This is a genomic window from Mediterraneibacter butyricigenes, assembly GCF_003574295.1.
Lineage (GTDB): Bacteria > Bacillota > Clostridia > Lachnospirales > Lachnospiraceae > Mediterraneibacter_A > Mediterraneibacter_A butyricigenes.
In genome coordinates, this window is the sequence record NZ_BHGK01000001.1 from 1,267,840 (window position 1) to 1,383,182 (window position 115,343).

The window sequence follows — 115,343 nt, forward strand, 5'->3', positions numbered from 1 at the left end:
TGCAATCGAAGCCGCCATCATCGCTGCCTCGATCGGAAATGTTCCGCTTCCGCAAAACGGATCGACCAGGATCCGGTCTGCCCTCCAGGGTGTCAGCATGATCAACGCAGATGCCAATGTCTCCGTAATCGGCGCTTTACCGGACAGTTTACGGTATCCTCTTTTGTGAAGGGATTCTCCCGAGGTATCCAAACCGATCGTCACCTGATCCTTCATCAGAAAAACGCGCACCGGATATTCTGCTCCATCCTCTTCAAACCAGCTTTTATGGTATTTACTCTTCATCCGTTCCACCATGGCTTTTTTCATAATAGACTGGATATCAGACGTACTGAACAGTTTACTTTTTACAGAAGAAGCCTTTTTCACCCAGAATTTTCCATTTTCCGGAATATACTCTTCCCATGGAAGTGCTTTGGTCTTATCGAACAATTCCTCAAAGGTCACCGCCTTGAAACTGCCCACCTTAACCAGAATTCTTTCCGCAGTTCTCAAAAATATATTTGCCTGACAGATGGCCTCTTCATCTCCGATAAATGTAACCCTTCCATCTTCTACCTGCGATATTTCATATCCAAGATCCAGGATTTCCCGTTTTAAAACTGCCTCCATTCCAAAATGGCAGGGTGCGATCAATTCAAATCTTCTCATTACTTCCTCTTTCTTCCTCTTGTAAGACTCACTGTTCTTTCACTGTTTTTATTACTGTCGGTCCTATGCTCCGTTGCTCTTGATTTTTGTCCTTTTTGATATTCTGTACTCATTCTATCTTACGTTCTGCCCTTGCAAAAGTCAAGCCATGCAAAAAGCCGCCACTGTATTCTTACAGTGACGGCCGCTATTGCTTTCTAAGCGCTTCTACCGCTCTGATTACTCAGCTGTATACGGCATAAGAGCGATGTGACGTGCTCTCTTGATTGCTACGGTAAGAGCTCTCTGATGTTTTGCGCAGTTTCCGGTAATTCTTCTCGGAAGAATCTTACCTCTCTCAGAAACATATTTTCTAAGCTTTGCTACATCTTTATAATCGATTTCATTATTTTCTTTTCCACAGAATACGCAGACTTTTTTTCTTCTGCGAACCGGGCCTCTTCTTCTGAAACCGCCTTCTGATTTACCTTTTTCGTAAGCCATCTTGCATATCCTCCTTATATAATGGTAAAGGAACTAATTAAACGGTAGCTCTTCATCAATTCCATCCGGGATATTCATAAATCCATCACCTGCGTCCGCACTCGGAGCCGGTCCTGGTGTCGGGTTAGAAGCCGGTGCATGATAACCTGCATTTGCTTCGCTGGAAGCCTTGCTTTCTGCGAATTCCTGCTCTTCTACTACAACTTCTGTTGTATAGACTTTCACGCCATCACGATTCGTATAGCTTCCGGTCTGGATTCTTCCACTGACACTTACGCGCATTCCCTGACGGAAATACTTCTCTGCAAATTCTGCGGAACGTCCGAATACCACACAGTTAATGAAATCTGCGCTCTGCTCGCCGTCTCTTCTGAATCTGCGGTCTACAGCCAGTGTAAATCTGGCGATTGCCAGTGGATTCTCTCCCTGAGAATATCTAACTTCCGGGTCCCTTGTCAGTCTACCCATCAAAACTACCTTATTCATATATACCTCTCTTTTCTTATGCTTCCTGTTTTACGCATAAATATCTGAGAACATTGTCCATGATCCGCATACGCTGCTCGATCTCTGCAGGAACAGTTGCCTCAGCATCGAAGTGAACGAAATAGTAGTAGCCCTCTTTCATTTTCTGAATTTCGTAAGCAAGTCTCTTCTTACCCCATTCATCAACGTCAGTTACATTTCCACCGAAACGAGTAATCAGGTCTTTAACCTTTTCTACTACTGCGGCTCTGGCGTCGTCTTCGATCTTAGCGCTAACAACTACTGCCAATTCATACTTGTTCATGTCTTGCACCTCCTTATGGTCTCTGGCTTCCGATATGGTTCGGAAACAAGGAATTTGAATGATACCCGTTGCCGGGCAGTACATCACGAGTACTTATCTTATCACACATATCCGGGTGTTTCAACCCTTTTTTCGAATTTCCCGGGTATTTTTTTCTACCAGTCTCCGTGGCACCATCACCTGATGGCCGCATCCCAGACATTTCAGCCTGAAATCTGCACCGACTCGCAAAATCTCCCATTCATGACTTCCGCATGGATGAGGCTTCTTCATTTTAATCTCATCGCCCACTTCAAATCTGTCTGCCATCTTCTATGCACTCCTGCTTTCCGTTTTATTTCCGCGCTACACCTTTCCCCGGCTTCACGTCTTTATATCTTCTGCATTACACAAAAGTTCATCTTTTGTCTTTCATATAGCACTGTTCTGATTTTATTTTGACCACTTCAGTCAAGCCCCTGTACCTTCTACCCCATCAACAGCTTTCCCATTTTCTGGCAATCGCAATTCACGCTTACTCAGCCGTCGTATCTTCTGAATCGCCATCCGCTGTTTCTTCTTTGGTCAGCACTCCGTATACCAGAAATCTCTCGTCTTCTCTTACGTTGGTGCAGGTGGACAGCGTCACGATCTTAGAGTCTTTATTTACCTCTACCCCGGTATTATAGGAAGAAATACTCTTCGCAAGCTGGAGATAGGACTCATAATCCTCATCCGATGTATAGGAGAGACGGAAATTATCTGCCGTATCTTTCACTACGCCCGCCGCAAAAATCTGGTACGTCTTCGTTTTCCCATCCGGTGTATAAATATAGAAGTAAGGGTGATCTTTATAGAAGCTTTCCTCACTGTAATCTTTCAACTGGGAAAACATCTCGCCTCCGACTTTCAGATTATGTCCGTAAATCATGGTATTTCGGTCACTGAAATCCGATGAATTCTGATAATCCATGAAAATGGCACCCAGTTTGTTGTCGTTTGCCTGGAACGTTTTTTTTAGATAGGTGTCATTATCTCCTGTCTGTACCACCGGATAGCTGATTACTGCCGGTTCATCAAACCGGATCCATGCCACCGTATCCGGATTGATTTCTTTTAACTTGTCAAAATCCACCTGGAACTTTGCTGCCTTTTGTTTGGCTTTGTCCGAATCGTTGGACCATTCCGCCATTTTTTTCACTTCATTATATTCTGCGCCGCCGGTAAAATACGGAACCAACATTCTCACCAACTGGAAACCGGATATCAGAAAGACTGCAATTGCGATCACCAGAATCAAATTGGACACCAGATTTTTTTTCTTCTTTTTCTTTTGCCGCTTTGTCTGACGGATCGGTTCTTTTCCATATCCATCCGCCAGAGAGGTGTGGGGAGTCGGACGTTTCTTTCCTGCTCCATTTTTGTCCGCGTCCGTCGGACGGGTTGGTTTTCTGCGTTCGCCTTTTCCGCTGCTCGCAGGTCGACTGCTTTTTCTGCCTTCACGCTTTTCATGATCCGTCGGATGCACTTGCTTTCTTTTTCTGCTCTTTTCTGTATTCACCGGATGTTTTCTTCTTTCTTCCGTCATATTTATCCCCTTATCGTGTCATTTCACACTTCGTTCCACAGTTTTCTTTGCGTTTTTTCAAACTTCGCTCTTAACAGTTGCATTATAACATCCGACCGCCGCGAATACAATCACCAGAAAGTCTGAAAATCCCGCAAAGTTCAAATCTTCGAATGGCACTATACCAATAAAGCTTCTCTAAGCCTTTTTCGTGCGCCCGGCGGCAAAACAGAAGCAAAAGGCAGCCCGATAAAATAAAATCTCATCGATTTTGTTTCACCAGACTGCCTTTTTGCTATTGCCAGTAGCTTTTTCCTTTTATCTTATGCCCTATCTTCTAATTTCCCCGCTCTTTGCCGCTGCTGCTTTACTTACTCTCCCAGAAAATATCTTCCGTAAGCATCTGCTGCGTTCAATGCGGCTGCCACGGTCTCCGGAGTTACTTCGAACGGCATGTTATGGAGGGTATCATTTTCTGCGCAGGCTGCGGTTGCAACTGCCATCAGTTTTTCCTCTGTCATTTCTTCCACACCCAGTTCTTTCCAGGTTACTGGAAGTCCTACTTCGATACAGAACTCGATAACTTCTGCCAGATCTTCCTGGGATACATTTTCCAGAACAAGCTGTGCGATGGTTCCGAATGCGACCTTTTCTCCGTGATACATTCCATGGCACTCTTCCAGAACAGTCATTCCGTTGTGGATCGCATGTGCGCCTGCCAGACCTGCACTTTCAAATCCGATTCCGGAGAGTAGAGTATTGGCCTCAATAACTTTTTCCACTGCTTCTGTACATGCACCTGCTTCCAGAGCGATCTTTGCCTTTATGCCTTCTTCCATCAGAGTATCGAAGCACAGTTTTGCCAGTGCCATCGCTGCCTCTGTGGTCTTTCCGCCTGCACAGGAAGTTGCGCCGCTTCTCTTGCATGCTCTTGCCTCAAAATAAGTTGCCATGGCATCACCCATACCAGCTACGGTCAGACGAACCGGAGATTTTGTAATGATATCGGTATCCATCAGGACTACGTTCGGGTTGGCCGGAAGGAACAGGTACTCCTCAAATACACCTTCATCTGTATAAATAACGGACAGCGCACTGCACGGTGCATCTGTAGATGCGATGGTCGGGCAGATCATAACCGGTGTCTTTGCATAATAAGCAACTGCTTTGGCTGTATCAAAAATCTTTCCTCCGCCGATACCGATCACCAGATCGCAGCCTTTTTCTTTCATCAGTTCCACCAGACGGTTGATCTCGTTCTTGCTGCATTCTCCGTTGAAGAAATCGAATTCGATAGAACATTCCACTCCTGCAAAGCTCTCTTCGATCTCTGCTCCGATTCTCTTATGTCCGCCTTTGCTGATCAGAACCAGTGCTTTCTTTCCGTAAGAATCTGCATAAGTTCCCAGCTTCTTCATCTCGCCGGCGCCCTGAATGTACTTGGATGGACTGATTAAAATTTTTGCCATGATAAACTCCTTCTCTCTCATATGTTTGCGATTGTTATTTTTTTCACATGACCTGTATTTTATCACATTGCTGTTTTGATGTCCACCTTATTCAAGATTTCTTCACAAATTTCCGATACGATTTCCCGGATCCTTCGATAGGATAAATCCAGTCTCATGTGAACTTCTTCCGCAAAAATGCTTCGTGACCTTGCACTCATGCAGAATTCACCCTGTCTGAGCTGATTTTTCTTCAGAAAATCATCCAGAAGCTTTTGCGTTGCCTGGATCTGTTTTCTCTCTTTTTCTTCTTTCACATCTAAAAACAAATTCAGATCCGTTTCTTCATGAAACGCCTGAAAATTATATCTGGTTTTGAATTGGGATTTCATTTTCTTTTTTGCTGCAGAATACAGCAGATTTGAACTCGATCGCATTCCGAGATATTCCCGAATGCTGCTATATGGATACTTTTGAATTTCTTTTACAACCCCAGTTTCTTTCGGATGGTTGTGTATGTACTTGATGCAGTTCCAGAACTCCTGCTCCTTTTCAATGCACTGGCTTTCATACCTGCCGGAAAATACATGCCCCTGCCTTTCATGCCGGCAATTATATTCGCAGGAATATCTGGTATTCAAACTGTGCATATACTTTTCCAGCATTTTCTTTTCCGAGCGCAGCAGCAAATGTACATGATCGTTCATTACACAGTACGCATAAACCGCCACCGGAAATTTTTCTGCCAGTTTTTTCATTTCATTCAGGAAACGCAGTTTTTCTTTCTCCGCATAAAATACCGCCTCCCGATTGTTGCCGCAAACCATAATATGATACAGCCTGCTTTTACTCTCCTCCCTTGACCGTCTGGTCATAAACCCTCCTCATAATTTATTTAAGAATTCTGTGAAAATGTCTTGATCCTGAAACTTAGAATTGCTCACTTGGAACTGTTCATTTAGAATAATTCTGTTGAAGAACAAATAAATTAAAACCGCTCCATAAGAATCGCTGATTTAGAATATAGAAAACACAAAAGATATGGTACTTCTGAGATTAGCTTTCTCCCATCATACCATATCTTTTCCGCAAAATACAGTGCGTTTCTTTAAAATTTGATCGGAATTTTTACAGACTTACGGCAGTTTCCCGCATGAACATGCTTGTCTCTTTCAGCGTCACCTCTCGTTTCCCGTTTTTCCACCGTTCCGAATCAATCTCCAGTACGATGCCGTCTCCGTTTTCTATGGCTGAGAGCTCATTTTCTATATGAAATCCTTCCAGAATCGAGGTAATCGTTCCGCTGTGCACGATAAATGCCGCTGACATCACATCCCGTTCAACCAGGAGATCCACGGATTCTTTAAACCCCCTCAGACATCTCTTCTGAAAACTTTCCTTGGGTTCTCCCGCCGGAAACGGAAGTCTGCCAAAAGAATCCTGCCACTTCTGATACCACGGAAATTTCTGAAGTTCTTCCGCATTCCGGTTCTCAAACAAACCGAAATCACGTTCCTGCATTTTCCCCGACAGATAGACCGGCACTCCCGCATATAAAATTTTTGCCGTTTCCACGCAACGGATCAACGGGGAAACGACCACCGCTTCCACTTTCGGATATCTTTCTTTCTGTTTCTCCCATTCTTCCGGAAGTACATGCTCATTTGTCGCTCCTATATAGCGTTTCTCCTGATTTCCTCTGGTCGTAAAGTGGCGAATCATATATACTTTCATCTCCAACCTCCTTCTCGTTCTTTTCCGTTTCTTTTTCATAATTCTTGCTATCAAGAGTTCATACGGATTATTTTTTCACGGAACATCTTTGAGGATATTTTCTTCTGATTTGCACCATTAGATACGTCTGGTTCAACGTCTGGCTCAGGTTATGTTTTTCCTGATTCTCTCTTGATTATGGCTTTATCAGCTCCACTACGCAGAAAAGGACGATGTGTCCTTGACCACATCGTCCTCGATAGAGTTATCATACTCTCTTTTATAAGAAAATTCAATCTAAAATTCAATTCCTTTTCGCGCTGTGACACCTTTATCATAAGGATGTTTGATCTTGCGGATTTCCGAAACATAGTCCGCAGCTTCCACCAGCCTCGGGGCCGGATTTCGTCCCGTCAATACCACTTCCACTTCTTCCGAAATATTTTTCAGGAATTCCAGCATTTCATCTACTGAAATAATCTCATATTTCATCACTGCCATAATCTCATCCAACACTAGCATCTGATAGCCACCACCGTTTCCTTCCTCTTCTTTCGCTTCATTCCCAACTATCCGACCATTTTCTCTGTTTTCAGGTACCTTGCATTTTCCTTCGTTTACTCTTCGCCCCACTTCTTCCAGGCATTCTCTGCACACCTTCTTTAGTTCTGCCTTTTCCTGTTCCGAAAGATTCCAGTAAAATCCAAAACTTTTCCGGGGCGACAAAAGTTCAATCTCCGGTATCATTCTTAATCCTTTTAATTCTCCGGAACTGTCGTTTTTAAAAAATCGGACAAACAGCACTTTCCTGCCATAACCGGCACATCGAAGTGCCAGTCCTGCTGCTGCCGTCGATTTTCCCTTTCCATCTCCGCAATAAATATGAATCATATTCCCGCTTCCTTTATCTTATTCCTGATTTCTTCCTGTTTTTTCCAAAACACCGGGAACATCCGGTTCCAATTCCACATAAAACAATATAGTTCTTCTTATACCCTGCTGTGCATCCAAATATCGGAACTTTCTCTTTCGCAGTTCTCTGTTTCATACAGAAAGCATCGGATGGTTCGCTCACCATACAGATCTTTCTGTCGATAACTGCCCGGACATTCCTCTTCGCAACGCTTTGTTGTATACGGGCATCTGCCCGCATAAGGACAACCCACTCTGTCAGATTTCCCTTCTTTTTCCGGTGTCATGGAATCTGCGCCGACTTGTTCGCCTCTTGCCAGTCGAAACAATTTCTTCGTATATGGATGCCACGGATCGTTTTTCAACGCTCCGGCATTTCCCTCTTCTACCAGATATCCGCCATACATGACTCCCATTCGGTCGCTCAACTCTTCCAGCGTCTCCAGATCGTGCCCGATAAACAGGATGGACAGATGCTGATCTCTCCGGATATTCTTTAAAAGTGCTTTCATTTTTTCTTTGGTGGTTTCGTCCAGCCCAGAGAATACCTCATCACAAATCAGCAATTTCGGTTCCAGCAGAAGTGCTCTTGCCAGAGTCAGCCGTTGAAGCTGTCCCCCTGAGAATTGCGCCGGTCGATCCATCCCACGATCTGCCTTCATTTCCACCATTTCGAGTGCTTCCCTGATCTTTTGATCCGCCCATGGACTTTTGGCTTTCCTTCGACCATATTTTGCCCGCAAAGCCTCTCTTAGATTTTCTTCTGCTGTCATCACCGGATTCAACGCCCGATATACGTTTTGGAAGATCAGTTGCACACATTCTGCCCGAACTTCCCCTGCATCTGCCTTTGTAAGCGCTGTGATCACCTTTGCAAGTGTCGTTTTCCCACAGCCGCTTTCCCCTGCCAGACCATATATTTCCCCGGTATTTATCGTCAGGTTTATATCCTGCAATACGTTTTGCCTGCCATAACTTTTTTGCAGATTTTTCAGAATCAGGACCTCCCCTTCGCCGTGAGATTCGTTCAGAGTATTCCCGAGCCTTCCCGGTTTCTCTGCCCCGGTTCTTTCCGTCAGTTTCCCCGCTTTCAACTCACAGACTCTCTGACACAATGCGGAAACCGCTTTCCGGTCATGGCTTACCAGAATCAGTGCCAGTTCCCGATCCCGGCATACTCTTTTCAGCAATTTCAAAATCTGGCTCTGTACCGAAAGATCCAGTGCCGATGTGGGTTCATCTGCAATCAGCAGATCCGGATCCGCCGCAAGTGCCATAGCAAGATTGATCCTCTGCTGCATTCCTCCCGAGCACATAAACGGATAACTCTCCATGTATTGTTTTGCCGGAAAAATCCCCACTTCTTCCAATAAATCTTCCGCCTGCTTGTATGCCTCTTTTTTCGAACACTTCCGACTTTTGCACAGCACCTCTTTTAGCTGATCTTTAATCTTCATCAAAGGATCCAGACATGTCATCGCATTTTGCAGGATGATTCCACGCTGCTTTCCGTAAAATGTTACGGTTCCCGATCTTGTCTGTTCTTGATTATTTATGCCCGCAAGCGCCATGGCCAGCGTTGTTTTTCCAGCTCCGGATTCTCCCACGATTCCCAATCTTTCTCCCTTTTTCAGGCAAAGATTCAGCTCACGGACCACTTCCCGATTCTGCGGATATGCAATTGTAAGATGCTGTACCTCTAAAAGTATCTCCATCATTTTCTTATAGCCTCTGCTCTTTTGTAATAATCCCCTGTAAGGAAAGAAACAGCAAAATCAGAATCACAACCGGATATACCATCTGCAGCGGATATAACATAATCTGTGCCTTTGCATCCTGGATCAGGGTTCCAAGGCTCGCCTGTGGTGCCGCAATTCCAATTCCGAGAAAGCTCAGAAAAGCTTCCGTAAATATCGCTTTGGGAACCAGCAAAAGCATCTGCACTTTCAATAACTGTCTGGCATTTGGCAAAATATATTTTCCAATTATCCGGAAAGAGGAAACACCCATCATTTTTGCCGCCATACAATATTCCATCTCTTTCTGTCGCATCGTCTCTGCCCGAAAGAGCCTTGCCAGATCCACCCAGCCGGCTACACAAAATCCCAAAATCACACTCCCCATTCCCGGATGAAATGCTAACTGAATCAGGATGATATAAAGAAGCGACGGAACTGCACTTAAAATGTTCATCAGTTCTGACAACACCAGATCCGTCTTTCCACCGATATAACCGGCCGCTCCTCCGATCAGAGTTCCGATCCCGCCACAAATCATTGCCGAAATCGCACCAATCAGCAGACTGAGTCGTATTCCACAGCACACTCTTGTAAATAAGTCTCTTCCGAATTTGTCGGTTCCAAACCAGTGAATCCAGGACATTCCCAGATTTCTGGCTGTCACGTCCTGTCCATCGTATGTATAAGGAGATAACACCGGCCCCAGAATTGCCAGAATTGCCAGAAGCACCAGAAGGAACAGCAGAATTTTTTCTGTCGAAATCTTTCTTTTCTTCATCAGTATGTCCCCTCATTTCTGATGCGCGGGTCCAGCATCTTCTGCAGTATATCTACTACCAGTTGTACTCCTGTCACCACAATTCCCATGAAAATCGTCAATCCCATAATCACGGTATAATCCCGATTTGTAATCGCTGTAACGAATTCTCTTCCCAGTCCCGGAATGGTAAAAATATTTTCAATCACAAAACATCCTGTCAGCAGATATGCCAGCAGTTGTCCCAGATAGGGTAAAACCTGCAAGAACACCGGCTTCACAAAATGATGTCGAAGGATCTCTGCTGACGTAAGCCCTTTCGCCCGCAGCAACACCACATACTCTTTCTGTTCTTCTTCGCTGAGTGCGGCTTCCACCATGGTCGCTATCGTTCCTGCCGGATACAGTGCCAGGGAAAGCACCGGAAGTACATAATTCTTTCCTGTTGCGATTCCGGCAATCGGAAACCATTTCAGCCATACTCCGAAAATCAGCATAAAGCCCAGACCATAGACATAGTTCGGAATCGCGATCGCTGTACTTCTGATTCCTCTGCAAACCGCCGCGATCCAACTTCCTTTTCTTCTATATCCGATTCCCCCGAGGACAGCTCCAAGGATACAGGCTAAAAGGAACGCAGAAATTCCAAGTCTGGCGGTTACCGGAATACACCGCATAATCAGTTGATTGACTGCAAACCCCTGTTTTTTCATGGAGATTCCAAAATCTCCGCGGAAAATCATCCCCATGTATCGGAAATACTGTACAGACACCGGCTGATCCAGCCCGTATTTATGTTCCAGTACCTGCAGAATCTGTTCCGAAACATTTCCTGCATCAAAAGGTGTCCCCGGCATAGAATGTACCAGAAAAAATGTAAGCGTGATCAGACACAGCAAAGACACTGCTCCTGTCCCCACTCTTTTTCCAAGATATCTAATCACCCTCTGTATACCTCTCTTTCAAGGACTCTGCCAACGCTTTTCCTATCGCTTCTGCCTGATCCGGTGTTCCTTTCCTTTCCCCTTTCATATAAGACATTCCTTCTTGCGGACAATACATTCCTCTAAGCCAAAGGGCCTGTGTCTTTGCATCCATTTTTGCATATGCTGCCGACGGAGCACTGCATCCTCCCTGTAACACCTTGATAAATGCACGTTCTGCCAGTGCTTCTGCCCTGCTGTCCTCATCGTCAATCTCTTCTAAAAAGCTGTAGTCTTCACCGGCCCGTCCCTGAATCGCAAGGATCCCCTGCCCTGCTGCCGGGAGCATCTCATCCGGCTCCAGAATCCGGTCGGCTCTGTCTTCCAGGCCCAGTCTTTTCAGTCCTGCCATCGCCAGCACCGTTCCGTCATATTCCCCCGACTCCACCTTTTGCAGCCGGGTCTGCACATTTCCACGGATCAGTGGAAAATCTGCATTCGGATATAATTCCTGCAATTGGATTCTCCTTCTGGAACTGGAAGTTCCGATTCGAAGTTTGCTGCCTGTCTCTTCCTTTAAATTCCTGTCTCGAAAAATCACTGCATCCCTCGGATCCTCTCTTCCGGTAAATGCAAGAAGCGGAAGGTCTTCCGGTATTTCCATCGGTACATCTTTCAGACTGTGTACCGATAAATCCGTACGCTTTTCTCGAAGTGCCAGATCCAGCTCTTTGACAAACAGGCCTTTCCCGCCCACCTGATCCAGCGCCCGGTGTAGAATCTTATCCCCGGTTGTTGTCATCGGAACCAGTTCCACTTTGATTTCCGGATGTGATGTTCGGATTTGCCGCGCCACATATTCCGCCTGCCACATTGCCAGACGACTTTCTCTCGTCCCAATCCGAATGACTCTTTCTTCCTTCATTCTTCTATCGCCTCTTCTATATGATCCAGCAGGATCCGCCGGATTTCTTCCAGTTCCAGCAGACCACTTCTGACCCTTTCTACCTGATATCCTTCCTCTTGCAGTCGAGCTGTCCATCCTGTTTCGGAATGCAAGATTTCCCGCTCTGCTTTTTCTCCACGTATCAGTAAAAATGGAATCATCTCTATCGTTTCTGTCTTTTGCTGCTTTAAATTCCAAAGGACTTCCTGAATTGCAGGATACCCGCTCAAAGTCCCTACCGCCACATCTGAATATCCCAACATCCGAAATGTATATTCCAACATTCCATATGCTGACTGTGAAGATTCTTTCGTCCCGTAACCAACAATCACTCTGCTTTTCCCCGATTCTACCGGCCATCTGTTGCCGATCACATGGACACAGCGTTTGTAATCTTCTTCCTGTGACAGAAGTGGCTTTCCAAATTTCAAGAGTCGAAATTGTTTTCTCCACATTTCCACCTGTCCTCTGACTTTTTCAAACTCCTGTCCCTGCACCACATAAACAGGCTGTACCACAACCTGCTCGATTCCTTCCTGTTGCATGTTACAAAAAGCCTGTTCCGGCGAATCCACTGAAATCTGATAGATTTCCCGCCATTTTTCACGAATCTGCCCGCTGGTAAATGCCTGATATATCGCATAGGTCGGAAACCGTTCTTCGGCTTCTTTTTTCAGTTTTCCCAAAGTTTCTTCTACTGCTTCTTTATTTCCGCTCCCAAAGCTAACTAACAAGATTCCTTTTTTCATATTCCATTCCTCTCGCATAACCTTTTCAAGTCCCGGCATTCTGTCTCCTACTGTTTTCCCCAGCCTGCCTGTCGATACTCCAGAGCTCCGGTTGCCGGGTTCTGTCGGATTCCCTCAATTTCCGGATTCACCAGATTCACATTCTTCATATTATATAAAGGAATGATATAATATTGCTCTCCAACTGCATACTGCTCTGCCTGATGAAGCAACTCACTTCGCGCCGCCACATCCGTTTCCGTATCAGACTGTGTGATCAGTCCGTCATAATATTCATCCTGAATCCCACTGCAATTATAGGTACTGTTGGACAGCAACATGGATAAATAGGTATACGGGTCTGAAAAATCTGCGGTCCAGTTCATCCGGCACAGTTCGAAATCCCCTGCTCTTCTTTCTGAATAATTCACCTGCAGTTCCTGGGCATTCAACCGGATCGTAATCCCCAGATTTTCTTTCCATTGCTGTTGCAGTGCCTGCGCTGTATCTGCATCCATTTCCAGTGCCGGATAATTATACGTCAGTTCCGGGAATCCCTCGCCGTTTGGATATCCCGCTTCTTTTAACAGTTCCTGTGCTTCTTTTATATTCTCCTCAAACGGCTGCTCTGCCTCTTCTGTAAAAGACTCTCCCGTCGCTTTATTCATCATCGCACTGGCTACCAAATGATAAGTCGGTATGGTATCTTCTCCGATCATCTTACAGAGAGTTTCCCGATCCAGACCCAGATTCAGGGCTTTTCTCACTCTGACATCCTGCAGCGGTTCCACTGACAGATTCATATAAATGTATCTGGTTGCAATCGCATCCGTTAAAAGCAGATCATCTTGTCCTTCATACTCCGTCATAACCGTAGACAATAATCCCGGCGCAACATCTATTTCCCCGGTCTCATAAGCCGCCTGCATCGCCTGCTGACTGTCAAAGAACTTATAGGTTATTTCATCCAGATTGATTGCGTCCTGATTCCAATAATATGGATTGCGCTCCAAGACAAAATATTGTCCCGACACATATTCTTTCAAGCAAAACGGCCCGTTTGATACGCTTGTTTCCGGGTTTGTATCCCATCCGTCTCCTACCGCAGTTGCATAGGTATGACAGGACGGCGTATAAACCGGGAGTCTCAACAGATCAAGAAAATACACACAGGGTGTGGATAAATGAAAGATCAGAGTATTATCATCCGGCGTTTCCACCCCCAATGTATCCATTTCGGCATCTCCATTATAGATTGCTTCTGCGTTTTCTATAAAAAACAAATCATTCGCATATCCGTTCCCGCTTGCCGGATCCAGAGAGCGTTCTATGGTATTCCGATAATCTTCTGCCGTCACCGGACTTCCGTCTGACCACTTTGCATCCTCCCGCAAATGAAAGGTCCATACCGTTCCGTCTTCATTTGTCTCATAAGAGGTTGCTCCCCTGTATTCTATCTCTCCATTCTCATCGTACACCAGCAGTTCATCCAATGCTGACAGAGAATATGCCAGATAGGTATTTGCGATCATTCCAGCCGGATCCAGTCCACCGCTTTCACTGGTTGTAGCAACTGTGATTTCCTGTTGTTCCTTTTCTCCTGATCCGGTTGTCTTTTCTGTATTCGAATTTCCACATCCGGTCAACCCGATCATCAGACTGAAAATCAGCAGCCAGATATGTTGGTATCTCTTTTGTCGCATATTAATTTCCTCCGCTTTTTGCCCATTCGAGCACCGCTTTCACCAGGCTTTCTATCGTGGCATTTTCAGCCACAAGCACTTTCATTCCATATTCCCTCGCAGTCGCGGCAGTTGCCGCACCGATACATACCGCTTCTTTGCCCTTAAGGCAGGACACTCCGACCATCTCCGCCATTCCGCGTACTGTGGAAGAGCTGATAAAAGTATACAGATCCACCTTATCCTGCTCCAGAAGCTGACAGATTCTTTCCATATCGCTCTCTCTTTTTTTCAGAGCCGTTTCATACACCGGAAACTCTGCCCAGTTTCTTTTTGCTTTATAAAGAGCCTCCGTCAAGTCCTCCGAGCCCTGTTTTGCCCGTATCAGAAAAATCTTCGCATCTTCTGCGCTTTCTTTTCCAAGTGCCCTGCCAAGTTCTTTTCCGTTATATTCTTCCGGTACAAGATCAGCCACCCAGCCCATCTCCATCAGTCTGACTTGCGTCCCGGAACCAATCGCCGCAATTTTCAGCCGGGACTGATCCGATTGAAAATCCCTCATATCCTTTTTATAGTTCCGGCACAGCCTTTGAAAACATTCCACACCAACCGGACTGGTGAATACAAACCATTTTTCCCTTCCCCTACAGCTGGCATCTTTTCCTTCCAGCGTTTCAAATGTTTCTTTTTCTATTTCCAACGGAATCGTTTCAATCGTCGGAAGATTCCAGACTTCTGCGCCTTCTTCCTGCAGCATCGCCATCAGGTCTTTCGCCTTTTTTCTCTCCCGTGTCACCAGAATTCTTTTTCCAAAAAGCCGTTGTTTCTCTCGCCATTCCATTTTTTCACTGCGCGCGCAGACTTTTCCCACTACCAGAATTCCAGGTGCCTGGATTTCTGCTTCTTTTGCCCGCTCTGCAAGGCTTCCCACCGTTGCAACAATCTTTCTCTGTCTTGCGGTTGTTCCCTGCTCTATCATTGCTGCCGGCATACTTTCCGCCATTCCTGCTTCCTGCAAATGTCTCAATATCTTTTCCAGATTTGAAATTCCCATCAGGAACACCAGAGTACCATTCAACCGAACCAATGCCTCATAATCCGTCCGGTCTGCCCCATCCTTTTGCGGATGTCCCGTTATAATATGAACAGAGGAAGTATCTTCCCGATGCGTCACCGGAATTCCGGCATAAGTCGGGACCGCAATTGCCGAAGTCACACCCGGAATCATCTCAAAAGGAATCCCCGCCTCTTGCAGACAAAGCACCTCTTCACCGCCGCGACCAAATACAAAGGGATCGCCACCTTTCAGGCGCACCACCCATTTTCCCTGTTTCGCTTCTTTCACCAGAAGTTCATTGATCGCCTCCTGCGAAGCGGAATGTCTTCCCGCTCTCTTTCCGACAGAGATTTTCTCCGTTTTTTCCGGCAGCATCGACAGAATCTCTTCTCCAACCAGCGCATCATATACAATCAGATCCGCTTTTTCTATTACCTCTTCTCCTCGTCTTGTCAAAAGTCCGCTGCTTCCCGGTCCTGCCCCTGTCAGCCATACTTTTCCCTGTTTCATCTGTCATGCTCCTCCATCCGTTTCTCCGGTAACATGGGACTATTATAGCACCGATATACCAGACTTAATCAGTGGTTTTCTTTTTATCTTCTATCCAGTATACCAAAAATCCATCTTACTATATAGTAATATTTCTGCTAACACTAAATTAATTCCGCAATTTACTTTCCCTGTAAAGTGCTTCTGTCCCCAACTATTTCCCCACATGAAAAAGGGCCTGTCCCTTTTCACAGAATACGCCACATGACATCCGTCATGCAGCGCATTCTAAGGACAAACCCTATCTTTCCATATTCCCAGAATCCTACGCAAACCTATCTCACGTTACTCAGTTTTCCGAACAAAATCACTCTCCCGTTCGTCTCAGTATTAGAGCAGGTTGACAACCCGATGATCCGATCGTTCTCACCAAACTCCATTTCCCGGCCAGATACAGCATGCTCCCTGATATAAGCCACGAACGATTGCAGACTCTGACCGGTTTCATTTTCCGGCGTATAGAACCTTTCGTCGGCAGCATCGGCTTTCACACAGGCAAAAAACAGGATGTTCTCTTTGCGTCCGTCCAGATATAGGGTGCCGGTGGGATGTTCCTCAAAATATGTTTCATCCCGGAACTTGTCCACATCCCCAAACATGGCCCCATGCTCCATATGATGTCCATAGATCAGACTGTACAAATCCTCAAAGGTATTGTGATTCCGGGTATCCAGAAACAGCGTCCCGGAATAGGAAAATTCCCCATACACATCTTTGTTCAGATATTCCGTGTTGGTGCTTCCCTGTACCACCGGATAATCGATATGGGTCTGATCCACCCGAATCCATGCACAGATCTGGGGATTGATCTTTTTTAACTCTTCCAGGGAGGGGTTCACCCCTCCCTGATCTGTTGGTTTTATTTTTTTCAACGTATCATCCAGATACGCATTCCGATAGACCGCAGCCGTATCCCACAGGGAATATCCGCCATACAGCAGCATCCCTGTAATGATCAGAATCACGATTCCGCTCAGGATCGCATCCGCGGCTTTGATTCCCCTCGTCAGCATTTACATTTACTCTGCTTTCTTGCGGAAAAATGCTACGCCAAGCCCGGTTGCTGCAAGAACCAGGATCAGCGACGGGCCTACCGTTGCCATCACGCCTGTCGGGATCACCCCATTTTTCTCATTCAGATATCCGATGATTGCCCCGTCTTTTTTCACGGAAGTCTGGAGTGTTCCGGTTGCTTCATTTTTGATCAGATTCGATCCGAACTGTGTTGTATTTGCCTGGATCGTGGTGGTATAGCCGTCACTGTTTGCTTCCTTTTCTTTTACATCTACCACATCACCTTCTGACAATCCATAAACCAGAACATATCCTTCATTTGTCATTTCATACTCTTTTTGCACGCCCGACTGCAGCATATCTGTGGTCTCTGTCTTGCCGTCTTTACTATATTTCACCAGATATTTTTCGGCAGCACCGTCTTTCGCTGTTACTTTGACCTGAAAATGGAAATTCTGGCTTTTTACTGCCTGATTTCCTGCGATGGTTTTGGTGATTTTCACATCATGGGTTCCGTCATTGTCTTTTCCATAATCATTGGAAAATGTCAGGTCTGCTTTTACCGGTCCCTTCGGCGTCTGTTTTTTGGCCACCACATTTTTTATACTCAAATTTCCCGCATCGTCTGTATAAACATAGACGTACACATCATAAATGTTGGTATCGGATGTGATTCCGTCATAGGTACTCGGTGTTTCCGACACCAGATAATGGAATACCCCCGGTTTTGGAAATGCCGTCACATCCAGTTTCAGTTTTCCGTTTGCCTGATAGATGGCCTGAATCTGGTCGGAACTCTGGGATGCCGCGCTGAAAACAGCTCCACAGGATGCATCGGTGTAGAGGCCTCCGGTGACTCCGGCATAAACCAGATTTCCTTTGTCATCGGTCACCTGTGTGCTTTCCGTCGTGCCATTTCCATTGCTCACAGAAAATGAAAATGTAGTATCCGGCTGATAGGTTGTTCCGTCTGTGGTAAGAATTTTTTCGGCCGGAATTTCTGTCAGATTGTCTCCCTGATAAAGTCCCTCTGATGCAGCACATACACTGAGTCCCATTGTAGACAACATGGTTGCGGTCGCCATAGCAGCGGCAAAGCTTCGACTGATCATTTTGTTTTTCATTCTTTTCCCTCTTTTCTGTCACTTTCGTCTTTCCTTCATTGCTTTCCCTGTTTATATTTCTTTCCGTCTGAGAACCACAAGAACTTTTCCTTTGATTTCTTTTCTCTCGATCGGTCCGAAATATCTGCTGTCTTTTGCACCTTCCCTGAAATCCCCCAGAACAAAATATTCTCCGGATGAAAGCGTGAGTGGATATGCGACTGCCCCCTCATAGGCGGGTGTTTTATAAAAAATATTGGATTCTGCCACAACACTTCCATTGATTTCCAGACTTTCTTCTTCCGTAATCTTCACCTGATCCCCCGGAACCGCGACGATCCGTCCGGTATAGGTCTTCCCTTCCTTTTTCCAGACCACCACGTCCCCGCTGATCCAGGAATTTCCCAGCCGCTCATAGACCATCAGATCCCCCGCCGAAATTTTCGGCATCATGTCCTGATTTCGCATCGGCGTAATTCCAAAGACTACACCAAATACGATTCCGAAAAATGCAAGCAACGTCAAAAATTTTGTTGCCAGTTCTCTGAGAGCCCGTTTCCTTTCATTCATCCGTTTTCTCATACTTTCCTGCTACTCATTTTGCTTCCGTTGTTCTCTCTTATCATGTCTCCTGCTGTTTCATTTCCGCTTTTTCTGTTTCCTTATTCTTTTCATTCTTTTCCGAAACATTTGCGTTTTACAAGTTCTCCTGTTGTTTCCGCCGCTTCATTTTCCCGAAACGCTTCCAGAACGATCTTCCCGGCAACAGAATGGCTGCGCCGAATACGCCCAGCAAAATCCACAGTCCTGTCGGTCTTGCCTTATCGGAAACTCCGGTCGGAACACTTGCCTCTTTCCGGTTTACGTACTCCACAGTCGTATCACTTTGAAGTGTCTGCGAAATGGTTCGGTCCGCCGAATTCTTTCCATTGATGGTTGTGGTGTACCCGGAAGCTTTTGATTCCGTAATCGTGTAAACGGATCCCCTCGGAAATTCAAACGCTGCCTTTTCTCCGTCTTTCAATGTGAACGTTTTTGTTTCTCCGTTTACTTCCAGCGTAAAGGCAAATTTTTGTGAGGGATCTCCCATATTTCCGTTCACTTTCTTTGTGACCGTCAGTTTGACCAGATCCGGCGTGTATTCATTCAGAAGGCTGACCGTTGCCGTCTCTCCTTCCGGCACGGCAATCCGAGCCCCGGTTCCTTCCTGTCCCTGACAGAGAGACCTGACTGTATACCCGTCCATGCCCGGCACACTCTCTTCCACCTGATAAGTTCCGGCCGGAAGGTTTGCCTGTGTATAAGAAGCCTGATAGTTGCCCTGTGCATCCTTCTTAAAACCGGTCAGTTCAATCCGGATCGGTTCACCGGTCGATCCATTTCCCGCATCCGTTCTGGTAATCGTCACCGGAAGTGTGTAGGACGTTGCCTCTTCCTCGGTCAGCCCTCTCACTGTTTTCTGAATCTTTAAATGTCCGTTTTCCGGATTTGGCGGCGGTAACGTCTCACTGAACCAGACTGCATCCAGATGATTTCCCACACTGGGATCTCCTGAAGCGGTCGTACCTGCCACAAAGAAGAAGCGCGTAAGATACTGTCCGTCCTGTACCTGATAGGTTCCGCTATATTGGTGCCAGGAAATATTGTCGCTGGTGATGGTTTCTACCCGCGCTCCCGGATACGTGGTTCCGCCTCTTCGTATATCTGACAGCACCCGATTCACTTTATCCTGGGTGGTCACATTATATTTTTCTGCCAGCTCCGTTGACATGATCAGAACATACATGGTGTCTTCTGCACCGGACTGATATTTATCACTGTCCGCGCCTCTCGCCCGGTGGGACAGTTGCCAGTAAAGGGTAGCTCCCGGTGTAGTCAGCACATCCTGATACAAGGCTCCGGATTCATTGGCATTTAACTCTGCAAACTGCGTGCCGCCACCGCTTGCATCTGCCGCAGCTTCCACCTTATGCCACTGTATGGACAGTTCCTGATGGGTCAGACCGGAAATTCCATCCAGCTTTTTCTTATCCGCACTGACAAATTCTATTTTTCCGCTTTTCGCCGTGGTCTTCCATACCACGCCATCTGCTCCGCTGTCATAGAAGGGCTGATAACTCTGCCTGTTCAGAATTTCCGGACTTTCAAAATCTCCGTTACGCAATTCATTATAATAGGGAATCTGATAAGGCTGAGCTGTCTCTGCCAACACCTGACCTTCGCCGTCCAGGATCTGCACCTTATACCAGGATCTCGCTCCGCCATCCAACGCTACATTCAGACTTTTTCGATCTTCGGAAATGTTATAGCGGTCTTCCGTGATCTTCTTTCTGGTTACTTCTGTCCAGCTTCCATCCGTTTTGTCTGCACTCTTCCACCATTTCACCTGAACGGTTTCCCCGTCAGCAATTCCGGTCACCTCCGCGTGAAGACATCCATCCGTTTTGATGGAATCTGACAAAGTTACCGTTGCACCTGCTGCCTGTGTCCTGATTTCGTCTGCTTCTGCCGCCTCGGTCTGCGTCTTGAGTCCGTCCGTTCCCGTCTCCTCACTCTGCATCTGATCGGTTCCGGCAGTTTGTCCTTCTGTTTGCCCGGTACTTTCCTCCCGGCTTCCTTCCCTTTGTTCCGTATCCTGTTCTGTGTGGTTTCCTGCAGTTTGTTCTGCGCTTTTTTCATCCTGTATTTCTTCTTTTTTCTCTTCCGGTACAGACTCCTGCTGGCTTTCTTCTGCTTTCTGTTCTGCCTTTCCTTCTTCCTTTTGCGCAGTTTGTTCCAGAACTTCCGACACGACCTGTTTCTCTTCCGTCGGAGTTTCTGCCAGTACCTGTGCCCCTGCAGTCAGAAGCAGCAACATGGTCAGCAGGAAGGCGAGTGGTTTTCTCGTTCTCTTCTTCATACACTCCTCTCCCATCTTGACTTTCGTTGCCTGTCCCGAGAACCCTGCCTGATGAAACACAGAAGCTCTCACAAGAGTCTATGCCTGGATTTTTCCAAATATGCAAAAAAAGACTCAAAACATAAAGTTTTGAGTCTTTCGTAAGAGGCGCCAACCAGATTTGAACTGGTGATGAAGGTGTTGCAGACCTCTGCCTTACCACTTGGCTATGGCGCCATACATTATGCAATTGCTCTGAAGCTTCTTTATTATACCAGAGGTTTGTATCTCCGTCAATAAAAAGAGCTAAAGAGAAGTGACTCCGACGGGAATCGAACCCGTGTTACCGCCGTGAAAGGGCGATGTCTTAACCGCTTGACCACGGAGCCATTGAAGCGATCACTTACGTCTTTCGTAATTTTCGTGACCGCTGATAATAGTATCATACCTTATTGATATTTGCAAGCCTTTTTTTCAATTTCTTGATTTTGGGGCAAGAAAATTTTTTCAGTCTTTCCTTTTTTGCTGTTTCAACTACTAAATTTCGCCAAAATATGCTACTATTAGCGAATAGAAAGGTGGTATTTTTTATGGAGTTGAATCTTACTTTAAAGCAAAAACAGCAACTCTCCCAGACGCAGATCCAGGCACTCGAGATCCTGGCAATGGACAGCATCGAACTGAATCAGTTCCTGCGGAATGAATATCTTGAGAATCCGCTGCTTGAGCACAATGACAATACATCTTCCTCTATTTCGGAGCCACTGACCGGATATTATGAATCCATGTCTTCCAACAATTCCGCTCTGCATTTTGAATCCGAATCCGAATCAAAACGCAACCGGGATATTCCGGTACATAACGAAGGCTCGATTCGTGACTATCTGCTTCAGCAACTGGATCCAAACCTTTACACGGAGCAAGAATGGAAGCTGTTTGACTATCTGATTGAATGTCTGGATGACAACGGATTTTTCTCGATTCCGTTGGAAGAAGTGGCTGAGAAATCCGCCCTTCCGGTTAAAATCGTTCAGAAATGTCTGGCAATCTTAAAGCAGTTAGAGCCTTACGGCATCTTTTCCGCCAATCTGGAGGAGAGTCTTTTAAGACAGTTAGATGCTCTGGATTTAAATAATGAAGTCTTAAGCGTCATGATCTCCAACCATTTGCAGGATATTGCAGACGGAAAGATCAGCAACATTTCCCGGGAAATGCATCTGCCGACCGTGGAAGTCCGCAAAAATATTGAGCTGATCAGCCATTTGAATCCGAGACTTCTCTCCGGCTTCGGTTCCGAGAAGAATGATTACATTATCCCGGATATCATTTTCCAGCAGGATGACGGAGAATGGTGTATTTTATTAAATGATTCCTGGATTGAAAATTATTCCTTAAACGACTATTACGTGAAAATGATGGAAAGTTCCTCCGATCCGGAGCTGTCCGAATATTTCAAGGCCAAACGCAACCGGGTACAATTCATTTTGAACAGCATCCAGCAGCGTCGTCAGACCATTCTGGCAATCTCCAAGGTCATTTTAAAACAGCAACAGGCATTTTTCGAATCCAATGCCCCTCTGGTTCCGATGACCATGAGCGACGTGGCAGATGAAATCGGTGTCCATACTTCAACCGTAAGCCGTGCCATTAAAGGAAAATATCTCCAGTACCCGCACGGAAGTCTGTTTATCAAGAATCTGTTTACTTCCAGCGTTTCTTCCAACGACGGCAATAACGGGATCACACCGATGTATGTCAAGCAGCTTCTGAAAGAAATGATCGAACAGGAAAACAAAAAGAAGCCATACAGTGACCAGGCACTCGCCAATCTTCTGAAAGAACAGGGCATCCAGGTTTCCCGGCGTGCCGTTGCCAAATACCGTGAAGAAATGGGAATCCGCGGCAGTTTTGACCGAAAAGATTACAGCGAGTAATCCACGGATTTTTTCTCACAGAAATTTCAGACTTTTTTAATTGTTTTCCGTTTTCTTTTGGACTATACTATTCTACATCATTTTACTTACAAAGGAGCGAAACAGTTTATGCAAGAAGTCAAAAACCCCAAGAAGCCTATGATCTTCTACTATCTGATCGTACTTCTGGTCATCTTGAGTCTGAATTTTATCGTCCTTCCGATTTTCACCGAACATCAGGTGAAGGAAGTAGATTACAGCAAATTCATGCAGATGATCAACAAAAAGGAGATCGGCTCTGTAAATATTGAATCCAATCAGATTATTTTTACAGATAAAGACGAAACTCATATTTATAAGACCGGCGTGATTGAGGATCCTCAACTGGTTGACCGGCTCTATGATTCCGGTGCCAAGTTCTCCTCCGAGATTATCAAGGAAACTTCCCCGTTTACCAACCTGTTGGTAGGATTTATCCTTCCGATGGTGATCTTTGTCGGACTGGGACAGCTTATGGCGAAGCGCCTCAATTCCAAGATGGGCGGCGGCATGGGTGCCATGCAGTTTGGAATGGGTAAAAGCAATGCCAAAGTCTATGTCAAATCTACCAGTGGCATCAAATTCAGTGATGTTGCCGGAGAAGACGAAGCCAAAGAGATCCTTTCCGAGCTGGTAGATTATCTTCATACCCCGGGAAAATATCGTGAAATCGGTGCTTCGATGCCGAAGGGTGCCCTGTTGGTCGGCCCTCCCGGAACCGGTAAGACTTTGCTGGCAAAAGCAGTTGCCGGAGAAGCAAATGTTCCGTTTTTCTCTATTTCCGGTTCCGAATTCGTAGAGATGTTCGTTGGTATGGGTGCCGCCAAAGTTCGGGATCTGTTCAAACAGGCCAATGAAAAAGCCCCTTGTATCGTCTTCATCGACGAGATCGATGCCATCGGTAAAAAACGTGGCGGACAGGTTGGCGGAAATGACGAAAGAGAGCAGACCTTAAACCAGCTTCTGACAGAGATGGATGGATTTGACGGTTCCAAGGGTGTTGTCATCCTTGCTGCAACCAACCAGCCGGATTCTCTGGATCCTGCCCTGCTTCGTCCGGGTCGTTTTGACCGACGGGTACCGGTTGAACTGCCGGATCTCCAAGGACGTATTGATATCCTGAAAGTCCATGCCAAGAAGATGAAAGTCGGCGATAATGTAGATTACAATGCAGTTGCAAGAGCCGCTGCCGGAGCTTCCGGTGCCGAACTTGCCAATATCGTCAACGAAGCTGCACTTCGCGCCGTTCGCGACAACCGCAAGTTTATTACCCAGGCTGATCTGGAGGAAAGCGTAGAAGTAGTCATTGCCGGATACCAGAAAAAGAACCGGGTTCTTTCCAATAAAGAAAAACTGATTGTTTCCTATCATGAAATCGGCCATGCACTGGTTGCCGCCAAACAAACGGAATCCGCACCGGTTCACAAAATCACTATCATTCCGCGCACTTCCGGGGCTTTAGGTTATACCATGCAGGTAGAAGAGGGCGAACATTTCCTGATGACCAAAGACGAACTGCTGAATAAGATTGCCACCTTAACCGGCGGACGTGCCGCAGAGGAGCTGATCTTCCATCAGATCACAACCGGTGCTTCCAATGATATCGAACAGGCGACCAAGCTTGCAAAAGCCATGATCACCCGCTATGGTATGAATGAAGAATTTGATATGGTTGCCATGGAAACCGTCACCAACCAGTACTTAGGCGGCGACACCTCCATGTCCTGTTCTCTTGAAACCCAGACCGAAATCGATAAAAAAGTTCGGGAAACGGTCAAAGAGCAGCATGCAAAAGCACTGCAGATCCTGGAAGACAACAGTGCAAAACTGCATGAACTTGCCAAATATCTTTATGAACACGAAACCATTACCGGCGAGGAATTTATGAACATTCTGGAGGCACACGATGAACCATTGCCCGAATCAACAACCGATGAATTTTAGTCAGAATTCTCTGCTTAAGGAATATCCGGCTTTATTAACCAATCCTCTCTTCTTCGGACTTTCCGAAGAAGAGATTTTACAATCCATCCAGAAATTATCCGGTATCACGCGCTCCTATGAAAAAGGGGCGCTGATTTATCATATGGGAGATGTAGTACAGGCGATGGGCATCCTTCTAAAGGGACAGACCCTGATCGAGAGCACCGATCCCTGGGGCAATCGCACGATCCTGTCTTCTCTGGAAGCCGGAGACTATTTTGCAGAGACTTACGCCCTGCTTCCACAGGAACCGCTGATGGTCGATGTCAGCGTCTCTGAACCGGCACTGGTTCTCTTCCTGAATCTTCATCAACTCGCCACACTTACGGATTCTCAGGTATCCGCTCCGGTACCGGAACTCTTACAGTTAAAGCAGAATCTGCTGAATCTTTGTACCCGAAAGAATCTGATCCTGTCTCAACGGATCTTCCATACCGCTCCGAAGACCATCCGCGGACGACTTTTATCCTACCTCTCCTGGCAGGCTGCCCGGCAGAATTCCATGTACTTTACGATTCCATTTTCCAGACAACAACTGGCGGATTACCTGAATGTAGACCGCAGCGCGTTATCTGCCGAACTTGGGAAGATGAAGCGGGAAGGACTGATTGATTTCCAGAAATCGGATTTCCGGATTTTAAAGCCGGAATCGTAAATATCAGACATACAAAAAAATCACTGCCATACCTGACAGTGATTTTCTTCTTAGTGGAGAATACGAGATTCGAACTCGTGACCTCCTGCTTGCAAGGCAGGCGCTCTCCCAACTGAGCTAATCCCCCATGACGTTTGCAACGTAATTAATTTATCACAAACATCTTCCTTTGTCAACTCTAAATCTCCAATGTCTTGTGCAATCAAAATGTCTTGTGCAATCACAGACTTTGGTTCATTGCTTCGCGCAAATTAAAGCTTCTATTATATGTCTAAAATCATAGAACAGATCCACACTGTACAGTGTGGGCAATTCTTCTACTTTTTCCGTCAGTCCATCAAAATCTTTCACCCCGGTCACTGCAATATCGATATCACTTCTTTCTCTTGCGGTTCCTTTCGCCCTTGAGCCATATAACAATACTTCTTCTGCCTGAAATTCCCTGCAAAGTTTTGCTACTTTCTGTATCACTTCCTCGACTCTCACTTTTCAGCATCCTTTCCTTCACTTTTTATACTATCTGTTTTCCTGTCACTTCATATCTCTCTGCACGCTACATCGGCAACAAGATCCCCAACAACGGATTCTTTGTATACAGAAATGTCAGAAAACTGCTTTCTCCAATCATGGCAAAACACTGTGTTCCAAACTCTGTCGCATAAAACAGGGTCAAAACCAACATAAAGATCCACACCAGCAGAAGCGCAAACCCGATTCCAAGCACACCTCCCGCCATCCGGTTCAGGCCGTGCACTACCGGAAGGTAAGAGATCAGATCCACTGCCGCCATCAGAGCTTTCACCAGAATCGACACAAACAGCAGAGTGATCAGAAACGCCACCAGATTGATGATGGTATCTGCCACGTAGGCCGCCACATATTCCGGGAAGGTGGTCACGCCCAGTTCCTTATAGATTTCACTGTTGTTATTTTCCAGGATAGAATCCTTCATAAACTCCGGAATCTTCGCCTCCTCTACCAGTTTGATCTGTGCATCCTTCGGCAGATCTCCCAGAAGCGTGGAAATTTCTTCGATTCCAAGCCCCAGATCCCCAAGATTTACATTTCCCAGATCTTCTGTCGAATAACCGGCCAGCGGTGTTCCGCTTAAGTCCACTCCGGAAAGTTCGTCCAGAGAAATGGACGGAAGAAACATTTTCGCGCATTTATCCTGGATAATTTCATCCAAGGGTGTCCATTTGATCACTGCAGCGCTTACATACGGTGTCAGAAGAGACACCAGCGTAATCGTCAAAATCGCAGAAATCACCGTAATTCCAAGTCTGAAAAATCCTTTTGCCATTCCCAGCAGCACACCGAGAATAAATATTGCAATTACTACAAGCAACAACCAATTCATATTCATTTTCTCCTACTTCAGCTTCACTTTCTTTACCTTATTTGCATCCAGCAACAGATACTGATTCGTTCCGGAAAGCGGCACGATCTCCGTGGTTTCCATTCCCAGATCTCCCTGGAATTTCTTGTGTCCGCTCTTCGTGAAGATCACCGCCTTGCTTCCCTCAAACAGCAAGACTTCTTTTCCGGAAATCTTTACATTTCCGTATTCCCCTTTCATGGATTCCGACAGGATCTGCTTACCGTTTTTATTGTACAGCCGCAGTTCATAACCGGCAGACTCACTGTTCTTTAAAATGAATCCGAGATAATCTTTGGAATGGAAAGAACTGCGGATCTCTTTGTCCAGTTTGACCGTTGTCTTCTTCTCCGGGATCTGTGTTCCTTCATAAATATCAAAATGATCATCCGCCACTGCCACACTGGTCTGGCTGTCCCAGAAAAACAGTTCCGGCACGATCGCCGTTTTATAATCTGTCTCCGACACCTGATTGTCGGTCTTGCTCTGACCCACGGAGCCGAAATTGTAATAAACCACTCTGGAAGAAATGGCACCATCTTTTAACGTCATATAAGAGACTGCCATCAGATTGGCATCTTCCGAAAGTGCTACCGCCATCGGATAGCCGGAATTCTGGAAGGTCGCCTGTGTCTCTACCAGTACATTTCCCGCAATATCATAGGTCACAATCTTCGGAGAACTCTCCTGTTTTAAGATCACCGCCGTGATTCCCTGATTGGAGATTGCCACCTGCTCGATCGGCAGATTGGTGGAAATTTCTCCCAGCAGGCCACCCTTATTAAAGACCATCAGCGAATTACCGCCCCGATCCGCCACCGCGAATGCCTTTTCGTTGGTCACGATCATCGGTGCATTGAACTGCGCCGGCTGATTCCACTGCTCTTCATTTTTCTGATTCAGGAAGATCACACCGTCTCTGCTGTAGCGCACCACCCCGTCTGCAAATTCTTTATAGCTGTAATTATCTTCTCCCTCTGCGGAATAATCTTTCACCACTGCTGTCTTTGTATAAGTCGTAAACTGTCCCACCAGACGGTAGATCCCAAACAGCACCAGCAGGATCACTGCCGCGATCAGGACTTTCTTCCGGTTGGCTTTCAGAATTCCAATCCATTTTCTAATTCGAAAAATCATATCTGTCCCCTTTTATCTTGCTTTCTGCCCTTCTCTTCCTCGCTTTCTGCTCGGTCATGCATTTTGCTTATTATAACACATCTTTCCTTATTTTCAAAAGCGAAACCGACTCTGAGAAATCTGCCTGCTTTCCTCCGCTTTTCATTGAAAAAATTCAACAACCAGAATCAGACTATCACAAATAAACCTTTACATTTTACACAAAAAGCACACAGGACACCTAAAACGCCTTGACCTCAAGTCAACTTCAGGTAGTATAATAAACATGCAATTTTGACACACTGTTTTTAAGGAGGGTTTATTTATGTATATAGAAACTATCAACGGCCCAGAAGACGTGAAGAAGCTTTCCATCGACCAGCTTCCGGCTCTCGCAGAAGAAATGCGCGCGGCTCTTTTAAAGCGTGCCAGCATCCATGGCGGACATTTCGGTCCCAACTTCGGAATCGTCGAGGCGACCATCGCCATGCACTATGTATTTGAGTCTCCGAAGGATAAAATGGTCTTCGATGTGTCCCACCAGGTTTATCCCCACAAGATGCTGACCGGACGGAAAGAAGCCTATCTTTCTGAAGAACATTATGATGATGTATCCGGTTACAGCAATCCGACTGAAAGCGTCCACGACCATTTTACCGTAGGGCATACTTCCACATCCGTCAGCCTTGCCTGCGGTCTTGCAAAAGCCAGAGACCTGAAGCAGGAAGCCGGAAATGTCATCGCCATCATCGGAGACGGTTCCTTAAGCGGCGGTGAAGCTCTGGAAGGTCTGGATTATGCAGCGGAGCTGGGCGGAAATCTGATCATCGTCATCAATGATAATGACATGTCCATCGCAGAAAATCATGGCGGTCTTTATCAGAATCTGAAACTGCTTCGGGAAACCAACGGTCAGGCAGACTGTAACCTGTTCAAGGCCATGGGACTGGATTATCTTTACGTCGATCACGGAAATGACGTTGCAGACCTGATTCAGGCATTTCAGAAAGTAAAGGATATCGACCATCCGATCGTTGTCCACATCAATACGTTAAAAGGAAAAGGATATGCACCTGCCGAGCAGCATAAAGAAAACTGGCATTTCAGTGGCCCGTTCCATATCGAAACCGGCGAGCCGCTCTATGAAATGACTGAGGAAGATTATTCCGATATTTCCGTCAACTATCTGCTGAAAAAGATGAAAGAAGATCCGACCGTCGTTGCCATCACTTCCGGAACTCCGACTGTCATGGGATTTACCGAGGACAAGAGACAGGAAGCCGGAAAACAGTTTGTGGATGTTGGAATCGCAGAAGAAACCGCAGTCGCACTGGCATCCGGAATCGCCGCAAACGGCGGAAAACCGGTATACGGCGTTTACAGCACCTTTGTACAGCGTACCTACGATCAGATTTCCCAGGATCTGTGCATCAACAGCAATCCTGCAACTATCGTCACATTCTGGGGCAGTGTCTTTGGAATGAATGATGTGACCCATCTTGGACTGTACGATATTTCCATGATGGCAAATATTCCGAACCTGGTCTATCTGGCTCCGACCACCAAGGAAGAGTATCTGGCTATGCTGGACTGGAGTATCGAACAGACCGATTACCCGGTTGCCATCAAATTGCCGGGCGGCAGTGTGATTTCCGACGGAAAAGAAGTCACCAAAGATTTCAGCAAGCTGAATACCTACGAAGTCACCAGACATGGCAGCCGTGTTGCAATCCTTGGACTCGGTACCTTCTATGGACTTGGAAATGAAGTTGCTGAATCCCTGAAAAAGGAAAATGATCTGGATGCAACCGTCATCAATCCTTACTATATTACAGGACTGGATACCAAGCTTCTGGAATCCCTGAAAAAAGATCACGACATTGTCATTACCATCGAAGATGGTATGCTGGATGGCGGATTCGGAGAGAAGATTGCCAGATTTTACGGAGATTCCGACCTGAAAGTCTTAAACTTTGGTGTCAGAAAAGAATTCCCGGATCGCTACGATCTTAATGAACTTCTGAAAGAAAATCATCTGACCAAAGAGCAGATCGTCGCTGACATACAGGCGCTTCTGTAAACTTTCTTAAAAGTTTTATATTTATAAACAGCCAGAAAAACCTGAGGCACGCCTTTTCCTTAAGGCCTGCCCCTTTCAGGTTTTCCTGGCTGCTTTATTTTCTCCGTACATTTCGGCGAAATCCACTGCCTGTTGCGAACTATGCGCCAGAATTTTCGCGATTTTTTCCTGCACCTGCCCTTTCCTTTACGGCAGTACCAGCTTCTGCCCGATATAGATCAGATTTCCGTCTGACAATCCATTCATTTTACAAATGGAATCCACGTGAGACACATCTCCATACATTTTTTTACTGATAATCGCAAGCGTGTCCCCTTTTTCCACAACATAAACTCCATTACTTCCATTTGCTCCGTCATTTTCGCTTTGTTCGGATTCGGTTCCATTTCCTGCTGCCTCTTCCTGTCCGATGGTTCCTGTCGTTCCTTCCGATTCCTCCGTCACCGCCGTAACCGCTCCGCTGGAGACTGCTGCCGTCTCATTGTCCCCGGATGCATCCGGACTTTTCCCATTCTGTCCATCGCTTCCCTCTGCTGAAGTACCGTCTACATTCTGCACACTGCTGCCATTTTCACCGGAATTCGGCGCCGAATTGTTTGCGCTTTCATCCGTCTCCACTCCGCTCTTTGCCAAATCCAGGGCAGACTGCACGGCTTTCAGTTTGTCAAAATTGTTGACCGTGGTCACACCCATGATCAACATGACCAGAATCAGAACCGCACTGGCAGTATACATCATTTTTGCCGCACGCCGCTGCGCCCTTTGCTCTTCTCTTGCCCTTACCACACTCCGAAAGTCTTTTGCAACACGATCTTCCACAGTTTCCGAGGGACACACGCCATTTCGTTTTCTGCTGGAGATCATATAATTCTGCATGCTCGGATTTTTTTCATAGTAGGTATAATGTCCGCCAATCTCCATCAGATCATTGAACTTGTACGTGTAATACACCTCCTCCCGTTCCAGAGCATCCTTTAAAACCAGAATGCTGTTCTTCTTCTCAAAGGATTTCCGGTGTATTTTCAGCATACCCGGATCAAGGGTCAACGCATCTTCCGGTCTTGCTACAAACCAGCCCATAATTTCCCCATCTTCAAAATACTGCTTACAGTCTTCATATCCATTCTTCCAGGTGTCCTCATCGATGTATAATTCCTGGTCGTTCCGCTTCAATTCGTGCATCTGGACTGCACCGTGGATAAAAACATATTCCTCTTCTTCTGTTTCCTGCATTTCTCCGATCAAAAATGCGCCAACCGGCTCTGCCTGCGCTTTTTCACACAATTGCGTAAAAAAGGTATCCACATAATCTTCCACATAGATTTTTGGAGTATCGCTGACATTTCCGATCTGACGCACATTTCTTGGCAGTTGTCGTTGTAGTTGTCGTTCCATTATACTCACCTCATTACCCTGATATACGGTTATTCGCAGGAGGAGTCACAATCTCACCAAAAGGGGCTTGTCCCTTTTGGTGAGATTTTCCTCTGCTGTCTCTCAAGATAGCATAATGAAGCGGTGTATTTTATCGTTTGGTGTCGTAGCAATCCGACAAATTCTCCCGGCACAAGACGAAAAAGCTTCACAGTACCTTTTGTCATATGACTGGCAAAAAAGGTGCCGCACAAAGTACGACACCTATCCTCAATCTGCTTTATACATTTTACATATATCTATCTTCTCTTCTTCATCACACCGGATCCGCCAACCAGCGCAACACCAAATAACAACATCATCACATACAGTTCCGCAGAACCATAATCCCCGGTTTTTGCTGCCGAAGTTTTCGATTTATTCTTCTTCTGATCCTTTGAAGCCGTATTGGCTTTGTTCTGATCTTTCGTGTTCTCCGGTTTCTTCACCTTGTCATCGTTGTCTGAACCGGAGGACGGTTTTTCCCCATTATTGCCACTCTCTGCTTTCCCTGCAATGGCGTAATTGGAAAAACTTGTAGTCTCAAAGGTGATGGTCTGTGTCGCACTGTCATAAATAGCTGGCAGAATCTCGTAAGTTCCGTCATGCTTTTCATGGACAATCACGATTTTCTTTCCATCCACGCCCTGAGCCAGTTGAAGTTTTACAGTTGCACTGTTTTTCAGCGTATTCAGACTGTTGTTCCAAACCTCATCGGCCGTTCCTTTGTATAACACCTGATCCAGATCCAGATTCAGATAAGAAGCAATCTGATAGTCCGTTGCAGCCTTTGCAAACTCTGCTTTCTGCGCTTCTGTCAGTTCTGCATCTTTTACGGATAACACCACGGAACCGGACGCAATCTCGGAATCGTCAATCTGGATTTCACCGGTTTTCACCTCGGTTGAAGCCGTTACCACTTTATCCTCCACTTCCTCGAAGATTCCACAAATATGAACGTTGGTGTCCGGCATAATATACTCTAAGGTTGACTGTTCTTCCCGGGCGGTCAGCTTCTCATCGTTGATCAGCAGTGCCGTCAGTTGATATCCGTAGTCCGGTGTCATCCGGAAAATCACTTTGGAGCCCGGAAGGATCGATGCCCAACCATAATTTTTCACCATGTCCTGCTTTACATTATCCAGTCCCACAGAGTTTCCATCTGCATCCTGCACATCCAGGATTTCAATGGTTCCATGTTTCAGCAATTCATCGTCTTTGAGCGAAGTATTATGCTCTTTTTCCGATTCCCAGATAATCGTTCTCGGTACTTCTGTCTGATCTTTCCGCATGGTCACGACAATATCGTAAGACGAAGCCGGTGCCACACTAAACGCAAGCGTATCTTTCGTTCCCTCCGGGATTGCGATCGACTGGCCATTCACCGTTATCGTTCCGATCTCTCCGGCTCCAAAAGCCAGTTGGATCTGAAGAAGATTGTTGATATCTCCGCTTGCATATCCTTTTCCAACCCCTGTGATATTGCTGCCTTCATTTCCGATCCGTTCTGTATTCAGCCTGATATTCATGCCAAACCCATCAAAGGTTCCGTGGATGGATATTTTATCCGGGTAAGTCGGTCCCGGCGTCGGTGGTCCATATTTTTCCAGTCGGATTTTTAAAGTTTCTCCATCCCAATACTTTAGAGAATCCAATACAACATATTGATTCCTGCTGACATCCATGGGCTCTTCTCCGACATATAACATCGCACCGGTATAGCCGGAACCGGATTCGATGGAATCCGCACCGGGTCTGACATACAGGAAGTAGTTCTCTGCATTCAGATCGATCTTCAGGTCATTGGATGCCGGCAAATCCACTTTTGTATAGGTACCCTCATCGGTTCTGTAGCACAGTCCGATCTTATAATAAATCCCATCGCCGACATTATAAATCACCTCATTGTCCTGAAAGGTCGGATTATCGATAAAGTTCAGTGTTACTTCGGTTTTGTCATAGGCATAAGCTTCTGTGTGCACGGACAATATGGATAGTATCATCGCAAGACACAGGCACAGACATATGCTGATCCGCATTTTCTTCATAGCATTCTCCCTTTGTACTTCTCTGTCATCCTTTGTCGTTTCCCCGTTCTGTCTCCCAATCAGACAGACTTGTTCTTTTTAAGTATATCAGAAGATATTTTTCATGACAACGTCCATTTCCCTTACAAAACGGACACTGATTCGACAGGAAAAATGTTGCGTTTCTCCTGTCGTTGTGCAAACACAGGTTGAAACAGCTATTTTGAGGCATAACTTTCAAATTGCAAATTTGCAATCATCCTGCCACGGATATATTTTTCTATGCTATGTTTCACATTTCTTTTGCAACTCCGTCTTGTATCACAATCTGCAAAGTGCTATGATATCTCCGGGAAAACAGGAGGACTGATTTTATGTTTTATCAGACATTCAAAGAAAAACGACACAAACTCCATCAGGATTTTTATGATACCGTCCGGGATCTGGCAAAGCATCCGGTCGTACGACAGATGCGCCTTTTTCCCCAGCACGGAGACACCAACTGTTACCGGCACTGTTTAAATGTAGCTTTTTATAACTATCTGCTCTGCCGACTGCTTCATCTGGATGCCCGCTCTGCCGCAAGAGCCGCTATGCTCCATGACTTGTTTCTATATGACTGGCATACTCACGCCGCCCAGACCGGGGAACATTTTCACGGATTGACACATCCAAGAACCGCCTATGAAAACGCCAGAAAGCATTTTCACTTAAATCCGACAGAAAAGGATGTGATCCTGACTCACATGTGGCCGGTCACACCCCTTGCAATCCCGCATACTCCGGAAGGTTGGATCACCATCTTCTCCGATAAGTACTGCGGAGCCTGCGAAACCGGACATCGGCGCAAACTCCCGAGACACAGGAACACCGCGAATCACAGGAAAGGAAACCATCTCTCATGAACGATAATCTGACGCTCGGAACGCCCTGGAAAGTCATCACCCGATTTTCCCTTCCGGTCATCGGAGGAAATCTGTTCCAGCTTTTCTATACCCTAGCAGATTCTGTCATCGTAGGCAAAATCTTAGGCGCCTCCGCCCTTGCGGCCGTAGGTGCCACCGCCACCATCGTTTATTTTGAGCTCTGCTTTATTCAGGGACTGACCGGCGGATTCGGCATCCTTCTCGGACAAGCTTTCGGGGAAAACTCGCAAAAAAAGATGGAGGAATCGGTTTCCTCCACCTGGATCTTAAGTCTTCTTTTTACGGTTTTCCTAACGGTTGTTGCCTGTGCCCTTGTCCATCCGATCCTTGGCTGGCTGAATACCCCTGCCGATATTTACAGTCGGACTTACAGTTACCTGTTTATCATTTTTGCAGGAACAGGCGCTACGGTCTTTTATAATATGATTTCCAACATGCTCCGCGCTCTGGGGGACAGTCGGACTCCTTTATACTTTCTGATCCTGTCTTCTTTGCTGAACATTGTTCTGGATCTGGTTTTCATCCTGCCTCTGCATCTGGATGTTGCCGGAGCCGCACTGGCGACCGTTCTGGCGCAGTTGCTCTCCGCACTGTTGTGCATCCTGGTGGCCGGTCGGAAATTTGAGTTATTGCGACTCTCGAAAAAGACCTTTCAATTTCATAAAGTATCCATCCTGAGACATCTGAAAATCGGATTTCCTATGGGATTTCAGATGTCTGTCATGTGTATCGGACAGCTTGCCATGCAGTCTGCCGTCAACCGACTGGGCACTTCCGCTATCGCCGGCTACACTGCCGCCAACAAAGTGGATCAGCTTTCTGTTCTGGTGGATAATGCCGTCGGCATCGCCCTGGCAAATTATGTGGCGCAGAACTATGGAGCCCGCCTCTGGGATCGGATCAAAACCGGCGTCCGCAGTTGTTTCCTGATGCTGACCGCTTTAAATATTCTGATGGGTGCCCTGATGCTCTTTGGCAAAAGCCTTGTGGTTCCGCTGTTCGTGGATCATCCGACTGCCGAGATCATCGCCTACTCCAATGATTATCTCTGGATGGTGGCACCATTTTACATCCTGCTCGGCGCACTGATGGTCTATCGGACCGCAATCCAGAGCATGGGAAATACCTGGGCACCATTTGGAGCCTGCATCCTGGAACTTTTCGCCAGAGTGTTCTGTGCACTCTTTGTTTCTATGTATTTTGGATACAGGGCAATCTGCTTTTCCACGCCTTTCGCATGGATCATGGCATTGCTGCTCTTGCTTCCGGTCTATTTTCTGCGGGAGATCCGGAAATTTCCTGCCAGTTGATTCCCTTCAGCTGATAACCGACAAACCAATTCGACCTATGCTTAGACAAATCACTGATACAAAAAAGCGTTGTCTTGCAGAATCGGGAGATTCCCCTATCTGTAAAACAACGCTTTTCTTTTATTTCACTTGTTTGCTCTTACAGGAAACTTTCTACTGCAAACTATCTCTGTTTCTTTCTGTATACCATAACTCCTACAACAGTTCCTGCTGCCAGAAGCATGACTACAGACAACATCCATACATTAGAAGTATCACCGGTCTTTGCTGCTGTTTTCGCTGCAACAGTCTGAGTCTTCTTTGCCGGCTGTGTCTTCTTGTCGGTATTCTTTCCAGTATCTTTGGAAGGTTTCTTATCATTATCCTTCTTTGGATCTTCTTTCTTCGGCTCTTCGTTCTTTGTCCATTTTGCGTACAGATACATATCTTCTGTTACTTCCTGGTCAAAATCGTAAGCATTTGTCAGCTCTTCCTCTGTATACCAGCCTGCGAATGTATAGCCTTCTTTTTCCGGATCTTCCGGTTTGCTTACCTTTTCGCCGAATTTTACTTCTGCTACATCATAAACAGATCCCTGTTCTTCATCAGCTGTAACAAATACAACTCTTGCTGTATCAGATGTAATGACTGCCAGTGTGGAAAACTTGTTCATGTATACTGTAACCAGATTATTTTCATAATCTGCTACATAATCCAGAAATTCTACCTGTCCGTCGTGTACGTGTGCGATTCGAACGATCTTGCTTCCAAGTTCCGGTACGGAGAACGTAATCGGGATCATGGTGTCTGTCTCATCCAGATCTTTCTTCTCTACTTTGGTCACATCATCTTTTATAGTCGTCGTTCTCAGTGCAACGCTGACATCCAGATACTTCACAACTTCTTCTGTCTTGGTATCCAGTTCTTCTTCGATCTTCTTTGCATCGTCTGCTACCGCTGCTTCGTCTTTCACATTCGCGCTGACTTCCAGATCCACAGAAATTACCTTCGGATCTTCTTTCTTCACTTCTTCTAAAAGCTTGTCGGCTTCTTTCTGAGCTGCTTCTGTGGTTTCCTTTACAGACTCTTTGTCATTTGATACTGCATTACCGCCGACACTGACGGTTGCTTTTTCTTCCTGATCCGGTTTTGCTACTGTATACGGTGCATCTGCATACTCATTGCTCTGAGCCGGAAGATATTCCAGTCCACAGTGATTTACATCAACCGGTGTACTGAAAAATCCACCAGTGATGTTTGTCTTTACATTGCCAGTGATAGCACCATATCCCGGCTTCGGATTTGTAACTCCGATATCAGCCAGACTCAGTACCTGATATGCCTTACGGTCTTTTGCATTAGTTACAAACTTGGCAGCTCCTGAGATAGAAACATTCTGGCTCTGACTTACTTTTCCAAGGTCATAGATACCGACAGCGCTTCCCTGTCCATTGGTACAGTTGAAGGTTCCACCTGTAATCTCCACATTCAGAGAATTTCCATAGGTCTTATCCTCGCTGGTATATGTACCGCCAAATACATATAATGCATCTGGGAACCATGCATTTCCGGAGTAATTATAATACTCTGCAGGACTGTCAATACCTGATGTAATCGCATTGATCGTTCCGCCGCTGATCTTGACCTGTCCCATACGAAGAGAGATTCCGCCATTGATCACACCGTCTGTGATCGTCAGTTCCACCTGTCCAGGCATATAAATTGCCGGTCCCTGTTCCGCAGTCAACGTTCCGCCATGAACCTGGAAGTTCATGTTACCCGTAGTATTATTTCCAGTTAACGCTGCATTCTGGCTGATAACCTCTCCGCCATTTACAACCAATGTAGCGTCATTATATGCTGCAATACCATAGCCATATCTTCCATTAGCATTGTCCTGCTCTGGGGATTCCACTGTTCCACTTTCCAGAATCACTTTTGCGGACTCTCCATCTGCTCCGATAGAAGTTCCGCCCATAAGGTTTAATTTTCCGCCATTTACAGAACTCTCAATCTTAAAAGTTCCATTTTCCACAGAAATCACATCTGAACCAACTTCTTTTGCTGGCTTAAGTGTCAGTGTCTTTCCTGCCAGATCCAGTGTCAGGCTTTCTCCAGCCTCTACTATGATCACTTCAGACACCTCTACATCCTGTTTCAGAGTCAGAGTTGCTTTGGATGCTTTTGCTTTTGCCAGGGCTTCCCGGAAGGTTGCATATCCTACACCGCTAACTTCTGCCACCGGATCGGATGCAGTCTGAACTTCCTGTTGTCCCTGACTCTCCTGTTTCTGAACTTCTGTTGCAACTTCCGATGCAGATTCTTCCACTGCATCCTTGTCGGTCTGCTCAGCATCTTGTACTTCCTCCACTACCGGAGTCGGGGTCTGCTGGGCATCCGCTCCCTCACCGTCTTCTGCAAATACCGTCATCTGCGCCGGTGCGATCATACTGACCGCCAGAAGAAGGGCGAGGAACTTTTTCACTTTTTTCTTTTGCATTTGATATGCCTCCCCAAAATCTTATAGACCTATACTTTCCACAGCTTACATATCCAGTCTAAACGTTTCCCACAAAAAGTCAATGAATTTACGTAAATTATTTTCATTTTTTCGGCTTATTCAAGGCTTTTTCTCATTTTTTGCCAAACCAACATGCAGCTCCGCAAATGCGAAGCTGCACATTGTATTTCTATATAGATCTATTACGCGGATTATTCGCAGAATGCTTTTACTTTTGCATAAATGCTGTCTGCATCCAGTCCGTATTTCTTTACCAGTTCTACGGCCGGTCCGGACTCTCCATAAGTATCGTTGATACCGATCTTCAGAACCTTTGTCGGAGCCTGTGCTGCCAGCACGTCGCATACTGCACTTCCAAGTCCGCCGATGATGGAGTGTTCTTCCACTGTTACAACTTTGCCGGTCTCTTTTGCTGCCGCAACAACCAGCTCCTCATCCAGAGGTTTGATCGTATGGATATTGATGACTTTTGCATCGATACCATCTGCTGCCAGCTTCTCAGCCGCTTCCAGAGAGTTGGATACCGGAAGTCCTGTTGCAATGATGGTCACATCTTTTCCTTCTCTTAAGGTAACACCCTTACCGATCTCAAACTTGTAGTCCGGTCTGTCGTTGATCACCGGAACTGCCAGTCGTCCAAAACGCATATAAACTGGTCCCTGGTGCTCATAAGCTGCCTCTACTGCTGCACGGGCCTCTACATCATCAGATGGGTTGATCACAACCATTCCCGGGATCGTACGCATCAGAGCGATATCTTCATTACACTGATGAGTTGCTCCATCTTCTCCTACAGAAATACCTGCATGAGTTGCACCGATCTTTACATTCAGCTTCGGATATCCGATAGAGTTACGAACCTGCTCAAATGCACGTCCTGCTGCAAACATTGCAAATGTACTTGCAAACGGAACCTTTCCTGTTGTAGCAATACCAGCTGCCACACCCATCAGGTTGCTCTCTGCAATACCGCAGTCAATAAATCTCTCCGGAAATGCCTTCTTAAACATACCGGTCTTTGTAGCTGCTGCAAGGTCTGCATCCAGAACTACAACGTCTTCATGTTTTTTACCAAGTTCAGTTAAAGCATTACCGTAACTTTCTCTTGTTGCGATCTTCTTTACTTCTGACATAATGCTTCACCTGCTTTCTCTAAATCTTTCATACCAATCTCATACTGCTCATCGTTCGGAGCACTTCCGTGCCATCCTACCTGGTTCTCCATGTAAGATACACCTTTTCCTTTAACAGTCTTTGCGATGATAGCTACTGGTTTTCCTTTGACTGTCTTTGCTTCTTTAAATGCAGCATCGATCTCATCAAAGTCATTTCCATTGATATTGATCACATGGAAATTGAATGCTTCAAACTTCTTGTCGATCGGGTATGGAGAGTTAACCTCTTCGATGGTTCCGTCGATCTGAAGGTTGTTATTGTCTACGATTGCTACCAGGTTGTCAAGATGACGGCTTCCTGCCAGCATTGCTGCTTCCCATACCTGTCCTTCCTGGATTTCTCCATCTCCAAGCATGGTGTACACTCTATAAGTATCTCCGGAAAGTTTTGCGGAAATAGCCATACCTACTGCTGCTGAGATTCCCTGTCCCAGAGATCCTGCTGACATATCAACGCCCGGGATATGTTTCATATCCGGATGTCCCTGCAGGTAAGAACCTACATGTCTTAATGTCTTCAGATCTTCTACCGGGAAATATCCCTTCTGTGCCAGTGTAGAGTACAGTCCCGGAGCTGCATGTCCCTTGGAAAGTACAAAACGATCTCTGTCTGCTTTCTTTGGATCTTTCGGATCCACATTCATCTCTTCAAAATAAAGATATGTCATAATATCTGCTGCGGAAAGTGATCCGCCCGGATGTCCGGACTTTGCACTGTGTACTGCAGTCAGAATTCCCTTGCGGACTTCGTTCGCAGTTTTTAATAATGCTTGTTTATCCATGTTACCTTATTCCTCCTTTTGGAACATTATATCTTAAGTTTTGAACGTTGGTCAATAGTCACAAACCTTCTTGTAAAAGTTTTCACAAAATTTCTCTTCTTTCGGTAATTCTTTCGCGAGTTTTTCTTCTACAACTCTGTCCGACCTTCCAGCGCACGCAGTAAAGTCACCTCATCAATATATTCCAGGTCTCCTCCTACCGGAACTCCGCTGGCGATCCGGCTGACTTTGATTCCGGTTGGTTTGATCAGTTTGCTGATGTACATCGCTGTGGTTTCTCCCTCCAGCGTGGAATTGGTGGCGATAATCACTTCGTCTACATCCCCCTGAAGCCGCTCCATCAGTTCCTTTAACCGGATATCCCCGGGACCGATCCCCAGCATCGGGGAAATAGCTCCGTGCAGCACATGATAGACTCCGTTATATTTTCCGGTCTTTTCATAGGCTGTCAGATCTCTCGGTGTCTCCACCACCATGATGGTCTTGTGATCCCGCTCCTCGTTGCGACAGATCGGGCATTGTTCCTGATCCGTCAAGGTACAGCAGGTCTTGCAGTACCGGACTTTTTCGCGGGCTTCCAGCATCGCTCCTGCCAGGCTTTCCACCTGTTCTTTCGGCATGCTGATGATGTGAAATGCAAGCCGTCCCGCGGACTTGGCTCCGATTCCCGGGAGCCGCCCCAGCTCTTCGATCAGCTTGCTGATATGTTTGCTGTAATATTCCATATAGAATGTCCCCTTAGAACATTCCCGGCATTCCGCCTGTTAATTTGGACATTGCGGATGTGGACTCTGCATCTACCTGACGAAGGGCTTCGTTCATTGCTGCCACGATCAGATCCTCCAACATTTCGATATCGTCCGGATCCACCACTTCTTCTGCCAGTGTTACCTTCGTTACTTCCCGTTTTCCGGAAACAGTCACTTCCACTGCTCCGCCACCTGCGGTTGCCGTAAATTCTTTTGCTTCCAGTTCTTTTGCCTGTTCTTCCATCTGACGCTGCATCTTCTGTGCCTGTTTCATCAGATTTGCCATGTTTCCCGGCATTCCTCCGCCCGGAAATCCTCCACGTTTTGCCATGATTTTAATCCTCCACTGTTATTTCCATATGAATGAGCTGCTCCAGATCCGGATAATCCACCGGAGCTGCCGTGTTATCCTGCGCACAGCGCACTTCTACTTCAACCTCTTTGCCGATCTGTTCTGCGATCAGATCTTCCAGTTCTTTCAGATGCTCTTTGGTTCCCGCCAGTTCAGCGTCCATTGCATCGGAAAATACCAGCAGCAACCGGTTGTCTCCGCCCAGGCTCAGTCTCGCTCTCCCCAGGCAGATTTTCAGGGGCGGTCTGGACTCCCGCACAATGGCACGGAAATTCTGGACCACTTCCCGGATATCTTCCGGGATGGCTTTTGGCAGTTCTGCCAGTTTCTGCGGTCCGGCTCCTGCTGCCGGACCGTCGGCTCCGCCAACTGTTCCGCCAGACATATTTCCTCCCATCGGCAGACCGTTTACGCCCATCTGTCCCTGCGCTCCATATCCTGCCGGAGCTGCCACCATACCCTTTTCTATCTTGTCTTCCACCACACGGATCCGATCCAGAATACTTAAGGTATCGGATTCCATGGCCGGAATACACAACTTAATCAGTGCAACCTCCAGCATCACCCGCTTCTGAGTTGCATATTTTAACTGTCCGGACAATTCCGAAAAAATCCGAATATAGCGAAGCAACTGATCCACTTCGATCATCTCTGATTCTTCTTTCAACTGTTCCAGATTCTCACTGGATACTTCCAGCACATCCTCCAACTGATCCGAAGTCTTTGCCAGGAGCAGATTTCTTAAATACCAGGTAAAATCTGCCGCCAGCTGGCTTAATTCTCTTCCCTGCATGATCAGTTCGTCCACTGTATCCATGACCTTCGGAATATCCCGTTTCAGTACATTTCGAAGCAGCCGGCTGAACACTTCTGTATCCACCGCTCCCAGTACGTCCAGTACATTTTCATAGGTCAGCGTCTGTCCCAGATAAAAGGCAATACACTGATCCAGAAGGCTTAAAGCATCTCGCATGGAACCGTCTGCCGCTTTCGCCACATAGCGAATGGCTCTTTCTTCCACATCCACCTGTTCTTTTTCCATCAGTTCCTGCAATCTTGCTGCGATGGTATCCAGGCTGATCCGGTGAAAATCATACTGCTGACATCTGGATAAAATGGTGATCGGAATCTTGTGTACTTCCGTTGTCGCCAGAATAAAGATCACATACTCCGGCGGTTCTTCCAATGTTTTCAACAGCGCATTAAATGCTCCGATGGAAAGCATATGCACCTCGTCGATGATGTAGACTTTATATTTCCCCTCCGTGGGGCGATAGGTGACTTCCTCCCGGATCTCACGGATATTATCCACACCGTTGTTGGACGCTGCATCAATCTCGATCACGTTCATGGATGTTCCCGCCGCAATGGATTTGCACATGGCACATTCCCCGCAGGGGCTTCCGTCCACCGGATGCTCACAGTTCACTGCTTTCGCAAAGATCTTTGCCACCGTTGTCTTTCCGGTTCCGCGGGTTCCGCAGAACAGATAGGCATGTCCGATCCGGTCCGCTTTGATCTGATTTTTCAGCGTTGTAATAATATGATCCTGCCCTTTCACATCCTCGAAGGTGTCCGGGCGGAATTTACGATATAGTGCCGTATACGACATCTGTGTTTACACTCCTGTTTCTTGCTTTCGCTGCTCTCTTCGCCGGTTCCGGCAAATCTTTTCCCGGCTTATTGGTCTCCGAAGCTGATGCCGATCATTCTTGCCTCTTTGATCAGCGGATCCTTCGGATCTACGTATTTCAGTTTGCCGGCCACTTCTTCCAGCGGAACCTTTGCAGTCTTTCCGTTTTTGATCGCGATCATGTAGCCGTATTCCCCTTTCAGGATCAGCTCTGCCGCTGCTGCACCGACTCTGGTTGCAATCACACGATCATACGGACACGGGGTTCCGCCTCTCTGGGTATGTCCCGGAACGGTGATCCGCACTTCTTTATCCAGTCTGCTCTGAATCTGTTCTGCCAGCTCATAGGCAATGGACGGGTACTTCCGGCTTGCAACTTTTTCTTTATATTCTTTCTTTTTCAGCTTCGCATCTTCTTTGGAAATAGCTCCCTCCGCAACCGCAATGATGGTAAATGGTTTACCGCTCTTAGAACGGTTCTCAATCACCTGTGCTACCACGTCGATATCATAAGGAATCTCCGGAAGCAGAATCACATCTGCGCCGCCTGCGATTCCGGCATGCAGTGTCACGTGACCTACCTTGTGACCCATTACTTCTATAATAAAGACACGGCTGTGAGAAGTCGCTGTCGTATGGATCCGGTCGATGGTATCGGTTGCAATATCCACGGCACTCTGGAATCCAAAGGTCATGTCCGTTCCCCAGAGATCATTGTCGATAGTCTTCGGCAATGTTACCACATTTAAGCCTTCTTCTCTTAAAAGATTGGCTGTCTTATGGGTTCCGTTTCCTCCCAGGATTACCAGACAATCCAGATTCAGCTTGTGGTATGTATGTTTCATTGCTTCTACTTTATCCAGTCCGTTTTCGTCCAAATCTCTCATTTTTTTAAAGGGCTGACGACTTGTTCCGAGAATCGTTCCGCCGCGGGTCAGTATTCCGGAAAAATCCTGGGATGTCAGCATTTTAAAATTTGCATAGATCAGTCCCTTGTATCCATCCTGAAATCCATAGATTTCCACATCCTTACGCTTGGAGCATACACCTTTTACCACGCCACGCATAGCTGCGTTCAGCGCCTGGCAGTCTCCGCCACTTGTCAACATTCCGATTCTAAGCATCTTTTTCCCTCCTGTTCCTAAATCATCTTACTTGGTCAGAACTTCCGCACCATCTTCGGTAATCAGTACCATATATTCGATCTGAGCGGACAGTCCGTCATCTTCGGTATAAACGGTCCACTCATTTTCTTCATCTACATAAAATTCCGGAGTTCCCTCGTTGATCATCGGCTCGATCGTAAAGATCATGCCCGGAACCAGCAGCATTTCGCTGCCCTTCGGTGTCACATAACTGACAAACGGATCCTCATGGAATGCAACTCCCACACCATGTCCACCAATCTCTTCTACGACTGAATAGCCATTTTCCTGTGCATGACTATTGATCGCATAGGCAATATCTCCCAGATGGTTCCACGGCTTTGCCTGTGCCAGTCCCAATTCTACACATTCTTCGGTTACACGCACTAGTTTTTCTGCGCGCTCGGACACTTCTCCGATCTTAAACATTCTGGACGCATCGGAAAAATATCCGTCCAGAATCGTAGATACATCCACATTGATAATATCTCCCTCTGCCAGAATAATATTCTCACTCGGAATTCCGTGACAGATCTCATTGTTCAGAGACGTGCACACGCTCTTCGGGAAGCCCTGATAGTTAAGGGGTGCCGGGATTCCTCCATGCTCCACCGTATAATCATAGACCAGTTTATCGATCTCTTCCGTACTCATCCCTGCATGAATATGTTTTGCTACATGATCCAGGACTGCCGTATTCAGATCTGCGCTGACACGAATCTTCTCAATCTGAGCCTTTGTCTTCAGCATGTTCCGACGGGGGACGATCTCCCCTTTCTCCGCATGCAGCATGATCTTTTCATCGATTGCCATATGGCATTTCTTATACTTCAGTCCACTCCCGCACCAGCAGGGTTCATTTCTTTCCATTCCAAACCTCTCCTTCTTATATATATAAACTTTTTACTTCTTCCATTTTACGACTTTATTCTGTATGGTCTTTTAAGTTTTGCTTCACTTTCCGAAAATCTCCGGGAAATTTTTTTCATAACTTTCCCTCAACTCTCTTCACACAAAATCTTCTATTTCTCAATCTCGTGGATAAAGATTCCGCTCTTCAACTTCGGCTCGAACCAGGTAGATTTCGGCGGCATCAGAAGTCCCGCATCTGCCACAGACAGCAGTTCGTCCATGGAAGTCGGATACATGGAAAATGCCACGCCTCCGGTCTTGTCTGCCATCACTTTCAGTGCATCCAGACCGCGGATTCCTCCCACAAACGCGATTCTCTCATCGGTCTTCGGATCCTGAATTCCAAAAAGCGGTTCCAGTACCTGATCCTGCAAAACCGAAACATCCAGTGCTTTTACCGGATCTGCCGGATCTTCTGCATTCTTCTGTTCCAGACAATACCAGGTTCCGTCACAGTACATCCCGAACTCTCCTTTTTTTTTCGGAGCGTAAGCTTTGGTGCCTGCTTCTTCTACTGTAAATTCTTCTTTCAAAGCTGCCAGCAGTTCCCCGGTAGTCTTACCGTTTCTATCTTTCACCACACGGTTATAATCAAAGATTTTCAGTTCTTCTGCCGGAAATGTTACGGAAAGGAAATAGTTAAATTCTTCGGTTCCGTCATACTCCGGATGCGCTTCCCTTCGTTTCAGTCCTACTTTTACTGCGGAAGCCGCTCTGTGATGACCGTCCGCAATATAAATCGCCTGAATCTTTTCAAAAATGTCACGGATCTCCTGAATCTCAGCGTCCGCACCAATCTTCCATACCCGATGGCGCACCTGATCTTCTCCGGTAAAATCATACAGGGCTTCTCTTTCTTTTACCTGAGCGGTCAATGCTTTCATCCGCGGATCTTCCCGGTATGCCAGAAAAATCGGACCGGTCTGAGCACTCATCACATCCACATGGTTGATGCGGTCCAGTTCCTTATCGGCACGGGTATTTTCATGCTTCTTGATCACGCCATTCTGATAATCATCAATAGATGCACAACCCACAAGTCCTGTCTGGCTGTGTCCGTTCATGGTCAGTTCATACAGATAATATGCTTTTGCATCGTCTCTTACAAATTCACCGGATGCCAGCATTTCCTCAAATACCGAGCGTGCTTTCTGATAGACTTCCGGTGCATACATATCCTGATCATCCGGGAACAGGGTCTCTGCCCGGTCGATCTTCAGAAAGGATCTGGGATTCTTCTGTACCACTTCTTTCGCCTCTGCCCGATCATACACATCATAGGGCAGAGCCGCAATCTCTGCTGCATATTTTTCTGCCGGTCTTACACACACAAATGGTTTTATAACTGCCATGGCTTTTCTCCTTTCGCCGGATCTGATGGTTCCAAAATCACTGCGGAGTGTGGCCCCAAATTCAGCACAACCTCGCCCTGGTCAATCAGATATTCATCTTCTGTCATCGTATAACTTTCTTCATAGGTGCAGATCAGCCGCTTCATCTTTCCTTTCATCGGAAGACCGCAAAGCCATACCGGCACGGTCACTTCCTGAATGGTTTTCGCATTGTTCAGGATAACGACAACCTGATCCGTCTCGTTAAATCTTGCATAGGCCAGAACATTTTCTTTGGCCGTCAGAATTTTTATGGATCCGACCCTCAGGACGTTCCGCTTGTGGAGCCGGATCATCTCTCTGTGAAATGCCAGCATCTCCTGATCTTCTCGCCCCCACGGATAAGTCCGGCGGTTATCCGGATCTGTAAATCCACAGACACTGACCTCATCTCCGTAGTACACCGTAGGTGCTCCTATCCAGGTCATCTGCATGACAACTGCCAGCCGCATCACGGATTTCTGTACATTTTTTTCTGCCGCTTCCGCTCCCAGGTTTCCCACCCGTCCCACCATCTGATTGGTTCTGGTCAGAAATCTGGAATGGTCATGATTGGACAGTTCGTTCATTGCCACCTGCAAAGACGGCATCTGCATGCAGGACATATAATGCCGCATGGTTTTCACGAAATAATCCGCATTTCCCAGGAGATCCGGGCGCTTCTCATCGCTGTGTTTCTCCATTCCGGTCAGGAACCAGGTCACCGGCTCCATAAATGCATCATAATTCATCACCGAATCCCACTCATCGCCTCTCAGCCACTCTGCGGGATCCCCGTAATGTTCTGCCAGAATCAGTGTTTCCGGATTGGCGTCCTTAACTTCCCGGCGGAACCGTTTCCAGAACAAGTGATTATATTCATTACTGTATCCCAGGTCTGCCGCCACATCCAGACGCCAGCCGTCGATTCCGAAAGGCTTTGACACCCATTTGCGTCCGATCCGCATAATATAATCTTCCAGTTCCACGGAATCTTCATAATTCAGTTTTGGCAGGGTATCGTGCCCCCACCATCCGTCATATTTCGTATTGTAAGGCCAGGATTCCGGACGGTCATCATAGAAATGAAAGAAGGAATGATAAGGACTGTCCTGACTGATAAATGCACCATTTTCATAGGAATCGCAGGATTCATAAAGGCGTTCCCTGTCCATCCACTTGTTAAAGGATCCACAGTGATTGAACACCCCGTCCATGATCACCCGGATTCCTCTCTTATGCATCTCTTCTACCAGTTCCGCGAAGAAGCGGTTGCTGGCCTCCAGATTTTCCTTATCACAGACCCGAAGTCTGTATTTCTCTGCCTGAAGATTATCCTTTGCTCCCTCCGGGATCGTCGAGCCACCATCTTTTACTAATACGGTATAATGCGGATCGATATAATCATAATCCTGGGTATCATATTTATGATTGGACGGAGAGACGAACAGGGGATTGAAGTATACCACTTCCACCCCCAGATCTTGCAGATAATCCAGTTTTTCTTTGACGCCTTGCAAATCTCCGCCATAAAAGCGACCGATGTCCCGGCTCTTTACCGGAGCATCCCAGTCTTCCACGCCTTCTACCGGCTCCCCGATATAAAGATATTCCCTGGTTTCCACATTATTCTTTGGATTCCCGTTGCAAAACCGATCCACGAAAATCTGATACATAACTGCGCCTTTTGCCCAGTCCGGTGTGGAAAAGCCCGGCGTGATCCGAAATGCATAATACTCTACGATTTCATCCGATACTCCACATCGGTTGAAGTAACAGATCTCGGATCCTTTGCGGATCTGAAAACAATAGGTAAAAATCTGTTCCCCCAGCGTCTGTCTGATCTCATAATAATCAAATTCACCACGGGTCTCTGTCTTTTCTAAAGGAAAGGCGCCATCTCTTGTCAGGAGTAAGACTTCATCCACATCCTGTTTTGCCGTACGGAATCTTAACGTAATCTCTTCATGCAATGCCGGCTCCGGCGGGATCACATATGATCCCGTTCCATCACAAAACAACGCCTGTCTGTTCATGTCTGCCTCCTGTTACATTATGCCTGTTCTTCCGGTTGTTCTGCGGCTGTTTCTCCGTCAGCATTTGCTTCGGTCTGAGCCGCTCCGTCTGCCTGTGCATCTGCATTGTTTACCGGATATGCATCAAACAGTGCTTCAAATTCCTCCCGGTTGATCTTCTCTTTCTCCAGAAGAACCTTCGCACATGCCTGCAGAACAGGATCATATTCTTTCAAAAGTGCTTTCGCCTTTGCGTAACATTCATCAATGATCCGTTTTACTTCCTGATCAATGGTGCCTGCCACGCTTTCTCCGTAACCTCTGGATGTATGTCCGAAGTCCCGTCCGATAAACACTTCATCGCTGTCATTATCATAGTTTACAAGGCCAAGTTCCTCTGACATACCAAACTTGGTTACCATGGATTTGGCGATTGCAGTTGCCTGTTTGATATCCTGAGAAGCTCCGGTGGTAATGTCGTCGAAAACTTCCTCCTCTGCCACACGTCCGCCAAGGGATACTGTAATCTCCTGAAGCATCTTGCCCTTGGTATTAAACATCTCATCTTTTTCCGGCAACGGCATGGTATAACCGCCCGCTCCGCCTGTCGGTACGATGGAGACACTGTAAACCGGTCCCACATCCGGAAGCAGATGGAATAAAATCGCATGGCCTGCTTCGTGGTATGCCGTGATCCGGCGTTCTTTCTCTGATACGATCCGGCTCTTCTTCTCGGTTCCGATGCCCACTTTCACAAAGGCATGACGGATATCCGACTGTTTGATGAAGACACGGTTTTCTTTGGCTGCCACGATCGCTGCCTCATTTAACAGATTCTCCAGGTCCGCTCCGGTAAATCCTGCGGTCGTCTGTGCGATCTGCTTCAGATCCACATCATCTGCCAGAGGTTTATTCTTGGCATGAACAGCAAGAATCTCTTCTCTTCCCTGCACATCCGGACGTCCCACAATCACATCCCGGTCAAAACGTCCCGGTCTTAAGATCGCCGGATCCAGAATATCTTTCCGGTTGGTAGCTGCCATCACGATGATTCCTTCGTTGACACCAAAACCGTCCATCTCTACCAGCAACTGGTTCAGAGTCTGTTCTCTCTCGTCGTGTCCGCCGCCCAGGCCGCTTCCTCTCCGGCGCGCCACGGCATCAATCTCATCAATAAAGATAATACACGGAGCATTTTTCTTGGCATCCTGGAACAGATCCCGGACACGGGATGCCCCTACGCCCACGAACATTTCCACGAAATCCGAACCGGAAATGGTAAAGAACGGTACACCCGCCTCTCCTGCAACTGCCTTTGCGAGCAGGGTCTTACCGGTTCCCGGAGGACCCTCCAGAAGGACTCCTTTTGGGATACGTGCACCCACCTGGATGTATTTCTGTGGTGCTTTTAAGAAATCTACGATCTCTTCCAACTGTTCTTTTTCTTCTTTTAATCCGGCCACATTTTCAAATGTCACCCGCTTGTCCTGATCGGTACTCATTCTTGCCCGACTCTTTCCGAAGCTCATAGCCTTTGCATTGGCTCCACCACCCTGCCGGTTCATCAGCATAAAGAGCAGCGCCACGCCCAACAGCATGATCAGAGTCGGTGCCAGAGTCTGGCTGAACCAGGTCTCCTGCGGAACATTTTCCAGTTCATAATCGATCTTCGCATCTTCCAGAACCTTCTCTGCCTCTTTTACATCTGAGACATTGACGGTATAAATCGTATCGTCTCCATCCATGGAAATCGTCAGGACTCCGGTTGGAACCTCTTTATTCTGGCTGATCGATACGTCTGTTACCTGATCTTTTTCCACCGCCTTTACAAAGGATTGATAGCTGATGGTGTTCCCACGCACCTGCACCCGGTTGGTAAACCAGAACACAAAGAACGCAAGTGCCACGAACATCAAAAGCGTCAGTCCGCTGGTGCCTTTATAGTTTCTGTTCTTATTCAACTTCAGTTACCCCTTCCTATTCCAGACCTTCAACTACACCGATGTATGGAAGGTTCCGATACTTCTGCGCATAATCCAGTCCGTATCCTACTACGAATTCGTCCGGAATCTCAAAGCCTACATAATCTACTTTTACATCTTTTTCTCTGCGGTCCGGTTTGTCCAGAAGCGTGCAAAGATGCATGCTCTTCGGTCCTCTCTTCTTCAGGACATCCAGCAGATAGTACAGGGTATTTCCGGAATCAATGATATCCTCCACAACCAGCACTTCTTTTCCTTCTAGGCTTTCGTCCAGATCTTTTGTGATCTTTACGATTCCGCTGGACTGGGTTCCGTCTCCGTAACTTCCGACACTCATGAAGTCAAGAGAAACCGGGATGGTAATTCTCTTAGCCAGCTCACAAAGGAAGAACACGCCACCTTTCAGAACACAGATCAAATGTACCTGTTTACCGGCATAATCTTCGCTGATCTGTTTACCCAGTTCTTCAATCCTGCGATCCACATCCTCTTCTGAAACCAATACTCTAATTTTCTCTGCCATTTTGCTTATCCTCCGTTTTTCTCAGTTCTATTTGCAAAATCTTTTTTGTTTCTTCTTTTACCCGGTAGCTGTCCCCTCTCCTGTATCCCGGGATCCACAGGATCTCTTTACCTGCCGCGACCAGTAAAATACCGGACCTTTGTTCCGCCGGAATCTTCTCATTAATAAAGAAAGATTTCAGCTTCTGACGGTGGCCTGAATCGTCCACCACCAGATAATCTCCCGGCTCTCTGAACCTGATTTCCAAATTACAGTTCATTATATCATAATCAAACCATTTCGTGTAGGGGGTTTGGGGCAGTTGTTCCGGGGAAAATCCATGGTTTTTTTCAATAATTTTACAGATGATTTCCGCCTTTGCTCCGGGAAAGGCTGTCCGCCCCGGGATTTGCAAAATACAGTTTCCTTTTTTCTTGTCTCCATCTGATTTTGTCGCTTCCTGGTTTTTCTGTTTTTCACCTTCCCGCTCCATCTTTTTCAGACCCGTATTCTCAGAATATATACTTTTATTCCAAAGTTTCTTCCGAATCTTCACACCCTCATAATCCCGGATAGCCTCCAGATTGTAAGGCAGATCGATCCGACGTCCGCTCTGGCGTTCAAACAATTCTAAGATCTGCTGCACATGGACTGCTTCCAGATCTTTTTCCCGTCCCGCCTGTTCTGCCAGAACTTTTCGAACCAGCGACTGGCGCAGATAGGGATGCAGCCGGTACAAGGGAGCTTTTCGAAGACGGATTTCTTTTCTTATTTCATACTTTTCAGACAACGTCCTACCGTCAGGTATTTCTCCGTTCTGTCCGTTTACATTTTCCGAAAAGTCCGGCACTCTTTCCACACACGCTTCCATATGTGCTGTCACTTCCTGCTCCACATAATCCTGAAGACTCCACATCTGCTCCATCCAGGCGCCGATATGCTCCGAAGCCTTTGCGTTGACCTGTGTCTCCAGCGTCGGAAGGATCTGGTGCCGGATCCGGTTTCTGGTATATTCATCCTCCAGATTCGTCGAATCCGTCCTCCAGGAAATGTGCTGTTCCTCCAGCCAGCTTTCGATTTCTTTTCGCCCCACACCAAGCAACGGTCTGACATAACTTCCATTTACCGGTCGCATACCACCGGCTCCTTTCAGACCGCTTCCTCTGGAAAGATGGAACAAAAAGGTCTCTGCATTATCATCCCTGTGATGGGCCAGCACGATTTTGTCCGCCTTTTCTTCCTTGCAGATCTTCTCGAAACACTGTCTGCGAAAAATCCGTCCCGCCTCTTCTTCCGAGAGTTTCTCCGCTTTCGCCAGCTCCGGAACCTTGCCGGAACATATCCGAATCTTCACGCCCAACCTTTCGCACAAATTTTCCACAAACCTTTGATCTTCCATCGCCTCTTCGCCACGGATCCCGTGATTCACATGAACCGCAATCAGCTCCATTCCCAGTTCTTCACACAGATTTTTCAGCACAAAAAGCAGGCATACCGAATCTGCTCCTCCGGATATGCCCGCCACCAATCTGTCTCCTGATCGGAACAACTGCCAGGTCTTGGAAAATGTTTTCACCTTCTGATATAAATTCTCTGTTTTCATGTTCTTTATTATACGGAACCCCTTGGACTTTGTCAAAATCCCTTTTCACACATTCTCGTCACATTCCGATTCCTTTTCGCCCCTGCTTTTCTTCCCTGTTCCCATCCATTTCTTTGCTAATTGCCATTCATATGCAGAATCATCCGTGCAGCGACTCACACCTCCCAGATTCCAACCACCAGCACCGTCATATCATCCAGCGGTGCTTCCCCGTTCCAGCTCAGCACCTGTTCCAGAATATAATGCGCCATTTCTTTTGGATTCTGCTTCGCCGTTCCCTGAATCATCATTTCCAGAATCAGATCCTGCTCTCCTACCGGAAGCGCATCCATCACCCCGTCCGTCACCATGATCAGAAAATCTCCATCTCCCAGAATCCGCTTCGTACTGTCAATCTCAATGGTGTGGAGCACCCCAATCGGCAGACTGGTAGAAGTCAGGTGTTCCACCTGATCTTCCCGCCGGATAAACGTGGACGATGCACCGGCCTTGATAATCTCACAGGTTCCCGTATAAAGATCAAAAATACTCATATCGATGGTAGAAAAATGGATTTCTTCCCTCCCCATGACCAATGTGGTATTGATCATCTGGATCGCCGTTTTTGGCGGAAAGCCTGCTTCCAGCAGTTCTTCCAGAAGATCCAGCACCATCTGGCTTTCCTTTTTCGCCTTTTCACCGGCACCCATTCCATCGGAAAGCACCGCGCTTTTCTGCCCGCCCGGCAGTTCCATCATAGAAAAACTGTCTCCCGAAATCTGACTGCAGCCTTTTCCGATCTTCGCCACACCCTGCATGGTATAAAATGCCGGTCCTTCTTCAAAAATCAGTGTCGCATAATCTTTCCCCACTACCTGCCTCTGTCCATAAGCCGGAACCATCCGGTGTCCGAAGGTCTGGGAGACAATTTTCGCCATTTCCCGCACCATCATGCAAGTCTTGTCCATCATGCGAACGATCATCTGAATCTTGTGTTTTCCGTCTTTCGTCAGAAAAAATGTCAGACTCAGCACCCGTACTTTTTCTTTTCGAAGCCGGGTTGTCAGTTTCTTTTCCATCCGCTCCTCTTCGTAAATACTGTCTTCCAGCTCCCTCGCTGTCGTCCGGATCATATCTGCAAAAGTATCCATCTGGATGGCGCAGCCTTTCCTGCTTTGAATCATCCGATTCTGCCAGAGCATGTTCTGTTTGGCATTCCGAAACACTTCCAGCGTTCTTCTCAGAAACCTCGGTGCCATCACACAACGCTGCTGCAGTTTCCGTTTTGTCTCCACATTCAGCTCGCTTCCGTAACTCTCCACAGCCGACAGAATCTCATAGCCCATCTGATAAGTATGTACAAAATTTTCACCCCAGCACCACTGGCATTTTTCACACTGCTCACATACCGTTTCCTTTACATGCTGAAACATGCGCTCGATCTCTTCACTGGTAAATTTATTTTTCTTATCCTCCAGTTCCAGAAATGTACTGGATAACTGTTTCAATGAATTTGCATATTTTTCAATCTGAACCACATATGGGCTCGCGTGCAGCACCTGCTCTTCTTCCATTCTCCATCTCTGCCTTTCACTTTCCTATACTATAAACCACATCCCGGCCTGTTCCGGGATTGTATGTGGTTACCAAGATTTTAAGCAAGCCTGGACTTCAGCTCACCACTGACCAACTAAAAAAGATCCACCGGATCTTTTTGTCGTATGCTTGGCAAAAAAAGAGCCCTGGGATTTTCCCAAAGCTCTTCATTCGTATCTTTCTGATTTATTCTGCCGGCTCAAACACAATCTCGTCCGGATCTACCAGTCCTAATTTCTCTCGTGCCACGTCCTTGACGTACTCGTCGGACTGGACATATTCCTGATATTCTTCCACTTCGGAAGAACGTTCTTTTTCTTTCTCAATCTCCTGATTCAGTTCCGCTTCCTGGCTCTTGTATTCGTTGTTCTTTGCCTGAAGCGTCATGGAACGAAATGCCATCATCCCCGTCATCAAAAGAAGCACCGTCGATACCAGCACCACAGTCCGTTTGAACTGTCTGGCACTGCGTCTCTTCCTGCGCCCGCTGCTCGTTCTCTTATTCATATACTCACCCATTCTGACAGAAAAAGCCGTCATTTTCAGACCTTCTGTCACCCCTTAATCTTATAACTATATTACTTGGTTTTCCGATGGTTTTCAAGTTTTTTTGCCACCATTTTTTCAGAAATCCACCCACATACAACACCTAGTATGAAGTACCATCTTACAACCCCATAAGTAGTAAAATATAGTTGATAAAATCCATAAATACTGATCCCAATCCAGTAAAAAATGTCTTCGACCGCTACCATTTTTCCGGAATGACGGATCAGTTTGCGAAAAAGTTTCAGAATCTCATACGCGCACGCAGAAACTACGCCCGTCAGAAAGGCGCAGAGAAAAACGCCGACTTCCCGCTCCAGTCCCATTATCATTTCAGCAGCCTGTTCCAGAAAGAATTCCCGCTTTTTCCGGCAATCCCTTCCGCAGAAGAATAAACCAAGCTGTCAATATTTCCAGCCAGATCTACTTCTCCCTTTTCCACGCTCAGCCGGTTCACATGCAGATCACTCCCTTTTACCATCAGCATGCCCTGTTCCGTCTCCAGCAAAATCTCATTAATATCAAAGGAAAGCACATCCAGAACTCCTGTTACCGTCCCGGAGCGCCGATTATTGAGCACAACCTTATGTGCTTTTTGCACCTGTCTTTCTTCCATCCCCATTTTGTCCCTTCCGGCTTTTTAGAAATATATGACAGGCTTTCTTTTTTTATGCTTCCTTTTTCCGATCGTTCCATCTCTTTTGCAACGATTCCTTCGCGCCATTTTTCAGATTTTTAGAGGTATTTAAACAATTCTTTCGCTTCCTCTTTCTTGGTGGTATCCTGCAGATCCAGGACTTCTACCTTCACCGTTCGGGTTCCGAACTGGATCTCGATGATATCTCCCACTTTTACTTTTACAGATGCCTTCGCCACGGTTCCGTTGACCGTTACACGACCGGCATCACAGGCTTCATTTGCCACAGTCCGGCGTTTGATCAGCCGGGACACTTTTAAAAACTTATCCAGTCTCATCTATGATCTCCTTTTCTATAACATCTTCCATGTACGCCGCAGTGTGCATCCTCGCGGAGCGTTTTTAGGTATCGGACAATAGTCCTATATATCAATAGAAACTTGCTTGCTAGTTTCTCGCGCCTGCGGTGGTCGCTTGCGACATCTTCCCTGTGCACCGCAGTGCGCATCCCCGCGGAGCGTTTTTAGGTATCGGACAATAGTCCGATACCTAAAAAAATGCCGCGCATGACACAACCGTCACACGCGACACTCATTCACATTCACTAAACTCTTCTGTTCAACCAAACGATTACTCGTTTACTGCATCTTTCAGAGCTTTACCAGCTTTGAACTTCGGCGCCTTGCAAGCAGCGATATTCATGGTCTTACCTGTCTGAGGATTTCTTCCCTCTCTTGCAGCTCTCTTGCTGATCTCAAATGTACCAAATCCTACTAACTGAACTTTCTGATCTGCTTTCAGCTGAGCAGTTACTACGTCAACAAATGCCTTCAGAGCTTTCTCAGAATCCTTCTTGGATAAATCTGCTTTCTCAGCGATTGCTGCTACTAATTCTGTTTTGTTCATGAATGTTTCCTCCTCTTATTTTATGGAACAATGATCTATCTATATGAGCTTGTCCCACTCATTCATATTATGAGCGCGTCCTCACATAATGTTATACCTGTTCCCCCTGTATTTGTCAAGGATTTTTCCCTATCTGGCGGCTTTTTACGCGCCAAATGCATACCGTTTGCGTTATTAGAGCATCTTATCAATCATCTGAAGGACAGCTTCACCCATTTCCTCGGATTTCTCGTCTGCATCTTCCAGAGAAGTTCCCTTTACTCCGTAGTAGAATTTTACTTTTGGCTCTGTACCGGAAGGACGTACACACAGCCAGGTTCCGTCCGGCATATCATAGTACAGAACATTGGAATTCGGCAGACCTGTTGTGGTAACTTCGCCTGTCTCCATATCCTGAACCGTGTCTTTCTTGTAGTCTCTTGCCTTGAGCACTTTGTATCCTGCGATCTCAGCCGGCGGATTCTTACGCAGCGTCTCCAGGATCTCCTGGATCTTAGCCAGTCCCTCGATTCCTTTCAGGGTAATGGACTGGATAGCGTCTTTGTAGTATCCGTATCTTTCGTACATCTCGATCATCGCATCCCACAAAGTCTTGCCCTGAGTCTTGTAATAAGCGGCTGCCTCGCAGAGTGCCATGGTTGCAACGATTGCGTCTTTGTCTCTTGCATGCGTTCCGATCAGACATCCGTAACTCTCTTCAAATCCAAACAGATACTGTCCTTTTCCGGTCTGTTCAAATCCAAGGATCTGCTGTCCGATATACTTGAATCCGGTCAGGACCTCGATCAGTCCGACTCCGTAATATTCTGCAATGGCGTCTGCCATGTTGGAGGTTACGATGGTCTTGATCAGTTTGCCGTCTTCCGGAAGTCCGTACAGTGCTTTTCTCTGTCCGATCTCATAATCTGCCAGCAGACATCCGGACATATTTCCGGTCAGGACTTTGTATTCTCCGGACTTGCTATCTTTGACATAAACACCCAGACGGTCTGCATCCGGATCCGTAGCCAGTACGATATCCGCATCCACTTCTTTTGCCAGCTTCAGTCCCAGTTCAAAAGCTTCTGCTGCTTCCGGGTTCGGATAGGAAACGGTCGGGAATTCTCCGTCCGGCAGTTCCTGTTCTTTTACGACATATACATTTTCAAATCCCAGTTCTTTTAAGATACGACGTGCCGGAATATTACCGGTACCATGCAGCGGGCTGTATACGATCTTCAGGTCTTTTCCGACTGCATCAATGGCGTCCTGATGGAGCACCTGTTTCTTTAATTCCGCAATATAAGTATCATCTACTTCTTTGCCGATCACTTCATACAGACCTTTTGCCTTTGCTTCGTCAAGCGGCATGGTCTTCATTGTCGTATAATCTACGACTGCCTTTACTTCGTCCATGATTCCCTTGTCATGAGGCGGTGTAATCTGCGCGCCGTCCTCCCAGTATACTTTATATCCGTTGTACTCCGGTGGATTGTGGCTCGCAGTGATGTTGATTCCTGCGATACATCCCAGTTTGCGGACTGCGTAAGACAGTTCCGGTGTCGGGCGAAGAGATTCGAAGACATAAGCCTTGATTCCGTTTGCCGCAAGACAAAGAGCTGCTTCATCTGCAAATTCTGGAGACATCCGTCTGGAATCAAATGCAATTGCAACTCCCTTGTCAGCATTTCCACTCTTCTGTATGTAATTTGCAAGTCCCTGTGTTGCTTTTCTTACAGTATAAATATTCATACGGTTGGTTCCGGCTCCGATCACACCACGAAGTCCGGCTGTTCCAAATTCCAAATCCGTATAAAAGCGTTCTTTTATTTCATTTTCATCATCTTTCAGACCTTCCAGCTCTGCCTTTGTGTCTGCATCAAAATATGGATTTGACAGCCATTCTTGGTATCTTTCCTTGTACTCCATCTTTGTACCTCCTGAAAATCATTTCTTCTCTATATTATACAACATGTGTCTATAAATGGAAAGAAAATATCTTCTCAATGAGCGCGATTTTCCCCTCCGTCTGTGACACGCAGATCTTTAATTTTTCGGTATTTTTCTGAGGCACCCACGCTTTGTTGGAATGATAGTAGGAATTGGCGATCTTCCAGAATTTTTCCGGATAGAGAAGCCGAAGTGCCAGATATTCTTTCTCTGCTTTTTCCAGCGGCCTGACTCCGTCATAGGCTTCCAACATCTTTACGCCCAGACTTTCCTTCCACCCATGTTTTTCCATCACCTTTCGGAAAAAATAATAAAAATCTGCCATCTGGATTTCTATATGAAACCGTTCAAATCCGGTGGTTGCAATCTCTCCTTGGACAAACAGAAGATTGTGATAATTATAATCCCCATGAACCAGGCATTTCCTGACAAGACTTTCCCGATACAGGGCATCATATCCCGTCCTTTCCAGCCGCTGTATCACCAGATCTGCCAGCCGGTTCATTTCCTCAAAATGTCTCAGATACAACAATTCAAATTCATCTTTCCGGCTTCTGCATCGAATGTACTCCCTTACCTTTCTCAGTTCCCGGTTGTGCCGCAGATAGTCTTCCTTCAGATTTCCTCCGCAGACCGGTTCCGAAAATATTGCTCTGTTCCATTCATTCTCAATGCCCGATCCCATTTCCGTTTTCGCTTCGTCCGTTTCATCCCGTTGTTCGGTCTGCCCCTGTCCCTTTCCGACAATGGAGTTACCGTCCCGCCAGAACATGACTTGATGCAGCCTCGCCAGATTCCGGACACTTTGCAGGACTTCCGTCTCTTTTCTCACATCACATTCCCTGCCGGTAAACCAGTGTTTCAACAGATAATGTGTGCCGTCCCGGTAGACACTGAGACAGTTGCCTTCTTTGGTCAGAACCGGAAGATCCACCCGTTCAAATCCCTCTTCTTTCAGTTGAAGGCAGAGTTGATACAGCAGCGGCGCACGCTTTTCCGAAAAATGAACCTCTTTTAAGAGCAGTCCTCCCTGATCTGTATCGCAAAAAAACGCACCCCTTATTTTACGGGTGCTTCTGACTTCTATATCGTATTGTTCCAAGACTTCTAATTCATACTCTCTCATATCCGCCCCCTGCACCATACAATTCCGACTCTGTTAAATGTATGATGCAAAGGTGAATGGTATGCTATTTTTTCAGCTTTTTCCTGACATATTTACACAGGTATTCCTTCGTGTTGCGCTCCGGCGCATCGATCACTTTTTCCAACAATTCATTTAAGGTATCTCCAAGTTCTTTGCCCGGTTCCATTCCAAGTTCCATCAGATCTCTTCCTGTCACCGCCAGATCCTTCAAGGTCACACATTCCTTATCTTTCAGGATCTGCTGATAGATTTCCTGCATATCCAAAATGTTCTGGATCTTTTTACTGCGCTGATAATTGCTCTGCGCTTTTACATCTGCCATCCGCACCTCCAGATACAGAGGAAACAGATCCACCCCGATCCGGTTCATGGCTCTTCGCACATTTCTCGGCGTTGCTGCCGCACGATAATCATGATAGCAGACCAGACGGGTCACCTGGCGCACGGTTTCATTATCAAACTTCAGTCTTCTCAGGACTTTTCTGGCAATCTCTTCGCTAACCAGGGCATGTCCTTCAAAATGATCCACGCCCTTCTCATCGGTAGTCTTCATAGACGGCTTGCCCATATCGTGGAACAGGATCGTAAACCGCAATACCTTATCTGCACGTATATTTTTCAACGCCTGCAGCGTATGCCGGTCCACATCGAAAATATGATGGCGGATGTTCTGATGCACTCCCACCATGGCATCCCACTCCGGAAGGATTACCTTTGTAATTCCCAGCTCACAGGCATCATTGATCAGCTCCGGATGATCTGACATCAAGAGTTTCGTCAGTTCCACCCGAATTCGTTCCGCACTGATCTTATTTAAGGTCGGTGCCAGCACCCGAATGGCTGCTGCCGTCTTGTCTTCAATCGGAAATGCAAGCTGCGCCGAAAAACGAACCGCCCGCAGAATCCGCAGTGCATCTTCCGAAAATCGCTCCATCGGATCTCCCACGCAGCGGATCAGATGTCCGTTCAGATCTTTCATTCCACCAAAAGGATCCACCAACCGGTCCGTATCATTATACGCCATGGCATTGATGGTAAAATCCCGTCGTTTCAAGTCTTCTGTCAGACTTCTGGTAAACGTCACTTCCTTCGGATGCCGGCCATCTTCATATTCTCCGTCCACCCGGTAAGTGGTGACCTCAAACCCTTCTTTTCCAAGCATGACCGTTACAGTTCCATGCTCAATCCCCGTATCTACGGTACGGGAAAACAGTCGTTTTACTTCCTGCGGCGTAGCCGATGTGGTAATGTCCCAGTCCTGCGGTACTCTGCCCAGAATGGAGTCCCGCACACAGCCTCCCACGATATATGCTTCATATCCATGTAATATGAGATTTTCAAGAATCATACTTACCTTTGCAGGCAATGGTATCTTCATAGGGTATCCAAGACCTCCCTTTCTCTCTTTTGACAACTAAATATTATAACCTGTCTTTCCTGTTTCCTCAACCATTTCAGGGCAGATTTCAGCCGGTTGTCGTCATAACAGGCAAAGGTTTCATCCAAAATCAAAGGAAAATCCGCCGGCAGTAACACCTTTGCCGCAGCCATTCGAAATGCAAAATATGCCTGCTGCGCCGTCCCTTCGCTGACCTGATACAACCGTAATATCCGATGTTCATCATACAGTCTCAGTTCTCCATTTTCTTCCAGGCGAAGTGTCGGATAAGCTCCATTTGTAATCTCACACAGGATTTCCGATGCAGACTGCTGAAATTCCGTCCGAAAATCTCTTGCCGTCTCTCTCGCAATCTCCATCATCCGTTCTGCTGCCAGATCCAGCGCGCGGATCTGCTGCATCTGATTCTTTTCACGCTCTGTACGGTCCAGCAATTCTTCTTCCTCTTCCCGAAGATTCTCCAGTTCTCTGGAAAGTTCCCGAATCTCCTGAGTTAATTCTTCAGATTTCCAGTGCAGACGCTTTCGCTGTTCCTCTGTCACTGCTGCCTTTTCCCGATCCTGCCAGCGTATCTCAACTTCGCCTTTTTCTCTTCGAAACCTCAGATTTCTTTCCTGTTCTTCCTTTTTCTTATGCAACCACAAAATCAGGCAGCCCACTCCTGCTGCCACTGACAGAATCATCCCCGGAATCCGAAGGGCAAACAGATCTGTCACTGCCAGAATTATTCCGACCAGACACAGACATAAAAATACAATGATTACTCCTAAACCACCGGCCCGATTCCTGTTTCTTATCGTTTCATGATCTTCCTTCCGATTTTGACTCTGTGATTCCTCCTGATTTTTCTGATAAAGTTCTTCCCTGATTTGTCGATTACACTCCTCTTGCTCTCTTTGTTTCCGTTCTTCCCGCGCTTTTTGATCCCGTTCCAGTTCTTTCAATCGAACAGATACTTCCTGAAATCTCTCTTGTTTACTGTGTTTCTGTCGTTCCAGGTATTCCTGCTGCATCCGGATCTGCCGCCGTTTTTCTCTTCGGGCTGACTCTTCCTTCTCCAGTTCTTTCCCGGCTTTTTTCTTTTCTTCTTTCAAGCGTCCCAGTGCCTCATTCACCCGGAGATTTTCTGCCTGCACCGCACTGTAATTTGCCGCATAATCTTCCAGACTTTCCGCCAGAGTCTTCCCCGGCTCAACCTTCATCTGACCGATAGCCGCCGTATTCTCAAACGCAGCTTTTGACACATCATCCAGAAGCACTTCCAGATCTCCGTCCTCCACCGACAGTTCTTCCCCGTCATCCTCGCAGATCAGCTTTGCATTTTTCTGATACGTGTCAAAATTCCGTTCCAGATAAAAATGCCGACCACCACAGGTAAAACGCATGGCTCCGGCATAATAATTGGGATTCTCCCATGGCTCATACCGTTTATACTCCGATGTTTTTACCCCTCTGCCGCGTCCCGGCTCCAGTCCGAAAAGCATGGCCTTAATAAACTGGTAGATTGTTGTCTTTCCAAATTCATTTTCTCCGTAAAAGATCTGGATTCCATCGTTCAGGTAGAAATGGCGGTCTTCAAATTTTCCAAAATGCTTCAGATGTAATTCCTGTATCTCCATCTTTTACTCCCCCAACAAGGCTTTTACCCCTTCATATAAAGCCATACGTTCCAGTGTCTCCATCTCCGGCGTTCCCAGATCATGTGCGCCCGTACCGTCTCTCCCTGTATCTGTATCAAGAAAAGATGCAATATATTCTCCCAGAAGATTTCCTCTGTTCTCAGCCGCCAACCGCTCAAAGTCATAGTCCGGGTGGGTCTGATCTTCCAGTTTCAGAATTCTTCCGGACTCATCCAGTTCTTCCAGGCAAAACTCCTGCCCCGGATGTTTGCTTCCCTCCAGACGAATCCTGTAAAAATCCCGGTTCTGTTCCTCACTCATCGTCAATCGGCAAAGCTTCGCTCTCAACTCTGCCAGTGACATTTCCGAATCCACCTTCACCGTCAACTCCTGATAGGAACGATATGCAAACGGGAAAAATTTCACCCTGCACCCTTTCTCATCCAAAACCCCTTCTATATATCCATGTTTTCCCAGATCTCCGGCATCGATTGGTTCCAACGCCCCTGCATAGGCCATTGCCTGTCCTCTGTACTGTCCCTTCGAAAAAAAGTTCTGTGAAGCCGGGTTCCTTTCCTCCCCGGCAAAGATCTGTGGTTTATGGATATGCCCCATCGCAATATAAGAATAGCCCAGGCTTTGCATTTTCCTGAAATTCATCGGAATATGCGTCCCATCCCCGCCATGCGCCAGCAGGATCTCATACGGATATTCTCCCGGGGCTTCTGCAGCATCATATTTTGCTTCTGTAATCTCTCTTTTATCATAACCAAATCCGTAGACCGCCAGTTTTAACTCTGGAAATACCACGCTTTGCATCTCAGACGAAAACAGCGGATGTACATTCTCCGCCCAGACAAACTCCCGATAAGCAGAATTTTTACCTATATAATCATGATTTCCCGCAATCAGCACCACCTGTGTCACCGAAAGCTGCGCAAACATGGCATTGACTTCTTTGAGTTCCCGCTTTAATGGCTGGCGATGGAACAGATCTCCGGCGATCAGAAGTAATTCCACCCGTTCCTCTTCGCAACGTCTCAAAAGCCGTCGAAAGGTATCCCAGATTTCTCTGTTTCTCTGTTCTTTATACCGTTCTCCCACCTCCGGTGCTGCGCCCAGATGGATATCCGCTATATGAATAAAATGCATAAAGTTCCTCCTTTTGCAATCAGAACATTTGTTCTGATTATTCTACCACAGAAAATACAGATACTCAAGAAAAAGAAAAAAAGGAAGAAATACTGCTGTTTACAAACGGCACCACTTCTCCTGTAATCTTTATGCTGCCGAAAAGCATCTACAATTACGGCATACTCTTTTGTCGGCAACGCATCCGCCAGACTTTCTTCTCCCATCGCATACAGAAACTCTCTGAAATTAAGCGGATTCCTGAATGTAACGGCAAATGCGCCCCGAATCTGCATACCGGTCGCCATGTAATCATAGCATGCAAACTCTCATCCTTCCGCTGCCCTCTTGTTAATTAGACGATCTAACATTTCGATATCCTTTTCATTTGCCTTATCTGAAAACCACTTCATACTTACCTTACTCTTTTGAAATTTTTGCTTTTCAAGGAAGGAAGTGGAATTCTAAAGTTATAACAAGCTTGATTTTTCATCCTCTCCATGCTATACTATCACCCGTTACAAAGCCCACAAAAACAAGGTCGAACAGGGCTAACCGCCGATTCCCGGCGTAAGGGCATATACTTACAGTATATGCCTTCCGTGGCATTCGTCAGATGTTCATGCAAGCATGCCCGCCTGACTCATTGCTGCGCGAAAATGAATCGTGTGTCCGTGACCTTCCACACGTAAAACAAAACTTAAATTTATATCTTTTTATTAGATAATATTTGATTGCAAAAACCACGAATTTCCAACGTTTTTCGTGGTTTTTCTTTTTGTTGTGACTTATCTTATTCGGGACAAAGTCGGGCAAAAGTCGGGCAGAAACCGGGCAGAAAAACTACCCTAAAATATCTGAGATATTTTCTGCATTTCTTCCGCCTTTGTATCCGGCAATACATGACTATATAAATCCATCGTCATTGCCAAACTGCTATGCCCTAAGATAGCCTTTAATACTTGTGGATGCATTCCTGCTTCAATCGCTCTGGTTGCAAATGTATGCCTAAACGTATGCGATGTTATATGTGGAAAATCAATACCATCTTTTCTTATCCGCTTTACGATTCGATCAATCTCTCCCTGCACTCTCCATCTTGTTAACGGTTCACCTGTCTCTGTGCAAAACAGAAAGCGGCGATGATTTTAAAGGTAACATTTTCGCTCATTCTCATATGAACGCAGCCGTTTCACGATGGGATTCCACATCACGAAACGGCTGTCTTCTTAATTTTCTTTTATGACTTTATATTCTGTAACCTGATGATAGGTTTTTCCTGCCTTAAGTACGATACTTGGAAAATCCTGATGATGGATCGCATCCGCCCATCCCTGTGTCTCCAGGCAGAAGGATGAACGCCTGTCATAACGTACCCCTTCTTTTCCATCCACCGGTGTCAGGAAATTTGACGTGTAGAGTTGCACTCCCGGCTGGGTCGTATGACATTCCATGCAAAGTCCACCTCCATAGGCTTTCGCCGCGAGACGAAGTGGATTCTGCGGTTCTATGCCCAGGATAAAGTTATGGTCAAATCCACCACCCGTTGCAAGTTGTGGATGACTCTCTTCTAAACGTTCTTCCAGATCCTGCGGTTCGCGCAGATCAAATGGTGTCCCGTCTACTTTAAAAATCTTTCCGTTCGGTGCACCGGTCTCATCAATCTCGGTCACTTCATCTGCAAGAATCTGTAACTTATGCCCCTCTAACGAACCGACCCCATGTCCACAGAGGTTGAAATAACTGTGATTTGTCATATTACAAAGAGTATCTGCATCACTTTTTGCATCATATTCTATCGTAAGAGTTCCATCTTCTGTCAGCTGGTAAGTCACCTGTACATCTAATTTCCCCGGAAATCCTTCATCACCGTCAGGACTGGTATGTGTAAGCACCAATGCTCCATTTTCTTCCCTGGCCTCCCACACTGCACGGTTAAATCCATTGATACCTCCGTGCAGACAGTTTACCCCCTGATTATTTGCCGCTAATGTATAGATTTTCCCATTCAATTCAAAGGATGCCTGAGTGATGCGGTTGGCAACTCTTCCAACAGTTGCACCAAAATAATTGGTACGACTCTGCTCTTCATACTTTTCTACCGAGTCGCATCCCAGCACGATATCTCTTATTCCTTCTTTCGCCGGAACCATAAATGATCGGAGCGTCCCTCCAAATGTCAGAACTTTGGCTGTATATTCCCCGGCTTTTAATGTACATTCCTGTACTTCTTTTCCTTCACTTGTCTCTCCAAACAATTCAAATGTTACTTCTGCCATCTTTTTATACCTGCCTTATAAATCTTAAGAATGCTTCTTTTCCTTCCGGAGTCCTTGCATAAACACCTGCCTGCTCCAGTACTTTGGCAAATACAAGTCCTGTCTCCTGCCAGATGATCTCCATCGCATTTTCTTCTGTGATCTCGTATTTCTCTGCAATCGTTTCCGCCCAGTCTGCATGTGCCACCGTCAGCGGATCCTCTCTTAAATCTACACCGGACACCAGTTTATCGGCAACTGCGGAAAGTTCCTTCTTCAAGCGTCCCGGCAGAATTGCCAATCCCATGACTTCGATCAGCCCGATATTTTCTTTTTTAATATGATGCAGCTCTGCATGTGGATGATAAACACCCAGCGGATGCTCCGGTGTCGTCAGATTATTGCGGAGTACCAGATCCAGCTCATAATCTTCCCCTCTGCGTCTTGCGATCGGGGTGATCGTATTATGCGGTTCCCCATCTGTCTCTGCCAGAATCAAGGCATCCTCATCCGTATAACTTCTCCAACTTCCTAAAATCTTATCTGCCAGCTCGATCAGCCGCTCCCGTTTATCCGCTTTCAGACGGATCACGGACATTGGCCATTTCACAATGCCGGCCTGTACATCTTCATATCCGTCAAAAGAAACTTCTGTCTCGATTGGGGCGCGCTCCATCGCAAATGTATATCTTCCACCCTGAAAATGATCGTGCGCCAGAATCGAACCTCCCACAATCGGGAGGTCCGCATTCGATCCCACAAAGTAATGCGGGAATTGTCCTACGAAATCCAGAAGTTTCGCAAAACAGGCGCGGTCTATTTTCATAGGGGTATGCGTCTCATTAAAGCAAATACAATGTTCATTATAATAAACGTACGGCGAATACTGCAAATACCAGGAAGATCCGTTGATCTTAACAGGCACGATCCTGTGGTTCTGGCGTGCCGGGAAGTTTAAGCGTCCGGCGTATCCTACATTTTCTGTACAGAGCATACAACGCGGATAGTCCGAACTCTTTTTATTTCTTGCTGCTGCGATCACTTTCGGATCTTTCTCCGGCTTGGACAAATTGATGGAAATATCCAATTCCCCATATTCTGTGGCGGTTTTCCAATGCATATCTTTTGCAATCCGGTCTGTTCTAATGTAATTAGTATCCTGGCTGAACTGATAATACCAGTCCGTTGCTTCTTTAGCGGATTCCTTTCGAAGTTCCTCAAACCTGTCCATCACCTGCGACGGACGTGGTGTCAGGCATCCCATAAGACGTGTATCAAATAAGTCTCTGTATACCACAGAATTTTCTTCCAGAACGCCTCTTTCATATGCATCGTCTAACAATGCATTTAATAATTCTGTGAGTTCTGCCGGTTCCGTCGGCTCTTCCCACTGGAAAGACTCTAATTTTAAAACGTCCAGCAGGCTGTTCGCTGCCCATATTTTTTCTTCCGACCGAATCAGTTCTTTTTCCAGAGCATAATCTACCAGACCAGTAATTGCTTCATTTCGGTTCATTTCATTTCCTCCTAATCTAGTAAGAGAACGATTCCTCCTACCGGACGGATACTCAGGATATGACAGCATTCTTCTCCGATCATTGTTTCCACGTTCTTCTTAAATTCTTCTACATCTTCCAATGGAACAAATGCCTGAAGTGTTCCGGCAAATCCGCCTCCGTGCACACGGCATGCACCTTTTCCTTTTAATGCGATCTCTGTTGCGGCTAATGCCACAGCCATGTCCTGTGCCTCCACAGCACCTGCCGGTGTAATATTCTGTAAAAGCTCCCAGGAAGAACGTCCCGACTCCTTCACCAGATGCAGGAAAGTCTCTTTGTCTTTTCTCTGAAGGGCATCTGCCTCTTCCACCGCTCTTTTATCATCTGCATAGAAATGTAATGCACGGAGGACTGCTCTGTCACCTGCTGCCTTTCGAAGCTCCGGCAATAATGCAAGGATTTCTTCTTCTCTCACGTCATGCAGCACTTCTTTTCCAAAGAACTGTGCAACTTTTCCCATCTCCTGAGGAATAGATGCATACTCCCCGGTCAGCGCCGCATGATCTGCACCACAGTCAATAATACACAATGCAAGTCCCAATCCTTCCAGATCTGCTGTAACTGGACGTACTATCGGTGCAGACGGATCTCCGAAATCAATCGCCACTGCATCTCCTACGGAAGATGCGGTCTGATCCATCAGTCCGCTTGGTTTTCCAAAATACTGGTTCTCCGCCTTCTGTCCAATCTTTGCAATTGTTACTGCATCCAGTTCATCCTTACAGAATAAATGGTTTCCGATCACACCCAGCAGAACTTCACAAGCTGCCGAAGATGAAAGTCCCGATCCAGGAAGTACACTGGACACTGCGTAGATATCACATCCTCCCACCTGATATCCGGCTTTTTCCATCTGTGCCAGAACGCCGCGTACCAGGGACGCTGTCGTTTCTTTTTCATTCTCCTGTGGCTCCATATCTGATAAATCCACGGTTGTCATCGGCCATCCCTCTGATTGAAAGCGCACAGTGTTTGTTCCATTCGGTGCAGCACATGCCAGAAAATCAAGGTTCACTGCCGCCGCCAGCACATGACCATGCTGATGATCCGTATGATTTCCGCTGATTTCTGTACGTCCCGGAGCTGAACACAACGCGATCTCCAGTTCTTCCTCTGTTCCGAAACATTTCTTAAATTCTTCCAGTACGTGCATCGTACGTTTTCTTGCCACATCAAGATCCCTACACCCTGTCAATTCCAGTTTCTGATCCAACGCACCTGTTTCCAACATCTTGTACACTTCGTTCCATTTTTTCATTTTCATTCTTCTCCCCTTTTTTATTTTTTCAGGAAATGCTCTCGGTTCGGATATTCCTGACGAAAAACCTGTAATGCCGCCTCCTGCAAAACCGCAAATTCTCTGTCCATACGAAGCATATGCGGTGTTTGAAATGCGATTGTGCTGATCTGCTCTGCAATCTTCTTCACAACGCCCTCCTCTGAGAGCTGCCCCATTCCAAACACCAAAGAAGTAAATCCCCGTCCGCCTCTGCTTACTTCTATGAATTTGAGAAATACATTTTTCAGTTCTGCTAAAAGTATCTCCTGATATTCCCGTTCTTTTGTCTCTGCCCCTGCCATTCCAAGGCTGGCTATAACCTTCGCTGCCTGTCGTTTCTTTTTTCCGCCGGGGTCCAGGCTGCTTCCCTCTGCCAGATATTTTAATTCCATGAGTGCACCTACAAATGCATCATTCTTTGGACGTCTTTTCCCATATCGGGCGATCCACAGTTCTTCCCGGTATACATCTGCCGGCGTTTTTTCTTTTCCGGTATTCTCTTTTAATATGTCAAAACGTTTTGCGGCATCCGTTTCCTGATAAAACGATTCTGTCCATGTATGATCCATTTCGTTTTCCTCCGATTATCTTTTAAAAAACTCATCCACATTGCTGCTGTCCACCTGCTGATACTGCGAAACATAATATCTGCCTGCCTTTAACTGCTTCCGGTTCGTATCTTCTCCTTTAAAAACCTCCACCGCCAGTTTTGCCATCTGCATTGCCTGATCTTCCTTGTCGTTATAGACCGTTCCCTGCATCTTTCCTGACTTGACAGCCTCCAATGCATCATCCAGACCATCAATTCCAAAGATCACCGGCCACTTGTCCTGTTCATATCCAGCTTTCTGATATGCCGCCACTGCCCCCAGTGCCATTTCATCATTATTGGAAATGATCAATTCTATACTATCTTCATACTGGCTGATCAGACGGTTCATGCGATTTTCAGCCTGTCCTCGGTTCCAGTCCGCAAACTGGTAACTTAATTTTTCCAGATGTATGCCCTGCTCGATCAGAGTTTTTACAGAATAATCAGTTCTGCTGATGGCATCCTGATGTCCTGCCTCTCCCTCTAACAGAACGTACTGGATCTTTCCGTCCTGGTTTCTATCCACTTCCGGATGACTGCAGATATACTCTGCCGCAGTCTCTCCCTGCATGATTCCTGACTGTTCTGCATCACAGCCTACATAATACAAGTCTTCCCACTGCGTAAGATCCTCCCACACTGGTTCACGGTTAAAAAACAAGACAGGGATATCATTCTGCTTTGCCAGCCGGATGATTCTTGATGGCGCAGTCCTGTCCACGAGATTAACACACAATACATCACAGCCCGCATCAATCATTTCTTCTACAATCTCATCCTGATCCTGTTGATCATCGTCACCGTTTTTTATGGAAACCATAATCTTCATATCCTTCGTTTCCATGGATTTTAAATTTTCTTTTAACTCATCCGCCAACGCATTGATAAACGGATCGTCTGATGTATACGTGACAACACCAACTCTTAAAACCTTATCTTCCGGCTCTTTTTTATCACTGCACCCGGTAAGAACAAGCATCACAACCGCAACAATGATCCAGAGGATCTGCCTTATCCGCTTTTTTCTACTCATAAGAATACAAAAACCTTTCCATATCATCGCCAGAGAACAAATCTTCTTTGTGAATTACTTTTAACTCTGTCTCATGGCTCTTAATCTCGTAAACCCTATAATTCAGCTTCTTAGTGATCTCTTCGATACTTTCGTACCCCATCTCATAGCCATCCGGGGCTACAAGTCCCTGAATCCTTCCGTAATCCAAGAGTGCAATGGATTTCACACTACTGCCGATTCCATATACTTCTGCTCCGCAATACAGTCCGTCTTCTGCCTGTTCACCAACCTCATCCAGTGCTCCGGAATCCAGAATCATCAGCACATCCACCTTTTCTTTGCGGTTTATCTGCTCACAGATATCCTCTCCTTTTTCTCGATAGCAATGCCAGACAATTTGACTTCCGGTACCTTTTAATGCATCCGTTAATCCTTCCAGTGAATCTCTGGTTGCTTCTGATTCCTTCCATCCTGCCACAACTCCTATCTTTTTCCCACCTTTTTCCAACTGTTTCCCCAGTTCTTTTCCCATCTCATAATGATCTGGCTGAATCACCGGAAAGCCGGATTCTACCTGTTTTTCTCCACTATATATGTCTTCCGTGATCAGCATGACAGGTACATCATCACAAGTTCTCTTAAGCATCTCTTTTGTCTCACTTCCAGGTGCCGGACACACGACAAAAGCGTCCACATCATTATGAAGCTGTTCTTTGATTACTTCTTCCTCATCCTCTGCATTTCCGATCTCATCTGTATTACAGATGATCAGGTGCAAACCGTTCATCTTTGCCGACTGCTTCATTCCCTTGATCAATGAGTCCCAACGCTTATCACCGGATTCCGGCAATATTACTGCCACTCTTTTTTCCGGTATGTTCTGATCAAATATCTTATGCACAAAAAACAGTGCCATTAAAAACAGGAGTAACTCTATAACAAGGAATGATATTTTATTTTTCTTCATTTTCTACCATCTCCCGTCTGTATTTTTGTGCTTCCAGCATCTCTGCGTTCTCCTTTGTGTAAGGGATCGCCGGGATATGGATTACGACTTTTGTTCCCTCGTCCGGTTCACTATATACAGAAAGTCCGTATTCAGCGCCAAACATGAGCTTGATTCTGGAATGTACATTGATCACACCCACACCTGATCCATGTTTCGGCACCTTACTGTTATCCATCAGGATATTTTCCAGTACCTCTTCTCTCATTCCCATTCCATTATCTTCTATAGAAATATAAATATCGTCACCTTTCTTCTCACCATGCACGATGATCTTGCCGCCATCATCCTCATCCATATGCCCCACGCCATAGTAGATTGCATTTTCCAGGATTGGCTGGATGACCAGCTTGACAATACAGTAATTTCCAATCTCGTCATCCATAATAAATTCCGTCTTGAAACGTTCTTTATAACGGACAAGCTGGATACTCATATAGCTCCTGCTGTGCTGCAGTTCGTCTGCGATTGGAATAATCGTCTTTCCCCGTGACAGACTAACGCGAAGGAGTTTTGCAAGTTCTGAGATCATCATTACAGCCTCACTGTTTCGCTGTGCCTCCACCATCCAGGTAATAGATTCCAGTGTATTATAAAGAAAATGTGGATTAATCTGACTCTGCAGTGCATCCAGTTCACTTTTTCTGCGCTCATTCTGATGCCTGATGATCTCGTCCATCAGACTCTCGATCTGTTCATAAGATTTCTGGACTGAATAACCCAGATGCCGGATTTCTGAAGACCCCCCGATATAAATATCCGGTTTTCCGCCTGCCTCATATGCTTTTACCGACTCGTCCAACTCCCGGATCGGCTTGGATATTTTTCTGGAGATCAGACGGTTTCCCTCTAAAAGCATCATCAAGAGTACGATGATCGTCGTAAAAATGTAGTATCTGAAATTATTGATACTTGTCGTCTGCACGCTCTCCGGCACTACCCCGACAAGTTTCCAGCCGGTATAAGAAATACTTCCCACAACGATATTTTCTTTCTTTCCATCAACGGACAGTTCATAAGTACCATCCTCGTAATTGGCAGCCTCGATATTCTTCTCTGTAAACATTCCTCTGTCAATCTCTGTCCACCGGGGATGATATATGATTTCTCCATCCCTGCTGCACAGATAATAATAAATCCCATTGGAAGATTCATTGATCCGTTCCAGCACATCCTCGACCACAGAATACTTCATATCCACCAGAAGAACTCCGATTCCCGGCCGCTCACCGTCGTTAATATCTACCGATTGGCTTAAAGAAATCACTCGATGATATCTGAATGAGCCGTCTGCAAAAAGATTCTGTGTATGCGGTGTAGAGAAATGGACATTTTCAATGTCATTTTCTGCATTACGGTACCAGCGCTGCTTCGTCACCTCAACATTCTCTTTCTCTGCAGCCACAGGTTCCGATGTAATCAGCCTGCCGTCACTTCCGTACAATGCCAGACTCTGGATTTTATCCGCGTTCGTCTCATACAGCAGACTGAACTGTTTGGAGAACTCCTGACTGGAGATATCAAACTCCTGGATGATATTGTAATTCGCCGCATTGGAAATCTGTCGGATGTTTAAAAGATCCGAGTTCACACGATCAATCGTGCTTTCCACTGTCGACTCTGTATTTGATATCGCCGTCTTGTCAAGTGCCAGTTTAAAGCGGTGATAAAGCAAAAATCCCATAAGAGCAATAGTTATGAACGTCAATGCCATCAATACAGACATGATGATCGTCTGTATATTAAATTCCATATACTCTTTGCCGTTTTTCTTCCTGATCTTCAATGTTTCCTGTTCCCCTCATGCAGATTACTTCTTTATATGTTCTGCTCTGTATTTTGATGGTGAGACTCCAAATCTTTTTTTGAATACATAACTGAAATAATTCGCATCCTGATAGCCCACTTTTTCTGCGATCGTATAGCTCTTATCGTTAGTATTCAGCATTAACTCTGCCGCAATATCCATTCGGTAATCCGTCAGATAAGAAATAAATGCTTTTCCAGTCTCTTTCTTAAATACCGAAGAAAAATAGGAATTGGATACTCCCAGTTCCGAACAAACGGTGTCTAACGAAATCTCAGAATCCATATATTTATTTCTCACGATCATCTGTGCCTCTGTCACAAATCTCTGAGATGTACTGTTTCTTGCAGTCTTCAAATTCTCACTGATCATCCACGCTGTTTCAATGATCCAGGCAGTCAACGAACTCTCATCCATTTTCGCCACCTTTTCATAAGGATTCTGTGCATTTCCCACAATCTCATTAAAATCTGTGGAATTATGTGCACAAAATCGGTAGAAACTGCTTACAAGCTCCATAATTGCCAGATTGTACTGACTGATCGTCCCCGCTGTTCTGTGTAGTTTCTCGATCTCTTTTTTTGCAGCATTCTCAATCTCTTTTCTGTCCCCCAGCTGGATTGCACGTAAAAGCTCATGCATTCTTGCTTCTTCTGGAAGTTCTGCCACTTTCTGTTCTTTGGATACAATCTCGCCGATATTGATCGCACGTTTTGTCCCATATAACACACGGTAAGAAACAGCCTCTCTTGCACCTCCGTAAGAAAGATGAATGTTGAACAGATTATCGCAGGTTCTTCCAACTCCCGCCGTGACTACCGCTCCCATGATCCGGTATGCCCATCTACAGAATCTGTCACAGCTATCAGTGATCTCCACAATCTGATTTTCAGAATCCAGCTCCAGTATCAATACTGTATTCCCCAGATAAATAAACTCCTGGCAGTCCCATTCCCGCACCAGACGCTGTTTGATCTCCCGTTCCACCGACATCGACAACAGCAGTGGGGCCATTCCGTCCGGAACATGATTGGATGATGTATGAAATACCACACAGCAATAAAGTGGTCCTCTCATATCCACCTGATATGCCTTTAAAAATTTCTCATAGTCTTCTTCACTTACCCGCCCTTCGATCAACGAAACAAACAAATTAGAACGAAGTGCCGGTAACACCTCCCGGAAATAGTCTTCCAGTTTTCTGACATTTAATTTTTCTTCTCGCTCTTTATCCAGAGTCTCTTTCAGACCAGTCAGGCATCCCGATAGCTCTGCCGCATTGATCGGTTTCAGCATATATTCTTTGATCTCGAGATGTACTGCTTCTTTCGCATATTCAAATTCATCAAATCCAGTACACAGCAGAATATAAATATTGGGATAATCCTGATTCAGTCTCCTGGACAATTCCAGACCATCCATGTAGGGCATCTTAATGTCTGTCAGAACCACATCCGGTTGAAGTTTTTCTACAAGTTCCAATGCTTTTACGCCATTCGTCGCACTTCCGACCACCTCAAATCCCAACTCATTCCAACGGATCTTCTGTTCCATCACGTCAATTACTTCTGCCTCATCATCCACCAGAATTACCTTGTATTTTTCCATCTTACTCTTCCTCTGCCATTTCTGTCATATTCTGTCTCTCATTATACCAGAGAATACCCGTTTACTAAATGTCAATATCATCTTTTATATTATTTTAGCCGCCCTATGTCATCAGACGAGCAGGGCGGCCTTTGTCTTACAGGTTACCTGCGTGAACAGGTATTTATCAATTATTTCTTCTGTACATATTTTAAGCAGTCAAGTGTTACTGCTGCAAGAATGATGATACCTTCAAAAATAAACTGAAGGTTTGTATCGATACCAAGGATCGTCAGAGAGTATGTCAAAAATGTGAAAATCAACACACCAGTTACTACACCTGAGATTTTACCGATACCACCGGTAAATGAAACACCACCAACTACACAGGCTGCGATGGCATCCATATCCCATCCCTGTCCATAAGCAGCACTACCGGAACCGATCATTCGGTTACACTCTAACCATGAACCACATCCATAAAGAATACCAGCCAGAATGAATGCTCCCATTGTTACCTTGAATACGGAAATTCCTGATACAGCTGCTGCTTCCGGGTTTCCACCTACAGCATACAGGTTCTTACCAAAAATTGTCTTGTTCCAGATAAACCATACGATAATGATTGCTGCCACTGCCCACAGGATGATCGTAGGGAATCTTCCAATCTGTGGGATGAACATATTCGGAATTGCAGAATCAATCGCACCGAAAGAAACTCCCTTTGTTGCATAAGTTACAAGACCAAAGATGATCAACATGTTCGCCATCGTCGAAATAAACGGATGCATCTTAAACTTCGCCATGAAGAATCCTGCAACCATCGCAAATGCTGTAGTCAGGATAATACATACTGCCAGTGCCAGCAATGCTTTTTGTACCGGAGCCATACTTGAGAAATCAAAAATGTGTCCAAATACACTACCGGTGTTAATACCATTGTGCATGATAATGGTCGCTGTAACCATACCCATACCAACCATACGTCCTACCGAAAGGTCTGTACCAGTTAAAAGGATCAGTCCTGCAACTCCCAGAGCCAGGAACATTCGAGGCGATGCCTGCTGTAAGATGTTCAGGATGTTCGTCACTGTAAGCAACTGTGCATTCTTAACTACCGGTGTAATGATACATAATGCAATAAAGATCAGGATGATTACAATATACAATCCATTTCTATATAAGTACTGTGTCATATTAAATGTATATTTGTAGTTTTCCCACTTCTGTGCCTGTTTTTGAGCAAACGTATATTTTGACATACGCAAAAGATCGATCAAATGATATTTGTGCATGTATGCGTCATGCTTTCTGTCCTTAATCTCCTGAAGTCTGGATTCATGTGTCATCTGTGCATCAAAAAGCTTGTTCTTGTATGTATATTTCTCTGCTTTGATATCATCAGAATTCGACAGTTTACTGATCGCTTTCTTCTCTTCTGCCTGAATCTCGGCTTTTAATTTTTCATAATTACTATTCTCTGCACTCTTCTCAGCCTCACAGCTTTTTGCAACAATATCATAGTATTCGGTCTTATAATGTTTTGCAAGATAACCTTCTGCATCAGCGATCAGACTTGCGATTTTCTGTTTGTTCGCATCTTCTACCGCTTTCGCTTTCTCCAGTTCTTTTTTGCAATCTGCAATAATCTGATTCTGCTGCTCTTTGGATAAATTCTTATCCTCTTTTGCAACTGCAATCTGATTTTTTAAACTATTTACTTTGTCAGATCCATCCCAACGCAAAGCGTCAATCTGGCTCTGTATTTTTCCAACATATTCATCAATCGGTTTTAAAAGTCTCGCCTCTTCTTCAGCCGAAAGAATTACGCTCTTTTCTGCCATATCCTCTACTCCTCTCTGTTACAAATACATTGCACTGAGTCTCAACAATTCTTCCTGATCAGTCTCCTTGGTATTTACAATTCCCGCCAGATGTCCATTAGACATTACTCCGATACGGTTTGTAATTCCAAGAATCTCAGGCATTTCGGAAGAAACTACAATAATTGTTTTTCCTTCTTTTGCCATGTTGATGATCAGTTCGTAAATCTCATATTTTGCACCAACATCAATTCCTCTGGTAGGATCGTCCATCATAAATACACTCGGTGAACGTTCCAGCCATTTTCCAAAGATGACCTTCTGCTGGTTTCCTCCGGAAAGGCTTGAGATCATATCATCCGGTCCCATACATTTTGTATGCATGATCCTGATCTTCTCAGCCGTTGCTCGCACCATACTGTCATGCGATAATGCTATTCCGTTCTTATACTGTTTCATATTTGCAATGGTAGTATTAAATGTAAGATCTCCTTTTAAAAACAGACCATTTGCTTTTCTTTCTTCCGTGATCAGCGCAAATCCATGATCCATCGCTTCTTTCGGTGAAGAGAAATTCATAACTTTTCCATTATAGACTACATTCCCCTCAGCTCTGGTACGCATTCCAAAAATCGTCTCCAGAAGTTCTGTTCGTCCGGCACCTACCAGACCATAGAATCCGAAGATCTCACCTTTTTTGATATCAAACGATATGTTCTGAAGTTTTGGTGCATATTTTGTTGAAAGATTCTGTACAGAGAGAATTGTCTCTCCCGGTTTATTATCTACCGGTGGGAATCGGTTATCCAGAGAACGTCCAACCATCGCTGATATCAGCTCGTTCATATCAGTATCTTTGCTGTCCTTTGTCATAATCAGACTTCCGTCTCTTAAAACTGAAATTTCATCACAAATATCAAGAATCTCATCCATCTTATGAGAAATATAAATTAAGGAAATTCCCTGTGCCTTCAACTGCCGCATCATCTGGAAAAGCTTCTCCACTTCCGGAGCCGTCAATGATGACGTCGGCTCATCCAGTACAATTACCTTTGAATTGTAGGAAATTGCTTTCGCGATCTCACACATCTGACGCTGTGATACGGACATCTTTTTCATCGGTTGTGTCAGGCTTACGGTAATTCCAAGTTTTCGAAATAATTTTGAAGTTTCTTTTTTCATTCTCCCTTCATCAACGATTCCGAATGAATTTTTCGGATATCGTCCAAGGAATAAATTATCAACAACACTTCTCTCAAGACACTGGTTTAATTCCTGGTGAACCATCGCCACTCCATTCTCCAGTGCATCTTTCGGTCCTGAGAAATTCACTTCCCGACCGTCTAATATGATCGTCCCTTCGTCTTTCTGATAGGTTCCAAAGAGACATTTCATCATTGTCGATTTTCCGGCACCGTTTTCACCCATAAGTCCCATGATAGTTCCAGGCTTAACATTCAGGTTGATATGTTTCAAAACCTTATTTCTGCCGAATGATTTGCTCATGCCATTAATCGATAAGATGTATTTATTCTTATCCTCTGCCATATCCTTGTTTCCTTTTCTTAGTGAAAGAAGGGTATCATCCCTGACACCCCTCTATGTTTCATCAATTTACTATTTATTCATTCTTAGTTAGAAAGAATTGAAGTATATGCTGCTGCGTTGTCAGTCTTAACCATGTTGATTGCAAATGCATCGTATTCGCTTGGATTTCCAAGACGGTTTGTGATATTAGACTCTGTCTGTCCATCTCCACCGATGTAATCTACTGATAAGTTAAGAAGATCATCATAGTTCTCAAGGAGTGGCTGATATGTAGAGCTTAAGAAGTTATCTGATGCATTGTAAATGTTCAACCAAACTTTCTTAGATGGGCTCTTGCTTTCATCTAACTGATTAGAAACCTTGTCATAAATCTTTGTAGAGTCTGTGAAGTCTTTGTAGTTGTCAGCTGTTACAGCTACGTTTAATGCGTAGTAAGATCTGTCTTCTTCGCTGTATCTGTAATCTTCACCTTCATCCAGGCAGTTACCAGCGTCATCAGCTGTACCGATACCTGTATCAATGTCAACTCCGTCTAATGCGTTACGCAGAACTCTCAGTGTCAGGTAAGCCTGAACGTCTGCATGCTGTGAAATTGTTCCGCCGTATCCTTCAGCGATTGCTGCAACAGCGTCGCTGTTAGCGTCATATCCAAATGTAGGAACTTTGCTGTCTTTTGCCCAAGCGTTGAACATTGACATTCCCATACCATCGTTATTAGAAACAACAACATCAATCTGATCACCAAATGAAGCTGTCCATGTTCCAATTGCGTTACCAGCTGTAGCTGCATCCCATGTAGCTCCTGCTGAGTTCTTCATTTCCTGAGAAGCTAACTCACGGATTGTGTATGTCTTTCCATCAATATCAATTGTTGCATCCTGAACAACTTTAGAAGATCCATCTACGTTTGTTCCTGCAGGAGTTGAATCTACGTTACCGTCTGCCTCAACACCTGTTCCAAGAGCTGAACGAACACCACGTGTACGTGCGATTGAATCATTATGTCCGATATCACCAATTGCTAATACATATCCGATAACTCCATCACCATTTCTGTCGATCTTGTCTGCATTTGCTTTGATGTAATCTACTACCATTTCTCCCTGCAGCTCAGCACCCTGATTTGCATCGAAACCTACATAATAAGTATCGTCATTGAAGTTTAATGCTTCCTTATCAAGTTCTCCTGTCGAACTGTTAGATGGCTGACGGTTGAACCAGCAAAGCGGTTTATCCTTATTTGCTGCCGCACTTGCTGAAGTAGAATCAGATGAGCTTGAACTTGATCCAGATCCCCCACATCCTGCTAATGATAATGCAAGCGTTGCTGCCATCATAGCTGCTAAAACTTTTCTTTTCATTTCTTTTCCTCCGTTTTTGTTTAATTTGCTTTGTTTTTCGTCCGTTTCAACGATTAATTTAAGTATAATGACAACAGTGAAAAGAAAACATAGAATATTTTGGGATTTATTATTAAATTTTTGTGATAATACAGAAAAGTTTTATATGTTTTTACCCCCCCCGGTATCATTATTCTTTCTTTTTATCAGAACATGCCACAAAAAGTGCGAAGTCGGGCAAAAGTCGGGCAATCCTTGATTTTTCCTATTTTTCATGCTATACTATCACCCGTTACAAAGCCCATAAAAACAAGGTCGTACAGGGCTAACCGCCGCTTTCCGGCGTTAAATGAAGATCCGCTACGGCGCGTGTGTTCGTGACCTTCCACACGTAAAACAAAACTAAAGGAGACAATTGAATCATGAAAGAAACAAAACATCAAAGTGTGCTTTTTCTGGCACAGGGCGCAATGATCGCCGCAATCTATGTCGTACTGACACTGGTATTCGCACCATTCAGTTACGGTGAAGTTCAGGTAAGAATCTCGGAGGCTCTCACGATCCTTCCCCTTTTTACCCCTGCTGCAATCCCAGGACTTTTTGTAGGATGTCTGATCAGTAATATTCTGGGCGGATGTGTTCTTCCGGACATCATCTTCGGAAGCCTTGCCACATTGATCGGCGCGGTTGGAACTTATATGCTCCGCAGGCAGAATAAATTTCTGGCACCATTGCCACCGATCATCGCCAACGCACTGATCGTTCCGTTTGTTCTGCGTTATGCTTATCAGGTACCGCTTCCGATTCCGTTTATGATGCTGACTGTCGGCATCGGAGAAGTCATTTCCTGCGGTGTTTTGGGTATGATCCTTCATACTGCACTGAACAAATACCGGCACACTATTTTTAAAACCGCATAAATCAGTTCCGTAATTTGGCAGGCTGTCGCACAATATGTGACAGCCTGTTTTGTTTGAAAGCAAGAAGTTTTTATCCCGAAGCATCGAACTTCAGGAACGCCGATTTTGCCTTCTCCCAGAACAAAAATATGCCCCGGCGTACTCGCCGGGGCTTCCCAGTCTCTATATCTTCTTTTCTTTCATAGTTCCATCTCCCAGATAGTCAAACGCCATCTGTACATGCATAGCTACCCCTTCCGGCAGCACTGACTCGTCAAAACGTACCTTTGGGTGATGGTGCCCATGGATTTCTCCATCATCTGATGGTTTTGCCGCTCCGATAAAGGCATAAATTCCAGGGACTTTTTCTGAAAAATAAGCAAAATCATCTCCACCGCCGACTGGCCTGGTTTCAATCACATCTTCTTCTCCAAAAATTTTCACTGCCGCATCGTGTGCAATCTGACACATATCCGGATCATCATGGATCACAGGCCCTGTTTTCATTTCATATTCTACCTCAGCGGTACAACCATATGCTTTTGCAGTATATTCTGCCACGCGACGCATTTTTTCTTCTACACCCTTTCGTACTTCCGGTGAATATGTTCGAACTGTTCCGCTCATCGTTGCAGTGTTGGCTACCACATTGTAATTCGATCCGCTATGAATCGTTCCGACCGTAACAACCAATGTATCAACCGGATCTGTATTTCTCGAAACTATCGTCTGCAGGCTGTTCACAATGGCACAGGCCGTCACCAGCGCATCTTTTCCCTGATGTGGCATTCCTCCATGGCATCCGTTTCCCTGGACTTTGATACAAAATTCATCTGTACTTGCTGAACGTGGCCCTGGATTCACAGCAATTTTGCCTGATTCTAACCATGATGAAACATGACATCCGTATGCTGCATCCACGCCATCCAGTATTCCTTGATTTACATAATACTCTGCTCCATTCGCCGTTTCCTCCGCCGCCTGAAATAATACTTTCACCTTTCCTGGCAGCTGTTCTTTTTTTTCAACCAGTATCTTGCAGGCTACGAGAAGCATGGCTGCATGCATTTCATGACCACAACCATGAAAAACTCCCGGATGAATGCTTGCAAAAGATTCTCCTGTCTCTTCCTGGATCGGCAGTGCATCAAAATCCGCTCTTAACAGAATGGTTTTGCTCTCCGGTGAACACTGCCCTCCTTCAATCATGGTCCAGCATCCTGTATGATCCGGATAATGGTGTACCTCCAAACCAAGATTTTCCAGATAAGCGGTAATATACTCCGTCGATTCATATTCCTTCCAGGATACTTCTGCATGTTGATGCAGCCAGCGTCTGACTTTTACAACTTCATCCCGCAGTTCGTCTGCACGTTTTTTTATTTCTTCCGAATTAATCTTTTTGTTTTGGAAATCTAAGACAGAAGTCACAGCAATCACCTCCTGACATCAGCGTTTTCGATCTTGACATTTTAATTTCCGGATTCATGCCCTCATAAAAATATTCATCTCTTAAGCAGGATAATGTCGCACCCAAATCTTTCATTCCGATTCGATCGTACATATCGACATAGGCACATCTCTTGACTGTCATATAACAGTCCGTCTCATTTTCCACCTTCATATCAACGTCTAACGCGTCATTCGCAGACCAAGACTCTGCCTGCCCCATCAATGCATCGATTCCATTTCCTCCTAATACTACCGCGTAGTCTTTTCCCTGTTCAAATGCGATTTCTGCAATCACCTTTTCTACGATCTCATATGTTTTTTCATGTCCCAACTCTTTCTCAAATGCATCGAGAAACGGCTTGACCATCAGCGCCTCAATCTCTCTTCTAAGTAATACCGGTACATCATAAATTGTTTCCATTTTGATCTCCTTTCTTTTCTCGCATTCCATGTTTCAAGATCTTATTCTTTTTTCTGTACTTTCCCAACTCATACACTGATCAAAAGAATCCGATCTTGATTGACTCATTCTGATATAGCGCAACAACCGTGCCAATCGCTGTTTCTTCTATATTAGGCAACCTTTTTTCTTTCTTTTCGCTGTTTCTTCTTGCATTTCCAATTTTTACAAGCCTTCTGTTTCTCACATTTGAGAATTTCTTATCATTTATGAGAATCCATCACATTTTCGCCCTTCTATCTCTTCTGTTCGTTATATTTTCTCACAAATGAGAAAATATGCCTTTTATTTAGCTATTTTCTCTGGCATGCATTTTGCACTATAATATAATACAATCCCAACTCATACTCAAAACTACATGTACTTTTACTATCATCATTCTCATATTAAAGGATTAGAAAGGGGCGTACAAGCTTATGAATTCTGAATATTTTAGTCAGGCCAATGGGCCGGTTTTATGGATAGCCTGTATTCCGGCTGTATTTATCGTTATGTTCGAATGTATCCTGTTCTACCGAAAGAGTAAAAAGCAAGCCATCGAACTTCAAATTGATCCCAAACTGATCAAAACTTCCATGAAGTCTTCCGCTATTTCTGCGATCGGACCCTGCGTAGTCGTTATCGCAACGGTTCTCTCTTTGATCAGCTACGTCGGAACTCCTCTTGCCTGGATGAGAAATTCTATCATCGGAAACGCGCAGGAAGAACTGCTTGCCGCAAACTTCGCTGCAAACGGTATGGGTATGGATCTGAACGAAAGTCTTGCAAACGGAACCTTGAACCTCAGTTTTCTTTCCACCGCAGCCTTCGTCATGGCCGCCGGAATGTGTGGATATGTCATCACTTCCGCACTCTTTTCTGACAAAGTGGCTCTGATCGGAGAAAAGTTTTCCGGTGGAAATGCAGAATTGCTGCCACTTTTAACCTTAGGTGCTGTCGTTGGTGGTATGTCCAACATCGTAGTCGGACAATCGATTCCTCTTGGCGCCAACACGATCGGTGTCGCTGTAGGTGCCGGTGTTATGGCAGTCATTCAGATTCTTGCAAAGAAGATGCCTGAAAAACTATGGCTCAAAGAATGGGCGATGACCATCAGTATGTTTGTCGGTATGATCGTCGCCTATGCGGCCAGCCTTATCTAACCCATCACCAGACACAGGAGGAAATCCATTATGAATGAAGAAAAATATACTTCTTACCACAAAGAATACATGCCCAGCATTATAAAATGGGGTCGCTGCCTGAACCTGCTTATGGTTCCCGCCATGTTTTTCCCGATTTTACTGATTATGATCGTTTACGGCGTGAAACCGAATATGGCAGGAGCCACCAGTGGCGCCATCGCCTATATTTCTTTCAGTCTCCCGTATTACTTTACCGAACTGATTGCACTTGGTCCCATTCTTCACGTTCCCGGAACCTACATCGGATTCGTTGCCGGAAACACCCGAAATATCTGTGCAGTTGCAACTTCATCTGCACTGGACGTTACCGGAGCCAAAACAGGAACCCCGGAAGCCACGATCATGGCAACGATTGCGACTGCAACCTCTGTTATTATGAAATTCGTAATTGTTTTCGTAATTTCCTTAGCCGGTGGTGCTCTTTTGAAAGTTCTTCCGCCTCAGGTTCTGACCTGTCTTACCTTCCTGCTTCCTTCTCTTTTCGGAGCCATGTGGATGCAGTGGGCTATTACCGATGTGAAACTGGGTGGTATCCTGTTTGTGGTTGCATTGATTGCAAATTTTGTATACCGAAAGGGAGCCTTCTCCTTCTTCCCGGCAGGCGGCGAATATATGCCGGTACTGATTTGTGTTATTTTAGGATTTATCATCGCAAAAATGCTTTACTCAAAGAGATCTGCCAAAACAAACTAATCATACAGATCCCTCATAAGAACGATCAAAGGAGGAATTTGCAGCAATGCAGACAGAATTAAGAAACCAAGATTATATCAACGCTCTGAAACGGGAACTGATTCCCGCATTGGGCTGTACAGAACCGATTGCGATAGCATATGTCGCTGCCAAAGCACGGGAAACTCTGGGCGTATTTCCGGATTATATGGAGATGCTCTGCAGTGGAAATGTTATCAAAAATGTAAAAGGAGTCAAAGTGCCAAATGCATGTGGTATGCGTGGTGTCCCCATTGCTGCAACTCTCGGTGCCATCGGCGGAGATGCTTCCAAAGAACTGGAAGTGCTTCAAAGTGTCACACCTGAACATGTAGAACAGGCAAAACAACTGTTGGAGAACCATTTTTTCTCCTATCAGTTGGCCGAAGGCGTTGCAAATCTTTATATTTCCGCTACGGCTCACTATCAGGATCATTTTGCCAGAGTTACCGTGGTGAATCACCATACCTGTATTACAGAAATTGTAAAAGACGATACTCTCCTCTATCAGCGTGACCCGGACTCCGTCTCGGATGAACCGGACTGGAAACTTTGGAGCATTCATGAAATTTTAGATTTTGCGGATCATGCGGATCTGGCTCCTGTTCAGTCTCTGCTGGATCAGCAGATTGAAAAGAACACCGCCATCTCCAATGAAGGACTCTCACACCCTTACGGAGCAGAAGTCGGCCGTACCCTTTTAAAAAGCTACGGCCAGGATATTCGCACCCGGGCAATGGCAAAGGCGGCTGCCGGATCGGATGCACGTATGGGCGGATGTACTCTGCCGGTTGTCATCAATTCCGGAAGCGGAAACCAGGGAATGACCGTTTCTCTTCCGGTAATCGAATATGCCAGAGAACTTGGAGTTCCAAAAGAAAAGCTCTATCGGGCACTGTTGGTCAGCAATCTGCTTTCTATTTATCAGAAACATTACATTGGCAGTCTCTCCGCTTTTTGCGGTGCCGTGACTGCAGCCTGTGGAAGCGGAGCCGCTCTGACCTATTTAAGCGGAGGAGACTATGCCGCCATCTGCCGTACCATCACCAATACGCTTGCCAATGTAGGCGGAATCCTGTGTGACGGTGCCAAATCTTCCTGTGCTGCTAAAATTGCTTCTGCCGTAGATGCCGCTATTTTAGCACACCACATGAGTATGAACGGGGATTCTTTCCAACCCGGTGAAGGAATTGTATTGGAAGACACCGAAAATACAATCAAAAATATAGGCTATGTCGGACGTGTCGGTATGAAAGATACGGATGTAGAAATCCTGCATTTAATGATTGGCAGTGTTACACCGTAAGCGGTTCCCGTTGCAAGCTTTTGCGGGAGGATAACGGTCCTCTACTTTACGTAAATAAAAATCGGAAGCGGTGATTAAAATACACGGCTTCCGATTTTTTATTTTCTTTAGTTTCTTTTTTTCGCTCTGTCTCTTTACATTTTTCAAAGATCATACTGGCTTAATTTCCGATACAGTGTTGCCTGACTGATTCCCAGTTTTTTCGCTGCTTCCATTTTTTCTTCTCTGTTTTTGGTATCTTTTATATAACTTTCCAAAATACTTTTCTCATAATTTTGCAGCATCTGGTTCAAAGTCTTCCCTTTTCGCTCCGTAATACTTTCTGCCCACACCATATACTGCGGCAAATCACCTACAGTGATTAAATCTCCCTGAACCATGTTTACCAGAAATTCCACGACATTTTTCAGTTCCCTGACATTTCCCGGCCATTCATAAGTATTTAACACTTCTTCTGCCTGACGGTCAAACCCATGAATATTCTTGTGCAGAATCTTGTTATAATCTCTCAAAAAATAATAGGCCAGTTCTTTGATATCTTCTCCGCGTTCCCGAAGCGGCGGAATTTCCATAGGAATGACACTTAACCGATAATATAAATCTTCCCGAAACGCCCTGTTTTTCACCATTTCTCTCAAATTTTTGTTCGTCGCTGCCACAATGCGGATATTTACCGGGATCTCTTTCGTTCCTCCGATCCGCTCAATCTTGCGCTCCTGTAGGACTCGAAGCAGTTTTGTCTGCGCCATCAACGGTAATTCTCCGACTTCATCCAGGAACAGCGTGCCTTTATCCGCCAGTTCGAACTTTCCGATAGCTCCGCCTTTCTTTGCCCCGGTAAAGCTTCCACCCTCATATCCAAACAATTCACTTTCGATCAGATTATCGGGAATTGCACCACAGTTTACCGCAATCATTGGGCCTTTGTTCCGCTTGCTGTTTGCATGCAGGAATTTTGCGAACTCTTCTTTTCCGGTACCGCTCTCTCCCGTAAGCAAAACAGTGGAATCCGAATTTGCCACGGTATACCCCATTTTAATCATTTCTTTCATCTTCGGACTGCTACCCATAATGTGATATCTCGCGGTGGCCTGGCTGACCTCACTTAACTGTTGTTCCAGTTTTTCCGTCTGCTCCACACTTTCCAACTGATTTGCGATCAGAATCCCCAGATACTTCATAAATTCGATCAGTCGTTCCTGATTCTCTATCAGATAATTTGCCTCCTCTGTTTCTGTTGCCGCAATACCAATGACTCCTATTATCTCCCCCTGATAATCTATGGGATATCCAAGCTCTGCATGAATTGTACAGATTTCCCTACTTTTACATTCCTCACAATATGGATCCTCTCTAACCTGTGTCACCAATTTCGGATAACCGGAGATTAGGACCTTTTGAAAAAAAACACTAGATTTTCTTCTAAACTTTTCCGGCACTTCCTTGTAAAAGTTTGTTCCACAGATTCGATTCAGTTCTTCATCCACCACCGTAATCTGTGTATGCACAAAGGTTGAAATCACATCCACACACGGCTTGATAAATGATTCAATTTGAGATAATCTGCTCATTTTTTCCTCCAATCCGAGAATCTACTTTCGCAGTTTCCAATACAAACGAAATCTCTTCCGTGAGATTACTTCACATACCCGATATACGTATGCCCGGTTGCCACCGTCATCTGATCCATGGCATCAAACGCCACCGCATTCTTCTCTCCGGTTGCCGGATTGACATAGGTTACGGTTCCGGAATTGTAAGCAGTTAAAAGCACTGCCTGATTCTGATCCAATACTGCAATGACCGGCATTCCCTTATTGATAACATATAAAATCTCCTCGATCGTACATCCCGTCAGATCCACCTCACTCGCTTCGTATTGCTGCATATAATCCCGGCAGGCTTCCAGTGCTGTTTTATTTTCCACTTTAAAGCTTCCGACGCCGGTGTCATACACCAGATCCCGGTTTCCCTTTTCCCAGATATAATGCTGATCCGATGAGATCACGACTCCGGATACCGTCTCTGCTTTCTGGATGGCGTAAGATGCCTTCTCGTAAACGCCCTGAAGATTTCCCATCCCATAAGCATAGTATCTGGTGGCTTTCTGCGGCGATTCCAGCTTCAGTGTGGTTACATTTTCCTGCTCTACGATCTTTGGCCGGAGCACCTTCGGTTGCTGGTCGGAAATTCCCTCTTCAAAGGTCAGACGCATTTCCCGGCCTTTCGTCTCAGACAGATAAGCCTCGGCTGTAATGCTGCTCTGATTCTTTTCCTCATTGTTGGTGATGTAATCCTGGGTGGTTCCGGTGTAAAGATCTCCGTTTTTCGTCACCCGGTTCACTGTCACCATATTTTTTTCCACGATAATATCCGAAATGTAAATGTTATCCGCCTGGTACGTCTTCACCACTTCGTTTTTACTGCTGATGATCTCCAGACGTTCCATCGGCGTGATCTCTTCGCCGGACACGGTCTTTCCCTTCTGGGATTCTTTGGCGATTCCACAGATAAAATCACTGGAAATGAAGCCCAGCGGATGCAGGGTCTCACCCTCAGCACCTTCCACTTCATAACTCTTTCCGGTCTTCAAATTCATGACCTTCACTTTGGAAGGTTTTCCATCCTTGACCTTCTCATTATAAGCCAGCAAATGTCCGTCTTCCGAAGCCGCATACTGTCCCTCTTCCAGTCCTTCTGCGATTTTGTTCTGCTGGTTATTCTTCAGCGTCACCTCGTAAATCGTTCCGCCGGTCACCACAAACAGCTTTTCCTGATCCTTACTGTAATACACCATGTGACCCAGTTCATTTTCTGCGATGACGAAGGACTTGTTGCTTGGGATAAATGCTTTCTCTTCGATATCATTTTTCTCAATGTCGTAATAATAAATGTTGACGCCCACATGTCCCTCATGCTGTCCCCGGTTCATATATCCATAGACCGCAAAGGTGGTACTTCCGTTGTTTTCCACATCCAGAATCCGAATCTGATGCTGATCGTACCAGTTGCGCACATCATCTTCTTCTGTATTGGAAAAGCTGAACACCAGAGACAAGTTGTCGTTTTTCTGATCATAGCTCCAGAGATCCCGTTCCTGCACAAAGGCGACAATGGTTCCGTTTTTATTGGTTTTGTACTGTGCATCTGTGGACGCAATGCCCAGATTGATGCCTTTTTCGCTGAGTACCTTTGCCGATCCGTCAAAGACCTGATTCATGGTGCGATCATAATCCAAAAGATACAAGGTGTCTTTATTCAATCTCACACGGAAAAATTCCCGTACATTATAAAGCGTCGCCTCATCCCCCTCTTTGCAGGTTACTTGATACCTTGCCAGAATGGAGGTATAGGTACTGTTGCTCTCCTTGATATCCCACTGCACATCGCCTTTCACTTCCGGTGCCAGATCGCCCCACATCACATGATTGCTGTCCGAATGGATCGTCACGGTCTGGTAGGTATTGTTGTCCCCGTCTTCATTGGATTCCAGATAGGTTCCCACAAATGCAACGCCATCCTCGGAAAAGGTATTATCATGGAATTCTTTTACAAAATCCAGACACTCCTTGATATTCAGATCTTCCGGTGCCACCACTCTGGTATAATAATGGACGTCCTTTCCATCTATGGTCAGCGTCACCGTCAGATTGGCTTCTTCTCCTGCTTTCAGTTTGTCACCAATCGCAAGCTTCACCACACCGTTGCTCTCTTTTCCGGCTCCGGTCTTATACGTCTTCTCGCCATCCAGAGAAGAAAGGGCATAGGTCACCTGATCGATCGTGTTGCCGTTGCGCTCGATCTCTGCCTCTGCATTTCCTTCACTGTCAAGCGGCGTGATGGTATCCCGCATGGCGGTCAGGTCCATTTCATCTTTATAACCTACCAGCGCATTCACTTCCTGATCTTCCACCAGGAAATGTACCCGCGGTAATGTGGCAGCTTCCAGATCCACCGTCAGATCATCGGAACCACGGTTCGTAACGGCACTGATCACAATCACTGCCACCACAAAAACTGCTGCCAGAATTCCCACTCGTTTCCAGATGCCCGTTACAGATGCCCGGTTGCCTATCAGTCTGTTATTCATAAACTCCGGCACCTCCTTCTGGTTCCTTTTCTTCTTTCAGATCCGCGAGAAGTGCACCCAAAGTCGGCTGTACATGTAAAAATGTCTCGCAAGCCTTAATTTCTCTGTTTATTTTTTCCTGTTTCTTTCCTTTGCTCCGGTGGTTTTCTTTCCCTCCGGCTCTGTTCTGCTCCATTTTCGCATTCTCTGCCTTTGCCGTAACTGCCGGTTCTTGTCCCCCGCAAGCCCTTTTCTCAGCCTTCACTCTTGCCTGGCTCCGCAATTCCGGATGATTTCGACCCACACCGCGTCTTACGCCCCGGATCAGGATATTTTTCGGCGTGTGCTCCATATCGATAAATTCCAGAATCTGAGTCTCATACCCTTCCCGTTCCAAATATTCCGCGCGCAATCCGTCCGTCACCAGTGCCGCGAACCGCTCTTTCAGCAGGCCGTATTTCATGATCGGCATCAGTTCTTCTGCCTCAATCTGCCGGTTCAGTTCGTGCTGACAACAGGGCACAGACAGAATCACCTTTGCATTCCAATGCACCGCCTTGGACAGGGCATGATCCGTCGCCGTATCACAGGCATGCAGTGTCACCACCATGTCCACCTGATCCACGCCCTCGTAATCCGCAATATCTCCTACCAGAAAATCCAGTTTTTCATACCCGTAATCCTTTGCCAGCGCATTACAGTGTGCAATCACATCTGCCTTCAGATCCAGTCCGATGATCCGGATATCATATCCTTTTAACTCGTGCAGATAATAATACATGGCGAATGTCAGGTAAGATTTACCACAGCCAAAGTCCAGAATCGTAAGTTCCCGGTCTTTTTCCTGTTCCAGCTCCGGTAAAATATCTTCGATAAATTCCAGAAACCGATTGATCTGACGGAACTTATCAAACCGGTTCCGCACAATCTTTCCTTCTTCTGTTATCACCCCAAGATCTTTTAGAAATGGGACGTAAACCCCTTCCTGTAAAATGTAATTCTTTTTCCGGTTGTGGGAAAGTGGCGCCATTTTCACTGCACCTTTCTGCGGTTTGGATTTTATGGACATCTTCCCCTTTTTGCTGACCAGCACACTGTAGGTTCTGGCACGGGTCTCCAATTGAAGCTGTCTGAAATTCTCCAACAGCTTCAACACTTTTTCTTTTGCTTCTTCTTTTTCCAGGTTCTCATGGAAAACCTGTTTTTCTGTATAACTCTCGAATTGAAAATGCAGCCGTCCCTCTTTGAGAATCGGCCGCATTTTTATCCGCAAATATTCTTTGTCTCTGGGATTGCTGAAAATCCCACGGATCAGGTCTTCATTCAATCCTGATTCCAGAATCTGCTCTATATTCTGCATAGTTCAAATGCTCCTTTTTTCTCAGTTCCCTTCTATTATATGGAGCATTTTTCGTCTTGTAAAGGCATAACCCTTGGAAATGTAATGGTCACCCGGAACAAATCTCCGTCCAAATACAATTCGAAGTTTCCGCCCTGCAACGTGGTCAGCGTCTTGGCAATGGAAAGTCCCAGTCCGCTTCCTTCTGTACTTCTGGACACATCTCCCCGAATAAACCGTTCGGTCAGCTCATCCGCCGAGAAATTCAGCGGATATTCCGATACATTTTTCAGGGAAAAGATAACTTGTCTTTCATTGACACTTAAGTCTTCATAGACACGGGTTCCCGGCATAGCGTATTTTGCCGCATTGTTGTAAATATTTTCCAGAATCCGCCACATTCTTCTGCCGTCCACATGAACCATCGCCGGTTCTTCCGGCAAATGCAGCACTCCTTCCAGTTTCTTGGCTGCAAATTTCTCCTGGAATTCTCCTTCCGTCTGAAGAATCAGTTCCGACAGATTCAGATCCATGCACTCCAGCGTAATATTTCCGGAACTGACCTTGGACGCTTCCACCACATCTTCCGTCAACTGTTTCAGTCTCTGCGCTTTTTCTTCCAGAATATTCAGATAGTTCTGAACTTTCGGATCTTCCAGGTTTTCCCGCTTCAGCAGATCCACATAGTTTATAATGGAAGTCAGCGGAGTCTTAATATCATGCGATACATTTGCCAGAAGATCAGTCTTTAACCTCTCGTCCTTCATGCTCTTTTCCACCGCCTGTTGCAGTCCGTCTCCGATATGATTGATCTCGGAGGCAATCTTCTGATAATCTCCTTTCAACCCTTCTTCTGAAATCTTATAGTCCAAATTTCCTTCTGCAATTTCCCGGATTCCTTTTTTCAACCGGTCTTTTGCCATAGCCATTTTTAACAGCCACACAAACAGTGCAATCTGCGCTGCCAACAGCACCAGATAATATTTTCCAATCCTGCCACTGTAGATCAGCAGAATCACCCAGTGCAAAAACATGAGACTCACACCGGTTACACAAATTTTTGCCGTCGCCGTCCGATTGTCCCAGACTCTTCGTGAAAATGCCAGGATTCGAATGGCAAGACTTCCCGTCCAAAGCGTTTTCCCTTTGATTCTGCGCACCAGACTCAAATAACCGATCCAGAACCAGGCCCCGGTCCAGAGTCCTGTCACAAAGGACCAGAACACCCGTCCCAGACTGTAAACATCTGCCGACATATCCGTTGCAAAATAATAACTAACCGCATCTGCGACATGATCTCCCGCACGCCACCAGAACTCAATCAGCAATAAGCTTCCGGCGATCCAGATCGCAATCACGCCGGCTGCCGCCAGTTCCGTCGGCACCTTATCAAATCCGTTCAGATGAAGTTCTTCATCCGTTTCTTTCCTTCCTGCGATCAGGGTCAGCCAGACAAATCCGGTGACTAACACCACGATGGAAAGCACCCAGACCACGATCAGCAATGCCCGGTTCGGATTGAATTTGTCATAATTTTCCTTTTCCAAATAAAACGCATCCTGGATTGGAAGCTCTTTATCCAGAGTTGCCGCAAAGATCAGATCATCCGCCGACACATCTCCGTTGTTAGACTGCAGATAACTCTTCCAGACGGAAAGATCCGCATTTGCCACATTTGACTTGCAGTCCTTCAGACGATTCGACAGAACACAGTATGGATTCCCCTTGTTTTCTTTTTCGATTTCGTTTAAATAAGTTTTATAGTCTCCGTAATCCTTCCATTCTTCACGGTTGGTCAGGATTTTCTGATTCTTCTTGTCAATCCAGAGATAGGAAAAGTTGGTATTTCCCTCTTTAAAAAGGTCGCTTAAATTTTCATAATTCTCCCAGTCTGTATTCAGCGCATAAAGACTGGATTGTAGTTGGATACACAGATTCTGAAGCTGGCCGTTCCACCGCGCATCCTCGTTTACAATATCCAGAAGACTGGATGCCCCCTCCGGGGCGTACTGTTCCCCGATCATCCCACTGTATGTCCAACAATCCACATACAATATATTTCCTGCCACATCCGAAATGGTCTTCCCGCAACCGGAAGGATATTCTCCCGCTTTCAGATCTCCAATAAACGTAGAAATGCTGCTGATATCTTCCACAAACAGTTCATGATTCTCCAGTTTCATCCGAAAATCATTGATGTAATAATAATAGTAGCTTCCATCCATTTTCTGGCAGACTACCACCGGTTCTCCGTCTCTGGTATCTCCGTTGATGTATTTTTTTCTCCAGTCCAACAGTTCTCCCAGTTTGTAGGCAACGCCGCCTTCATTGGTTCCGTCGATCCGGTTATTCTCATAATAATTGGCAATATCTACCAGTTTGTCGGAATCATAGACTCCATTTGTCTCAAAATTACTCTTCGCCTGCCCCCCGCTCAATGCATTGTATACCGTACTGTCAAACAATGCCTCAAAGGTCGCCGACTCCAGATACTTCTCCTGCTTCGGTCTCAGGAAATCTTTCAGGCTGGTAGACGTATATGCCATGGCCGCCGCCATATAACTGCTCGCCAGCACAGTGCCCGCACTGAGAACCGTAAGAAACAAAAGGATCGTTTTTGTCCAAATGTTCTTATACCATGCTTGATTCATTTATCTCCTCCATCATTTTCAATTCATCTTCTCGATCTTATATCCGACTCCCCAGACCACCTTCAGATACCTTGGTTCCTTCGGATTGATCTCGATTTTCTCCCGGATATGCCGGATATGTACTGCCACCGTATTGTCCGCGCCGATGGCATCTTCATTCCAGATTGCCTCATAGATCTGATTAATGGAAAATACTCTCCCCTGATTCTTCATCAATAAGAGCAAAATGTTGTATTCAATCGGTGTCAGCTTCACAAGTTCTCCATCTACCGTCACTTCTTTTCGCTCGTCATTGATCATCAGACCACCTGTCACATAGATTTCTTCCTGCTGTTCTGTTACTCTCGAACCCAGCTGTGTATACCGGCGCAGCTGAGATTTCACTCTTGCCACCAGTTCCAGAGGATTGAAGGGCTTGGTCAGGTAATCATCCGCTCCGATATTTAAGCCCAGGATCTTATCGGAATCTTCGGATTTTGCCGACAGAATAATGATTGGGAGGCTGTTCTTTTCCCGGATCTTCAGGGTGGCACGGATCCCGTCAAGACGTGGCATCATCACATCTATAATCAGCAGATTGACTTCTTTTTCCTCCAGGATCTCCATGGCTTCGATCCCGTCATACGCTTTCAGCACATCGTATCCTTCCTGGGACAGATAAATTTCGATGGCCTCTACAATTTCTTTATCATCATCACATACTAATATATGAAACATTCCTCATCACCTCCCTTACAGTATACATGATAGCAAAGGATTTTTAAAATCGGACATTTAAAATCTTAAAGTTTTCTTAGGATATCTGTGAAAGAAATTTTCTTTTCTTTCACATTTCAAACATACTTTGGACACATTTTCTCTCTATACTAAGAGCCAGATAGTTGATAAAACAACTATCTCCCCCCTCATAAAGTATACGCAACCAGAACATCTGGTTGCGGCACTTTACTCTCATTCCTTTAAATAACTGAATAAGACTCCGAAAACCCGTCAGTTCACCGCTGACGGGTTTTCGCTGTTTCTTATGGATTCATTGATTTCGAGTTATAGGACAAACTGTGTTGATAAAAATCATTATCCTCCCGCAAAAGGTTGCAACGGGAACCGCTTCCGCTTGCCTCCGCCCCATAGAGAGATACCCTTCAAGCGACGCTCGCGCTCGCTCTCAGAAAGTACTGGGAATTCCCGACTCGCAGGGGACTTTCGTCTGGCATTTTCCACATCCCAGCCGCGGTGCATACACTTCTTTTGTATGCAGCATCCAGGAAAGACAAGGTGGGTGCTCTTTCCCATGCTCTATAGAAATCGCCTGAACCGGGCATCTCCTGATACACGCACCACATCTCGTGCAATATTCATAGAGCTCCGTATATTCTCGTTTTGTCACTTCCAATTCTTCTGTGGTCAAAATACTGATAAACCTTCCGGCGATTCCTTTTCTGGTGATAATTCCGCGGGAAAGGCCAAAAGTTCCCTGTCCGCACAAATAAGCAACGTGTCGTTCTGACCAATTACTTCCAAACACCACATCCGGCATTCCCTCACCCGGACATGTACCCATATATGCTCGAAACCTTGCATCCAACAACGGCACACAGGATTTTGCCCCCTGATCTTCCAGATACTGTTTCACTTTTCCCGCCATATTCTGAATAAATGCATGCCCCTCGATCCTGCAGTACAGCCATTCTTCTGACGGTTCCTTTCCACCATTCCAATTACTGCGCTTCACTTCTTCAGTCATTGGGAAAAACAGAGAAATCACGGATTTTGCACCCGGCAGCCATTCTTCCGGCATATAATGCCATGGTCCGATCGCCTCCGGATTTTTATAAGCTTCAAACAGTGGATCTTTTGCACTTCCAACTGCGATCAACGGTTCTTCATACATTTTCACTTTCCGAACCGTTCCGTCTTTTATATTACCATTACCAATTTCTGCATATTTCTCCTCTGATAACCGGTAAAATTCCCGAATTTTTTCCTGAAGATCCTTATTTTCCACTCTTGACACCCACTTTCCCTTCTTATATCTTAAAAGATATCTGATAGTTTTATTATACATGGTTCCCGGGATTCCGTCCTGTATCGCGTAATACCAAAATCTGAGTTCACTATATTCTTTCACATATAACAGGAGTGATTTTTATGACCTTACAACAATTAAAATACATCGTTTGTATCGCAAAATGCGGTTCCATCAGCGAAGCCGCCCGTTCCCTTTTCATTGCACAGCCCAGCCTGACCGCGGCTGTCCACGAACTGGAGCAGGAACTTGGCATTACCATTTTCAAGCGCACCAACAAAGGTGTGATCCTGTCCGCCGATGGCGAGGAATTCCTGGGGTATGCCAGACAGGTGATCGATCAGACCAATCTGATCGAAGAAAAATATACCGGGAAAGCAGCCGGAAAGCATCTGTTCTGCGTCTCCACCCAACATTATTCCTTTGCCGTGGAAGCCTTCGTGGATCTGTTAAAGGATTACGGCGGCGAAGAATACGACTTCCGAATCCGCGAAACCCAGACCTATGAGATTATCGAGGATGTGGCCAAACTTCGAAGCGAAGTGGGCGTTCTCTATCTGAACCAGTTCAACGAAACCATTTTACGTAAAACACTGCGCGCCCACGATCTGACTTTTCACCGGCTGTTTTTCGCAAGACCTCATGTATTTGTCAGCTCCGGAAGTCCACTGGCACAGAAAAAGGGAATTACGTTGGAAGATCTGGCGCCATTTCCACGCCTTTCCTATGAACAGGGCGAACATAATTCCTTTTATTTTTCGGAAGAAATCCTAAGTACTCTGGAGTGTAAGAAGGAGATCCTAGTCTGTGACCGCGCCACCCTGTTCAACCTGCTGATCGGGCTGAACGGTTACACCATCTGCAGCGGCGTGATCAGTGAAGAACTGAACGGAAAAAATGTAGTCTCCGTTCCGCTTCTGGTGGATGATTACATGGAAATTGGTTATCTCACCCACAACAAAGTGGTCCCGGGACGATTTGCCACCCGCTATATCGAAGCATTGAAGCAACATACTATGTACGAAGACTAATCGAATAAGGTCGAATTTTGCAGGTTACAACCTTTTCTTCCCGTTTTGTTTATACTTTCGTTATAAATTTTCGATTTCTTTTATCAGGTCAACATATTTTAGACATAATTTCTTCGTATACTATAGTCAGATAGTTGATAAAGCTATCGCCCCTCATAAAAAATAGCAGGCAACGAGGCCGATCTCGATGCCACATTTTACTCTCATTCCTTTAGATAACTAGAACGACAATGAAATCCCCGTTGGTCGAAAGACTGACGGGGATTTTCGTTGTCAGAGTTTTATTTTCAGGAAGTTCTTCCCATCATCATTTTCTTTCAAATCGGACATACTACTCCTGCAGGTTTTATTTTCAAAACTGTATTTCTAAATTTTTCTTTACGTGCTTCATTTTGAAAGTGTTCCTGAGCCTTTCTCTTTTATTTTTCAGGAAACTCTTTCGGCATTATGCCAGATTTTTGAATTTTAATTTTCAGGAGGATCTTTAATATGATAAAGAAGAAACATCATGCAACAATTGTCACCACATCCCAGGCTTCTGATGACAGCAGGCACACATCTGCTGCCACCGTATCAAACCGCGTTGGGTCAACTGACACAACGCCAGGCGGCTCCTCTGCGACTTGCGCCGGGGTCAACCTGCGAAAGGTTGCCATCATCGGCTGCGGTTTTGTGGGTTCCGCTTCCGCTTTCAGCCTGATGCAAAGCGGCCTGTTTTCCGAAATGGTTCTGATCGATGCCGACCGCGCCAAAGCAGAAGGAGAAGCCATGGACATCGGCCATGGGATCCCCTTTGCCAGACCCATGAAAATCTACGCCGGTTCCTATGATGATCTGACGGATGCCGCCATCATTATCCTGACTGCCGGAGCCGGACAGAAGCCCGGCGAGACCCGACTGGATCTGGTGCATAAAAATATAGGGATTTTCCAGTCCATTCTTCCCGAACTTTCTTCCCGAAACTGTCAGGGAATCCTTCTGGTGGTCGCAAACCCGGTTGATATTCTGACCTATACCGCCCAGAAACTTTCCGGCTTTCCACGGAACCGTGTCATCGGATCCGGCACGGTCTTAGATACCGCCCGTTTGAAGTATCAGCTCAGCCAACACCTGAGTGTGGACAGCCGCAGCGTCCATGCATTCATCATCGGTGAGCACGGCGACAGCGAGATTGCCGCCTGGAGCAGTGCCAATATTTCCGGGATTCCGCTGCACAAATTCTGTGAGATGCGCGGACATTACGCTCACGAAGAAAACGCTGAAGAAATCGCTGAACAGGTCAAAAACAGTGCCTATGAGATCATTTCCAAAAAGCACGCCACCTATTACGGCATCGCCATGGCCGTCCGCCGGATCTGCGAAGTCATCATCCGGGATGAGAAATCCATTCTTCCCATTTCTTCCATGATGCAGGGGGAATACGGTATCGAAGACGTAACCTTAAGCATGCCTGCCATCGTCGGGAAAAACGGAATTGAAACAAAAGTCCCGATTTCCTTAAATGAACAGGAAATCGCCGACCTGCAAAAATCAGCTTCTACCCTGCGGCAGATTTTGGACGAGTGTAAAATGTAAACGCAAAGTATAACATTTCACAGGCATTGCGAATGCCTGCGTTTTGACAGAAATCGACAGAAGTCGCCGGATAAAGAGAATTTCTTAAAAAATATAAACGGGAATTTTATACTTTCATTATAAATTTTCGATTTCTTTTATGGAGTCAACATATTTTGGACATACTTTTTGAGTATACTAATCTCAGATAGTTGATAAGACAACTATCTCCCCCCTCATAAAGTAATGGCATCGAGAACAGGCTCGTTGCCACACTTTACTCTCATTCCTTTAGATAACTATAAAACAACGAAGCCCGTTAGCCCTTGTGGTTAGCGGGTTTTCGCTGTTCTGTACTTGTTGCAAAATCCGCTTCGGTCAAATCTCGGTCAAATAATTTTCTAAAGAAATGTTGCACCTTTTCTATTCTCTTTCTTATTCTTGTTCTGATTATATGATTTCCTTATACAAATTCTGTAATTTATCCATTTCCGATTTTGCTTTATCATCTGTGACGTGCGTATACAAATCCAGTGTGATTGCTATGGAATAATGTCCGAGGAATCCTTGTACTACCTTTGCGTCAATCCCGGCTTCAAAACAACGCGTTGCAAAAGTATGACGAAGTGCATGTGGATAAAAATGCGGAATCGGTATAAACACTGTCTTGTTTTTCTCTGCCTGCTTTTTTCGTTCCTTATTGATAGATTTTTCTATCCAGTCTAACGTCACTTGAAAGGTGTGTTCTGTAATCGGTTTTCCGTTCTTTCCAACAAACACAAGATTTTCAAATCCCTCTAATGGTTGCCATTCACTAGCTGACAACTGCATTTCTTTCAACTGAATCCACTGACGTTTTAAAGCCTTATACACACTGTCCTGCATGGGAATCGTCCGTATACTGTTCTTTGTCTTTGGTGTCTGGTACTTGAATACATACTTCTTTGTTTCCTTATCTTTGATATACACCAACGTTTTATTTACAGAAATTTCCCGTTTCCGAAAATCTACATCATCCCATGTAAGCCCAAGCAGTTCTCCGCCACGCATTCCCGTTCCGAGTGCTACCTGTATGAGATTCTCGTGTATTCTCTCCTTTGCGTGTTCCAATACTTCCCGTTGTTCTTTCACAGTCAGTACCCGTATCTGTTTTGTCTTTGTTTTGGGAACTTCCACTCCTGCACATGGGTTGAATGTAAGAATCCTGTTATGCACTGCATATTTGAACATAGCATTGAGAATATTATACACATCCCGTATAGTCTTTGTGCTGTAATCATCATCTGCCATATTCTGAAGCAGACGTTCCAAAATAATCGGATTAAAATCTGCCACACGTTGTTTTCCTATCTGCTTCTTTATGTAACGTCTGTAAAAATCATCATAACGTACTTGTGTACTCTCCTTGATAGTCCGCTTCTTATGGGTATTCAGCCAGATATCAAACCATGTATCCAGAGTGATATTATCGCCCTTTCCTTTCAACCCATGCTTGACTTCATAGCGTAAATCTTCCATTTCTTGAACTAACTTTTTTAAATCCGCATTATCTTTTGTATACGTTTCTCCTTTGTAATAAAACCGCCCTCTGTAAATTCCGCTTTTTCTCTGCATAATTCCCGGCGGTAATGGATTTCCTTTTAAGTCCTTGCCCAATCTGCACGCTCCTTTCCGTGCAAGGACTATCAGAACTGGTCTGACAGTATTATATGCTTATTTGTGTTTATACTGCAATTACTTCATATTTATTTTTCAGATTATGCCCTTCGTTTTTCTTCAAAAACTGGTCTAAAACCTCAGAGCGTATAAGAATCTTATTTCCAATCCTTATGACCGGAATCTTCTGCCATGTAATCAGCTTTCGCAGATTATTTCTTCCAATTCCCGTATACTCTGACGCTTCATTCACTGTAAGGGCTTTCTTTGTCTGTATCGTGTTCTGTGTATGTTCTGTCAAAGATTCTCCTTTCTTCTTCCCTCAAAAGGAAAGATTTTTTATAGTCCTCATATATGCGTTGTTGTTCTTCGTTCATCTGCCCCCGTTCTATTAGCTGGCGGATATAATCTCTGTTATCCAGTTTTCCGATTTTATCCATTAGCTTTAAAGAGGGCGAAACTGCTACGTTCAGCCACTGCCATGTTCGTTCCAGTGTCTTTTTCTCTGGATTCATGGTCAACTTTATCTTCCCTACATCCTGCATGAGTTCTTCCCACGGGGGATAAGTAGGATAAAGCCGTTTTCTTGTAACCGTGCTGTTTTCCGGCTTCTGTAAAAACCGCACTTTCTCGTTTAATACAGACAACGCAATCCGTGCCACATCCCTGTCTTTCAGAAGTTCTTCTACTAATCTGACCGCTTTTTTGTGCCGGAATCGAAGTTCATATCTGTTCCAGTCCGGGTTGAGTTCTTTTCCGAACTTTTCTGCCTGTTCATATCCCTTTTCATAGAATGTAATCCGAAAATCACTGTGTTTACTGCCGAGATATAGTGTTTTTCCCTGCGCTTCTATTTCATCCTCTTTCAGTCTATCAGAACGATTCTCTGCTGTATCACGCAACTGACTAGATATCAGCCCCTCGTTTTTCAGACGAATCAATTCCGGGATAGACAGATAAGGCTTTGTATCGTCGATTGCCAAGTCTATCCTCGGAAAATTCACCGGGTATCTGCAAACTCTTTCCAGAAAATCAAACCATGTTTCCTTATTCATCATAAGGAAATTTTCATAATTCCTGCACCCCGAACCACTCATAAGAATCTGAAATCCCTCATACTGTGCATTTCCTGTCGGTTTCAGAATCTTGATATTGTCAAATCTTGCTATCAGTTCGTGTCCAGCAATTCCTTTTTCCTTACCATGCAGTTCCATAAAACTCAGTGGAATCCGCAAGATATCTTCTATGATTATGAACACGTCTACACCTTTGACAGTAATCTGACACCAGTCAATCAGTGCTGTCAAATCTTCTTTCTGACGAGTTACCCCCCTGTTAGTATAGGGGGGTTCTGAAATTTTCATTACCTCTGTTATCATCATCCCTGCCTTTCGTAGTATGCCGTGGCTTTCGCCACGTTCCCGGAACTTCCTCTACTCCCTTTGCTCCTTTCACGCTGTACGGAGCAGTCCGCAGAGAATTTCCGGGAACAGTCTCTACACGTTTCCTTTTCCGGTAACAACACGGATACCCTTGCAGGAGATTCTGTCCACCAATACCGGGAAGTTTCCTCTCTGCACATAAGGGGCATATACCGCTTCTTCTAGTTCTACCACTGTGTAAGGCTCTACCTTTGGAAGTTCTGTTGCTTCCAGACGGATATCTACGCTGTTTCCAAGTTTCATGCTTCCGAGGTGAAGTTTCAATGCTTCCACTTCCTCGGTTTTCTTCCGGGTTTCCTTATCATACTTGTAGCAGTAGTCTGCTCCCATGTAACGGAGTTCCCCGAACGCTTCTCTGACCTGTTCTTTTGTCAATGTAATCTGCATGCTACATTTCTCCTTTTTTGAAATCATGGTGAATGAGTGTCTGGTAAGTGTGACAAGTCCTTTTCATATCCACGTCTATATTTATTTCATTACTTTTCTCCTTACCTCTTAACCTCATCATAGACCTATTTTTTCTTCTTGTCAACAATTATTTTACTTTTTCCCTTACTTTTTATTTTTGTATTTCAAACGCTTAACTATATCTTTTTATAACTTATTATAATTTTACCCTTACATTTATCCTTATCTTGTGTTATGATGAAAACAGAAACGAGGTGTGCATATGTTTGTGAATAAAGAAGCAGTAGGAAAACGAATTTTACAGATACGCAAGAAATACGGTTACAGTATGCAGAAGTTTGGGGAAATCATAGATAATGCCCCGAAAGGCTCTGTAAACAGTTGGGAAAAGGGTGTGAATCTTCCCAATGAGAAACGCTTGAAGCAGATTGCCACGTTGGGCAATATGACGCTGAATGAACTTCTGTATGGTTCATTTAAAGAATATGTAGATATGCTTATCACAGAAAAACTGGGGATTGAACTGCCGGAAGAATTTACCAGAACTTTCTATTCTCTTTTAGAGCAGAACGGATTTACCTACGGGGATGATATCGAAATTGTCCGGCTTGTAAACGGCTTTCTGACTTATCATAACCTTACAACAAAAGAAACCGCCATTTTCTATCAGCCAACTGCATACTCCGGCGATTATTTTGACGGTATCATACAAAAAGCGGATTCTTCCGTTCTGGTCTGCCGGGCATATGCAGATAAGGCAAACAACACCTTACATATCATTCCGGCTTTTGAGAATGGACAGACTGAGGAAGTAGCAGACTTCTTTCATGCACTGAAAAGCATAACCGCTCCACACAACAACAATTATTTCACTTCCGGCTTTCTGACACTCGGACTGGCATTGAGAGATTCCAAAGTAATTATCTATGGAATTGATGAAAAACAGGGAACAGCACAGGTAATCCCTTACGAATATGATTGCGAATCAGACGCTTATATCCAGAATGAACATCTGGCATATACCAGACAGGATAGCTTTTTCCGAGAAGCCACGAAAGAAGCGGTCTATCGGAAAATGCAATCCGACAGAAGTAACCCATAAGATAAACAAGAGGACTTGCAAGGTTTGTGACCTTTCAAGTCCTCTTATGTATCATGATGGTATTGGCTGTGTCCGTTCCGTAAAGGACTGCCCTACGGCGTCTCGGCTTCGCCTTGTTCCTTTACCTCACTAATAATAATGTTCTGATAGCAGAACTCTTACTTATACTTTTATCTTACTATTCTTTCAATTTTTACCGTTTCACCATCAATATTATACTTAAAAAAATAAAATTTAATAACATTTCCTTCTGATACTTGTTCTAGATCACCTTTACACTTAGTACAATCTAAACTAACTTTTGTCGTATCAAAAAATAGACTACTTTCTTCCTTCTCATTTAGTTCTATTAAAAGTGTATCAAAAGTTTTCTCTACAACAACCCCACTCAAATGAAACCAATGAGAATTATCATCTCCACTAGAACGCAACTCCATATTTTGACGATTCTCCTTAAAAACATTTCCTTTTACGCCAAGCACAATTAATACTATTGCAAGCAAAAGTATGATTAACAAAATCAATCGTTTCTTATCCATTAAATGTAGCCCCCGATATGTCTGTCCAACTATCAAAATCAAAATTCAAATAACGTACTGTATCCCCCCATCCATCAAATACCATCAATGTATGTACTGTATTTCCAGAATTATATGCTCGCAAAGTTGCATATCCCTCTGCTGCCATTGAATGCCCCGCACGTTCTCCAGTATCACTGCTAATTATACCACAATGGACAACTGCTATATCTCCTCTATCAATGCAATTAGTGAAAAAATTATAATTGGGACTATAGTCAGTATTTTGTGTTACAGAAACATTCTTTCCAGCACAAAAGTCCACAAATCCAGGTCCAATATTGCCAATAGTTGTTGAACCATATGTTATTCCTCCACTCTCCGATGAAACTGTCGTTCCTGTTGAATCCCAAATATCCATATAATCACCTGCAATATCTGTATAATCAACAGCATTATAATATGCACCACATGCTAATAATGCACTAACTGCACATGCATAATGTCCTGTTACACTTTCTATATACGGCTCATTAAAGGAAATAAATTCTTGAAGATGATTTGTTGAAACAAGCGTGTAGTTTTCATAAACTTCAGCAACATCTAGCAAAACCTCATCCCAAGTAGCTGGGTCTTTTCCCCTACTCTCATTCAATGACAGTACTGTTTTTTCTAATGTTTACTTTAATAATATATCTTATTTCCTATTTTGTCTATATTTTTTTATGTTTATTTCAAATATTTCATTCTATTTTATTTTTATCAAACTATTTTCAAACAAATCCAAACAAAGAATCTCGGGGCAAATTTCGGTCAAATCAGGATAAATAAATATAACACTTTATATGTAAGTCAATTTTAAAAAAGCCTGTAATTCCGGGCTTTACAACACTTTGTAACACAATATAAACCAGTTCGATAATCCCTCATTCCTTTAGATAACTATAAACACAACGAAACCCGTTAGCCGAAAGGTTAGCGGGTTTTCGCTGTCCTGAAAGTACTATAACCGGTTCTGAATCCCGGAAAATCACATTGCTCTTTCGATGATTTCATCCTTTCCTTCCGTCTTTTTCAGTTTCGTTGCTCCGAGGCACGCTCCGGAAGTGCCTGCCGGATCTTTTTTTCATATGTCCGGCAACAAAAAACAGACCTTATTTACCGGAATCGGTGTCGGCCTTTCCGTCGGATGCCTGGTCTTTCTGCTGGTCATGTTCAAAGGAGATCTGCTTGCCGGATTCTTCACCACAGATGCTCCGATCATCCAGAGAGCCTTTGAATACCTGCGAGGATTCGGTGCAGAAACCATCGTCACCGCAATTCTGTTCAGCATGATCGGATATTTCAACGGAAATAATCAGACGGTATGGGTCATGACACAGGGACTGATCCAGACACTCCTGGTTCGACTGCCTTTTGCTTATATCATGAGTATTCAGCCCAATGCCAGCCTGACCATGATCGGTCTGGCAGCACCGGTCTCCACAACCGTCGGAATCGTACTGAATGTGCTCTACTATCTCCATCTGAACCGCAAGGTCAAAGTTTCCTAGCGACTTGAGCCAATAGATTCCATACCAACTTTCGTTTCCCGCATTTTGACTTTTTTACATTTTCGAATCATTCGTTCCTACTTCGGATCTTTCTTACATTTCTGTTCATCAAATGTCTGCCAAGATTTCTGTAAGCGAAATTTTTCAGGGCAGACATTTCCTGACAGTGCGCTTCCAACAATTCATCCGGCGAATCATATACTCCAAAGTCCTGTACAATCCCCTCACTTTGAATATACGTATTGTTTCGTTCAAACTCGATGATCGGATGCTGAAAATCCGCAACTGCCACACCATATCCGCAAAAAGCTCCCTTGCAATCACTGTTCAAAGTCTGAAGATTTTGCAGATATGTTCGGTCAAGGATAAATCCTTCTAATTCATACCATCGTTCTTCCAGACAGACCTCCACCCAACTGTGTAAAATCTGTGCCGGTGCCTTTCTATATACCATTCCGGTCATGGCGCCTTTCTGCAATTTCTTATCGATGATAAATCCATGGATCCGGCAGGGAATCTCACATGCCCTGAGCAGAGCCATGAACAGCGTTCCTTTGGTATTGCATTGTCCATAACCATCTCGCAAGACTCTTGATGCCGGGACAGTATCATCCACATTATATCCAAACAAAATCTCGTCCCGCACAAAATCATAAACCGCTTTGATCCGTTCATATTCCGGCAATTCTTTCCATTTTCGCTCCTCGATCAGTTTCTGAATATTCTCTGTCTCATAATCCAACATACGCGTAGCTCCCAGATACTTTGGATTCATCCCGTGCCCTCCCGTAAACATTCTCGAATACCATCCGTTGACATATCCCCATCACTCATTTCCGGTGCATCTCTGCAATTTCATCGAAATCTATGTCAGATAGAAGATGAACGCTCTCACTGATATAATGTTAGTCACAACTTACTATATATCATATTTTAACATGGATCTTTTCATTTTTATATAGACTTCTGCTTATTTCCTTGCGTTCCCTTGTGGTCAGGCATCGAATCAAGTATAATAATCATTACTATGATTAGAAAATTACAGAACACAGATATACATAGAATATGAAAATAATGAAAAAATACACGCGCCATCTCATTTTATCAACGAGAAAATTTTGTAATTCAGTGTGAAAGTTTCGATGAAGCCACTGGAGAAAAAGATTATGTGATGGCATGGCAACGGAATGCTTGAAGAATTACCCAATGATAAATATGGATAAATGTTCGAACAGCATCTGTAGAGGAATTTGCATGGGCAGTTACCTGAATCCTGGAAATTTTTCGAGTAATGGATAGAAAATGTATGGTATTGAGCGCACACCAAAACTCCCCGGATAAGGCAAGGTATGTAATTGCCCGATCCGGGGAGTATCTACATGTCACAGGATTCATTCTTCCCGGAATTACTCACTGCCATGTATTTCTCATTTTATATTTTTCTTTCTCAGCGTTCTGTTCCGATTCTGTCAGGCGACATTTGAACCATCGGATCACTTTATCTCTCTTATCACTTGATTCTCTCCTCCAGCCACACATACAGATCCTCATAAATCTGCTGCCGGTCTGTCTCATTTAACAATTCATGACGGTCTCCCGGGTACAACTGAAGAGTAATGTCCTTGATTCCGGCACGTTTGTACCGTTCAAAAATCTTACGAACTCCTTTTCCAAATGCCCCTACCGGGTCGTCGCTGCCCGCTGCAAGCAGGAGCGGTAATGTCTTCGGAATCATGAACACAGCCTCTTTGCGCTTGATCTTCTGCATTCCCAGAAGCATATTATAATAAGCATTCACTGTAAACATAAAGGAACAAAGAGGATCGTGCACATATTCCTGCAATTTTTCCGGATCACTGGTCACCCAGTCTGCACGGGTCTCTGCCGGTTTGAAATGGCGGTTGTATGCACCGATCGCCATATTATCCACCAGCTTACTGCGGAAATGCCATCCCCGGAAAAGTGCTGCCACCTTACAGATTGCACGCCCCAGACGCAGAGTCAGATTGGAATGGTCTGCTGTCACTCCAATCAGGATCACACCTGCCAACCCGTTACCGTAGAGTTCCATATACTGTCTGGTAAGCGCAGATCCCATGCTGTGTCCCAGAATAAAATACGGAACGTCGGGATATTTTGCCGCAATCCGCTGACGCAGGGTATGGATATCCCCGATCAGACAGGTATTGCCGTATCGGTCACTGAAATAACCATATTCCGATTTACTCTGGACGGATTTGCCGTGGCCCAAATGATCATTTCCAACCACATAAAATCCTTTCTCACAGAGAAATCTTGCGAACTCGTCATAACGGTCTACATATTCCACCATACCATGGCAGAGCTGCAAAACTGCCCGTACTTCTCCTTCCGGTTTCCATTCAATTGTGTGAATCTCTGTATTGCCATCCTTCGATGGAAAATAAAATTCGTCTTTTTTCATGGAGCAGTATCCTCTTTTATCTGTTTCTTTTATTTTCTGCTGTTTTCATCCATTTGTCTTTTAGCGATCTTTCAGTTTTACGTATTCTTTATAATCTGCCAGCGGTTTGTATGCCGGACGAATAATCTTATCCACATTCTCCAACTCTTCCAGTCGATGTGCGCTCCATCCTACGATACGTGCCGTTGCAAAAATCGGAGTATAGAGCTGTTTCGGAAGATCCAGCATACTGTATACCAGACCACTGTAAAAGTCCACGTTTGCATTAACTCCCTTGTACATCTTACGCTTCTCTGCAATGACTTCCGGTGCCATATGCTCTACCAGCTCATACAGTGCATACTCTTTCTCACAGCCTTTTTCTCTCGCAAGCTGTTTTACAAATTTCTTAAAGATATCCGCACGAGGATCCGATACGGAATAAATCGCATGACCCATTCCATAGATCAGTCCCTTTTTATCAAATGCTTCTTTATTCAATAAAGCTTCCAGATAACGACGAACCTCATCTTCATCGGTCCAGTCTTTCACCTGTACTTTCATGTCCTCAAACATCTGGGTCACTTTAATGTTGGCACCACCATGTTTCGGACCTTTTAAGGAAGCCATCGCTGCTGCGATCGTCGAATACGTATCGGTTCCGGAAGAGGTTACCACATGGGTCGTAAAGGTGGAGTTGTTACCACCGCCGTGATCCATATGAAGTACCAGTGCCATATCCAGAATCTTTGCTTCCAACTTGGTATATTTCCGGTCTTCTCTCAGCATCATCAGAATATTTTCCGCCGTGGATTTTGTCGGATCCGGTGCGTAAATGTACAAATCCTGTCCCATCCGGTAATTATAGGCATGATAACCGTATACCATCAGCATCGGGAACTGGCTGATCAGGTTCAGACACTGACGAAGTACATTTGGAATCGAAGTATCATCTGCCTTATCATCATAAGAATACAACTGCAAAATACAACGTGCTATATTATTCATCATATCATGGCTGGTTGCTTTCATAATTACATCCCGCACGAAAGTCGGCGGCAGCGATCTTCTCTTGCCCAACAATCCATTAAAATCTGCCAGTTGCTGCTCTGTCGGCAGTTCTCCGAACAGAAGCAGGTACGCGATCTCTTCAAATCCGGAATGTTTCGCATCCAGGAATCCTTTTACCAGATCCTTAATATTATATCCGCGGTAATACAGATTACCCGCACACGGAACCTCTTCCCCGTTCACGATCTTCTTCGCACATACATCGGAAATATTGGTCAGTCCCGCCAGAACCCCTTTTCCGTTCAAATCTCGAAGTCCTCGTTTGACTTCATATTTCGCATAAAGGTCTCTCTCAATGTTGTTATGCTCGATACATAATTTTGCTAAATCATTAATTTCCGGCGTGTTTTCAAATAAAATCTGCTCTATTTTTTCTGCCATTCAACTGCTCCCTTCTCATTTAACCACACGTCTTCACCGGACTTTCCGGCCGATTCCGGATCTCTCGCCTTCTACTATGACTCATCCTTTCCTTACCATTTATCTCACCGCCAGCCTTATCTTACTCGCTGTGGCAGGTTAAGACTTGCCATATTATCTTATTCAGCTTTTCGGTCCTCTTTTGCTTCTCCGTTTCTCATAACATTTATATCTTTCATCACTTTAATAATATCTCCTGACAAGATGCTGCCATCCGCCAGGAGATTTATCCGATTACAATATTATACTAAATATTCTCAATTTGTACAACTTTTCAAGTATTAAAACTTTGTAAACTAACATTCTTACAAAGCCGTCAGATAATTTGTGATCTGTGCAAATTCTTCCAGAGTCAGGGCCTCGCCTCTTACATTCACCTTCTGACCGGTCGAAAGGATTGCCCCCTCGATCTGCTCTTTGGTATAATCCAGTTCCGGAGAATTCTTCATCCCGTTTGCCAGTGTTTTTCTGCGCTGGTTGAAAGACGCTCGAATGATCCGGAACATCAGCTTCTCATCCTCCACCTGAATCGGTGGCTTCTGATAGCGGGTGAGACAGATCACCGCAGATCCAACCTTCGGTCTCGGCATAAAGCAGTTCGGTGGTACATTTGCCGCAATATAAGGGGAAGCATAATACTGTACCGCAAGAGAAAGTGCACCGTAATCCTTGGTTCCGGGTCCAGCCTGCATCCGATCTGCCACCTCTTTTTGCACCATAACTGTAATGGAGCTGACCGGAACCTGATTCTCAAACAATCCCATGATAATAGGGGTTGTAATATAATACGGAAGATTTGCTACCACCTTTAACGGCTTCCCGTCATTTTTTTCCTGTGCCAGCTTTGCCAGATCTAGTTTCAGCACATCTTCATTGATCACTTCCACATTGTCAAACCCTTGCAATGTATCTTCCAGGATCGGAATCAGGTTCTTATCGATCTCCACTGCCACTACCCGTCTGGCCGCACAGGACAGATACTGCGTCATCGTTCCGATTCCCGGTCCAATCTCCAGCACCATATCGTCTTTTGTGATACCTGCTGCCCCGATGATCTTGTCGAGCACATGGGGATCGATCAGAAAATTCTGCCCGAATTTCTTCTGAAAATTAAAATGATATTTTTGCAATACCGCAATGGTGTTCTGCGGATTTCCTAAGGTTGGTTCCATACCTGATTCTGACTCCTTCTTTTTCTCTTTGTTCCATTCTCTTCTTTATCTACTACATTAATTTTACGCTTCTTGCATTCTTTCCTCAACTTCGCTCTGTATCTTCATTCCGTTCAGGTTTCATTCTCTGCTTTTACTCAGAATTTCCCGGATCTGTAGATTCATACACCATCAGATTCCATAGAATCTCTTTGCATTTTCCATGGTAATACGCTCCACTTCTTCTTCCGAAATGCCTTTCAACTGTGCGATCTCCTGCACCACATATTTCAGCCACAAAGACGAGTTACGCTTCCCCCGGAAAGGTTCCGGACTCAGATAAGGACTGTCTGTCTCCAGCACCAGATGTTCGATCGGTACTTTTGCTACCGTCTCCTTTAATTTCTTTCCGTTTTTAAAGGTTACGACTCCTCCGATTCCCAAAAGATAGCCCATCTTTACATATTCCAAAGCCATCTCCGGCGAATAGGAATAACAGTGCAGCAGAAGTTTCCCCGGTCTGCCATAATCTTTTAAGATCTCCATCGTGTCTGCTGCCGCCTCCCGGCTGTGTACATTCACCGGAAGATCCAGTTCTCGCGCCAGCTCCAGCTGTCTTACAAACCAGTCTTTCTGAAGTTCTCTTGCTTCCTTATCCCAGTAATAGTCCAGACCAATCTCGCCAACGGCTACGATCTTCGGCTTTTGCAGCAGTTCTTTCATTCGGGCGAACTTCTCTTCATTCAGATCTCCCACTTCATCCGGATGGACTCCGATCATCCCGTAAAGAAACGGATACTTTTCCGTCAGGGCAACGACGGAATCCCAGGAAGCCACCGTGGCACTTGCGTTTACCACGCCACCAATTCCCTGAGCCGGCATTCCCGCCAGCAGTTCCTCTCTGTCCGGATCAAACTGTTCGTCATCATAATGTGCATGTGTATCAAAAATCATCGTTTTTACCTCTTATCTTATCATAACACGATATCATCTATTTTATCAAATGTATTCAGATCAAAGGACTCTACTGCATTGCCCTGTACCAGATAGAACCGGTTTCCGGCATACAATCCCCGGATCTCGGAACCGTAACTGTTCACTTCTTTATCCAGTACACAGACAAATCCTTCCTTTTCATCATAACGATAAATGAAGTAATGGGTACCGTCACCATACGCCGAAAATCCAATCAAGTTCTGCTTCGAATCGATCGCTGCCAGTTTGTAATTATAGGAAAGATCTGTGGCATAGAAGCCTTCCAGTACCGTCTTTTGCACTTCTGTCACATCTGTCGGATCCGAAATGTCAAACAGAGACAACTTCACTCCGTCCTGAGCTCCTGCCTCGTCCGTCTCCATTCCGATTCCCAACAGCCTTCCTTCCCCATATCCGTGAAGATAATCTGAAAATCCCGGAATCTTCAATGCTCCTAAGATCTTCGGATTCTGCGGATCGGACAGATCCGCAGAAAACAACGGATCCACCTGCTCATACGTCACAAAATATGCCGTCTTCCCCATAAACCTTGCGGAATATACCTCTTCATTCGGTGCCAATTTTTCGATCTTTCCAGTTACATTCAGCTTCTTATCCAGAATATATAAAGCATTGCTGGATCCATTTTCTTCTACAGACGCATCGTACAGTTCAATACCCCCGTCTTTTCCGTAATGATACACAGGGTTCACCGTCGTAACCAAACGAAGATTACCGTCATACTCGTCGATACAGAAGGAATCTTTCACCTGCCCCCAGATTTTGGTCTGGGCAACGCCTTTTAACTTGCCTTCTTTATAGCTGATCTTACGAATCAGGGTCTGATCATAATCTTCCTTTTCATCATACACATATTCATAAACATAAATATTGTCTTCGCTGACATAACAGTCACCGCCATTGGATAAAATGGCTTTGCTGTCGATGATCTGAGTCGGATCTTTCAGTGAGAAGGATCCCACCACCAGAAACTGGTTGGTTCCGATAGTTCCCGGCAGGAAAATACAGTTGCTGGCGATCGTCTTGCCCTGAACCGTCGGGATATAACTTTCCGCCACTTTTCTGTTTGCATTATAATCAGCATAATAGTCACTGAACAGATAGATATAATCTCCACTGATCCGCACTGTCCGGTAATATCCGCCAAGCTGTACACTCCCCAGGCTCACCGGTTCCCTGCGGTCAGAAAGATCATAGGTTTCTGCCACGGTATAACTCTGATAATCCGCTCCATAAGCACTGCTGTCCTCAGCCTGATCGGAATTCTTCTGCACCGTCTCGTTATAAAAGACCACCAGTCGGTCATCTTTTACATACAACTCTACCGGATCTGTATTTCCTCCAATCCGGATCATTCCAAGTTCTTCCATCTCCGGGTTCCGGATATCCAGAATTCGGATCTTATTTCCATATAAAATGTAGAGATAGTTTCCATCCGTCTTTACAATGTCCGCCTCTCCAACTTCTTCCTCCCGGGTATTGGTATCCAGATATCCTGCTCCGGATGCTACAGCCTTATCTGTTCCGTTTGACGCAGCGCCACCTTCCAGCGTTGCGATCTCCTGTGACCCATTTGCCGAAACTCCAAAATCACTGTCCACCGCACTGTCCGCTGTGGACGCAGAACTGCTGGTGGATTCCTTGTCACTGTCAGACTGATCGCCTAACATCTCATTATAGACTTCTTCATAATTCTTCGCAGTCTCCACTTTAGCAGACGCTTTCTGATCTTCCAGTTCTTCGATTGACACCTTTGCCTGCTCTTTCACCTGGTCTGCGGTCTTCGTCCCCAGATTCAGCTTCCAGATACCGGTACCGGCAAGTCCCACCACAAGGATGGCTGCTGCCGCTACTACCGCATATTTCCCAATGAGTCCTGTATGTTTCGTTTCTTTCCGCATTTCCTCGCTCACCGCTTCCAGACGCTTTTCCATCTCCTCCGGCTTCAATCCTTCCGGGATCTCCGTCTCCTGACAGGATGCTTCTATTTCTTCCAGTAATCTCTTTTCTTTTTCATCCATAAGATCACTTCTCCTTTTCCAGACTCTTTCTCATCTTCTCCAACGCCCGGCTCCGTTTGGAACGAACGGTTGCCGGATTCAGTGTCAGACTCTCCCCGATCTCCTTGCTGTTATATCCTCCGAATACAGACAGACCCACGATCAGTCGTTCTTCTTCTGTTAATTGCAGGTAAGCTTCTCTCACTTCTTGATACTTAAGCACAGTCTCTTCCGGTCCCGGAACCACGTCCGGATCGCTTCCGATTGGTCGGGGATCCATTTGCCCCCTTCTGCCCTTAACAGCCGTTCCAACTTTCCCCTTCTCTGCATTTTCCGGAATCTCTGCATTTTTCTGTATTTCAGAGATTCCCTCTGCATCCAGGTTTCCTGCTACGTCGCTGTCTCCATTTCCTTCTTTTCCTGCAGACGCTCCGCTTCCATCCGTACAGCCTACCGTGTCCCTCTCATTCCTATGTACGCTGTAATCCTGATGCTTCTGTCGCTCTAACAGATGTTTCTTACAGACATTACTCAAAATCCGAAACATCCAGCTTCCAAAAGCCTCATCCTTCTTCAAGCCAGACATATAGCGAAAAGCACTGAGCACCGCCTCACTGACTGCATCTTCCGCATCCTGCGGATGCTTCATCATTCCAAGAGCAAACCGGTACAGATCCCGATAAATCTTTCCGTAAAGACAGGCAAATGCATGGGCATCCCCTTTTTTCGCCTTTCGGATCCAGAGCCTGTCGGTTTCTTCAAACTGATACATGAAGCTCCCTCCTCTCCGTTCATATTCTCTTTTATAATATAAGAGTCTGAAACGCCAAAAAGTGTTGCATCTTTTTCTCATTATATCAAAAAAGATGCAACACTTTCTTCTACTATTTCTATTTTTTATTTTTCTTCGTTGTCAACATCCCAGAGTTTTGCGCCTGTCCACTCTTCAAACATTTTAACCTCTATAATAATTGATCAGGCATCCTTTCAGGATGATCTCACGTTCTGTGTCCGTCATATCTCCTAACTTCAACTGAATTTCTTTCAAATTCTCTCCGTCAACCACATAAGCTTTGATCTCAGAATTCTTGTCTTCTACTGCTTTGCGAATCTCCGGAACGAAAATGTAATCTCCATTCTTAAAGGACAGTGCTTCGTGATCTTCCTCGGTCAGAAACGGAAGCATTCCCCAGTTAATCAGGTTGGAACGATAACGTTTCGTTGCATATTCATTTGCAATATTCGCCCATCCGCCTAAGACTTTCTGGCAGGATGCCGCCTGCTCTCTTGCAGATCCATCTCCCGGTTTCACTGCAAAGATGGTGCTTCCTACTCCAAGGTTTCCCTCTCCGACTTCCGGGAAGTCTTTGCGGATTGCCGTAACTACCGGTTTCAGCTCTTCTAACGCATCCAGCGGACATGTTCCTGCTTCAATGGCTTTCTGCGCCTTCTGCACTTCTTTGGCACGTCCTACGTATGCAGGATCCTTTCTGGACAACGCAAACTCTGCCAGGCCCAGCGGATTGGAACGATAAGAAGAAGTCTCTCCTGACGGGATCAGCTCATCGGTTGTTGTAACCGGATCGTGGATCTCAGATACCACTTTCAGGATCAGGTTCTCCGGCAATGCTGACATTTCCGGCCAGTCCTTGATGTTCGGTCCAAACTTAATCTCAACAGACGGATCTGCAACTCCGTGACTATCGAAGACACGATTTGCATAAATCGAAGAATCAAAATGATATTTCTGGCCCTTATATTCCACATCCATTGCCGTAGCCGGTGTCAGGAATCCCTTATTTGCTGCGGTTGCTGCGATGGAACGTGCATCCATCAGTGCAACGGAAGAGATCTGTCCGCTCTGCAGCTTGGAGCCTTCACGGTTCGGGAAGTTTCTGGTGGAGTGACGGATTGACAACGCATTGTTTGCCGGTGTATCTCCAGCTCCGAAGCACGGTCCGCAGAATGCAGTCTTCACGATGGTTCCTGCTTCCATCAGATCAGCGATCGCTCCGTTTTTCACCAGTTCCATATAAATCGGAGTACTTGCCGGATAAACACTGAATGTAAATTCATCGGCTCCGATGTTTCTTCCTTTAATAATGTCTGCTGCCGCACAGATATTTTCAAATCCACCACCGGCACATCCTGCAATGATTCCCTGCTCTACATACAATTTTCCATCAATTACTTTATCCTGTAAACGATAATCCACTGCTCCATCCAGACTTACAAGAGCTTTCTGTTCTACATCATGAAGAATATCTTTCAGATTCGCATTCAGTTCATCAATGGTATATGTGTTGCTCGGATGGAACGGCATTGCGATCATCGGCTTGATCTCGCTTAAGTTTACATAAACCATGCCATCATAGTAAGCACATGCTCCAGGATTCAGTTCTTTATAGTCACCCTCACGTCCGTGGATCTCGTAGAATTCGCGAATCTTCTCATCTGTTTTCCAGATGGAAGACAGACAGGTTGTCTCTGTGGTCATAACGTCTACGCCGATTCGGAAATCTGCGCTCAGTTTTTCCACGCCAGGTCCTACAAATTCCATCACTTTATTGTTTACATAGCCATTTCCAAATGTAGCTCCGATGATTGCCAGTGCCACATCCTGCGGTCCTACGCCCTTCATCGGCTCGCCGTCCAGATAAATACCGATCACGCCCGGCATCTTAATGTCATAGGTCTTGTTCAGCAACTGTTTTACCAGCTCCGGTCCACCTTCTCCCAT

The 115,343-nt window shown here is 45.3% G+C and carries 98 protein-coding genes and 3 tRNA genes (2 of these 101 only partly in view); 14 read left to right on the top strand and 87 right to left on the bottom strand.

Going from position 1 to position 115,343, the window contains the following annotated elements; genetic code table 11:
- The 23 genes from KGMB01110_RS06225 to KGMB01110_RS06335 form a co-directional block, all read right to left on the bottom strand.
- Positions 1-651 carry the 5' portion of a THUMP domain-containing class I SAM-dependent RNA methyltransferase gene (locus tag KGMB01110_RS06225; RefSeq protein WP_117888826.1) on the bottom strand. 507 nt of this gene lie to the left of the window's left edge, so 651 of the gene's 1,158 nt are visible here — the first part of the coding sequence; the start codon lies at positions 649-651; the stop codon falls past the left edge of the window.
- 219 nt (positions 652-870) lie between these two features.
- Entirely contained in the window at positions 871-1,134 is a 264-nt protein-coding gene (rpsR, locus tag KGMB01110_RS06230; RefSeq protein WP_117603196.1) for a 30S ribosomal protein S18, read from the bottom strand.
- Between the two features lie 33 nt (positions 1,135-1,167).
- Positions 1,168-1,620 (bottom strand): single-stranded DNA-binding protein, encoded by a 453-nt coding sequence (locus KGMB01110_RS06235; protein ID WP_119297831.1) that lies wholly within the window; start codon positions 1,618-1,620, stop codon positions 1,168-1,170.
- 16 nt (positions 1,621-1,636) lie between these two features.
- Positions 1,637-1,924: a 30S ribosomal protein S6 gene (gene rpsF, locus KGMB01110_RS06240; protein WP_117603198.1), complete on the bottom strand. Its 288-nt coding sequence runs from the start codon at positions 1,922-1,924 to the stop codon at positions 1,637-1,639.
- A gap of 120 nt (positions 1,925-2,044) precedes the next feature.
- A complete protein-coding gene (locus KGMB01110_RS06245; protein WP_117603199.1) occupies positions 2,045-2,233 on the bottom strand; it encodes a DUF951 domain-containing protein in 189 nt (62 codons plus the stop codon).
- Positions 2,234-2,438: 205 nt separating this feature from the next.
- On the bottom strand, positions 2,439-3,491 hold the full coding sequence (gene srtB, locus KGMB01110_RS06250; RefSeq protein ID WP_119297832.1) for a class B sortase: 1,053 nt from the start codon (positions 3,489-3,491) through the stop codon (positions 2,439-2,441).
- Between the two features lie 350 nt (positions 3,492-3,841).
- The gene (locus tag KGMB01110_RS06255; RefSeq protein WP_119297833.1) at positions 3,842-4,939 is read right to left on the bottom strand and encodes a glycerol dehydrogenase; all 1,098 of its coding nucleotides are present in this window, start codon (positions 4,937-4,939) and stop codon (positions 3,842-3,844) included.
- 62 nt (positions 4,940-5,001) lie between these two features.
- Positions 5,002-5,793 (bottom strand): transposase, encoded by a 792-nt coding sequence (locus KGMB01110_RS06260; protein WP_117888824.1) that lies wholly within the window; start codon positions 5,791-5,793, stop codon positions 5,002-5,004.
- A 253-nt stretch (positions 5,794-6,046) separates the two neighbouring features.
- Positions 6,047-6,652 carry a histidine phosphatase family protein gene (locus tag KGMB01110_RS06265; protein ID WP_170141693.1) on the bottom strand — a complete coding sequence of 202 codons (606 nt, stop codon included), beginning with the start codon at positions 6,650-6,652 and terminating at the stop codon, positions 6,047-6,049.
- A 276-nt stretch (positions 6,653-6,928) separates the two neighbouring features.
- Complete coding sequence (locus tag KGMB01110_RS06270) at positions 6,929-7,522, bottom strand: cob(I)yrinic acid a,c-diamide adenosyltransferase (protein ID WP_117603204.1); 594 nt, start codon at positions 7,520-7,522, stop codon at positions 6,929-6,931.
- A 98-nt stretch (positions 7,523-7,620) separates the two neighbouring features.
- A complete protein-coding gene (locus KGMB01110_RS06275; protein WP_119297835.1) occupies positions 7,621-9,261 on the bottom strand; it encodes an ABC transporter ATP-binding protein in 1,641 nt (546 codons plus the stop codon).
- A gap of 4 nt (positions 9,262-9,265) precedes the next feature.
- Positions 9,266-10,060: an ABC transporter permease gene (locus tag KGMB01110_RS06280; RefSeq protein WP_119297836.1), complete on the bottom strand. Its 795-nt coding sequence runs from the start codon at positions 10,058-10,060 to the stop codon at positions 9,266-9,268.
- Positions 10,060-10,983, bottom strand: a complete 924-nt coding sequence (locus KGMB01110_RS06285; protein ID WP_119297837.1) for an ABC transporter permease — start codon at positions 10,981-10,983, stop codon at positions 10,060-10,062. Before KGMB01110_RS06285 ends, KGMB01110_RS06280 begins: the two co-directional genes overlap by 1 nt.
- A complete protein-coding gene (hemC, locus tag KGMB01110_RS06290; protein WP_119297838.1) occupies positions 10,976-11,887 on the bottom strand; it encodes a hydroxymethylbilane synthase in 912 nt (303 codons plus the stop codon). Before hemC ends, KGMB01110_RS06285 begins: the two co-directional genes overlap by 8 nt.
- Complete coding sequence (locus tag KGMB01110_RS06295) at positions 11,884-12,696, bottom strand: sirohydrochlorin cobaltochelatase (RefSeq protein ID WP_119297839.1); 813 nt, start codon at positions 12,694-12,696, stop codon at positions 11,884-11,886. The genes hemC and KGMB01110_RS06295 overlap by 4 nt, the downstream gene beginning before the upstream one ends.
- An 8-nt stretch (positions 12,697-12,704) precedes the next feature.
- Entirely contained in the window at positions 12,705-14,339 is a 1,635-nt protein-coding gene (locus KGMB01110_RS06300) for a peptide ABC transporter substrate-binding protein (protein WP_119297840.1), read from the bottom strand.
- 1 nt (position 14,340) lies between these two features.
- On the bottom strand, positions 14,341-15,885 hold the full coding sequence (gene cobA, locus KGMB01110_RS06305; protein ID WP_119297841.1) for a uroporphyrinogen-III C-methyltransferase: 1,545 nt from the start codon (positions 15,883-15,885) through the stop codon (positions 14,341-14,343).
- Positions 15,886-16,199: 314 nt separating this feature from the next.
- Positions 16,200-16,937 carry a class B sortase gene (gene srtB, locus KGMB01110_RS06310; RefSeq protein ID WP_119297842.1) on the bottom strand — a complete coding sequence of 246 codons (738 nt, stop codon included), beginning with the start codon at positions 16,935-16,937 and terminating at the stop codon, positions 16,200-16,202.
- Between the two features lie 6 nt (positions 16,938-16,943).
- Positions 16,944-18,062 (bottom strand): DUF7601 domain-containing protein, encoded by a 1,119-nt coding sequence (locus tag KGMB01110_RS06315; protein WP_119297843.1) that lies wholly within the window; start codon positions 18,060-18,062, stop codon positions 16,944-16,946.
- A gap of 51 nt (positions 18,063-18,113) precedes the next feature.
- Entirely contained in the window at positions 18,114-18,623 is a 510-nt protein-coding gene (lepB, locus tag KGMB01110_RS06320; protein WP_243112688.1) for a signal peptidase I, read from the bottom strand.
- Between the two features lie 115 nt (positions 18,624-18,738).
- Positions 18,739-20,940, bottom strand: a complete 2,202-nt coding sequence (locus KGMB01110_RS06325) for a DUF7601 domain-containing protein (protein ID WP_119297844.1) — start codon at positions 20,938-20,940, stop codon at positions 18,739-18,741.
- A gap of 145 nt (positions 20,941-21,085) precedes the next feature.
- A tRNA-Cys gene (locus KGMB01110_RS06330) sits at positions 21,086-21,156 on the bottom strand.
- 80 nt (positions 21,157-21,236) lie between these two features.
- Positions 21,237-21,308, bottom strand: a tRNA-Glu gene (locus KGMB01110_RS06335).
- 201 nt (positions 21,309-21,509) lie between these two features.
- Here KGMB01110_RS06335 and rpoN point away from each other — a divergent pair.
- The 3 genes from rpoN to KGMB01110_RS06350 all read left to right on the top strand — a co-directional run bounded on the left by rpoN (position 21,510) and on the right by KGMB01110_RS06350 (position 25,509).
- Positions 21,510-22,853: an RNA polymerase factor sigma-54 gene (gene rpoN / locus KGMB01110_RS06340; RefSeq protein WP_119297845.1), complete on the top strand. Its 1,344-nt coding sequence runs from the start codon at positions 21,510-21,512 to the stop codon at positions 22,851-22,853.
- A 108-nt stretch (positions 22,854-22,961) separates the two neighbouring features.
- Complete coding sequence (gene ftsH / locus KGMB01110_RS06345; RefSeq protein ID WP_119297846.1) at positions 22,962-24,815, top strand: ATP-dependent zinc metalloprotease FtsH; 1,854 nt, start codon at positions 22,962-22,964, stop codon at positions 24,813-24,815.
- A complete protein-coding gene (locus KGMB01110_RS06350; protein WP_243112689.1) occupies positions 24,778-25,509 on the top strand; it encodes a Crp/Fnr family transcriptional regulator in 732 nt (243 codons plus the stop codon). The genes ftsH (KGMB01110_RS06345) and KGMB01110_RS06350 overlap by 38 nt, the downstream gene beginning before the upstream one ends.
- Positions 25,510-25,563: 54 nt before the next feature.
- Here KGMB01110_RS06350 and KGMB01110_RS06355 read toward each other — a convergent pair.
- The 4 genes from KGMB01110_RS06355 to KGMB01110_RS06370 form a co-directional block, all read right to left on the bottom strand.
- Positions 25,564-25,636 (bottom strand) — tRNA-Ala (locus KGMB01110_RS06355).
- Positions 25,637-25,743: 107 nt separating this feature from the next.
- Positions 25,744-25,995: a nucleotidyltransferase family protein gene (locus KGMB01110_RS06360; RefSeq protein WP_119297847.1), complete on the bottom strand. Its 252-nt coding sequence runs from the start codon at positions 25,993-25,995 to the stop codon at positions 25,744-25,746.
- Positions 25,996-26,062: 67 nt separating this feature from the next.
- Positions 26,063-26,869, bottom strand: coding sequence for a CvpA family protein (locus KGMB01110_RS06365; RefSeq protein ID WP_117888810.1), 807 nt, complete (start codon positions 26,867-26,869; stop codon positions 26,063-26,065).
- Between the two features lie 12 nt (positions 26,870-26,881).
- Positions 26,882-28,024 (bottom strand): DUF5711 family protein, encoded by a 1,143-nt coding sequence (locus tag KGMB01110_RS06370; protein ID WP_117888809.1) that lies wholly within the window; start codon positions 28,022-28,024, stop codon positions 26,882-26,884.
- A gap of 304 nt (positions 28,025-28,328) precedes the next feature.
- Here KGMB01110_RS06370 and KGMB01110_RS06375 point away from each other — a divergent pair, with 304 nt between their 5' ends.
- A complete protein-coding gene (locus KGMB01110_RS06375; protein ID WP_119297848.1) occupies positions 28,329-30,083 on the top strand; it encodes a 1-deoxy-D-xylulose-5-phosphate synthase in 1,755 nt (584 codons plus the stop codon).
- 186 nt (positions 30,084-30,269) lie between these two features.
- Here the strand turns inward: KGMB01110_RS06375 and KGMB01110_RS06380 are convergent, their stop codons facing one another.
- Both KGMB01110_RS06380 and KGMB01110_RS06385 read right to left on the bottom strand, forming a co-directional pair.
- Positions 30,270-31,478 carry a LysM peptidoglycan-binding domain-containing protein gene (locus KGMB01110_RS06380; protein ID WP_119297849.1) on the bottom strand — a complete coding sequence of 403 codons (1,209 nt, stop codon included), beginning with the start codon at positions 31,476-31,478 and terminating at the stop codon, positions 30,270-30,272.
- Positions 31,479-31,756: 278 nt separating this feature from the next.
- Complete coding sequence (locus KGMB01110_RS06385) at positions 31,757-33,544, bottom strand: hypothetical protein (protein ID WP_119297850.1); 1,788 nt, start codon at positions 33,542-33,544, stop codon at positions 31,757-31,759.
- Between the two features lie 353 nt (positions 33,545-33,897).
- Between KGMB01110_RS06385 and KGMB01110_RS06390 the strand changes: the two genes are divergently transcribed.
- Together KGMB01110_RS06390 and KGMB01110_RS06395 are read left to right on the top strand one after the other, a co-directional pair.
- Complete coding sequence (locus KGMB01110_RS06390) at positions 33,898-34,428, top strand: HD domain-containing protein (RefSeq protein WP_119297851.1); 531 nt, start codon at positions 33,898-33,900, stop codon at positions 34,426-34,428.
- The gene (locus KGMB01110_RS06395) at positions 34,425-35,759 is read left to right on the top strand and encodes an MATE family efflux transporter (protein ID WP_119297852.1); all 1,335 of its coding nucleotides are present in this window, start codon (positions 34,425-34,427) and stop codon (positions 35,757-35,759) included. The genes KGMB01110_RS06390 and KGMB01110_RS06395 overlap by 4 nt, the downstream gene beginning before the upstream one ends.
- A 163-nt stretch (positions 35,760-35,922) precedes the next feature.
- Here KGMB01110_RS06395 and KGMB01110_RS06400 read toward each other — a convergent pair whose 3' ends face one another.
- The 36 genes from KGMB01110_RS06400 to KGMB01110_RS06580 all read right to left on the bottom strand — a co-directional run bounded on the left by KGMB01110_RS06400 (position 35,923) and on the right by KGMB01110_RS06580 (position 79,203).
- Positions 35,923-38,238, bottom strand: coding sequence for an InlB B-repeat-containing protein (locus tag KGMB01110_RS06400; protein WP_119297853.1), 2,316 nt, complete (start codon positions 38,236-38,238; stop codon positions 35,923-35,925).
- 212 nt (positions 38,239-38,450) lie between these two features.
- Positions 38,451-39,392, bottom strand: coding sequence for a transketolase family protein (locus KGMB01110_RS06405; protein WP_119297854.1), 942 nt, complete (start codon positions 39,390-39,392; stop codon positions 38,451-38,453).
- Complete coding sequence (locus tag KGMB01110_RS06410; RefSeq protein ID WP_117603227.1) at positions 39,380-40,216, bottom strand: transketolase; 837 nt, start codon at positions 40,214-40,216, stop codon at positions 39,380-39,382. The genes KGMB01110_RS06405 and KGMB01110_RS06410 overlap by 13 nt, the downstream gene beginning before the upstream one ends.
- 128 nt (positions 40,217-40,344) lie before the next feature.
- Complete coding sequence (recR, locus tag KGMB01110_RS06415; protein ID WP_117603228.1) at positions 40,345-40,941, bottom strand: recombination mediator RecR; 597 nt, start codon at positions 40,939-40,941, stop codon at positions 40,345-40,347.
- Between the two features lie 13 nt (positions 40,942-40,954).
- On the bottom strand, positions 40,955-41,296 hold the full coding sequence (locus KGMB01110_RS06420; protein ID WP_117603229.1) for a YbaB/EbfC family nucleoid-associated protein: 342 nt from the start codon (positions 41,294-41,296) through the stop codon (positions 40,955-40,957).
- A 4-nt stretch (positions 41,297-41,300) separates the two neighbouring features.
- Positions 41,301-42,929: a DNA polymerase III subunit gamma/tau gene (dnaX, locus tag KGMB01110_RS06425; protein WP_119297855.1), complete on the bottom strand. Its 1,629-nt coding sequence runs from the start codon at positions 42,927-42,929 to the stop codon at positions 41,301-41,303.
- Between the two features lie 68 nt (positions 42,930-42,997).
- The gene (locus tag KGMB01110_RS06430) at positions 42,998-44,074 is read right to left on the bottom strand and encodes a 6-phosphofructokinase (RefSeq protein WP_119297856.1); all 1,077 of its coding nucleotides are present in this window, start codon (positions 44,072-44,074) and stop codon (positions 42,998-43,000) included.
- 27 nt (positions 44,075-44,101) lie between these two features.
- The gene (locus KGMB01110_RS06435) at positions 44,102-44,965 is read right to left on the bottom strand and encodes a methionyl aminopeptidase (RefSeq protein WP_117603232.1); all 864 of its coding nucleotides are present in this window, start codon (positions 44,963-44,965) and stop codon (positions 44,102-44,104) included.
- Positions 44,966-45,117: 152 nt separating this feature from the next.
- Positions 45,118-46,359: a DUF1015 domain-containing protein gene (locus KGMB01110_RS06440; RefSeq protein WP_119297857.1), complete on the bottom strand. Its 1,242-nt coding sequence runs from the start codon at positions 46,357-46,359 to the stop codon at positions 45,118-45,120.
- Positions 46,347-48,413, bottom strand: coding sequence for a glycoside hydrolase family 13 protein (locus KGMB01110_RS06445; protein WP_119297858.1), 2,067 nt, complete (start codon positions 48,411-48,413; stop codon positions 46,347-46,349). The genes KGMB01110_RS06440 and KGMB01110_RS06445 overlap by 13 nt, the downstream gene beginning before the upstream one ends.
- A 17-nt stretch (positions 48,414-48,430) precedes the next feature.
- Complete coding sequence (gene ftsH / locus KGMB01110_RS06450; RefSeq protein ID WP_174714248.1) at positions 48,431-50,353, bottom strand: ATP-dependent zinc metalloprotease FtsH; 1,923 nt, start codon at positions 50,351-50,353, stop codon at positions 48,431-48,433.
- Between the two features lie 16 nt (positions 50,354-50,369).
- The gene (gene hpt / locus KGMB01110_RS06455) at positions 50,370-50,897 is read right to left on the bottom strand and encodes a hypoxanthine phosphoribosyltransferase (RefSeq protein ID WP_117603235.1); all 528 of its coding nucleotides are present in this window, start codon (positions 50,895-50,897) and stop codon (positions 50,370-50,372) included.
- Complete coding sequence (tilS, locus tag KGMB01110_RS06460; protein ID WP_119297859.1) at positions 50,881-52,479, bottom strand: tRNA lysidine(34) synthetase TilS; 1,599 nt, start codon at positions 52,477-52,479, stop codon at positions 50,881-50,883. The genes hpt and tilS overlap by 17 nt, the downstream gene beginning before the upstream one ends.
- A 155-nt stretch (positions 52,480-52,634) precedes the next feature.
- On the bottom strand, positions 52,635-54,032 hold the full coding sequence (locus KGMB01110_RS06465; protein WP_119297860.1) for a SpoIIE family protein phosphatase: 1,398 nt from the start codon (positions 54,030-54,032) through the stop codon (positions 52,635-52,637).
- A gap of 208 nt (positions 54,033-54,240) precedes the next feature.
- Positions 54,241-54,561: an FtsB family cell division protein gene (locus KGMB01110_RS06470; protein WP_243112691.1), complete on the bottom strand. Its 321-nt coding sequence runs from the start codon at positions 54,559-54,561 to the stop codon at positions 54,241-54,243.
- Positions 54,562-54,632: 71 nt separating this feature from the next.
- A complete protein-coding gene (gene yabQ, locus KGMB01110_RS06475; protein ID WP_243112693.1) occupies positions 54,633-54,932 on the bottom strand; it encodes a spore cortex biosynthesis protein YabQ in 300 nt (99 codons plus the stop codon).
- Entirely contained in the window at positions 54,929-55,216 is a 288-nt protein-coding gene (gene yabP, locus KGMB01110_RS06480; RefSeq protein ID WP_117603273.1) for a sporulation protein YabP, read from the bottom strand. Before yabP ends, yabQ begins: the two co-directional genes overlap by 4 nt.
- 119 nt (positions 55,217-55,335) lie before the next feature.
- A complete protein-coding gene (locus KGMB01110_RS06485; protein ID WP_117603238.1) occupies positions 55,336-55,575 on the bottom strand; it encodes an RNA-binding S4 domain-containing protein in 240 nt (79 codons plus the stop codon).
- Positions 55,576-55,867: 292 nt separating this feature from the next.
- On the bottom strand, positions 55,868-56,143 hold the full coding sequence (locus tag KGMB01110_RS06490; RefSeq protein WP_117603239.1) for an HU family DNA-binding protein: 276 nt from the start codon (positions 56,141-56,143) through the stop codon (positions 55,868-55,870).
- Between the two features lie 174 nt (positions 56,144-56,317).
- On the bottom strand, positions 56,318-58,051 hold the full coding sequence (locus tag KGMB01110_RS06495) for a phospho-sugar mutase (protein WP_119297861.1): 1,734 nt from the start codon (positions 58,049-58,051) through the stop codon (positions 56,318-56,320).
- Between the two features lie 49 nt (positions 58,052-58,100).
- Positions 58,101-59,198 (bottom strand): phosphotransferase, encoded by a 1,098-nt coding sequence (locus KGMB01110_RS06500; protein ID WP_117603241.1) that lies wholly within the window; start codon positions 59,196-59,198, stop codon positions 58,101-58,103.
- Positions 59,199-59,262: 64 nt separating this feature from the next.
- The gene (locus tag KGMB01110_RS06505; protein ID WP_119297862.1) at positions 59,263-60,597 is read right to left on the bottom strand and encodes a CCA tRNA nucleotidyltransferase; all 1,335 of its coding nucleotides are present in this window, start codon (positions 60,595-60,597) and stop codon (positions 59,263-59,265) included.
- On the bottom strand, positions 60,594-62,237 hold the full coding sequence (locus KGMB01110_RS06510) for an ATP-binding protein (RefSeq protein WP_119297863.1): 1,644 nt from the start codon (positions 62,235-62,237) through the stop codon (positions 60,594-60,596). Before KGMB01110_RS06510 ends, KGMB01110_RS06505 begins: the two co-directional genes overlap by 4 nt.
- 3 nt (positions 62,238-62,240) lie before the next feature.
- Positions 62,241-63,389 carry a metallophosphoesterase gene (locus tag KGMB01110_RS06515; RefSeq protein WP_117603244.1) on the bottom strand — a complete coding sequence of 383 codons (1,149 nt, stop codon included), beginning with the start codon at positions 63,387-63,389 and terminating at the stop codon, positions 62,241-62,243.
- 827 nt (positions 63,390-64,216) lie between these two features.
- The gene (locus tag KGMB01110_RS15815; protein ID WP_117603245.1) at positions 64,217-64,501 is read right to left on the bottom strand and encodes a tyrosine-type recombinase/integrase; all 285 of its coding nucleotides are present in this window, start codon (positions 64,499-64,501) and stop codon (positions 64,217-64,219) included.
- Between the two features lie 96 nt (positions 64,502-64,597).
- Entirely contained in the window at positions 64,598-65,647 is a 1,050-nt protein-coding gene (locus KGMB01110_RS06530) for an aldose epimerase family protein (RefSeq protein ID WP_119297864.1), read from the bottom strand.
- A gap of 4 nt (positions 65,648-65,651) precedes the next feature.
- Complete coding sequence (galT, locus tag KGMB01110_RS06535; RefSeq protein ID WP_119297865.1) at positions 65,652-67,142, bottom strand: UDP-glucose--hexose-1-phosphate uridylyltransferase; 1,491 nt, start codon at positions 67,140-67,142, stop codon at positions 65,652-65,654.
- An 11-nt stretch (positions 67,143-67,153) separates the two neighbouring features.
- Positions 67,154-68,443: a galactokinase gene (locus KGMB01110_RS06540; protein ID WP_119297866.1), complete on the bottom strand. Its 1,290-nt coding sequence runs from the start codon at positions 68,441-68,443 to the stop codon at positions 67,154-67,156.
- Positions 68,444-68,463: 20 nt separating this feature from the next.
- Positions 68,464-69,033, bottom strand: coding sequence for a DUF6553 family protein (locus KGMB01110_RS06545; RefSeq protein WP_119297867.1), 570 nt, complete (start codon positions 69,031-69,033; stop codon positions 68,464-68,466).
- A gap of 15 nt (positions 69,034-69,048) precedes the next feature.
- Entirely contained in the window at positions 69,049-70,089 is a 1,041-nt protein-coding gene (locus KGMB01110_RS06550; protein ID WP_119297868.1) for a galactose ABC transporter substrate-binding protein, read from the bottom strand.
- Complete coding sequence (locus tag KGMB01110_RS06555; protein ID WP_306307826.1) at positions 70,082-70,933, bottom strand: sugar ABC transporter substrate-binding protein; 852 nt, start codon at positions 70,931-70,933, stop codon at positions 70,082-70,084. Before KGMB01110_RS06555 ends, KGMB01110_RS06550 begins: the two co-directional genes overlap by 8 nt.
- Positions 70,934-71,024: 91 nt before the next feature.
- A complete protein-coding gene (locus tag KGMB01110_RS06560; protein WP_117603274.1) occupies positions 71,025-72,830 on the bottom strand; it encodes a cache domain-containing sensor histidine kinase in 1,806 nt (601 codons plus the stop codon).
- Positions 72,831-72,887: 57 nt separating this feature from the next.
- Positions 72,888-74,492 carry a response regulator gene (locus tag KGMB01110_RS06565; protein WP_117603252.1) on the bottom strand — a complete coding sequence of 535 codons (1,605 nt, stop codon included), beginning with the start codon at positions 74,490-74,492 and terminating at the stop codon, positions 72,888-72,890.
- Positions 74,493-74,662: 170 nt separating this feature from the next.
- Entirely contained in the window at positions 74,663-76,315 is a 1,653-nt protein-coding gene (locus tag KGMB01110_RS06570; protein ID WP_117603253.1) for an ABC transporter permease subunit, read from the bottom strand.
- A gap of 18 nt (positions 76,316-76,333) precedes the next feature.
- Positions 76,334-77,842, bottom strand: a complete 1,509-nt coding sequence (locus tag KGMB01110_RS06575) for a sugar ABC transporter ATP-binding protein (RefSeq protein WP_117603254.1) — start codon at positions 77,840-77,842, stop codon at positions 76,334-76,336.
- An 83-nt stretch (positions 77,843-77,925) separates the two neighbouring features.
- A complete protein-coding gene (locus KGMB01110_RS06580; protein WP_117603255.1) occupies positions 77,926-79,203 on the bottom strand; it encodes a substrate-binding domain-containing protein in 1,278 nt (425 codons plus the stop codon).
- A gap of 401 nt (positions 79,204-79,604) precedes the next feature.
- Here KGMB01110_RS06580 and KGMB01110_RS06585 point away from each other — a divergent pair, with 401 nt between their 5' ends.
- Positions 79,605-80,102 carry a QueT transporter family protein gene (locus KGMB01110_RS06585; RefSeq protein ID WP_119297869.1) on the top strand — a complete coding sequence of 166 codons (498 nt, stop codon included), beginning with the start codon at positions 79,605-79,607 and terminating at the stop codon, positions 80,100-80,102.
- A 162-nt stretch (positions 80,103-80,264) separates the two neighbouring features.
- Here the strand turns inward: KGMB01110_RS06585 and KGMB01110_RS06590 are convergent, their stop codons facing one another.
- Entirely contained in the window at positions 80,265-81,512 is a 1,248-nt protein-coding gene (locus KGMB01110_RS06590) for a M20 metallopeptidase family protein (RefSeq protein ID WP_170141694.1), read from the bottom strand.
- Complete coding sequence (locus KGMB01110_RS06595; protein ID WP_170141695.1) at positions 81,475-81,954, bottom strand: L-2-amino-thiazoline-4-carboxylic acid hydrolase; 480 nt, start codon at positions 81,952-81,954, stop codon at positions 81,475-81,477. Before KGMB01110_RS06595 ends, KGMB01110_RS06590 begins: the two co-directional genes overlap by 38 nt.
- 455 nt (positions 81,955-82,409) lie before the next feature.
- Between KGMB01110_RS06595 and KGMB01110_RS06600 the strand changes: the two genes are divergently transcribed.
- The 3 genes from KGMB01110_RS06600 to KGMB01110_RS06610 are packed head-to-tail and all read left to right on the top strand — an operon-like array spanning position 82,410 to position 85,194.
- Complete coding sequence (locus KGMB01110_RS06600; protein WP_117604218.1) at positions 82,410-83,135, top strand: DUF5058 family protein; 726 nt, start codon at positions 82,410-82,412, stop codon at positions 83,133-83,135.
- A gap of 30 nt (positions 83,136-83,165) precedes the next feature.
- Positions 83,166-83,870 (top strand): hypothetical protein, encoded by a 705-nt coding sequence (locus KGMB01110_RS06605; RefSeq protein WP_117888770.1) that lies wholly within the window; start codon positions 83,166-83,168, stop codon positions 83,868-83,870.
- A gap of 46 nt (positions 83,871-83,916) precedes the next feature.
- The gene (locus KGMB01110_RS06610) at positions 83,917-85,194 is read left to right on the top strand and encodes an L-cysteine desulfidase family protein (RefSeq protein ID WP_119297871.1); all 1,278 of its coding nucleotides are present in this window, start codon (positions 83,917-83,919) and stop codon (positions 85,192-85,194) included.
- A 143-nt stretch (positions 85,195-85,337) separates the two neighbouring features.
- On the opposite strand, the gene KGMB01110_RS06615 is transcribed toward KGMB01110_RS06610, so the two are convergent.
- From KGMB01110_RS06615 to KGMB01110_RS06640, 6 genes are all read right to left on the bottom strand, one after another.
- Positions 85,338-86,765, bottom strand: a complete 1,428-nt coding sequence (locus tag KGMB01110_RS06615; RefSeq protein WP_119297872.1) for a sigma-54 interaction domain-containing protein — start codon at positions 86,763-86,765, stop codon at positions 85,338-85,340.
- Positions 86,766-86,830: 65 nt separating this feature from the next.
- Positions 86,831-89,284: a hypothetical protein gene (locus KGMB01110_RS06620; RefSeq protein WP_119297873.1), complete on the bottom strand. Its 2,454-nt coding sequence runs from the start codon at positions 89,282-89,284 to the stop codon at positions 86,831-86,833.
- Complete coding sequence (locus KGMB01110_RS06625; RefSeq protein ID WP_119297874.1) at positions 89,277-90,623, bottom strand: class I SAM-dependent methyltransferase; 1,347 nt, start codon at positions 90,621-90,623, stop codon at positions 89,277-89,279. Before KGMB01110_RS06625 ends, KGMB01110_RS06620 begins: the two co-directional genes overlap by 8 nt.
- 35 nt (positions 90,624-90,658) lie before the next feature.
- Positions 90,659-93,253: a sensor histidine kinase gene (locus KGMB01110_RS06630; RefSeq protein WP_119297875.1), complete on the bottom strand. Its 2,595-nt coding sequence runs from the start codon at positions 93,251-93,253 to the stop codon at positions 90,659-90,661.
- Positions 93,254-93,271: 18 nt separating this feature from the next.
- Entirely contained in the window at positions 93,272-93,970 is a 699-nt protein-coding gene (locus tag KGMB01110_RS06635) for a response regulator transcription factor (protein WP_119297876.1), read from the bottom strand.
- A gap of 448 nt (positions 93,971-94,418) precedes the next feature.
- Positions 94,419-95,267 carry a 4Fe-4S binding protein gene (locus KGMB01110_RS06640; RefSeq protein ID WP_170141696.1) on the bottom strand — a complete coding sequence of 283 codons (849 nt, stop codon included), beginning with the start codon at positions 95,265-95,267 and terminating at the stop codon, positions 94,419-94,421.
- A 134-nt stretch (positions 95,268-95,401) separates the two neighbouring features.
- Here KGMB01110_RS06640 and KGMB01110_RS06645 point away from each other — a divergent pair, with 134 nt between their 5' ends.
- Both KGMB01110_RS06645 and KGMB01110_RS06650 read left to right on the top strand, forming a co-directional pair.
- Entirely contained in the window at positions 95,402-96,310 is a 909-nt protein-coding gene (locus tag KGMB01110_RS06645; protein WP_117604209.1) for a LysR family transcriptional regulator, read from the top strand.
- Positions 96,311-96,799: 489 nt separating this feature from the next.
- Complete coding sequence (locus tag KGMB01110_RS06650) at positions 96,800-97,885, top strand: L-lactate dehydrogenase (RefSeq protein ID WP_119297878.1); 1,086 nt, start codon at positions 96,800-96,802, stop codon at positions 97,883-97,885.
- A 429-nt stretch (positions 97,886-98,314) separates the two neighbouring features.
- On the opposite strand, the gene KGMB01110_RS06655 is transcribed toward KGMB01110_RS06650, so the two are convergent.
- The 4 genes from KGMB01110_RS06655 to KGMB01110_RS06670 all read right to left on the bottom strand — a co-directional run bounded on the left by KGMB01110_RS06655 (position 98,315) and on the right by KGMB01110_RS06670 (position 101,349).
- Positions 98,315-99,520, bottom strand: a complete 1,206-nt coding sequence (locus tag KGMB01110_RS06655) for a tyrosine-type recombinase/integrase (protein ID WP_009244191.1) — start codon at positions 99,518-99,520, stop codon at positions 98,315-98,317.
- Between the two features lie 67 nt (positions 99,521-99,587).
- Positions 99,588-99,773 carry a helix-turn-helix domain-containing protein gene (locus KGMB01110_RS06660; protein ID WP_004844108.1) on the bottom strand — a complete coding sequence of 62 codons (186 nt, stop codon included), beginning with the start codon at positions 99,771-99,773 and terminating at the stop codon, positions 99,588-99,590.
- On the bottom strand, positions 99,766-100,902 hold the full coding sequence (locus KGMB01110_RS06665; RefSeq protein WP_005333721.1) for a replication initiation factor domain-containing protein: 1,137 nt from the start codon (positions 100,900-100,902) through the stop codon (positions 99,766-99,768). Before KGMB01110_RS06665 ends, KGMB01110_RS06660 begins: the two co-directional genes overlap by 8 nt.
- 114 nt (positions 100,903-101,016) lie before the next feature.
- Complete coding sequence (locus KGMB01110_RS06670; protein ID WP_009244196.1) at positions 101,017-101,349, bottom strand: hypothetical protein; 333 nt, start codon at positions 101,347-101,349, stop codon at positions 101,017-101,019.
- Between the two features lie 283 nt (positions 101,350-101,632).
- On the opposite strand from KGMB01110_RS06670, the gene KGMB01110_RS06675 reads away from it, so the two are divergent.
- A complete protein-coding gene (locus KGMB01110_RS06675; protein WP_117537929.1) occupies positions 101,633-102,472 on the top strand; it encodes a helix-turn-helix domain-containing protein in 840 nt (279 codons plus the stop codon).
- 170 nt (positions 102,473-102,642) lie between these two features.
- Here KGMB01110_RS06675 and KGMB01110_RS06680 read toward each other — a convergent pair whose 3' ends face one another.
- Together KGMB01110_RS06680 and KGMB01110_RS06685 are read right to left on the bottom strand one after the other, a co-directional pair.
- Complete coding sequence (locus KGMB01110_RS06680) at positions 102,643-103,011, bottom strand: hypothetical protein (RefSeq protein WP_004844112.1); 369 nt, start codon at positions 103,009-103,011, stop codon at positions 102,643-102,645.
- On the bottom strand, positions 103,004-103,645 hold the full coding sequence (locus KGMB01110_RS06685) for a hypothetical protein (protein WP_242995281.1): 642 nt from the start codon (positions 103,643-103,645) through the stop codon (positions 103,004-103,006). Before KGMB01110_RS06685 ends, KGMB01110_RS06680 begins: the two co-directional genes overlap by 8 nt.
- 475 nt (positions 103,646-104,120) lie before the next feature.
- On the opposite strand from KGMB01110_RS06685, the gene KGMB01110_RS06690 reads away from it, so the two are divergent.
- A complete protein-coding gene (locus KGMB01110_RS06690; protein ID WP_330508057.1) occupies positions 104,121-104,543 on the top strand; it encodes an MATE family efflux transporter in 423 nt (140 codons plus the stop codon).
- A 67-nt stretch (positions 104,544-104,610) separates the two neighbouring features.
- On the opposite strand, the gene KGMB01110_RS06695 is transcribed toward KGMB01110_RS06690, so the two are convergent.
- From KGMB01110_RS06695 to KGMB01110_RS06735, 8 genes are all read right to left on the bottom strand, one after another.
- Positions 104,611-105,318, bottom strand: coding sequence for a transglutaminase-like domain-containing protein (locus tag KGMB01110_RS06695; protein WP_117604207.1), 708 nt, complete (start codon positions 105,316-105,318; stop codon positions 104,611-104,613).
- Between the two features lie 735 nt (positions 105,319-106,053).
- A complete protein-coding gene (locus KGMB01110_RS06705; RefSeq protein WP_117604206.1) occupies positions 106,054-106,986 on the bottom strand; it encodes an alpha/beta hydrolase in 933 nt (310 codons plus the stop codon).
- A gap of 60 nt (positions 106,987-107,046) precedes the next feature.
- Entirely contained in the window at positions 107,047-108,417 is a 1,371-nt protein-coding gene (locus tag KGMB01110_RS06710) for a citrate/2-methylcitrate synthase (RefSeq protein ID WP_119297880.1), read from the bottom strand.
- A gap of 344 nt (positions 108,418-108,761) precedes the next feature.
- The gene (gene rsmA / locus KGMB01110_RS06715) at positions 108,762-109,628 is read right to left on the bottom strand and encodes a 16S rRNA (adenine(1518)-N(6)/adenine(1519)-N(6))-dimethyltransferase RsmA (RefSeq protein ID WP_117604204.1); all 867 of its coding nucleotides are present in this window, start codon (positions 109,626-109,628) and stop codon (positions 108,762-108,764) included.
- Between the two features lie 171 nt (positions 109,629-109,799).
- The gene (locus tag KGMB01110_RS06720; protein WP_119297881.1) at positions 109,800-110,561 is read right to left on the bottom strand and encodes a TatD family hydrolase; all 762 of its coding nucleotides are present in this window, start codon (positions 110,559-110,561) and stop codon (positions 109,800-109,802) included.
- 20 nt (positions 110,562-110,581) lie between these two features.
- Positions 110,582-112,624 carry a beta-propeller domain-containing protein gene (locus KGMB01110_RS06725; protein WP_119297882.1) on the bottom strand — a complete coding sequence of 681 codons (2,043 nt, stop codon included), beginning with the start codon at positions 112,622-112,624 and terminating at the stop codon, positions 110,582-110,584.
- A gap of 4 nt (positions 112,625-112,628) precedes the next feature.
- Positions 112,629-113,375 (bottom strand): RNA polymerase sigma factor, encoded by a 747-nt coding sequence (locus KGMB01110_RS06730; protein ID WP_170141697.1) that lies wholly within the window; start codon positions 113,373-113,375, stop codon positions 112,629-112,631.
- A 183-nt stretch (positions 113,376-113,558) separates the two neighbouring features.
- A protein-coding gene (locus tag KGMB01110_RS06735) for a hydratase (RefSeq protein WP_117888753.1) crosses the window boundary here: on the bottom strand, positions 113,559-115,343 show its 3' portion. It continues 486 nt past the right edge of the window; only the last 1,785 of its 2,271 coding nucleotides appear in the window; the start codon falls outside the window, past its right edge; its stop codon occupies positions 113,559-113,561.

Coding starts and splice junctions, on each gene's coding strand:
- KGMB01110_RS06545 (WP_119297867.1), bottom strand. CDS start 69,033: ATGGATCATACATGGACAGAATCGTTTTATCAGGAAACGGATGCCGCA.
- KGMB01110_RS06710 (WP_119297880.1), bottom strand. CDS start 108,417: ATGGCAGAAAAAATAGAGCAGATTTTATTTGAAAACACGCCGGAAATT.
- KGMB01110_RS06705 (WP_117604206.1), bottom strand. CDS start 106,986: ATGAAAAAAGACGAATTTTATTTTCCATCGAAGGATGGCAATACAGAG.
- KGMB01110_RS06595 (WP_170141695.1), bottom strand. CDS start 81,954: ATGGAAACAATTTATGATGTACCGGTATTACTTAGAAGAGAGATTGAG.
- recR (WP_117603228.1), bottom strand. CDS start 40,941: ATGGAATATTACAGCAAACATATCAGCAAGCTGATCGAAGAGCTGGGG.
- KGMB01110_RS06605 (WP_117888770.1), top strand. CDS start 83,166: ATGAATGAAGAAAAATATACTTCTTACCACAAAGAATACATGCCCAGC.
- KGMB01110_RS06550 (WP_119297868.1), bottom strand. CDS start 70,089: ATGAGTAGAAAAAAGCGGATAAGGCAGATCCTCTGGATCATTGTTGCG.
- KGMB01110_RS06325 (WP_119297844.1), bottom strand. CDS start 20,940: ATGAAGAAGAGAACGAGAAAACCACTCGCCTTCCTGCTGACCATGTTG.
- KGMB01110_RS06395 (WP_119297852.1), top strand. CDS start 34,425: ATGAACGATAATCTGACGCTCGGAACGCCCTGGAAAGTCATCACCCGA.
- KGMB01110_RS06365 (WP_117888810.1), bottom strand. CDS start 26,869: ATGAATTGGTTGTTGCTTGTAGTAATTGCAATATTTATTCTCGGTGTG.
- KGMB01110_RS06315 (WP_119297843.1), bottom strand. CDS start 18,062: ATGAAAAACAAAATGATCAGTCGAAGCTTTGCCGCTGCTATGGCGACC.
- KGMB01110_RS06620 (WP_119297873.1), bottom strand. CDS start 89,284: ATGAATAACAGACTGATAGGCAACCGGGCATCTGTAACGGGCATCTGG.
- KGMB01110_RS06495 (WP_119297861.1), bottom strand. CDS start 58,051: ATGGAGTACAAGGAAAGATACCAAGAATGGCTGTCAAATCCATATTTT.
- KGMB01110_RS06420 (WP_117603229.1), bottom strand. CDS start 41,296: ATGGCAAAACGTGGAGGATTTCCGGGCGGAGGAATGCCGGGAAACATG.
- lepB (WP_243112688.1), bottom strand. CDS start 18,623: ATGAGAAAACGGATGAATGAAAGGAAACGGGCTCTCAGAGAACTGGCA.
- KGMB01110_RS06375 (WP_119297848.1), top strand. CDS start 28,329: ATGTATATAGAAACTATCAACGGCCCAGAAGACGTGAAGAAGCTTTCC.
- KGMB01110_RS06650 (WP_119297878.1), top strand. CDS start 96,800: ATGATAAAGAAGAAACATCATGCAACAATTGTCACCACATCCCAGGCT.
- KGMB01110_RS06500 (WP_117603241.1), bottom strand. CDS start 59,198: ATGAGAGAGTATGAATTAGAAGTCTTGGAACAATACGATATAGAAGTC.
- yabQ (WP_243112693.1), bottom strand. CDS start 54,932: ATGATAATGGGACTGGAGCGGGAAGTCGGCGTTTTTCTCTGCGCCTTT.
- KGMB01110_RS06695 (WP_117604207.1), bottom strand. CDS start 105,318: ATGAATCCAAAGTATCTGGGAGCTACGCGTATGTTGGATTATGAGACA.
- KGMB01110_RS06410 (WP_117603227.1), bottom strand. CDS start 40,216: ATGGATAAACAAGCATTATTAAAAACTGCGAACGAAGTCCGCAAGGGA.
- rpsF (WP_117603198.1), bottom strand. CDS start 1,924: ATGAACAAGTATGAATTGGCAGTAGTTGTTAGCGCTAAGATCGAAGAC.
- KGMB01110_RS06300 (WP_119297840.1), bottom strand. CDS start 14,339: ATGCGACAAAAGAGATACCAACATATCTGGCTGCTGATTTTCAGTCTG.
- KGMB01110_RS06575 (WP_117603254.1), bottom strand. CDS start 77,842: ATGGCAGAGGATAAGAATAAATACATCTTATCGATTAATGGCATGAGC.
- KGMB01110_RS06350 (WP_243112689.1), top strand. CDS start 24,778: ATGAACCATTGCCCGAATCAACAACCGATGAATTTTAGTCAGAATTCT.
- KGMB01110_RS06405 (WP_119297854.1), bottom strand. CDS start 39,392: ATGTCAGAAGTAAAGAAGATCGCAACAAGAGAAAGTTACGGTAATGCT.
- KGMB01110_RS06680 (WP_004844112.1), bottom strand. CDS start 103,011: ATGGATAAGAAACGATTGATTTTGTTAATCATACTTTTGCTTGCAATA.
- KGMB01110_RS06670 (WP_009244196.1), bottom strand. CDS start 101,349: ATGCAGATTACATTGACAAAAGAACAGGTCAGAGAAGCGTTCGGGGAA.
- KGMB01110_RS06720 (WP_119297881.1), bottom strand. CDS start 110,561: ATGATTTTTGATACACATGCACATTATGATGACGAACAGTTTGATCCG.
- KGMB01110_RS06540 (WP_119297866.1), bottom strand. CDS start 68,443: ATGAAAAAATGGAACGAAGTGTACAAGATGTTGGAAACAGGTGCGTTG.
- KGMB01110_RS06465 (WP_119297860.1), bottom strand. CDS start 54,032: ATGGAAGAAGAGCAGGTGCTGCACGCGAGCCCATATGTGGTTCAGATT.
- KGMB01110_RS06560 (WP_117603274.1), bottom strand. CDS start 72,830: ATGGAATTTAATATACAGACGATCATCATGTCTGTATTGATGGCATTG.
- KGMB01110_RS06255 (WP_119297833.1), bottom strand. CDS start 4,939: ATGGCAAAAATTTTAATCAGTCCATCCAAGTACATTCAGGGCGCCGGC.
- yabP (WP_117603273.1), bottom strand. CDS start 55,216: ATGGAAGAAAGACAGGTGCAAAAAGCACATAAGGTTGTGCTCAATAAT.
- KGMB01110_RS06380 (WP_119297849.1), bottom strand. CDS start 31,478: ATGGAACGACAACTACAACGACAACTGCCAAGAAATGTGCGTCAGATC.
- KGMB01110_RS06505 (WP_119297862.1), bottom strand. CDS start 60,597: ATGAAGATACCATTGCCTGCAAAGGTAAGTATGATTCTTGAAAATCTC.
- cobA (WP_119297841.1), bottom strand. CDS start 15,885: ATGAAACAGGGAAAAGTATGGCTGACAGGGGCAGGACCGGGAAGCAGC.
- hemC (WP_119297838.1), bottom strand. CDS start 11,887: ATGAAGGAAGAAAGAGTCATTCGGATTGGGACGAGAGAAAGTCGTCTG.
- KGMB01110_RS06400 (WP_119297853.1), bottom strand. CDS start 38,238: ATGCAAAAGAAAAAAGTGAAAAAGTTCCTCGCCCTTCTTCTGGCGGTC.
- KGMB01110_RS06690 (WP_330508057.1), top strand. CDS start 104,121: ATGTCCGGCAACAAAAAACAGACCTTATTTACCGGAATCGGTGTCGGC.
- srtB (WP_119297832.1), bottom strand. CDS start 3,491: ATGACGGAAGAAAGAAGAAAACATCCGGTGAATACAGAAAAGAGCAGA.
- KGMB01110_RS06615 (WP_119297872.1), bottom strand. CDS start 86,765: ATGAGCAGATTATCTCAAATTGAATCATTTATCAAGCCGTGTGTGGAT.
- dnaX (WP_119297855.1), bottom strand. CDS start 42,929: ATGTCGTATACGGCACTATATCGTAAATTCCGCCCGGACACCTTCGAG.
- KGMB01110_RS06265 (WP_170141693.1), bottom strand. CDS start 6,652: ATGAAAGTATATATGATTCGCCACTTTACGACCAGAGGAAATCAGGAG.
- KGMB01110_RS06665 (WP_005333721.1), bottom strand. CDS start 100,902: ATGATGATAACAGAGGTAATGAAAATTTCAGAACCCCCCTATACTAAC.
- KGMB01110_RS06580 (WP_117603255.1), bottom strand. CDS start 79,203: ATGAAAAGAAAAGTTTTAGCAGCTATGATGGCAGCAACGCTTGCATTA.
- KGMB01110_RS06445 (WP_119297858.1), bottom strand. CDS start 48,413: ATGAACAGACAGGCGTTGTTTTGTGATGGAACGGGATCATATGTGATC.
- KGMB01110_RS06625 (WP_119297874.1), bottom strand. CDS start 90,623: ATGCAGAATATAGAGCAGATTCTGGAATCAGGATTGAATGAAGACCTG.
- srtB (WP_119297842.1), bottom strand. CDS start 16,937: ATGCTGACGAGGGGAATCAAAGCCGCGGATGCGATCCTGAGCGGAATC.
- KGMB01110_RS06730 (WP_170141697.1), bottom strand. CDS start 113,375: ATGTATCAGTTTGAAGAAACCGACAGGCTCTGGATCCGAAAGGCGAAA.
- KGMB01110_RS06725 (WP_119297882.1), bottom strand. CDS start 112,624: ATGGATGAAAAAGAAAAGAGATTACTGGAAGAAATAGAAGCATCCTGT.
- KGMB01110_RS06235 (WP_119297831.1), bottom strand. CDS start 1,620: ATGAATAAGGTAGTTTTGATGGGTAGACTGACAAGGGACCCGGAAGTT.
- KGMB01110_RS06585 (WP_119297869.1), top strand. CDS start 79,605: ATGAAAGAAACAAAACATCAAAGTGTGCTTTTTCTGGCACAGGGCGCA.
- KGMB01110_RS06600 (WP_117604218.1), top strand. CDS start 82,410: ATGAATTCTGAATATTTTAGTCAGGCCAATGGGCCGGTTTTATGGATA.
- KGMB01110_RS06270 (WP_117603204.1), bottom strand. CDS start 7,522: ATGATTCATATTTATTGCGGAGATGGAAAGGGAAAATCGACGGCAGCA.
- KGMB01110_RS06295 (WP_119297839.1), bottom strand. CDS start 12,696: ATGCCGGGACTTGAAAAGGTTATGCGAGAGGAATGGAATATGAAAAAA.
- KGMB01110_RS06530 (WP_119297864.1), bottom strand. CDS start 65,647: ATGGCAGAAGTAACATTTGAATTGTTTGGAGAGACAAGTGAAGGAAAA.
- rsmA (WP_117604204.1), bottom strand. CDS start 109,628: ATGGAACCAACCTTAGGAAATCCGCAGAACACCATTGCGGTATTGCAA.
- KGMB01110_RS06645 (WP_117604209.1), top strand. CDS start 95,402: ATGACCTTACAACAATTAAAATACATCGTTTGTATCGCAAAATGCGGT.
- KGMB01110_RS06510 (WP_119297863.1), bottom strand. CDS start 62,237: ATGGAGATACAGGAATTACATCTGAAGCATTTTGGAAAATTTGAAGAC.
- KGMB01110_RS06245 (WP_117603199.1), bottom strand. CDS start 2,233: ATGGCAGACAGATTTGAAGTGGGCGATGAGATTAAAATGAAGAAGCCT.
- KGMB01110_RS06610 (WP_119297871.1), top strand. CDS start 83,917: ATGCAGACAGAATTAAGAAACCAAGATTATATCAACGCTCTGAAACGG.
- rpsR (WP_117603196.1), bottom strand. CDS start 1,134: ATGGCTTACGAAAAAGGTAAATCAGAAGGCGGTTTCAGAAGAAGAGGC.
- KGMB01110_RS06275 (WP_119297835.1), bottom strand. CDS start 9,261: ATGATGGAGATACTTTTAGAGGTACAGCATCTTACAATTGCATATCCG.
- KGMB01110_RS06485 (WP_117603238.1), bottom strand. CDS start 55,575: ATGAGACTGGATAAGTTTTTAAAAGTGTCCCGGCTGATCAAACGCCGG.
- ftsH (WP_119297846.1), top strand. CDS start 22,962: ATGCAAGAAGTCAAAAACCCCAAGAAGCCTATGATCTTCTACTATCTG.
- KGMB01110_RS06490 (WP_117603239.1), bottom strand. CDS start 56,143: ATGAACAAAACAGAATTAGTAGCAGCAATCGCTGAGAAAGCAGATTTA.
- KGMB01110_RS06385 (WP_119297850.1), bottom strand. CDS start 33,544: ATGAAGAAAATGCGGATCAGCATATGTCTGTGCCTGTGTCTTGCGATG.
- KGMB01110_RS06570 (WP_117603253.1), bottom strand. CDS start 76,315: ATGGCAGAAAAGAGCGTAATTCTTTCGGCTGAAGAAGAGGCGAGACTT.
- KGMB01110_RS06390 (WP_119297851.1), top strand. CDS start 33,898: ATGTTTTATCAGACATTCAAAGAAAAACGACACAAACTCCATCAGGAT.
- galT (WP_119297865.1), bottom strand. CDS start 67,142: ATGAACCGAAATGAAGCAATTACTGGTCTGGTAGATTATGCTCTGGAA.
- KGMB01110_RS06470 (WP_243112691.1), bottom strand. CDS start 54,561: ATGAATAAGAGAACGAGCAGCGGGCGCAGGAAGAGACGCAGTGCCAGA.
- KGMB01110_RS06430 (WP_119297856.1), bottom strand. CDS start 44,074: ATGCTTAGAATCGGAATGTTGACAAGTGGCGGAGACTGCCAGGCGCTG.
- KGMB01110_RS06370 (WP_117888809.1), bottom strand. CDS start 28,024: ATGATTTTTCGAATTAGAAAATGGATTGGAATTCTGAAAGCCAACCGG.
- KGMB01110_RS06515 (WP_117603244.1), bottom strand. CDS start 63,389: ATGCATTTTATTCATATAGCGGATATCCATCTGGGCGCAGCACCGGAG.
- tilS (WP_119297859.1), bottom strand. CDS start 52,479: ATGAAAACAGAGAATTTATATCAGAAGGTGAAAACATTTTCCAAGACC.
- KGMB01110_RS06260 (WP_117888824.1), bottom strand. CDS start 5,793: ATGACCAGACGGTCAAGGGAGGAGAGTAAAAGCAGGCTGTATCATATT.
- KGMB01110_RS06280 (WP_119297836.1), bottom strand. CDS start 10,060: ATGAAGAAAAGAAAGATTTCGACAGAAAAAATTCTGCTGTTCCTTCTG.
- KGMB01110_RS06565 (WP_117603252.1), bottom strand. CDS start 74,492: ATGGAAAAATACAAGGTAATTCTGGTGGATGATGAGGCAGAAGTAATT.
- rpoN (WP_119297845.1), top strand. CDS start 21,510: ATGGAGTTGAATCTTACTTTAAAGCAAAAACAGCAACTCTCCCAGACG.
- hpt (WP_117603235.1), bottom strand. CDS start 50,897: ATGGCAGAGAAAATTAGAGTATTGGTTTCAGAAGAGGATGTGGATCGC.
- KGMB01110_RS06635 (WP_119297876.1), bottom strand. CDS start 93,970: ATGTTTCATATATTAGTATGTGATGATGATAAAGAAATTGTAGAGGCC.
- KGMB01110_RS06675 (WP_117537929.1), top strand. CDS start 101,633: ATGTTTGTGAATAAAGAAGCAGTAGGAAAACGAATTTTACAGATACGC.
- KGMB01110_RS06435 (WP_117603232.1), bottom strand. CDS start 44,965: ATGGAAAGAAATGAACCCTGCTGGTGCGGGAGTGGACTGAAGTATAAG.
- KGMB01110_RS06630 (WP_119297875.1), bottom strand. CDS start 93,253: ATGAATCAAGCATGGTATAAGAACATTTGGACAAAAACGATCCTTTTG.
- KGMB01110_RS06440 (WP_119297857.1), bottom strand. CDS start 46,359: ATGGCAGTTATAAAACCATTTGTGTGTGTAAGACCGGCAGAAAAATAT.